103 protein-coding genes, 2 tRNA genes and 2 pseudogenes (2 of these 107 only partly in view) are annotated in these 113,720 nt (G+C 72.4%); 60 read left to right on the top strand and 47 right to left on the bottom strand.

Annotated elements, in window-relative coordinates; all coding sequences use genetic code 11:
- The 3 genes in view from M3M55_RS04045 to M3M55_RS04035 are tightly spaced (at most 23 nt apart) and all read left to right on the top strand, a layout consistent with a single transcriptional unit that may run on beyond the window.
- On the top strand, positions 1-329 hold the 3' portion of the coding sequence (locus M3M55_RS04045; protein WP_249011542.1) for a ferric reductase-like transmembrane domain-containing protein. Its footprint begins 208 nt before the window's first position; the window shows 329 of its 537 coding nt (coding positions 209-537); the start codon falls outside the window, past its left edge; its stop codon occupies positions 327-329.
- Complete coding sequence (locus M3M55_RS04040) at positions 329-1,525, top strand: NADH-ubiquinone oxidoreductase-F iron-sulfur binding region domain-containing protein (RefSeq protein WP_249011541.1); 1,197 nt, start codon at positions 329-331, stop codon at positions 1,523-1,525. The genes M3M55_RS04045 and M3M55_RS04040 overlap by 1 nt, the downstream gene beginning before the upstream one ends.
- Positions 1,526-1,548: 23 nt before the next feature.
- Positions 1,549-1,755 (top strand): ferredoxin, encoded by a 207-nt coding sequence (locus M3M55_RS04035; protein WP_249011540.1) that lies wholly within the window; start codon positions 1,549-1,551, stop codon positions 1,753-1,755.
- A 64-nt stretch (positions 1,756-1,819) separates the two neighbouring features.
- On the opposite strand, the gene M3M55_RS04030 is transcribed toward M3M55_RS04035, so the two are convergent.
- Positions 1,820-2,686 (bottom strand): DUF5718 family protein, encoded by an 867-nt coding sequence (locus M3M55_RS04030; RefSeq protein ID WP_249011539.1) that lies wholly within the window; start codon positions 2,684-2,686, stop codon positions 1,820-1,822.
- A 151-nt stretch (positions 2,687-2,837) separates the two neighbouring features.
- On the opposite strand from M3M55_RS04030, the gene M3M55_RS04025 reads away from it, so the two are divergent.
- The 3 genes from M3M55_RS04025 (at position 2,838) to M3M55_RS04015 (ending at position 6,239) form a co-directional block, all read left to right on the top strand.
- Positions 2,838-4,604 (top strand): acyl-CoA synthetase, encoded by a 1,767-nt coding sequence (locus M3M55_RS04025; protein ID WP_249011538.1) that lies wholly within the window; start codon positions 2,838-2,840, stop codon positions 4,602-4,604.
- A 120-nt stretch (positions 4,605-4,724) separates the two neighbouring features.
- Positions 4,725-5,465: a GntR family transcriptional regulator gene (locus M3M55_RS04020; protein WP_249011537.1), complete on the top strand. Its 741-nt coding sequence runs from the start codon at positions 4,725-4,727 to the stop codon at positions 5,463-5,465.
- Positions 5,466-6,239 (top strand): hypothetical protein, encoded by a 774-nt coding sequence (locus M3M55_RS04015; RefSeq protein ID WP_249011536.1) that lies wholly within the window; start codon positions 5,466-5,468, stop codon positions 6,237-6,239. It begins immediately after the preceding gene.
- A gap of 32 nt (positions 6,240-6,271) precedes the next feature.
- Here M3M55_RS04015 and M3M55_RS04010 read toward each other — a convergent pair whose 3' ends face one another.
- The 3 genes from M3M55_RS04010 to M3M55_RS04000 form a co-directional block, all read right to left on the bottom strand.
- The gene (locus M3M55_RS04010; RefSeq protein WP_249011535.1) at positions 6,272-7,189 is read right to left on the bottom strand and encodes an alpha/beta hydrolase fold domain-containing protein; all 918 of its coding nucleotides are present in this window, start codon (positions 7,187-7,189) and stop codon (positions 6,272-6,274) included.
- Between the two features lie 6 nt (positions 7,190-7,195).
- Positions 7,196-8,539, bottom strand: a complete 1,344-nt coding sequence (locus tag M3M55_RS04005; RefSeq protein WP_249011534.1) for a D-alanyl-D-alanine carboxypeptidase family protein — start codon at positions 8,537-8,539, stop codon at positions 7,196-7,198.
- Positions 8,540-8,670: 131 nt separating this feature from the next.
- Entirely contained in the window at positions 8,671-10,677 is a 2,007-nt protein-coding gene (locus M3M55_RS04000) for a CocE/NonD family hydrolase (protein ID WP_249011533.1), read from the bottom strand.
- A gap of 231 nt (positions 10,678-10,908) precedes the next feature.
- On the opposite strand from M3M55_RS04000, the gene M3M55_RS03995 reads away from it, so the two are divergent.
- Complete coding sequence (locus tag M3M55_RS03995; RefSeq protein ID WP_249011532.1) at positions 10,909-12,246, top strand: GAF domain-containing protein; 1,338 nt, start codon at positions 10,909-10,911, stop codon at positions 12,244-12,246.
- A 10-nt stretch (positions 12,247-12,256) separates the two neighbouring features.
- Here M3M55_RS03995 and M3M55_RS03990 read toward each other — a convergent pair whose 3' ends face one another.
- From M3M55_RS03990 to M3M55_RS03940, 11 genes are all read right to left on the bottom strand, one after another.
- Positions 12,257-13,018 (bottom strand): SRPBCC family protein, encoded by a 762-nt coding sequence (locus M3M55_RS03990; protein WP_249011531.1) that lies wholly within the window; start codon positions 13,016-13,018, stop codon positions 12,257-12,259.
- A gap of 17 nt (positions 13,019-13,035) precedes the next feature.
- Entirely contained in the window at positions 13,036-14,076 is a 1,041-nt protein-coding gene (locus M3M55_RS03985; RefSeq protein ID WP_249011530.1) for an XdhC/CoxI family protein, read from the bottom strand.
- Positions 14,073-15,206: a VWA domain-containing protein gene (locus M3M55_RS03980; protein WP_249011529.1), complete on the bottom strand. Its 1,134-nt coding sequence runs from the start codon at positions 15,204-15,206 to the stop codon at positions 14,073-14,075. The genes M3M55_RS03985 and M3M55_RS03980 overlap by 4 nt, the downstream gene beginning before the upstream one ends.
- A 32-nt stretch (positions 15,207-15,238) precedes the next feature.
- Positions 15,239-16,090, bottom strand: a complete 852-nt coding sequence (locus M3M55_RS03975; protein WP_249011528.1) for a MoxR family ATPase — start codon at positions 16,088-16,090, stop codon at positions 15,239-15,241.
- Positions 16,087-16,929, bottom strand: a complete 843-nt coding sequence (locus M3M55_RS03970; protein ID WP_249011527.1) for a xanthine dehydrogenase family protein subunit M — start codon at positions 16,927-16,929, stop codon at positions 16,087-16,089. The genes M3M55_RS03975 and M3M55_RS03970 overlap by 4 nt, the downstream gene beginning before the upstream one ends.
- Positions 16,926-19,277 (bottom strand): xanthine dehydrogenase family protein molybdopterin-binding subunit, encoded by a 2,352-nt coding sequence (locus tag M3M55_RS03965; protein WP_249011526.1) that lies wholly within the window; start codon positions 19,275-19,277, stop codon positions 16,926-16,928. The genes M3M55_RS03970 and M3M55_RS03965 overlap by 4 nt, the downstream gene beginning before the upstream one ends.
- Positions 19,274-19,765 (bottom strand): (2Fe-2S)-binding protein, encoded by a 492-nt coding sequence (locus tag M3M55_RS03960; RefSeq protein WP_249011525.1) that lies wholly within the window; start codon positions 19,763-19,765, stop codon positions 19,274-19,276. Before M3M55_RS03960 ends, M3M55_RS03965 begins: the two co-directional genes overlap by 4 nt.
- Positions 19,766-19,927: 162 nt before the next feature.
- Entirely contained in the window at positions 19,928-22,015 is a 2,088-nt protein-coding gene (locus tag M3M55_RS03955) for a beta-glucosidase (RefSeq protein ID WP_249012443.1), read from the bottom strand.
- The gene (locus tag M3M55_RS03950) at positions 21,957-23,780 is read right to left on the bottom strand and encodes a hypothetical protein (protein ID WP_249011524.1); all 1,824 of its coding nucleotides are present in this window, start codon (positions 23,778-23,780) and stop codon (positions 21,957-21,959) included. Before M3M55_RS03950 ends, M3M55_RS03955 begins: the two co-directional genes overlap by 59 nt.
- Positions 23,744-24,382: a bifunctional 2-polyprenyl-6-hydroxyphenol methylase/3-demethylubiquinol 3-O-methyltransferase UbiG gene (locus M3M55_RS03945; protein WP_249012442.1), complete on the bottom strand. Its 639-nt coding sequence runs from the start codon at positions 24,380-24,382 to the stop codon at positions 23,744-23,746. Before M3M55_RS03945 ends, M3M55_RS03950 begins: the two co-directional genes overlap by 37 nt.
- Before the next feature lie 2 nt (positions 24,383-24,384).
- Positions 24,385-25,026 (bottom strand): TIGR04282 family arsenosugar biosynthesis glycosyltransferase, encoded by a 642-nt coding sequence (locus tag M3M55_RS03940; RefSeq protein WP_249011523.1) that lies wholly within the window; start codon positions 25,024-25,026, stop codon positions 24,385-24,387.
- 113 nt (positions 25,027-25,139) lie between these two features.
- On the opposite strand from M3M55_RS03940, the gene M3M55_RS03935 reads away from it, so the two are divergent.
- Genes M3M55_RS03935 through M3M55_RS03915 form a run of 5 tightly spaced genes read left to right on the top strand, consistent with a single transcriptional unit; the run spans position 25,140 to position 31,343 of the window.
- On the top strand, positions 25,140-26,393 hold the full coding sequence (locus tag M3M55_RS03935) for a molybdopterin-dependent oxidoreductase (RefSeq protein WP_249011522.1): 1,254 nt from the start codon (positions 25,140-25,142) through the stop codon (positions 26,391-26,393).
- Positions 26,390-26,830, top strand: coding sequence for a hypothetical protein (locus M3M55_RS03930; protein ID WP_249011521.1), 441 nt, complete (start codon positions 26,390-26,392; stop codon positions 26,828-26,830). The genes M3M55_RS03935 and M3M55_RS03930 overlap by 4 nt, the downstream gene beginning before the upstream one ends.
- 9 nt (positions 26,831-26,839) lie before the next feature.
- Positions 26,840-27,523 (top strand): ABC transporter ATP-binding protein, encoded by a 684-nt coding sequence (locus tag M3M55_RS03925; RefSeq protein ID WP_249011520.1) that lies wholly within the window; start codon positions 26,840-26,842, stop codon positions 27,521-27,523.
- Positions 27,520-29,829: an FtsX-like permease family protein gene (locus M3M55_RS03920; protein WP_249011519.1), complete on the top strand. Its 2,310-nt coding sequence runs from the start codon at positions 27,520-27,522 to the stop codon at positions 29,827-29,829. Before M3M55_RS03925 ends, M3M55_RS03920 begins: the two co-directional genes overlap by 4 nt.
- On the top strand, positions 29,826-31,343 hold the full coding sequence (locus M3M55_RS03915) for a metallophosphoesterase (RefSeq protein ID WP_249011518.1): 1,518 nt from the start codon (positions 29,826-29,828) through the stop codon (positions 31,341-31,343). Before M3M55_RS03920 ends, M3M55_RS03915 begins: the two co-directional genes overlap by 4 nt.
- A gap of 60 nt (positions 31,344-31,403) precedes the next feature.
- On the opposite strand, the gene M3M55_RS03910 is transcribed toward M3M55_RS03915, so the two are convergent.
- The gene (locus tag M3M55_RS03910) at positions 31,404-32,051 is read right to left on the bottom strand and encodes a glycosyltransferase family 2 protein (protein WP_371878794.1); all 648 of its coding nucleotides are present in this window, start codon (positions 32,049-32,051) and stop codon (positions 31,404-31,406) included.
- A gap of 103 nt (positions 32,052-32,154) precedes the next feature.
- On the opposite strand from M3M55_RS03910, the gene M3M55_RS03905 reads away from it, so the two are divergent.
- The 3 genes from M3M55_RS03905 to M3M55_RS03895 are packed head-to-tail and all read left to right on the top strand — an operon-like array spanning position 32,155 to position 35,260.
- Complete coding sequence (locus M3M55_RS03905) at positions 32,155-33,264, top strand: NAD(P)-dependent oxidoreductase (RefSeq protein WP_249011516.1); 1,110 nt, start codon at positions 32,155-32,157, stop codon at positions 33,262-33,264.
- On the top strand, positions 33,261-34,001 hold the full coding sequence (locus tag M3M55_RS03900; protein WP_249011515.1) for a response regulator transcription factor: 741 nt from the start codon (positions 33,261-33,263) through the stop codon (positions 33,999-34,001). Before M3M55_RS03905 ends, M3M55_RS03900 begins: the two co-directional genes overlap by 4 nt.
- Positions 33,998-35,260, top strand: a complete 1,263-nt coding sequence (locus tag M3M55_RS03895) for a sensor histidine kinase KdpD (protein ID WP_249011514.1) — start codon at positions 33,998-34,000, stop codon at positions 35,258-35,260. Before M3M55_RS03900 ends, M3M55_RS03895 begins: the two co-directional genes overlap by 4 nt.
- Before the next feature lie 130 nt (positions 35,261-35,390).
- Here M3M55_RS03895 and M3M55_RS03890 read toward each other — a convergent pair whose 3' ends face one another.
- The 8 genes from M3M55_RS03890 to M3M55_RS03855 form a co-directional block, all read right to left on the bottom strand.
- On the bottom strand, positions 35,391-35,798 hold the full coding sequence (locus M3M55_RS03890) for an arsenate reductase ArsC (protein ID WP_249011513.1): 408 nt from the start codon (positions 35,796-35,798) through the stop codon (positions 35,391-35,393).
- Between the two features lie 4 nt (positions 35,799-35,802).
- Entirely contained in the window at positions 35,803-36,942 is a 1,140-nt protein-coding gene (arsB, locus tag M3M55_RS03885; protein ID WP_305883314.1) for an ACR3 family arsenite efflux transporter, read from the bottom strand.
- Positions 36,942-38,783, bottom strand: coding sequence for an arsenical pump-driving ATPase (gene arsA / locus M3M55_RS03880; RefSeq protein WP_249011512.1), 1,842 nt, complete (start codon positions 38,781-38,783; stop codon positions 36,942-36,944). The genes arsB and arsA overlap by 1 nt, the downstream gene beginning before the upstream one ends.
- Positions 38,783-39,193, bottom strand: a complete 411-nt coding sequence (arsD, locus tag M3M55_RS03875) for an arsenite efflux transporter metallochaperone ArsD (RefSeq protein ID WP_249011511.1) — start codon at positions 39,191-39,193, stop codon at positions 38,783-38,785. The genes arsA and arsD overlap by 1 nt, the downstream gene beginning before the upstream one ends.
- Before the next feature lie 76 nt (positions 39,194-39,269).
- On the bottom strand, positions 39,270-39,656 hold the full coding sequence (locus M3M55_RS03870; protein ID WP_249011510.1) for a helix-turn-helix transcriptional regulator: 387 nt from the start codon (positions 39,654-39,656) through the stop codon (positions 39,270-39,272).
- Positions 39,657-39,868: 212 nt separating this feature from the next.
- Positions 39,869-40,264, bottom strand: coding sequence for a hypothetical protein (locus M3M55_RS03865; protein WP_249011509.1), 396 nt, complete (start codon positions 40,262-40,264; stop codon positions 39,869-39,871).
- Positions 40,265-40,438: 174 nt separating this feature from the next.
- Positions 40,439-42,169, bottom strand: coding sequence for a diguanylate cyclase (locus tag M3M55_RS03860; protein ID WP_249011508.1), 1,731 nt, complete (start codon positions 42,167-42,169; stop codon positions 40,439-40,441).
- A gap of 57 nt (positions 42,170-42,226) precedes the next feature.
- Positions 42,227-42,299: transfer RNA gene (locus M3M55_RS03855), tRNA-Ala, on the bottom strand.
- A 258-nt stretch (positions 42,300-42,557) separates the two neighbouring features.
- On the opposite strand from M3M55_RS03855, the gene M3M55_RS03850 reads away from it, so the two are divergent.
- The 3 genes from M3M55_RS03850 (at position 42,558) to M3M55_RS03840 (ending at position 46,444) form a co-directional block, all read left to right on the top strand.
- Positions 42,558-44,414: a diguanylate cyclase gene (locus M3M55_RS03850; RefSeq protein WP_249011507.1), complete on the top strand. Its 1,857-nt coding sequence runs from the start codon at positions 42,558-42,560 to the stop codon at positions 44,412-44,414.
- A gap of 166 nt (positions 44,415-44,580) precedes the next feature.
- Positions 44,581-45,570 carry a hypothetical protein gene (locus M3M55_RS03845; RefSeq protein WP_249011506.1) on the top strand — a complete coding sequence of 330 codons (990 nt, stop codon included), beginning with the start codon at positions 44,581-44,583 and terminating at the stop codon, positions 45,568-45,570.
- A gap of 31 nt (positions 45,571-45,601) precedes the next feature.
- The gene (locus M3M55_RS03840; RefSeq protein WP_249011505.1) at positions 45,602-46,444 is read left to right on the top strand and encodes an aldo/keto reductase; all 843 of its coding nucleotides are present in this window, start codon (positions 45,602-45,604) and stop codon (positions 46,442-46,444) included.
- Positions 46,445-46,594: 150 nt separating this feature from the next.
- On the opposite strand, the gene M3M55_RS03835 is transcribed toward M3M55_RS03840, so the two are convergent.
- Together M3M55_RS03835 and M3M55_RS03830 are read right to left on the bottom strand one after the other, a co-directional pair.
- On the bottom strand, positions 46,595-47,521 hold the full coding sequence (locus tag M3M55_RS03835) for an alpha/beta fold hydrolase (RefSeq protein ID WP_249011504.1): 927 nt from the start codon (positions 47,519-47,521) through the stop codon (positions 46,595-46,597).
- Between the two features lie 212 nt (positions 47,522-47,733).
- The gene (locus M3M55_RS03830) at positions 47,734-48,666 is read right to left on the bottom strand and encodes an NAD(P)-dependent oxidoreductase (protein ID WP_249011503.1); all 933 of its coding nucleotides are present in this window, start codon (positions 48,664-48,666) and stop codon (positions 47,734-47,736) included.
- Between the two features lie 216 nt (positions 48,667-48,882).
- Here M3M55_RS03830 and M3M55_RS03825 point away from each other — a divergent pair.
- Positions 48,883-48,955, top strand: a tRNA-Ala gene (locus M3M55_RS03825).
- Positions 48,956-49,107: 152 nt separating this feature from the next.
- Here M3M55_RS03825 and M3M55_RS03820 read toward each other — a convergent pair.
- Positions 49,108-49,818 (bottom strand): NYN domain-containing protein, encoded by a 711-nt coding sequence (locus tag M3M55_RS03820; RefSeq protein ID WP_249011502.1) that lies wholly within the window; start codon positions 49,816-49,818, stop codon positions 49,108-49,110.
- Between the two features lie 81 nt (positions 49,819-49,899).
- Between M3M55_RS03820 and M3M55_RS03815 the strand changes: the two genes are divergently transcribed.
- The 3 genes from M3M55_RS03815 (at position 49,900) to M3M55_RS03805 (ending at position 53,160) form a co-directional block, all read left to right on the top strand.
- Positions 49,900-51,333 carry a plasmid pRiA4b ORF-3 family protein gene (locus M3M55_RS03815; RefSeq protein ID WP_249011501.1) on the top strand — a complete coding sequence of 478 codons (1,434 nt, stop codon included), beginning with the start codon at positions 49,900-49,902 and terminating at the stop codon, positions 51,331-51,333.
- A gap of 351 nt (positions 51,334-51,684) precedes the next feature.
- Positions 51,685-52,476, top strand: coding sequence for an MBL fold metallo-hydrolase (locus M3M55_RS03810; protein ID WP_249011500.1), 792 nt, complete (start codon positions 51,685-51,687; stop codon positions 52,474-52,476).
- Positions 52,477-52,746: 270 nt separating this feature from the next.
- Positions 52,747-53,160, top strand: a complete 414-nt coding sequence (locus tag M3M55_RS03805; RefSeq protein WP_249011499.1) for a peptide chain release factor-like protein — start codon at positions 52,747-52,749, stop codon at positions 53,158-53,160.
- 179 nt (positions 53,161-53,339) lie between these two features.
- On the opposite strand, the gene M3M55_RS03800 is transcribed toward M3M55_RS03805, so the two are convergent.
- The 8 genes from M3M55_RS03800 to M3M55_RS03765 all read right to left on the bottom strand — a co-directional run bounded on the left by M3M55_RS03800 (position 53,340) and on the right by M3M55_RS03765 (position 63,846).
- Entirely contained in the window at positions 53,340-53,732 is a 393-nt protein-coding gene (locus M3M55_RS03800) for a PIN domain-containing protein (protein WP_249011498.1), read from the bottom strand.
- The gene (locus M3M55_RS03795; RefSeq protein ID WP_249011497.1) at positions 53,729-53,950 is read right to left on the bottom strand and encodes an AbrB/MazE/SpoVT family DNA-binding domain-containing protein; all 222 of its coding nucleotides are present in this window, start codon (positions 53,948-53,950) and stop codon (positions 53,729-53,731) included. The genes M3M55_RS03800 and M3M55_RS03795 overlap by 4 nt, the downstream gene beginning before the upstream one ends.
- Before the next feature lie 712 nt (positions 53,951-54,662).
- The gene (locus M3M55_RS03790) at positions 54,663-55,874 is read right to left on the bottom strand and encodes a TIGR02679 domain-containing protein (RefSeq protein ID WP_249011496.1); all 1,212 of its coding nucleotides are present in this window, start codon (positions 55,872-55,874) and stop codon (positions 54,663-54,665) included.
- The gene (locus M3M55_RS03785; protein ID WP_249011495.1) at positions 55,871-59,902 is read right to left on the bottom strand and encodes a TIGR02680 family protein; all 4,032 of its coding nucleotides are present in this window, start codon (positions 59,900-59,902) and stop codon (positions 55,871-55,873) included. Before M3M55_RS03785 ends, M3M55_RS03790 begins: the two co-directional genes overlap by 4 nt.
- A complete protein-coding gene (locus M3M55_RS03780) occupies positions 59,899-61,098 on the bottom strand; it encodes a TIGR02678 family protein (protein ID WP_249011494.1) in 1,200 nt (399 codons plus the stop codon). The genes M3M55_RS03785 and M3M55_RS03780 overlap by 4 nt, the downstream gene beginning before the upstream one ends.
- Positions 61,095-62,702 carry a TIGR02677 family protein gene (locus M3M55_RS03775; protein WP_249011493.1) on the bottom strand — a complete coding sequence of 536 codons (1,608 nt, stop codon included), beginning with the start codon at positions 62,700-62,702 and terminating at the stop codon, positions 61,095-61,097. The genes M3M55_RS03780 and M3M55_RS03775 overlap by 4 nt, the downstream gene beginning before the upstream one ends.
- 96 nt (positions 62,703-62,798) lie before the next feature.
- Positions 62,799-63,395: a YdeI family protein gene (locus M3M55_RS03770; RefSeq protein WP_249011492.1), complete on the bottom strand. Its 597-nt coding sequence runs from the start codon at positions 63,393-63,395 to the stop codon at positions 62,799-62,801.
- Between the two features lie 295 nt (positions 63,396-63,690).
- The gene (locus M3M55_RS03765) at positions 63,691-63,846 is read right to left on the bottom strand and encodes a DUF6131 family protein (RefSeq protein WP_249011491.1); all 156 of its coding nucleotides are present in this window, start codon (positions 63,844-63,846) and stop codon (positions 63,691-63,693) included.
- A gap of 185 nt (positions 63,847-64,031) precedes the next feature.
- Between M3M55_RS03765 and M3M55_RS03760 the strand changes: the two genes are divergently transcribed.
- Positions 64,032-64,601, top strand: a complete 570-nt coding sequence (locus M3M55_RS03760; RefSeq protein ID WP_249011490.1) for a hypothetical protein — start codon at positions 64,032-64,034, stop codon at positions 64,599-64,601.
- 184 nt (positions 64,602-64,785) lie between these two features.
- Positions 64,786-65,511: an SIMPL domain-containing protein gene (locus M3M55_RS03755; protein WP_249011489.1), complete on the top strand. Its 726-nt coding sequence runs from the start codon at positions 64,786-64,788 to the stop codon at positions 65,509-65,511.
- A gap of 31 nt (positions 65,512-65,542) precedes the next feature.
- Here the strand turns inward: M3M55_RS03755 and M3M55_RS03750 are convergent, their stop codons facing one another.
- From M3M55_RS03750 to M3M55_RS03740, 3 genes are all read right to left on the bottom strand, one after another.
- A complete protein-coding gene (locus M3M55_RS03750) occupies positions 65,543-65,770 on the bottom strand; it encodes a hypothetical protein (protein WP_249011488.1) in 228 nt (75 codons plus the stop codon).
- The gene (locus M3M55_RS03745; protein WP_249011487.1) at positions 65,742-65,897 is read right to left on the bottom strand and encodes a hypothetical protein; all 156 of its coding nucleotides are present in this window, start codon (positions 65,895-65,897) and stop codon (positions 65,742-65,744) included. Before M3M55_RS03745 ends, M3M55_RS03750 begins: the two co-directional genes overlap by 29 nt.
- Positions 65,898-66,170: 273 nt before the next feature.
- Positions 66,171-66,938 carry an SDR family NAD(P)-dependent oxidoreductase gene (locus M3M55_RS03740; RefSeq protein ID WP_249011486.1) on the bottom strand — a complete coding sequence of 256 codons (768 nt, stop codon included), beginning with the start codon at positions 66,936-66,938 and terminating at the stop codon, positions 66,171-66,173.
- A 198-nt stretch (positions 66,939-67,136) separates the two neighbouring features.
- Here M3M55_RS03740 and M3M55_RS03735 point away from each other — a divergent pair, with 198 nt between their 5' ends.
- From M3M55_RS03735 to M3M55_RS17535, 4 genes and pseudogenes are all read left to right on the top strand, one after another.
- Positions 67,137-67,430 (top strand): DUF1330 domain-containing protein, encoded by a 294-nt coding sequence (locus tag M3M55_RS03735; protein ID WP_249011485.1) that lies wholly within the window; start codon positions 67,137-67,139, stop codon positions 67,428-67,430.
- A gap of 170 nt (positions 67,431-67,600) precedes the next feature.
- Positions 67,601-68,818, top strand: a complete 1,218-nt coding sequence (locus M3M55_RS03730; protein ID WP_249011484.1) for a DUF2130 domain-containing protein — start codon at positions 67,601-67,603, stop codon at positions 68,816-68,818.
- Between the two features lie 43 nt (positions 68,819-68,861).
- Complete coding sequence (locus tag M3M55_RS03725; RefSeq protein WP_249011483.1) at positions 68,862-69,788, top strand: DedA family protein; 927 nt, start codon at positions 68,862-68,864, stop codon at positions 69,786-69,788.
- 211 nt (positions 69,789-69,999) lie between these two features.
- Positions 70,000-70,890: pseudogene (locus tag M3M55_RS17535) on the top strand (LysR family transcriptional regulator); the annotation flags it as partial.
- A gap of 78 nt (positions 70,891-70,968) precedes the next feature.
- Here the strand turns inward: M3M55_RS17535 and M3M55_RS17530 are convergent.
- Positions 70,969-71,835 carry an SDR family oxidoreductase gene (locus M3M55_RS17530; RefSeq protein WP_371878793.1) on the bottom strand — a complete coding sequence of 289 codons (867 nt, stop codon included), beginning with the start codon at positions 71,833-71,835 and terminating at the stop codon, positions 70,969-70,971.
- Between the two features lie 101 nt (positions 71,836-71,936).
- Between M3M55_RS17530 and xseA the strand changes: the two genes are divergently transcribed.
- Complete coding sequence (xseA, locus tag M3M55_RS03715; RefSeq protein ID WP_249011481.1) at positions 71,937-73,343, top strand: exodeoxyribonuclease VII large subunit; 1,407 nt, start codon at positions 71,937-71,939, stop codon at positions 73,341-73,343.
- 2 nt (positions 73,344-73,345) lie between these two features.
- A complete protein-coding gene (locus M3M55_RS03710) occupies positions 73,346-73,681 on the top strand; it encodes an exodeoxyribonuclease VII small subunit (RefSeq protein ID WP_249011480.1) in 336 nt (111 codons plus the stop codon).
- Positions 73,682-73,764: 83 nt separating this feature from the next.
- Here M3M55_RS03710 and M3M55_RS03705 read toward each other — a convergent pair whose 3' ends face one another.
- Entirely contained in the window at positions 73,765-74,697 is a 933-nt protein-coding gene (locus M3M55_RS03705; protein WP_249011479.1) for an alpha/beta hydrolase, read from the bottom strand.
- Positions 74,698-75,138: 441 nt separating this feature from the next.
- Between M3M55_RS03705 and M3M55_RS03700 the strand changes: the two genes are divergently transcribed.
- From M3M55_RS03700 to M3M55_RS03685, 4 genes are all read left to right on the top strand, one after another.
- Positions 75,139-75,390 (top strand): hypothetical protein, encoded by a 252-nt coding sequence (locus tag M3M55_RS03700; RefSeq protein ID WP_249011478.1) that lies wholly within the window; start codon positions 75,139-75,141, stop codon positions 75,388-75,390.
- Positions 75,387-76,445: a fatty acid desaturase gene (locus M3M55_RS03695; protein WP_249011477.1), complete on the top strand. Its 1,059-nt coding sequence runs from the start codon at positions 75,387-75,389 to the stop codon at positions 76,443-76,445. Before M3M55_RS03700 ends, M3M55_RS03695 begins: the two co-directional genes overlap by 4 nt.
- A gap of 194 nt (positions 76,446-76,639) precedes the next feature.
- A complete protein-coding gene (locus M3M55_RS03690) occupies positions 76,640-76,846 on the top strand; it encodes a cold-shock protein (protein WP_249011476.1) in 207 nt (68 codons plus the stop codon).
- 39 nt (positions 76,847-76,885) lie between these two features.
- Positions 76,886-77,119 (top strand): hypothetical protein, encoded by a 234-nt coding sequence (locus M3M55_RS03685; RefSeq protein ID WP_249011475.1) that lies wholly within the window; start codon positions 76,886-76,888, stop codon positions 77,117-77,119.
- Positions 77,120-77,145: 26 nt separating this feature from the next.
- Here the strand turns inward: M3M55_RS03685 and M3M55_RS03680 are convergent, their stop codons facing one another.
- A complete protein-coding gene (locus M3M55_RS03680; protein WP_249011474.1) occupies positions 77,146-77,907 on the bottom strand; it encodes an Fpg/Nei family DNA glycosylase in 762 nt (253 codons plus the stop codon).
- A 112-nt stretch (positions 77,908-78,019) separates the two neighbouring features.
- Here M3M55_RS03680 and M3M55_RS03675 point away from each other — a divergent pair, with 112 nt between their 5' ends.
- Both M3M55_RS03675 and M3M55_RS03670 read left to right on the top strand, forming a co-directional pair.
- Positions 78,020-79,156 (top strand): zinc-binding dehydrogenase, encoded by a 1,137-nt coding sequence (locus M3M55_RS03675; RefSeq protein WP_249011473.1) that lies wholly within the window; start codon positions 78,020-78,022, stop codon positions 79,154-79,156.
- A 142-nt stretch (positions 79,157-79,298) separates the two neighbouring features.
- Positions 79,299-80,840: a glycosyl hydrolase family 79 C-terminal domain-containing protein gene (locus tag M3M55_RS03670; RefSeq protein ID WP_249011472.1), complete on the top strand. Its 1,542-nt coding sequence runs from the start codon at positions 79,299-79,301 to the stop codon at positions 80,838-80,840.
- Between the two features lie 30 nt (positions 80,841-80,870).
- On the opposite strand, the gene M3M55_RS03665 is transcribed toward M3M55_RS03670, so the two are convergent.
- Positions 80,871-83,639 (bottom strand): diguanylate cyclase, encoded by a 2,769-nt coding sequence (locus M3M55_RS03665; protein ID WP_249011471.1) that lies wholly within the window; start codon positions 83,637-83,639, stop codon positions 80,871-80,873.
- Between the two features lie 442 nt (positions 83,640-84,081).
- Here M3M55_RS03665 and M3M55_RS03660 point away from each other — a divergent pair, with 442 nt between their 5' ends.
- The 11 genes from M3M55_RS03660 to M3M55_RS03610 all read left to right on the top strand — a co-directional run bounded on the left by M3M55_RS03660 (position 84,082) and on the right by M3M55_RS03610 (position 97,281).
- Positions 84,082-85,197, top strand: coding sequence for a LacI family DNA-binding transcriptional regulator (locus M3M55_RS03660; protein WP_249011470.1), 1,116 nt, complete (start codon positions 84,082-84,084; stop codon positions 85,195-85,197).
- A gap of 327 nt (positions 85,198-85,524) precedes the next feature.
- Entirely contained in the window at positions 85,525-86,430 is a 906-nt protein-coding gene (locus M3M55_RS03655; protein WP_249011469.1) for an ABC transporter ATP-binding protein, read from the top strand.
- Positions 86,427-87,347, top strand: coding sequence for an ABC transporter permease (locus M3M55_RS03650; protein WP_249011468.1), 921 nt, complete (start codon positions 86,427-86,429; stop codon positions 87,345-87,347). The genes M3M55_RS03655 and M3M55_RS03650 overlap by 4 nt, the downstream gene beginning before the upstream one ends.
- Positions 87,348-87,380: 33 nt before the next feature.
- Positions 87,381-87,725 (top strand): hypothetical protein, encoded by a 345-nt coding sequence (locus M3M55_RS03645; RefSeq protein WP_249011467.1) that lies wholly within the window; start codon positions 87,381-87,383, stop codon positions 87,723-87,725.
- 65 nt (positions 87,726-87,790) lie between these two features.
- A complete protein-coding gene (locus M3M55_RS03640; protein ID WP_249011466.1) occupies positions 87,791-89,179 on the top strand; it encodes an FAD-binding oxidoreductase in 1,389 nt (462 codons plus the stop codon).
- Between the two features lie 7 nt (positions 89,180-89,186).
- Positions 89,187-90,314: an FAD-binding protein gene (locus M3M55_RS03635; RefSeq protein WP_249011465.1), complete on the top strand. Its 1,128-nt coding sequence runs from the start codon at positions 89,187-89,189 to the stop codon at positions 90,312-90,314.
- A gap of 7 nt (positions 90,315-90,321) precedes the next feature.
- Positions 90,322-91,602: a (Fe-S)-binding protein gene (locus M3M55_RS03630; protein ID WP_249011464.1), complete on the top strand. Its 1,281-nt coding sequence runs from the start codon at positions 90,322-90,324 to the stop codon at positions 91,600-91,602.
- The gene (locus tag M3M55_RS03625; protein WP_249011463.1) at positions 91,599-93,809 is read left to right on the top strand and encodes a malate synthase G; all 2,211 of its coding nucleotides are present in this window, start codon (positions 91,599-91,601) and stop codon (positions 93,807-93,809) included. Before M3M55_RS03630 ends, M3M55_RS03625 begins: the two co-directional genes overlap by 4 nt.
- A complete protein-coding gene (locus M3M55_RS03620; protein ID WP_249011462.1) occupies positions 93,810-94,241 on the top strand; it encodes a heme-binding protein in 432 nt (143 codons plus the stop codon).
- Between the two features lie 237 nt (positions 94,242-94,478).
- On the top strand, positions 94,479-96,365 hold the full coding sequence (locus M3M55_RS03615) for an MFS transporter (RefSeq protein WP_249011461.1): 1,887 nt from the start codon (positions 94,479-94,481) through the stop codon (positions 96,363-96,365).
- A gap of 160 nt (positions 96,366-96,525) precedes the next feature.
- Complete coding sequence (locus tag M3M55_RS03610; protein WP_249011460.1) at positions 96,526-97,281, top strand: enoyl-CoA hydratase/isomerase family protein; 756 nt, start codon at positions 96,526-96,528, stop codon at positions 97,279-97,281.
- A 161-nt stretch (positions 97,282-97,442) separates the two neighbouring features.
- On the opposite strand, the gene M3M55_RS03605 is transcribed toward M3M55_RS03610, so the two are convergent.
- Positions 97,443-98,057: an ANTAR domain-containing response regulator gene (locus M3M55_RS03605; protein WP_249011459.1), complete on the bottom strand. Its 615-nt coding sequence runs from the start codon at positions 98,055-98,057 to the stop codon at positions 97,443-97,445.
- 64 nt (positions 98,058-98,121) lie between these two features.
- Complete coding sequence (locus M3M55_RS03600) at positions 98,122-99,324, bottom strand: sensor histidine kinase (RefSeq protein ID WP_249011458.1); 1,203 nt, start codon at positions 99,322-99,324, stop codon at positions 98,122-98,124.
- A 156-nt stretch (positions 99,325-99,480) separates the two neighbouring features.
- Between M3M55_RS03600 and M3M55_RS03595 the strand changes: the two genes are divergently transcribed.
- From M3M55_RS03595 to M3M55_RS03565, 7 genes are all read left to right on the top strand, one after another.
- A complete protein-coding gene (locus M3M55_RS03595) occupies positions 99,481-100,854 on the top strand; it encodes a cytochrome ubiquinol oxidase subunit I (protein ID WP_249011457.1) in 1,374 nt (457 codons plus the stop codon).
- A 6-nt stretch (positions 100,855-100,860) separates the two neighbouring features.
- Positions 100,861-102,144 carry a cytochrome d ubiquinol oxidase subunit II gene (locus tag M3M55_RS03590; RefSeq protein ID WP_249011456.1) on the top strand — a complete coding sequence of 428 codons (1,284 nt, stop codon included), beginning with the start codon at positions 100,861-100,863 and terminating at the stop codon, positions 102,142-102,144.
- 123 nt (positions 102,145-102,267) lie between these two features.
- On the top strand, positions 102,268-103,305 hold the full coding sequence (locus M3M55_RS03585) for a zinc-dependent alcohol dehydrogenase family protein (protein WP_249011455.1): 1,038 nt from the start codon (positions 102,268-102,270) through the stop codon (positions 103,303-103,305).
- Positions 103,306-103,355: 50 nt separating this feature from the next.
- Positions 103,356-105,002: a peptide chain release factor 3 gene (locus M3M55_RS03580; RefSeq protein WP_249011454.1), complete on the top strand. Its 1,647-nt coding sequence runs from the start codon at positions 103,356-103,358 to the stop codon at positions 105,000-105,002.
- Positions 105,003-105,035: 33 nt separating this feature from the next.
- Entirely contained in the window at positions 105,036-105,830 is a 795-nt protein-coding gene (locus M3M55_RS03575; RefSeq protein ID WP_249011453.1) for an FAD:protein FMN transferase, read from the top strand.
- A gap of 59 nt (positions 105,831-105,889) precedes the next feature.
- Positions 105,890-106,366, top strand: a complete 477-nt coding sequence (locus tag M3M55_RS03570; protein WP_249011452.1) for a nuclear transport factor 2 family protein — start codon at positions 105,890-105,892, stop codon at positions 106,364-106,366.
- Positions 106,367-106,412: 46 nt separating this feature from the next.
- Positions 106,413-107,231 carry an SDR family oxidoreductase gene (locus tag M3M55_RS03565; RefSeq protein ID WP_249011451.1) on the top strand — a complete coding sequence of 273 codons (819 nt, stop codon included), beginning with the start codon at positions 106,413-106,415 and terminating at the stop codon, positions 107,229-107,231.
- Positions 107,232-107,318: 87 nt separating this feature from the next.
- Here the strand turns inward: M3M55_RS03565 and M3M55_RS03560 are convergent, their stop codons facing one another.
- On the bottom strand, positions 107,319-108,122 hold the full coding sequence (locus M3M55_RS03560) for a serine hydrolase (protein WP_249011450.1): 804 nt from the start codon (positions 108,120-108,122) through the stop codon (positions 107,319-107,321).
- Positions 108,123-108,282: 160 nt separating this feature from the next.
- Here M3M55_RS03560 and M3M55_RS03555 point away from each other — a divergent pair, with 160 nt between their 5' ends.
- The 6 genes and pseudogenes from M3M55_RS03555 to M3M55_RS03530 all read left to right on the top strand — a co-directional run bounded on the left by M3M55_RS03555 (position 108,283) and on the right by M3M55_RS03530 (position 112,951).
- On the top strand, positions 108,283-108,642 hold the full coding sequence (locus M3M55_RS03555; RefSeq protein ID WP_249011449.1) for a cupin domain-containing protein: 360 nt from the start codon (positions 108,283-108,285) through the stop codon (positions 108,640-108,642).
- Positions 108,643-108,738: 96 nt separating this feature from the next.
- Positions 108,739-109,101, top strand: a pseudogene (locus M3M55_RS17525) (YciI family protein); the annotation flags it as partial.
- 203 nt (positions 109,102-109,304) lie between these two features.
- On the top strand, positions 109,305-109,523 hold the full coding sequence (locus M3M55_RS03545) for a hypothetical protein (RefSeq protein WP_249011447.1): 219 nt from the start codon (positions 109,305-109,307) through the stop codon (positions 109,521-109,523).
- A gap of 21 nt (positions 109,524-109,544) precedes the next feature.
- Positions 109,545-110,108, top strand: a complete 564-nt coding sequence (locus tag M3M55_RS03540; RefSeq protein ID WP_249011446.1) for an isochorismatase family protein — start codon at positions 109,545-109,547, stop codon at positions 110,106-110,108.
- Between the two features lie 300 nt (positions 110,109-110,408).
- Complete coding sequence (locus M3M55_RS03535; protein WP_249011445.1) at positions 110,409-111,776, top strand: hypothetical protein; 1,368 nt, start codon at positions 110,409-110,411, stop codon at positions 111,774-111,776.
- A gap of 206 nt (positions 111,777-111,982) precedes the next feature.
- A complete protein-coding gene (locus M3M55_RS03530; protein ID WP_249011444.1) occupies positions 111,983-112,951 on the top strand; it encodes an aldo/keto reductase in 969 nt (322 codons plus the stop codon).
- A 12-nt stretch (positions 112,952-112,963) separates the two neighbouring features.
- Here M3M55_RS03530 and M3M55_RS03525 read toward each other — a convergent pair whose 3' ends face one another.
- Together M3M55_RS03525 and M3M55_RS03520 are read right to left on the bottom strand one after the other, a co-directional pair.
- Positions 112,964-113,257: a hypothetical protein gene (locus M3M55_RS03525; protein ID WP_249011443.1), complete on the bottom strand. Its 294-nt coding sequence runs from the start codon at positions 113,255-113,257 to the stop codon at positions 112,964-112,966.
- A gap of 96 nt (positions 113,258-113,353) precedes the next feature.
- Positions 113,354-113,720, bottom strand: partial view of an MFS transporter gene (locus M3M55_RS03520; RefSeq protein WP_249011442.1) — the final stretch only. Its footprint extends 818 nt past the window's final position; the window shows 367 of its 1,185 coding nt (coding positions 819-1,185); the start codon falls outside the window, past its right edge; its stop codon occupies positions 113,354-113,356.

Here is a 113,720-nt window from a genome sequence, read left to right as displayed (position 1 = left end):
GCTTCATCGCGATTCCGCTCACCGCCGCGTTCATCCCGCTCGTGCACACCTACAGCACGCTCGGGATCAGCGCCGCCGCGGTCGCCTGTGACCTGCTGCTCGCCGTGCTGATCAGCAGCCTGGTCAAGGGCCGCCTCGGCTATGGCAGCTGGCGTGCGATCCATTGGCTCGCCTACGCCGCCTGGCCGGTCGCGCTCCTGCACGGCATCGGCAACGGCATCGACCGGGCGACCCCGTGGATGATCCTGATCGACCTCATCTGCGTCGGCTCGGTCCTCTCCGCCCTCGCCCTGCGCCTGCTCACCGTCCCCCGACTGGAGGCTGTCTGATGCCCTCGCGCCCCCCCCGCCGGATGAACCTCAACGAGCTCGTCGACTCACTCGAGCGGGCCCGCCTGCACGGACACGGCGGCGCCTACTTCCCGACGGGGACGAAGCTGCGCGCGGTCGCCAGCCAGCGGCGCCGTCCGATCGTCGTCGTCAACGGCACCGAGGGCGAGCCGCTGTCGCGCAAGGATCGCTTCCTCCTCAGCGCCCGCACCGACGTCGTCCTCGACGGCGCCTTCTGCGTCGCCCACGCGCTCGGGGCCGACGCGATCGTGGTCGGCGTCGACCACCGCCGCGTCCAGGTAATCGACGCGCTCGAACAGGCCCTCGCCGGCCGCCCCGAGCTCGCGGACCGCGGCGCCCCCGTCGTCGAGGTGATCGGTGTCCCCGACGGTTTCGTCTCCGGCCAGGAGACGGCGCTAATCAATTTCCTCAACGGCCTTGAGGCCAAGCCGACGACCACGCCGCCCTACCCGTTCGAGAAGGGGCTGCGTGGACGGCCGACCCTCGTCTCCAACGCCGAGACGTACGCCCAGATCGGCCGGATCGTCGCGGGCAGATTCGACGGGAGCCGCCACGTCACCGTCGCCGGAGCGGTGCCGCGCACGACCGTCGTCTCCGTCCGCCCCGGCACGACGGTGGCGGCCGCCCTCACCGCCGCCGGCGGGGTGACCGAACCGATCAGCGCGATCCTCCTCGGCGGCTACGGCGGCACCTGGGCGGCGGCGGCACCGGCGCTCGAGCTGCCCCTCGACGAGCCGACGCTGCGCGCCGAGGGCCTCACCCTCGGCGCGGGCATCATCTTCGCCCTCGGCAGCTCGGACTGTGGCGTCTCCGAGGTCGCCCGGGTGACCCGGTGGATGGCCGACCAGACCGCCGGCCAGTGTGGGCCGTGCGTGTTCGGCCTCGACGCGATCGCCGGCGCGCTCGAGGATCTGTGCGCCCCCGGCCTGCCCGGCCGCGACCGCTTCCGTTCCCTCGCCCAGGTCCAGCGCTGGTGCGCGATGGTCAACAAGCGCGGGGGCTGCGCCCACCCCGACGGCGTCTCCCGCTATGTCACCTCGGCCCTGTCGGTGATGGCCCACACCTTCTCCGACCATGCCGGCAACGGGCCGTGTGACCGCTGTGAGGCCGACTACCGGGCCGCGAACGCGCCGCTGCGCCGCAGCGTCCGCACCGGCCAGGCGGTGCCGGTATGAGATCTGAGCGTCTCATTGTCGACATGATCAGCTGTTCGGCCCACGGGATGTGCGCCGAACTGCTTCCCGAGCGGGTCAGCCTCGATGACTGGGGCTACCCGGTGATCGACGCGGCCCCGCTCGACCCCGAGCTCGTCGGTCTCGCCCGGATCGCCGTACAGAGCTGCCCCAAGCTCGCCCTCCGTCTCCAGCGCGAACCGGCCCGCGCGCCTGCCCGCGCCCGCCGCTGAGCAGAAGGACCGGGCCGCCCGGTCCGGGCGCGGCCTGTGAGCCGCGCCCGGAACCCCACGCTCCTCACACGGCGACGACGCGCTGGGCGAGCACGGAGGCCGCCGCCAGCGCGTCGGTCCGGCCGGCTCCGACGGCCTCACTCACCGTTTCGGGGAGGTGGACGGCGCCGTCGTAGAGGACGATGATCGAGACGTCGCCGGGCTCGAGGTAGGTCGCCTCCCCGTAGGCGGTGTAGCGGGTCGCCCCGATCCCGATCACCCCGCCGGCGGGCGATCCGGCGGCCGCGAGGAAGGCCCCGACGGGCTCCAGCGGCGTCTCCGGCGCGCCCGTCTGGTGGCTGAGGCGCTCGACGATCCAGCTCAGCAGGGTCTCGGCGTAGTAGCTGTAGTCGGTGACGGCGCTGTCGAGCCCGTAGGCGTGCACCTCCGCCCCGCGGCGCAGAAAGCTCGCCAGGCGCAGGCTGTCGGTGCCGCCGCCGCGCCCGAGCCCGTTGACGGCGAAGCCGGTGGACGCCAGCCCCTTGCTCGCAGGGCCCCAGTTCTTCTTCTGTGAGATCTTCGCGGCGGCCGGGGTGCGGATCGAGCAGTCGTTGAACGCCGCGACGGTGTGCGGCGCGAGCGCGCTCACGCGGCCGTCGGGGCCGTAGCTGAAGTGGACGAGCACGCCGACTTCGGGCTCGATCTGCAGGTTCTCGGCCCCTGCGGGGAGGGCGATCTCGGTCGCCGACAGCGGAAAGGTGGTGAGGAACGCGGGGACGTTCGCCGCGGGGGCGGGGACGTAGAAGGGAAAGATCCCCTTCGGCGCGTCGGCTGGGGCGCTGACGGTGGCGAAGTCGGCGGCCTCGCCGGCCTGTTCGAGGTGGCCGGCGAAGTTCCCGGCGACACCGAAGCCGACGTGGTCGCGGAGGCCGTCTGAGTTGATCGTGATCACGCGCTCAGGGTAGGTGCCGGCCGATCGCGGTGGCGCCGGGCCGGGCGGATGGGGTCGCGCCTTGGGGCCGTCCACGATGCCGGGACGGGCGGAGGCATCCCCCGGGCCCGAGTGTTAACGTCCGCGCGACGGCCTGAGGAGAGGAGCGAACGTGTCTGACCACAGCGGGTTCCGCCCGCGCCCCGAGCGATCGGCGCCGGCGAATGTGACCGACTACGGGGCGGCGGCCGCCGGCTTCCGCCTCGAGGTGCCCGACCGGTTCAACCCGGTCCTCGACATCGTCGAGGCGTGGGCTCGGGAGGATCCCGACGCGCCGGCGGTCCTCAGCCTCGACGCCGCCGGTGAGGTGACCGCCTGCCAGACCGTCGCCGGGTTGGCCGCCGACTCGCGACGGGCGGCCCGGGCGATGCTCGCGGCCGGGATCGGCAAGGGCGACCATGTGTTCGTGATGCTGCCGCGGATCCGCCAGTGGCACGCGGCGCTGCTCGGGGCGATGCGGATCGGCGCGATCCCGATGCCCGGCCCCAACCTGCTCACGCCCAAGGACATCACGGATCGCCTCACCCGGGCTCGCGCGGTCGCGGCGATCACCGATCCGGCCGGGGTCCTGAAGGTCGATCAGACCGGGGTGGCACTGCGGGCTCGCTGGTGTGTCGGCGGGGAGACCGGCAGTGCCGGGAGTGGACGGCCTGGAGGTGGCGGGGCCGAGGTGCCTGGCGGAGGGGCCGGTGGGAGCCCGTCGACTGAGTGGGCGGACTTCGACGTCGCCCTGGAGGCCGCCGGGGACGGCCCGACCCCCGAGGATCCAACCGCCCGCGAAGACCCGCTGCTGCTCTACTTCACGAGCGGGACCGTCGCGCTGGCGAAGATGGTCCAACACGCCCAGGACTACGCGCTCGGGCACGTCGGCACCGCGCGCTTCTGGCAGGACCTGCGGCCCGGGGACCGGCACTGGACCGTCACCGACACCGGCTGGGCCAAGGCGGCCTGGGGGGCGCTGTTCGGCCAGTTCCACGAGCGGGCCTGTGTCGTCCAGGTGCAACTGGGCAAGCCGGACGCCGACACGATCCTGTCGATCCTCGCCCGCCATCAGATCACCTCCTTCTGTGCCCCGCCGACGCTCTATCGCCTGCTCGTCCAGGCGGACCTGCGCGCCCACGACCTGTCCGCCCTGCGTCACTGCACGAGCGCGGGGGAGCCGCTCAACCCGGAGGTGATCCGCGCCTGGAAGGCGGGGACGGACCTGACGATCTACGACGGCTACGGCCAGACCGAGACGACCTGCATCGTCGCCAACTACCGGGGGATGCCGGTGCGGCCCGGCTCGATGGGCCGTCCCGTTCCGGGGTGGACCGTGGACGTCGTCGATGACGCCGGCGGCCCGGTGGAGGCCGGAGCGGTCGGCAACGTCGTCGTCGTCGTGCCCGACGGCGGGCGCCAGGTTGGCCTGTTCCCGGGCTACTTCGAGAACCCGGAGGCGACCGCGGCGGTCTTCCGCGGCCCGCACTACTTCACCGGGGACAAGGCGGCCAAGGATGAGGACGGCTACTTCTGGTTCGAGGGGCGCAACGACGACGTGATCACTTCGAGCGCCTACCGGATCGGTCCGTTCGAGGTGGAGTCGGCCCTCGTCGCCCACCCCGCCGTGATGGAGGCGGCGGTGATCGGCCGGCCCGACGCCGAGCGGACGGAGATCGTCGTCGGCGTCTGCATCCTCGCTCCCGGCCATGCGCCGAGCCCCGCCCTGGCCGCCGAGCTGCAGGAGTTCGTCAAGACCCAGACGGCGCCGTACAAGTATCCGCGGGAGGTTCACTTCGTCGACGCGCTCCCCAAGACGATCAGCGGCAAGATCCGCCGCGGGGAGTTGCGCGGCTGGCTCGCGGACGGTCGGCTGCCGCGCCCGGGCGCGGGCGGGTAGGGGACGGGCGGGCGGGCGGGTAGGCGGGTAGGCGGGTAGGCGGGCGGGCGGGTAGGCGGGCGGTGGGGTTCGGGCCAGAAATCCCCCCCATCACCACACTTGCATGGTAGTGTCGGGAAGGTGGAGATCAGCCGTTCAGCTCGCGTCTCAGGTGGCTCCACCCGCCAGCAGGCCTACCAGGTCCTGCGGGGCCTGATTGAGACGGTCCAGTTCCCTCCCGGACAGCGGCTGTCCGAGAACGAGCTCGCCGAGCGACTCGGGGTGAGTCGCACTCCGATCCGGGAGGCGCTGCTCGGCCTCCGGGATGATCGACTCGTCGAGATCGTGCCGCAGCTGGGCACCTTCGTCGCCCATATCACCCGCGCGGCGCTTGAGGACGCGCAGTTCATTCGCGTCTCACTCGAGTGTGCGGCCGTCGCCGACGCGGCGCGGCGGGCCGAGCCGGCGGCGGTCGGGGAGCTCGAGGACCTCGTCGCGCGTCAGGCGGAGGCCTGCCGGGGAGACGTCGACCGCTTCTACCCGCTCGACGACGAGTTCCACCGCCGGCTCTGCTCGCTCGGTGGCCGTGCGGTCGCGTGGTCGATCAGCCAGCGGGCGAGCGGCCATCTCAACCGCGTGCGCCGCCTCAGCCTGCCCGTCCCCGACTACCTCGCCGAGATGGTCGCCCAGCACCGGGCGGTACTCGCGGCGGTCGCCGAGCAAGACCCCGGCGTCGCGGAGTCGCAGTTGCGCCTCCACCTCTCCCGGGTACTCACCGGACTTGGTGAGATCGCCCACACCCACCCTGAGTACTTCGCCGACGACCGGGACCGCAACTGGGCGTCGACCCTGTCCCCTCCGCACGATCCAAGGAGCCGTTGAATGACGACACTGGCCGGGTTTGCCGTTGCCCGCCGACCGCGGTCCCTGCCGCGCCAGAACCCGGGCCGCCGGGCCCGCGCCTTCTCCAAGCAGCAGATCATCGACGCGATCCACGCCTGGCAGACCGAGCACGAAGAGTGCCCGAAGATGATCGACTGGGAGCCCGCCCGGGCCCGCCGGCTCGGGCAGGAGTGGCGGGCGGAACGGTTCGAGCGCGGGCACTGGCCGAGCGCGAAGGTCGTCTGCGGACAGTTCGGCAGCTTCAACGCGGCGATCAGCGCCGCCGGACTGACGCCCCAGCGCACCCCGTCCCGCCAGCGTCCGAACCTGTCGGGCCCCGAGGCGATCATCACCGCCTTTCTCGAGTGGACGCGGCGCTACGGTGACGTCCCGACCATGGCCGACTGGGATCCCTCGCGGGCGCGCCGGCTCGGGCAGGAGTGGCGCACCGCGCGCTACCACCAGGACGACTGGCCGAGCGCGGCGTCCGTGCGCTTCCACTTCGGCACGTTCGCCAAGGCGGCGGAGGCGGCCGGTCTCATCCCCCGTTCCCCCGGGGTCCATCACGATGCGCGCCAGGCCGAGCGTCTCTCCAACCGGCTCGCCGCCTCCCGGGCGAGTCGTCCGCCGGCGTCGGGCCCCGAGCAGCTTGCCGCCCAGGTCCGCGCGGTCGCCCACGCGCGGGGAAGCCAGGATCCGGTGGCTGTCCACGCCGCCCTGGTCGACCTCGCCGGCACCGCGCTCGCGTGGGCGGAGGCCTTCAGCGCCGAGTGAGGTGACGCACGCGAGCGGACCTGCCCCGGCGGTCAGGCGGCGGGACCTGCCCCGGCGCGAACGGCCGCCCGCACCTGCGCGCGAATGACCTCCCGCGCGGCCCGGGCCTCGGCGACCGGGGTGAGCGGGTAGACGTGCACGAGCCCGGGCCGCTCGTGGTAGTCGACCCTCACCCCGGCCGCGAGCGCCCGCTCGTGCAGGCGCGCCGCGTCCGGGGAGAGCAGGTCGCGGGTCCCGGTGAACACGGTGATCGGCCCGAGACCGGCGAGTTCACCCCACAGCGGACTGACGAGCGGATCGTCGAGGGCCAGCTCACCGCGCCAGTATTCGCGGACGACGCGGATGCCCGGCTGGCCGAGCCACGGGTCGGTCGCTTCCACCTCCGGGATCCGGGGGTGAGACAGGGTGGCGTCAAGTGCGGGTGAGATGAGGATCGTGCGGGCGGCGGTCCGCTGGTGCCGGTCACGCAGCTCGAGCGCGGCCGACAGGGCGATCTGGCCGCCGGCGGAGTCGCCGGCGAGACAGACGGGGCCGGCCCCGGCGTGGGCGGCGGCGAGCGCGGCGACCTGCGGGACGACCTCGGCGGCCGTGCCGAACGGGATGAGCGGGTAGATCGGGACGAGCACCGTCGTCGCGGCCGCCTCGGCGATCTCGGCACACAGCCGCCAGTGCTGGGAGACGATCTCACTGACCCAGCCGCCCCCGTGGGTGTAGACGACGACGCCGGCGGGGCGGTGGCGGCGCGGGGTGAGCCGGTAGAGCGGCCACCCCCGCCAGCGCTCCGCGCTCACCTCCACGTCCGTGCCGAGCCGGCGCGGCGGGCCATAGGCCACCGGGTGCAGCGCCCGGTCGGCGACGTAGCGCTCGGCGGCGGCCCCATCCACCCAGATGCGGTTGCGTCGAGTGAGGCGCAGAGCGCCGATCAGCACGCGGTTGGACACGGTCGGCATACCGGCTCAGAGGAGATGGCCGACGCGCCAGGCCAATCCGGGTGCTCGCGCGCTCGCGGTGGCCCGGACCGGCGTGGCGGGGTCCTCGCCGACGGGCAGCGGGAGCGGACCGGCGAGGCTGAGGGTGCCGACTCTCTCGCCGGCGTGGACGGCCTGGCCGAGCCGGCGGGCACGGACGCGGAGCCGCTCGGTCAACCCCGGCCACCCGATCGCCGACAGCGCCCGTGCGGTCACACCCGTCACCCGGGTGCCCGCGGCGGTCGTCGCGACGAGCACCCTGTGGTGGGCGGGGACGACGGTCCGGACCGCGAGCCGGATGGCCACCGAGTGAACGAGGGCCTGGGCGGCCGCGCCCGCCGCGTCGAGGATCGTCGTCGTGTTCTGACCGACCCCCTGGCCGAGGACGACGCCGACGACCGGCACCGACCGGCCGCCGACCCGGAGGTCCTTGACAAAGGCGAGGCATCCCTCCGCCGCCCCGTCCGAGCCGGTCTTGCCGTCATACCCCTCACTGATCAACGGGTCGTAGTTGGTGACCGTCCCGGCCACCGGGAGGGTCACCGCGGCGGTCGAGATGATCGCCCGGAAGGTGGGGAAGCGCAGCGCCGCCAGGAACACCCGGAGCTGGTCGGCGGCGGTGGAGACGGTGCTGGTGGCGAACCCGCTCGGGTCCGTGTAGCGGGTGTGGTCCATGCCGAGGGAGCGAGCGGTCGTGTTCATCTCAGCGAGGAAGCGGTCGAGGCTGCCCGCCTCATAGACGGCGAGGATCCGGGCGATGTTGTTCCCTGACGGGATCAGCAGGCCCTCCAGCAACTGGCGTTCGCTGAGGCGTTCGCCGGCGGCGACGGGCAGCACCGACTGGTCCTGGCGGAGATCGACGGCTTCCGCGCGCGCCTCCGCCCGGGTGATCGTGAGGGTGAACCCGGCGCGTCCGGGCGCAAGGGGAAAGTGCTCGAGGGTGAGGTAGGCGGTCATCACCTTGGCGACGCTCGCGATCGGACGCGGTCGGACATCGCTCGAGGTGCCGAGGGAGCCGATCCCCGGGACCGTCAGCGCCGCCTCCCCGGTGGCCGGCCAGTCAGGACGCGGAGGCGGTCCGGGGATCCGGACACCTCCGGGGATCGCGGTACTGACGCGGGCATCGGGCGGCGTCACGGTGATCAGCCGGACGAGCACGAGCGCGAGCAGGAGGACGAGCGCCATCCGCACCGGGGCCCGCACCCCGCCGAACCGCGATCGCGAGCGGTCGCGTGTGCGGCCGCCGGTGAGGGCGAGGCGGGCCGGGGCCGAGGCACCGGAGGAGGCGGCCGGGGAGAGCCGGACCGTTGCGAGCCAGGAGGGACGGTTCACCGCAGCCGAAATGGTAGGGAACCGACGGCTCGGGCCCCGTCCGCGTACCGAATCGAGGGTGAGAACGCCACCCCGTCTCCTTCGACGCCGGAGCGCAGATTCCCGCCCCGCCGCCCCCACCCGCGTCGACCTCAGCCGCCGCTGAGGTCGACGCTGAGGAAGGACGGGTCGGCCGCGCTGCGGTGGATCGTGTAGATCCCGCCGACCATCTGCGAGAGATCCTGGGGGATCGGCAGCAGGTGGGGGGTGTCGACGCTGGAGATGGTCAGACGCAGCCGGTCCCCGGGGGCGATCGTGATCAGGGTCGGGAAGATCTCGACCTGATACTGGGTCACCTGGCCGGGGACGACCGGGGCGCTCGAGGCACGGGTGTAGGGGTGGTAGGGGAGCAGGGTGATGCCGTGCGAGACCCATGAGCGGGCGGCGTCGACGGCGCGCAGACGCCCGTCGAGGGCGCCCTCGGTGATCGGGAACGCGCTCCCGTCCGGGGTGACCTCCTCCAGTTCGGCGACGAGCTCGGTGTCGGTGCTCGTCGCGCTGAGGTCGATCGTCGCGTCGGCCGGGCCTGACAGGGTCGTGGCCCGGCTGAAGGGCGCCGTCGTGTAGGAGACCTGGGTGGGCAGCAGCGTCGAGGGCGCGTCGTTGGTGACGCACGGGGCGAGCACACCGGCCTCCGCGGCCGGGATCGAGACCGCCCCCATCGACCACTGGTCGATCGATCGTCCACAGATCGACCCGGCCGGGCTCCACGCCAGCGTGTCGGTGGTCGCGACCGCCGGCGGCGGCGCGCTTGAGAGCGTGTTCCCGGCACCGAGGTAGAGCCGGGTCGGGGTTGCGCCGGTGAATGGGAAGTGGGCGGTCTCGTCAAAGGCGCCGGTCCCGAGGTCGTAGTAGTGCAGCGGGGTGCGCGTGGCGGCCATCCCCGTGTGCTCGTGCTTGAGCCACGTGTCGAACCATTCGAGCTCGAGCGGGTCGACGTCGACGCTCGAGGCGTTGAGGTGCTCCCACGGCCCGACGATCAGCTGGTAGCGACCGGTCGTCGGCTGGTTCGGCGCCATCGGCGCGTTCATCGGCCGGTGGGCCCAGACGTTCTGCAGCGCCGCATAGTCGAGCGGCTCGCCGTGCTGGAAGATGTCGAACTCGCCGCCGATGATGTAGGCGGGGATCTGGTTGTGGACGACGTTGGCGAGCGTCGTCTCGGGGGAGCGGACCTTCCAGTAGGACTCGTCGTAGGCCTGGCTGCCGCCCCCGAGGATGCCCGCGGTGAGGCTTGCGTCGTAGGCGAGCACGCTCGTGGAGTGTTCGGTCTCGAGCGTGAGCAGCTGGGCGAGCAGGCCGGTGTCAGAGAGACTGTCGACGATCGGGTTGGTCTGGTTGAGCGTCGTCGTGAGCCCGAGGTAGGCGAGGCTGAACTCGGCGTCGAGCAGCCCGCCCATGAACGACGTGTCGCGGTAGATGTCGTTGGCGGGGACCATCGGGAAGATCGCCTTCAACGGCGAGTGGGGTCCGACCGCGCCGGCGAGCAGCAGCTGATCGATCCCGAGATACGACGGCCCGTAGGTGCCGACCTGACCGTCGGCGTGGGGCAGCTTCGCCGCCCAGTGGAGCACGCGAATCGCGTCCTGGGTCTGGATCGGGTCGAACAGGCCGAAGCTTCCGCCCGAGTCGCCGGTGCCACGGACGTCCTCGACGACCTCGATGTAGCCGCGCTGGACGAGGTAGTTGTCCGCCCCGCCGGTCGGGCTGCTGCCACCGGGCGCGGTGGCCGACCCGGGCGCGCTCGATCCGCCCTGCCCCTTGCCGTACGGGGTCATCGTCATCAGCACCGGAAAGGGACCGGGGGCCGGCTGGCCGTCGGCGAGAGTCGGGTAGATCTCGTTGACGCGGATGATCGTTCCGCCCGCGCCGAGCACCGGGATGTCGTTGCGCGAGGCGGTTCCGTAGATCGCCGGCTCGGGCTTCCAGGTGCTGTGGGGCGCCGCACTCGCCGCCAGCACGCTGGCAGGAAGCTGCGGGGTGAGGCCGGTGAGCGAACTCGGCGCCGACTCGACCGCCGGCGCGCCCGGCGGCGGAGGCGGCACCGTTGCGAGCGCCGATCCGACCGGCCCGAGCGCCAGGGCAGACAGCGTGGCCGTCACGGCCGCCGCGAACCGAAGGATTGACACGCCGGCTTGGCGCCGACGATTGACCCACTGCATGTGACCCGCCTCCTCTGCTCAGATTCCCTTCACACCGCCACCGAACAGGGTGGAGCGAGCCTCCCGCGGCCCCGGCGTCCTGCCGCAGGCTACAGGACCGTCACGATTACGCCAAGGCCGATCAGCGCACCGCCCGGCCCGCCCGTCCCGTAGGCTTGAGGGCGAGGAGATATGAGAGATCGCTGGGTTGGCCTGCAGGCAGACGTGGACGCCCGCGGCTGGGCGCGGGTGCTGCGCCGGGCGCATGAGATCGCCGTCGCCTCCGGCCGGGCCCCCTCCGTCGTTCGGGAGGTGATCGCCCAGTCCTGGCAGCGCTGCACCGACGAGGGGGTCGACCCGGGCGGACCGGGGGTGCCTCAGGTGCTCGAGCCGGATGAGGCGCGAGAGCGCTGGGCCGCCCACCCGCTCTCCCGCGCGACCGGGATCCTCCAGGGGGTGCTCGGCCAGCTTCTCTACGACGCTCGCCACATCGTCGTCGTCAGCGACGCCGACGGCTGCCTGCTGTGGTCTGACGGCCACCCGGACGTGCTCGCCGCCTCCGAGAAGATCCAGTTCTCCCCCGGGCACGCCTGGAGTGAGGCGGCGGCGGGGACGAACGCGGTCGGGACCGCGCTGGCGGCCGACCACGCCGTCCAGGTCTTCTCCGCCGAGCATTACCGGGCGGAGATCCACCCGTGGCAGTGCTCGGGGGCGCCGGTGCACGACCCCGACACCGGCCGGGTGCTCGGGGTCATCGACGTCACAGGCAGCTACCGGACCGCCCACCCGCACAACCTCTCTCTCGTCCAGACCGCCGCCCAGCTCGTCGAGAGCCATCTGCGGATGGAGATGCTCGCCCGCGACAACCGGATCCTCGAGCGGTTCGTCCAGCACACCGCCCGCTACGGCGGCCCGGCCGCCGCCCTCAGCCCGTCCGGTCGCGTGATCGCAGCGACCCCGACCGCGTGGGCCGCCGGCCGTCTCCCCGTGGAGGCGTCGGCGCTCGCGGCCGTGCTCGATGGCGATCCCGAGCTGTCGCTGCACCCGCTCGGGGAGGGTCGCCTGCTGGTGCCGAGCCGGCCACTCGGCCGGCGTGCGCCGACCCCGAGCTTTCGCATCGGCCTGCTCGGGACCGCCCGGGCGACCTTCACCGACCCGGGGGGCACCCACCATCTCAGCCTCCGCCACAGCGAGATCGTCACCCTGCTCGCCCTCCATCCGGCCGGCCTATCCGCCCGTGACCTCGCCGCCCAGCTCTATGACGCCGAGGGTCACGAGGTGAGCGTCCGCGCCGAGCTGCACCGCCTCCGCGAGGCGCTCGGCCCGCTCCTGCTCACCCGCCCCTACCGGCTCAGCTCCGATGTGAGCGTCGACGTGTGCGAGCTCGAGGCCCTCCTCACCGAGGGCCGGCACGCCGAGGCGGTCTCCCTCGGCGTCGGCCCGCTGCTGCCCGGCTGCCAGCTCGGCGCGATCAGCCGCGCCCGCGCGCGCCTCGAGCGCCAGCTCGCGCTGCCGGCCGCCTCGGCCTGAGCGGTCACGCTCAGCGCGCGCGCCGCCGCGCCCGCCACCACCCGACGGTCGCGAGCACCGCGACAACGTACGGGAACGGGTCCCGCCTTACCCGCTTGAGCAGCACCGAGCCGATCAGGGAGAGGGCATCGACCTCACTGGCCGCCCCCGCTCCGGGCGCGGGTCCCGCCGCGGCGCTCGGCGTGCCGGCGCTGCCCGTGTCCGGCCCGCCCGCATCGCCCGTACCGGTTGCTTCGGTCGCGGTATCCACCGCCCCCCCGACGCCCGCCGTCGCCGTGGGCTCGCCACCCGCAGTGGCCCCGCCGCCCGCGACGTCCTCCCCCGCGGCCAGCGAGGCCTGCAACTGGTCGGCGAACTGGCGCAGCAGCTTCTCGGAGATGTCCTCGATCATCCCGCCGCGACCGAAGCGGGCGAGCCGGCCGGTGATCCGGTAGTCGGTGTCGACGGCGACGGTGCTGACCCCCGGCCGTGTCTCGGTGACGGTCGAGATGATCGTCGCCTCCGCCCCGCCCTGTCCGCGCCGGTCGGTGCCCTGGGCGTGCATCGTCGCGCGGTGGGCGGCCTCATCGAGCTCGCGCATCTCCAGACGGCCGGTGTAGGCGGCAGACGTCGGCCCGATCTTGACGGCGAAGCTGCCGTTGTAGGAGCCGTCGTCGTTGCGGCCGGTGACCGCCGCGCCGGGGAGGCAGGGGGCGATCCGCTCGACGTCGGTGAGCGCCGCCCACACCCGTTCGATCGGGGCCTGCACCTCAAAGGTCTGCTCGAGTTTCATCTCAGCTCCTCAGATCTTTAGTGGATCGGACCGGTGATGTTCGTCAGCGGACCGCCGTTGCGGCCGTGTCGGGCAGCGACGATCTGGGCGACGATGGAGAGCGCGGTCTCCTCCCGCTCCACCGCACCGAGGTCGAGGCCGAGCGGCGCGACGAGCCGGTCCACCTCGGGCTCGGTGAGGCCGGCGGCACGGAGGCGCTCGCGACGGGCGACCGTCGCCGTGCGCGACCCCATCGCCCCGACGAACCGGGCGGGAGAGCGCAGCGCGATCAACAGCGCCGCATCATCGAGCTTCGGGTCGTGGGTGAGCACGACGACGGAGGTGGACGGGTCGATCCCGCCGAGGCGCTCGATCGCCTCCTCAGGCCAGGCGGGGATCACCGCGTCGGCGTCCGGGAAGCGCCCGGGGTCGGCAAAGCGGGTGCGCGGGTCGACGACCGATGGCCGCAGACCGACCCGGCGGGCGAGCCGGCAGACCGCCTCGGTGATGTCCCCCGCACCGAACAGGAACAGGCGCGGGCCCGGTCCGACGACGTCGAAGAACAGCTCGCCGCGGCGCTCACTGACCCCACCCCACAGCAGCTCGCCCGCGACCGTCGCCGCGGCGGCGTCACGCTCGGGGGTGCCGAGGCTGCCGCCGACGACCCCGTCGGCGCCGACGAGCAGCTTGGCGCCGAGCCCGGGGCCGTCGATCACCGTCACCTCGACCGCGGGCTGACCGTCCCGGGCGAGGGATTCGAAGGGGCCCGGCTGGTAGGCCTCGACCCACACGTCGATCTCCCCGCCGCAGGGCAGCCCGACCGCCCAGCCGTCCGCGTCGGCGATCCCGAAGCTGACCAGCCGCGGCGCCGCGCCGGCGAGGATCTGCTCGGCGATCTCGGTGACCGCGCCCTCAACGCAGCCGCCCGACACCGACCCGGCGATCGCACCGGTCTCGGAGACGACGAGCTTGGCCCCGGGCGGGCGGGGGGCGGAGCGGCGGACCGTGAGCACCGTCGCGATCGCGCACCGCTCCCCGTTGCAGGCCAACCGGTCGAGCTCGACGAGTATCTCCTTCACAGCGCCTCCAGGGTGTCGGCCAGCCGCCGCAGCGAGTCCAGTGAGTGCCCCGCCAGCAGCGTATCGACGTGGGGCATCGCGGCCGCCATCCCGCGCGCGAGCGGAGCAAAGCGCGGGTCGGCCGCGAGCGGGTTGAGCCAGATGAGCCGGTGGGCACTGCGGCGCAGGCGGGCGATCTCGGCGCCAAGACGTTCGGGCTCACCCCGGTCCCAGCCGTCGGAGAGGATGATCACGGCGGCCCCGCGGCCGACGCGGCGGCCGTGGCGGCGGTTGAGCTCCCCGAGCGCCTCCCCGATCCGGGTGCCGCCGCCGAAGTCCGGGGCGGACGCGGATGCGCGGGCGAGCGCGCGGACCGGGTCGCGCTCGGCGAGTTCGGCGGTGATCCGGGTCAGCTGGGTGCCGAAGGCGAACACCTCCACCCGGCGGTGCGCCTCGACGCAGGCGTGGGCGTAGTGGAGCAGCATCCGCGCGTACGGGGTCATCGAGCCGGACAGGTCGAGGACGAGCACGACCGGCCGCGGCCGCAGGGTCGGGGCCCGCCAGCACTGCAGCAGCGGCTCCCCGCCGGTGCGCAGCGAGGCGCGCACGGTCGCGGCCAGATCGGGGACCGCACCGCGGCGGCGGCTCGGGGCAAGCCGCCGGGAGCGCCGGCGCGGCGCCCGTCGGGCGAGGGCGACGATCAGCGGGCGGGCGAGCATCACCTCCCCGTCGCTGTACTGGGAGAAGTCCTTGGCGCCGAGCAGCTCACGGTCGCTGTAGGCGGCCGGGACCGGCTCGGCCGCCCCGGGCGCCCCGGCGACCCCCGGCGCGGGCATCCCCGCCCGCGGGAGCACCTCCTTGACGACGCCGCCGAGGGCGTCCAGGAGCGGCTCTGCGTCCCCGCCGGCACCGAACACCGCGGCGAAGGCCGCCTCGAACCGGTCGAGGTCGGCCCGCTGGGCGCAGAGGACCGCCCGGAGGGTGAGCCGCGCATCCTCCCGGCACGGGTCCGCGAGGGCGGCGAGGGCGCGCTCGGCGGTGATCAGCTCCCCGACCCCGACGCGGGCACCGAGTGCGCGCATCCGCGCCGACAGCTCCGCCAGCCGCTCCCCGGGGGCGTCGAGCAGCGCGCTGGGGCCTGGATCAGACACCGGCGCCTCCGGGCCCGCCGCTGCGATCGTCCTCAGACACCCGCGAGCACCCCCGAGGCCCGGACCCGGCGGAGATCCTCATGCACCTTGAGCACGGCGCCGAGGGTGTCCTCGAGGTCGCCGTCGGGTCCGAGGGCGAGCAGCGCCCGCGCCCACACGAGCGTCTCCCCGACCCCGGGGAGCTTGTACAGCTCCGGGTCGGCGCGCAGGCGAGTGACCGCCTCCAGCACCCGTTCGATGATCGCGGCGGGCGCCTCGGGCACCCGGGCGGCGAGGATCGCCCGCTCCCGCTCCCGGTCGGGGTAGTCGATCCAGTGGTAGAGGCAGCGGCGCTTGAGCGCGTCGTGAAGCTCCCGGGTGCGGTTGGAGGTGAGGATGACGAGCGGCCGGGAGCGGGCGCTGACGGTCCCCAGCTCGGGGATGCTCACCGCGAAGTCAGAGAGGAACTCGAGCAAGAACGCCTCGAAGGCGTCATCGGCCCGGTCGATCTCATCGATCAGCAGCACCGCCGGCTCCTCACTCTCCAAGGCGGAGAGCAGCGGCCGGGTGATCAGGTAGCGGCGGTCATACAGGCGCCCCTCATCCACCCCGTCCCCGGCCGCCCGGAGGGCGAGAAGCTGGCGGGGGTAGTCCCACTCGTAGAGGGCGTGATGAAGGTCGATCCCCTCGTGACACTGGAGGCGGATCAGCGCAGCGCCGGTGGCGCTCGCAAGCGCCCGGGCGACCTCGGTCTTGCCGACCCCGGCCTCCCCCTCCAGCAGCAGCGGCTGGCCGAGGGTGACCGCGAGGGCGAGGCTGATCTCCAGCGCCCGGTCCGACACGTACCCGGCGGAGGCGAGCACGGCGCTCGCCTCCGCCGCACAGCTGATCTGCGCGAGCCTCACGCCGGCGCGAGCGCGGCCACCAGCGCCCGCTCACACAGGACCCGAGCGAGGTGACACTTGTAGTCGGCGTCCGCGTCGAGGTCGGCGGGCGGGTCGGTCCCCTCGGCCGCCCGCTGGGCGGCGGCGGCAACCGCCTCGGCGGTCGCGGGCTGGCCGCGGAGGGCGGCCTCGACCGCCCCGGCCCGCAGCGGAGTCGACGCCATGTTCGTCAGCGCGACCCGCACGTCGACGCAGGCGCCGTCGAGCACCTTGACGGCGGCGGCGACGGCGACGACCGCCCAGTCCTCGGCTCGGCGATGGAACTTCTCATAGCCGAACCCGTAGCCGTCCATCGCCGGGACCCGCACCTCACAGAGCATCTCGTCGGGGGCGAGCGCGGTCTCCATGTAGTCGGAGAAGAACGCCGAGGCCGCGATCGTCCGCTCCCCGTCGGGCCCGTGGGCGACGACGCTGCCGTCGAGGGCGAGCACGGCCGCGGGCAGGTCCGAGGCCGGGTCGCCGTGGGCGAGGGAGCCGCCGATCGTGCCGCGGTTGCGGACCTGCGGGTCGGCGATCGTCGCCGCCACCCGGTTGAGCAGCCCGACGTCACTGGCCGCCAGCCGCGCGTGCGGGGTGAGCGCGCCGATCCGCCACTGGGCGCCGTCACGCTCGATCCCCGCCAGCCCGGGGACCCCGCTGATGTCGATCAGCCGGCTCGGGGCGGCCAGGCGCAGCTTCATCAGCGGCACGAGCGAGTGGCCGCCGGCGAGCAGCTTGGCGTCCTCCCCGCCGGCCTGGAGCGCCGCCACCGCGTCCGCGACGCTGCTGACCCGCTGATAGTCGAACTCTGCGGTGATCATCGCGCCTGTGCCTCCTGGATCGTCCGCCACACCCGCATCGGGGTGAGCGGCATGTTGATGTAGTCGACCCCGAGCGGCGCGAGCGCGTCGATGACCGCGTTGGTCACCGCCGGGGTGGCGGCGATCGTCCCCGCCTCCCCGACGCCCTTGACGCCCATCGAGTTGGACGGCGACGGGGTGATCGTGTGGTCGAGTTCGAAGTTCGGCAGCTCGGCCGCGGTCGGCAGCGCGTAGTTGACGAAGCTGCCGGTGACGAGCTGGCCGTCGTCGTCGTAGACGACGTGCTCATACAGCGCCTGGCCGATCCCGTAGGCGATCCCGCCGTGCACCTGCCCGGCGATCAGCAGCGGGTTGACCGGGTTGCCGCAGTCGTCGACGGCGACGTAGCGGACGACGTTGACCTTGCCGGTCGCCGTGTCGACGTCAACGATGCAGGCGTGCGCGCCGAAGGGGAAGACGAAGTTCTCCGGGTCGTTGAAGGTCGTCTCCTCCAACCCGGGTTCCATCCCCTCCGGGACCGCGCCGATGTAGGCGATCCCGGCGACCTCGGCGAGGGTCATCCCCTTCTCCGGGGAGCCCTTGACCGAGAACTTCCCGCCGGACACCTCAATGTCCTCGGGGGCGGCCTCGAGTTCGGCGGCGACGATCTTCGCCGCCTTGGCGACGACCTTGTCGGTCGCCTTGGCAACCGCCTCACCGCCGTTGGCGAGGCTGCGCGAGCCGTAGGTCCCGCGACCCTCCGGGCCGGTGCCGGTGTCGCCGTGGATCACCTCGACGACACTCGGGTCGACCCCGAGCCGGTCCGCGACGATCTGGGCAAACGCGGTCTCGAGACCCTGGCCGTGCGGGGAGGTACCGGTGTAGACGGTGACCGCCCCGGTGTTGTGCACCCGGACCATCGCCGACTCCCACAGGCCGGCGCCGACCCCGACCCCGGCCGGGCCGGTGATCCGGCTCGGGGCGAGGCCGCAGATCTCCGTGTAGGTGGAGAAGCCGATCCCGCGGTAGATCCCCTGCTCGCGCAGCTGGGCCTGTTCGGCTCTGAAGGCGTCGACGTCAACGTGCTCGAGCAGCTTGTCGAGGCTGGCGACATAGTCGCCGGAGTCGTAGATGACCCCGGTGGCGACGGCGGCGGGGAAGTCCTCCTTGGGGATGAAGTTGCGCCGGCGAAGGTCGAGCCGGTCGATCCCGAGCTCGCGGGCCATCTGGTCCATCATCACCTCGATCATGTGCGTCGCCTCCGGGCGACCGGCCCCGCGGATCGCGTCGGTCGGGCACTTGTTCGTGAACACGCCGGTGATCTCGGTGGTGACGGCTCCGATCTTGTAACAGCCGCCCATCACGAACGCCCCGAGGGACGGGATCAGCGGGGTCAACAGCATGTTGTAGGCGCCGAGGTCGGCGAGGATCTTCACGTGGTAGGCGGTGATCTGCCCGTCCCGGGTCGCGCCCATCCGCACGGTCGCGATCTGGTCGCGGCCCTGGTGGGTGACGCTCATGTTCTCCGAGCGCGTCTCGATCCACTTCACCGGCCGTCCGAGGGCGCGGGAGGCCCAGCAGGCGACGATCTCCTCACCGTAGACCTGCAGCTTGGCGCCGAAGCCGCCGCCGACCTCCGGCGCGATCACCCGCACCTTCTCCTCGCTGAGGCCGAGCAGCAGCGCGACGAACAGGCGGACGAAGTGGGGCACCTGCGTGCTCGTGTGCAGGGTGAGCGCGCCGGCGCGGTAGTCGGCGAGCACGCCGCGCGGTTCGATTGGCGCCCCGGCGATCCGGTGGTTGATCACCCGCCGCTGGATCGTCACGTCGGCGGCGGCGAACCCGGCCTCGAGATCCCCGCCGGCGAGCGTCCAGGAGTGCACCTGGTTGGTCCCCAGCTCGGGGTGGACGTACGGGGCGCCGGCGATCGCCTGCTCGGGGTCGATGGCGACGGGAAGCGGCTCGTAGGCGACGATCACGTCCTCCGCCGCGTCAACGACGGCGTAGCGGTCCTCCCCGAGCACGACGGCGACGGGGTCGCCGACGTGCTTGACGCTGCCGCGGGCGAGCGGCCAGTGCGGCGGGTTGTTCACCTCGACCCCGGGGGGCGCCCAGGCCATCGGCAGCGGGCCGGCGAGGTCGGCCATGTCCTCTCCGGTGAGCACGGCGTGGATGCCGGGCCGGGCCGTGGCCGCGCTCGTGTCGATCGAGACGATGCTCGCGTGCGCCTCGGGGGAGCGGACGAACGCCGCCCACAGGGTCCCCGGAAGGGAGATGTCGTCGACGTACCGGGCCCGGCCGGTGATCAGGCGCGGATCCTCCTTGCGCCGCAGCGGCCGGCCGACGTGCGGCTCAGCGGTCGCGCTCATGACGCCACCGGCGCGCCGGCGCCCGCCTCAGCGGCGCTGAGGACGGCCTTGACGATGTTGTGATATCCGGTGCAGCGGCAGAGGTTGCCGTCGAGGGCGTGGCGGACCTCCGCCTCGCTCGGATGCGCGTTCTCGGCGAGCAGCGCCGCGCTCGCCATGATCATCCCGGGCGTGCAGTAGCCGCACTGGAGCCCGTGGTCGTTCCAGAACGCCTCCTGGAGCGGGTGGAGGTTCCCCTCTCCGCCGAGCCCCTCGATCGTCGTCACCGCGCTCCCCTCCGCCTGGACGGCGAGGATCGTGCACGACTTCACAGCATCACCGTTGAGGTGCACCGTGCAGGCCCCGCAGTTGGAGGTGTCACAGCCGACGTGGGTGCCCGTCAGGCCGAGGTCGTCACGCAACGCGTGGACGAGCAGCCGCCGCGGCTCGACCTCCAGCTCATGCTCCACGCCATTGACGGTGAGGTGCACCGTCACAGAACCGCTCATGGGATCTCTGTCCTCTCTCTCCACCGACGTCAGGTCATCCCAGCATCCCCGCCCGGCGCCCGGGGCGCAAGTCCCCGGTCGCGGGTTGCATCAACGTTGCAGTCCGTCCGCGAGCGGAGGGGCCGGCGCCGTGACCACGGCCGGGCCCGCGCGTGGCCCGTGTCAGTAGGCGCGAGGCGACAGCCGGGCCCAGCGCCGGCGGATCGTGCGACGCAGCGGCAGGTGCGCGGAGGAGTCGCCGACCGCGATCCCGTAGCGGCCCGGCGTGACGATCCACGTCCGCCGGCGGTCTGACCAGTGGGCGAAGCTGACCGGGGTGAGCCGGAGGGTCACCGTCTGGGACTGTCCCGGGTCGAGGAACACGCGACGAAAGCCCTTGAGCTGCTCGGGGGGCTCACCCGTGTTGGCCGGATCGTGGACGTAGAGCTGGACGACCTCGGCGCCCGGGCGCGTGCCGGTGTTGGTGACCGCGAGGCTGACCGTCGCGGCGTCGGACCGTCGCCGGGTGCGAACCACGAGATGCGACAGGCCGAAGGTCGTGTAGGAGAGGCCGTACCCGAACGGGAACTGCGGGCGGACGTGGTGGGCCTGGTACCAGCGGTAGCCGACGAAGATCCCCTCCGAGTAGGCCGAGTGCGGTCCGAGCGGGTCGCCGGGGCGGTCGACGCCCGGCCACTGGGCGGCGGTCTGGATCGGCTGGGCCGCCTGGCTCGCCGGCCAGGTCTCCGTCAGGTGGCCGGACGGATCGACGTCTCCGTAGAGGAGGCTCGCGAGCGCGACGCCGTCCTGCTGGCCGGGGTAGAAGGCCTCCAGCAGCGCCTTGGCGCCCGCCAGCCACGGCATCAGGACCGGCTCGCCCGTGTCGAGCACGACGATCGTGTTCGGGTTGGCCGCCTCGACGGCGGAGACGAGCGCGTCGGGGGCGACCGTCGGCGGGACGCAGACGCCGATCAGGGTGCAGGTGTCCCCGTTGAAGCTGAGGTTCGGCTCGTCGACACCCTCCGATTCGGAGTTGCCGACGACGACGATCGCGACCGAGGCGGTCCGGGCGACCGTCTCGGCGTCCAGCAGCGACGAGCCGTCCGCGTAGAGAACGGTGTCCCCGGAGGCGGCGGCCCGCCGGGTGAGCGCGGTGAGCGGGCTGACGACCGCCGGGTTGGTCCCGAACTCCGGGACCCGCCCGGACCCTTCCGCGTTGTAGACGAGGTCGGCGCCCGCGGGGCCCGCATCCGTGCCGATCAGGGCGATCCGGCGGTCCGCCGCCGTCAGGGGCAGGATGCCGTCGGCGTTCTTGAACAGCACGCTGCCCTCCTCCGAGATCTGGCGGGCAAGGGCGATGTGGTCGGGGGTGGAGACGTCCGCGGCGTAGGCGGCCGGCTGGGCGGCCGGCGGATCGTTGACGACCCCGACGGCGAACTCGGCCCGGAGGATGCGCAGCACCATCGAGTCGAGGACGCGCATCGGCACCGCGCCGGACTGGACGGCGCGCTGCAGCGCCGCCCCGAAGTACGTGCCGGGGGAGACGTTCATCTCGATGTCGAGCCCGTTCAGCGCCGAGGGGACCGTCGAGTGGGTCGCCCCCCAGTCTGAGACGACAAACCCCGGGAAGCCGAACTGGTGCAGCAGGACGCCCTTGAGCGTCTCCGGGTTCTGGCACGCGTAGATCGAGTTGATCCGGTTGTAGGCGCACATCACGCCCATCGCCCCTCCCTGGTGGATGGCGACGTCGTACTGGGGGGCGTAGAGCTCCTCGAGCGTGCGCAGGGACAGGTCGGCGGAGTCGACCGGAGGGCCGGAGGCGCCGCGATCGGTCTCCTGGGAGTTGGCGATGAAGTGCTTGAGGGTGACGATCACATGCTGGGACTGGATGCCGCGCACCTCGGCGGCGCCGATCTGCCCGGACAGGTACGGGTCCTCACTCATGTACTCCCAGTTGCGCCCGTTCTCGGGGATCCGGTCGGTTTCGATGCCGGGGGCGAGCTGGACGTCGATGCCCTTGGCGTGAGCCTCGGCACCGAGCGCCTGCCCGAACGCGTAGTCGAGCTGGGGATCCCACGTGGAGGCCTGGACGATCGGGTCGGGAAAGGCGGTCGTGTTGATCTGCCCGTCTCCGACCCCCGCCCCGGCGTCATTGAAGACGAGGTCGGGCAGGCAGAGGGAGGGGATCCCGGCGAGGTAGCCGGCCGCCCCGTCATGGGCGTCGATCGGCAGCTGCTGGGCGGTGAGGGAGACCTTCTGTGCCAGGGTCATGTGGGCGAGCACCATCCGCGCGCGGGTCAGCGCACTGAGCGCCGGGTTCAGCCACGGGCAGGCCGGGGCGGCGGCGTGTGCGCCCTCCGCAGAGGCGAGCGGCAGCGCGGCGGCGGCGCGGCCGGGACCGCCCGCCCCGCCGAACATGAGCACCGCGCACGCGCCGAGCGCGACCGCCACTGTCGTCACGGCGCCGCGACGCCGCCCTGATCGATCCATCTCTCTCCTTTGGCCCGCGAGTGTAGGCCAGATCACCGGCCGCGGAGGGGAATCTGCCTGCGTAGATAGAGATCGGTCGGGGCGCCGCGGAGGTCGACGGGCGGCTCAAGCGGCGTCGCGGTGATCGTGCCCGGGACGTGCCGGAAGTGCGCGGCGAGCTGGCCGGCGAGCCAGGCCGGCGGCGCGAAGTCGAGGACGACCGCCTGGATGTGGTCTCGGATGAGCGCCCCGGCGAGGGAGCGGCGCAGCACCCGGGCGCCGCGCGGGGCTTGTGAGCGCAGCACCTCCTTGATCCCGTCGGCCTGGGCGAAGCTCCCTTTTCCGGCGAGCGTGCCATACCACGGGTGATCGAGGATGAGCACCGGACCGGGGCGGCCATCAGCTCCCGCCCGGCCCGCTCGTCCGCCGCGCTCGGCAGCGCGGCGGACGTGTCCGCGAGCAGGCTGCGGTACTGCAGGCCGATGAGGGCGACGGCGATCAGGGTGCCGGCGACGCCGGCGCGGCGGCGCAGCGCGGCGACGGCGATCCCCCCCAGGCCGGCGGCGGCCGCGTAGGCGGGGATCAGCACGTTGAGATAGCCGCCGCTGTGGACGCGGGAGAGCCAGGCGGTGGCGAGCAGCCCGCCGACGGCGCCGAGGTCATAGAGCCATCTCCCGAGCCGCTCCCGATCCGGGCGGCGGCGGCCGAGGGCGGGCAGGGCGGCGAGGCCGCCGAGCCCGAGCAGTCCCGTCAGCCAGTGCAGGTGGCTGAACAGGTCGACGCTCCAGAACTGCCAGCGCAACTGGGGGATGGTCGGCTGGCCGGCGAGCTCGGCGACGACGTAGTAGCGATACCACCCGTCGGTGGCGGCGTTGAAGGCGAGGGTGGAGACCCCCACGAGGAGACCGAGGACGAGCAGCGCCGACAGCGCCGCCCGCGGGCGCCAGGGGAGCAGGAGCAGCAGGGCCGGCACGACCGTCACCAAGCCGATCTGCTTGGTGAAGAACGCGAGGAATCCGAGGACGCCGACCCCCGCACCCGCCCACGCCGTCTCCATTCGGCGCCCCCGCCACAACGTCACGAGAGCGAGGGCGACGAACAGGGCGTCGAGGCGGGCGACGTCGAAGAACCAGCCGGTGAGGCTGTCGGTGGCGGCGAACAGGCCGGCGGCGAGCGCCCCCGCGACCCGGTCGCCGGTGACGTCACGGACGTAGACGCCGACGACGGCGATGGCGCCGAGGGAGGCGGTGAAGGAGATGAGACGCAGCGCGAGGAAGCCGTTGCCGATGATCGCGGCGACCGCCGCCCCGAGGTAGCTGTAGAGCGGGGTGTAGGTGAAGCCGACGTAGCGGAGGCTCGGCGGGGCATACAGCCCGCGCCCGTCGAGGACGCGCTGGACGAGCTCGACGGTGCCGCTCTCGAGCCAGTCGAGCTCGTAGGGGTAGCCGAGCCGCCGGCTCGCCAGCCCGACGCAGACGAGGACGGGGACGGCGGCGAGGGCGAGCGCGAGGGCGCGACTGAGCCTGACGCTCAGCCCGCGCCGGTCCGGCGCAGGGAGGCGAAGCATCGCTCGCCGCACCGCCAGCTCCGTTCGACGCTGAAGCCGGCCGCCCCGGCCAGGTCGGTGATGTGTCCCTCCGAGACCTGGGCCCAGGCGAACCAGCCGCTCGTGCGTCCGTCCGCCTCGATCCGGGCGCGGGTCGCCGTGCTCCGAACGGGGCGCGGATCGAGTTCGATGAGGACCTCACCGTCGCCGGCGAGCAGCTCGGCGAGGCGGCGCAGCAGCCGTTGGGGATCCCCGCCGATGCCGATGCTTCCGTCGAGCACGAGGGCCGTCGCCCACACCCCGGCGTGGGGGATCTCGCCGAAGATGTCGGCGACGGCCGCCTCAACTCCGCGAGCGCGGGCGAGCGCGACCGCGACCGGGCTGAGGTCGACCCCGAGCCCCGGGACGCCGACGTCCGCGAGGGCGCGCAGGTGGCGGCCCGGCCCGCAGCCGACATCGAGCACCGGTCCACGTACGCCCGCGAGCAGGCGCCGTTCGGCCGTGTCCGCGGCGGCGAGGTAGCGGGCGACCGGCAGCGCGGCCAGGTGGCCGTCACTGAAGCGGACCTGCAGGGGGACGGGCCCGCGCAGGGCCCGTTCGAACAGGTCGAGGGCGGCCTCCACGCTCAACGACTCGGTCCCGTCATCAACGCCCCGAGCACCGCGTCGAAGCAGGCGCCAAAGCGCGATCCGGGCGTCTCGGCGGCAACGGTCTCAGCGTCGGCGAAGGTGTCGACGTCACGCAGCCGGTCCTGGATCGAGACGGTCAGGCCGAGCGCGGCGAGGCGGTCGAGCTGGCGCGCACACGTCGTCGCCGTACTCATCGGAACGCCGGCAAAGGCCCCCGGCGCCGGCCTGGCCAGGCCGATGCACCAGTAGCCGCCGTCCTCGGTCGGTCCGATCACCGCGTCCGCCTGCGCGAGCGCGGCGAGGGCACGGTCGAGCTGGGCGCGGGTGACCTGGGGGGTGTCCATGCCGATCAGCAGCGCCGGCGAACCGACGTCGTCGAAGGCGGCCTGGAGACGTTCGCCGAGACCGCCGCCGCGCTGGGGCAGCGAGCGAACGCCGGGGACGAGCCACGGGTGCGGATCGCCGGCGAAGACGAGCACGCGGTCGGTCGCGGACGTTGCCCTCACCGTGGTGAGCGTGTCGGTGAGGGCGGCCCCGGCGAGGCGGGCGGCATCCTCGGGCCGGCAGGGAGGGCACAACCGGGTCTTGACCTGGCCGGGCAGCGGCTCCTTGGCCAGGACGATCAGCGTTGGGCTCACCACGCCGATTGAACGGATGAGTTCTTACGAAAGAGAAACAGCGGCCCGCGGGCCGCTGACAGGCCGCCGTGCACCTGACAGGCTCAGGCGCGATGCCCCCTCGACTGTCTGACATGTCGCCCCCACCCGGACCGTTCCGGCCGACGTTCTGGCGCAGCCCGCTGCGCTCCCCGCAGCTGACGGCGATCCTCGGCCTCGTCCTGCTCATCGGCCTGCCGGTCGTCGCGATCACCGGGCTGCTCTCCAACGACGCCTACCAGCCCGGACTGGGCGCCAACGCGCTCGGCCGCAACATCCACGGGCCGCTCGACATCTACCTGTTCGGGTGGCCGACCTCGCCGAGCTGGCTGTACGCGCTCACCCAGGGCGTCCACGTCTCACTCGGGCTCGCCCTCTTCCCGGTCGTGCTCGTCAAGCTGTGGTCGGTCATCCCGAAGCTGTTCGAGTGGCCGCCGGTGCGCAGCCCCGCCCACGTCCTCGAGCGCCTCAGCCTCGCCCTGCTCGTCGGCGGCGCGCTGTTCGAGTTCGCCACCGGCATCCTCGACATCCAGTACTGGTACGCCTTCCCGTTCTCCTTCCCCCAGGCCCACTACTACGGCGGCTGGGTGTTCATCGGCGCCCTCATCTTCCACGTCGGCGTGAAGTTCTCGACGATGCGCCGCTCGCTGGCGACCCGGGAGGAGCTCGCGGCCGTCGTCGGCCCGGGGGCCGCGCCCCGGCCGGAGCACCCGCTCGTCGCGCCCAACCCGAGCGCGCCGACGATGCCGCGGCGCGCCCTGTTCGGCGCCGTCGGGGCCGCCTCGGTGATCCTGCTCCTCCAGGGGGTCGGCGATTCACTCGGCGGACCGCTGCGCCCCCTCGCCTTCCTGCTCCCGCGCGGCGCCCACCGGTCCGGACCGCTCGGCTTCCAGGTCAACCGAACCTGGGCCCAGAGCGGCCTGTCGGCGGCCCGGCTGCTCGGGGCCGACTGGCGCCTGACGGTGAGTGGCCCGCGCTCGGTGACCCTCAGCCGCGCGGAGCTGCTCGCCCTCCCCCAGCACACCTACGACCTGCCGATCGCCTGCGTCGAGGGCTGGTCGACGACCCAGCGCTGGACCGGGGTGGCGCTCGCTGACCTGGCTGCCCTCACCGGCGCCCACGGCCGCCTCAGCGCCACCTCCGTGTCGGTCGCCCCGGGCACCTACGGGCAGGCGACGCTCGGCCACGAGGAGGTGGCCGACCCGCGCACCCTGCTCGCCCTCGCCGTCAATGGAGTGCCCCTCGACCTCGACCATGGCTTCCCCGCCCGGGTGATCGGCCCGGCGGTCCCGGGCGTGCACTGCACCAAGTGGGTGCGATCGATCCACTTCCAGCCGGAGCCGGCGTGAGGGCCCTGTGGCGCCGCTACGGCGCCGGCCCCGGGCATCTGCTCCTCAGCGCGGCGTGCCTGGCGATCGCCGCCGCGGCGGTGATCGGCTGGACCCAGCGCCCGGGGGATCTGATGTCGGTCCTCATCTGGTTCGCCGCCGCGGTCCTGTTGCACGACCTCGTCGCCCTGCCGCTCTACAGCCTGCTGGACCGCCACAGCATCGGGCGACTCCACCCCCACCTTGCCGTGTTCCTGCGCGTCCCCGCCCTCATCTCGGGACTCGTCCTGCTCGCCACCTTCCCGACCGTGCTCGGCTTCGGCGCCCACACGGCCGAGCAGCTGAGCGGGATCCGCGAACAGGGGTATCTGCTGCGCTGGCTTGTGCTCACCGCGGGGCTGTTCGCCCTCAGCGCCGTCCTCCGACTCTCGTCCAGGCGCGACACGAGCACACCGTAGAGTCTGGTCGTGGCCGTCATCGAGGCGCGAGGACTCGTCAAGGCCGTCGGGACGGGTCGTGCCGCCCGTCGGGTCCTCTCCGGCGTCAACCTGTCCGTCGACGCCGGTGAGGTCGTCGCCGTGCTCGGCCGCTCCGGCAGCGGCAAGTCGACCCTTCTGCACCTCCTCGGCGGCCTCGACCCTCCCGACGAGGGGGAGATCACGATCGCCGGGGAGCGGCTGACGGGCGCCCGCGCCCGCGCCCAGGACCGGATCCGGCTGGGTCACATCGGCTTCGTCTTCCAGCAGTTCCAGCTCATCGACGAGCTGAGCGGGCGCGAGAACGTGCTCGTTCCCACCCGCCTCCCCGGCGCCCCTGCCGGCGGGGTCCGCCGGGCTGAGGCGTTGATCGACGAGCTCGGCCTCCGTGCGGTCGCCGCGCACCGCCCCCACGAGCTCTCCGGGGGTGAGCAGCAGCGCTTTGCGATCGCCCGGGCGCTCGTCAACGACCCGGAGGTGATCCTCGCCGACGAGCCGACCGGCAGCCTCGACGCCGCCAACGGGGCGACCGTGCTCGAACTGCTGGCGCACATGACGGGCCGGGCGGTCCTGCTCGTCACCCACGAGCCGGAGGCGGCGGCGATCGCCGACCGCGTCCTCACCCTCGAGGACGGCGAGCTCGTCGGCGCAGGCGCGGGAGCGCAGCGGCGGTGAGCGCCACGCCGGGCGGCGGCTCCCGCGGGCGGCGCCGGCGCTTCGGCGACGCCCTGCGGATGCTTGCCCGCTCACCCCGGCGGGCGCTGTTCACCGCCGCTGGGGTCCTGCTTGCCGCCGCGATGCTGTCGGCCGCCGTCGTCATCACCGACGGGCTCGGCGGCGGCTTTGCCCGGGCGAGCGCGCGCGCCGACCTCGGCGACCTGATCATCCGCTTTGACCCGGAGAGCGCGCGGACCGTCGCCGCCAAGCTCGCCGCCCTGCCCGACGTCTCCGGCTTTGCGCTGCGCAGCGAGATCACGAGCGTCGGGGTCCGCTTCGGCGCCCACCGTTCCGGGACGGCGGTCGCCGAGGTCCTCGGACCGGGCCGGCGCCAGGGGTTCGCCGTCGTCGCCGGCCACCGCCTGCCGGCCGGCGGGGCGCCCGACGTCCTCGTCGAGACCGCCTGGGCCCAGGCGTGGGGGATCGCGATCGGGGACGAGCTGGACGTTCGCGGCCTCGGTCCCGAGCGGGTCGTCGGCTACGCCGAGGGGCCTGACGACGTCGGCTATCCCCTCGGCGCTCCCCGCTTCTACCTCACCCGCGCCCAGCTCGTCGCCCGCTTCGGCATCCCGACGGTCGGTCCGGTCAACTTCGCCGAGGTGTGGCTGCGCGACCCCCGGCTCGTCGATGAGGTGCTCGTCCAGGCGCGGGATGAGAGCTACGGGCTGCGCGGCCTGAAGTTCTCCACCCGCGCCGGCGTGCAGGTTCTCATCAGCCAGGCGGCGGGCCTCGTCATCGACCTGCTCGTCGCGCTGTCGGTGATCGCCCTCGTCACCGCGGCGGTGATGCTCGGCGCCGCCGCTCGCGCGGAGGTGCAGCGACGGCTGCGGTCGATCGGGATCCGCCGGGCGCTCGGGGCGGGCCGGTGGGCGCTGGCGGCCGGCCAGGGCCTGGAGGTGGCGCTCGTCGCGGTCCCGGCGGCGACGGTCGGGACGCTCGCCGGCTTTCTCGCCACCCATGGGGCGAGCGGACGTCTCCTGTCACTGCTCAACGAGCCGGCGCCCGGGGCCGGGCTGATCCTGCCGCTGCTCGGGTCCTGGGCCCTCAGCGTCGCCGTCCCGGTCCTCGGCGCCGCCTGGCCGGCCTGGCGGGTGACGCGCGGGCCGGTGATCGGCCTGCTGCGCGGCACCGACGTCGCCACCTCCCGGCCGCGGTTCCCCTGGCCTGCCCGTGGGGGCGGCGGCCTGACCGGGCTCGGCGTGCGACTCGTCGCCGCCCGCCCGGCCCGGCTCGTGGCAACCGTGGCGATGCTCGCCAGCTCGACCGCGTTCATCCTGTTGATGATCGCCCTCGCCGGAACGCTCAGCTCGCTGGAGACCGACCCCCAGGAGCTGGGCAAGCGCTATGAGCTCACTGCCGCCGCACCGGCGGCGGCAGCCGCCCGGATCGCCCGGCTGCCCGGGGTGGCCGCCGCCGAACCGCGTTATGAGCTGACCGCCGTCGATGCCTACGAGCTCGGGGAGCTCGTTGACGTCGTCGCCTACCCCCGCCAGCTCAGTCGCTTTGAGGCGCCACCGCTCGCCGCTGGCCGGCGCCCCCATGGCGCCGATCAGGCGGAGGTCGGGGTCGGGCTCGCCGACGCGCTCGGGCTCGCCCCGGGCTCGGCGCTGCTGCTGGAGCTTCCCTCTGGCCGTCAACTTGACCTGCGGGTCTCCGGCACCGTCAACTCACTCGCCTATGAGGGGCTCGTCGCCTACCTGCCGGCCGCGGTCCTGCTGCGCGCCGACCCGGCCGCCCCCGAGCAGATCGCCGTGCTGCTGGCCCCGCGTGCGTCGACGGCCACCGTGTCGGCGGAGATGCGCCGGATCGGGTTTCCGCCCACCCTCACCGCCGGCGCGGTCGCCCGCGGCGCGCCGCTCGTGGCGGTCCTCACGACGATCCTCCGCGCCGTCGCCGTCCTCGACGGGCTCGTCTGTCTCTACGCGCTCCTGCAGGCCTGCGCGCTGACGGTGCAGGAACGCCGCTCAACCGTGGCGGTCCTGCGGGCCTGCGGAGCGAGCCCCGGCGCGATCGCGCGTCTGCTCAGCGGCGCCGTCGTCACCCTGATCGCTCCGGCCGCCGCCCTCGGGGTGCTCGCGGAGGCGTGGCTGCTCGGACCCGCACTCGCCCGCCTCGCCGCCGGCTATGCCTCCCTCGATCTCGCGCCCACCCGGGTTGACGTGCTCGCCGTCCTCGCCGGCCTCGCGCTCGCCGGCGCGATCGCCGTGTGGGCGGTGACCCGCCGCGCCCTCGCTGAACCCGTCCTCGCCGGGCTCGCCCGATGACCGCCCGGCGGTTGAACCGGCGTGAGGCGCTGCTCGCCGCCGCCGGCGGCGCGGGCGCCCTCCTCCTCACCGGCTGTGGGAGCCCCCGCCGGCCCGCCGCCGACGGGTCGACGCTCGCCTCGACGTGGGTCGACCCGGGCACCGGGCAGTTGCAGGTCGGGCCGGGAGAGCCCCTGCGGGCCCGGGTCGAGCTCGGCCCGGCCCGCCCGGTCGGCGCGGCACTGGCGCGGATCGCCCACCTCACCGACGCCCACGTCCTCGACGCGTCCTCCCCGGCCCGGGTGCCGTTCCTCGCCCGGTTCGGGCCGCCGCTGCAGTCGACCTTCCGCCCCCAGGAGACGCTCACCGTCCAGGTGCTCGCCGGGGCCGTCCACGCGATCCGGGCCTTCGCGCCGGAGCTCGTGATCGAGGGCGGCGACCTCGTCGACAACAACCAGGCCAACGAGCTCGCCCACGCGCTCACCGTCCTCGCCGGCGGCACGGTTCACCCCGGGAGCGGCCCCGACGGCTATGACGGCGTGCAGCTCTCCAGCGACCCCGACCCGTTCTACTACCGGCCCGACATCGACGCCCCACGGCACCCGGGGCTGCTCCGGGCCGCCGTCGCCCCGCTGAGCGTCCCCGGGCTCGACCGGCCGTGGGTGCCGGTCCTCGGTGACCACGACGCCCTCGTCGCCGGAGAGCTCGTCCCCACCCCGGTCACCCGGGCACTGGCGGTCGGCGACCGGGCTTTGTGGCAGCCACCCCCACACCTGCACCTTCCCGCGGGGTTCCGGCTCAACCCGTCCGGCTCCCCGGACGGCCCACCGGACCCGCGCTTCGTCGCCGCCTTCCTCGCCCAGGCTCTCGCCGGGCCGACGGTGACGGTCGGGGCCGACCCGACCCGGGCCGAACTGGCCTTCACGGTCGCCGACCGCCTGACGGCGGCCGCGGCCGGCCCCGGTCGCCCCAGTCCCACCGTCGGGGGCCGCCTCGACGGCGTCCGCGACATCGGGGCCGCCGTCCGGCTCGTCGTCCTCGACGTGACCCGGCGCGACGGCGGATCCGGCGGGCTCGTGGTGCCCGGACAGCCGGCGTGGCTGGCCGAGCAACTCGCCGCCGCCGGAGACCGGTGGGTGATCGTCGTCACCCACCAGCCGCTCGCGGGCTCGACGGAGGGCGGGGAGCGGCTGCTCGAGGTGATGGATCGCTTTCCGCGCGTCGTCGCCTGCCTCGCCGGGCACACGCACCGCAACCGGATCGCCGCCCGTCCGAGCCCGGCGGGTGGCTACTGGATGATCACGACGAGCTCCCTGATCGACTTCCCCCAGCAGTCCCGCGCGCTCGTCCTCTCTGAGACGAGCGGTGGCGGGGTCGTGCTCGACACCTGGATGCTCGATCACGTCGACGACGGCGCGCTCGGGTCGGTCAGCCGCCAGCTCGCCAACCTCGACGCCCAGGGCGGACGTCCCTTCCGCTTCGCCGGCACCCCGCGGGACCGCAACGTCCGCCTGTTCCGGCGGGCGGTCGCCTGATCCTGCGGGCGCCTGATCCTGCGCTCGCCTGATCCAGCGTCGGGGCCGGTTCGTCTGAGCTCAGAGCCCGCTCAGCAGCCGGGACATGTCCCGGGCGGCCCGCAGGCTGCCGCTCAGGCTGCCGCTCACCTTCGACTGACCCCCCGTCCGCAGGTGGTAGGCGACGGTCACCTCGACGATCTGCCAGCGCTGCGCGGCGGCGGACAGCACCATCTCGAGCGGCCAGCCGAAGGCGCGGTCGGTCAGCCCGAGCTCGAGCAGCCCGGCCCGGCGGGCACAGCGCATCGGCCCGAGATCGCGGAGGCGGACGCCACAGCGGCGCGACAGCTCCCAGGCGATCAGCCGGTTGGCGAGCCGCGCGTGCGGCGGCCAGGCGCCCGGATCGGGGCGGCGGGCGCCGAGGCAGAGATCGGCCCCGCCGGAGATCAGCGGGGCACAGACGGTCGCCAGCTCCCGCGGATCGAGGGAGCCGTCGGCGTCCATGAAGCAGACCAGCTCGCTCTCAGCGGCCTGCAGACCGGCCCAGCAGGCCGCCCCGAACCCCCGCCGCGGCTCGCTGATCACCCGCGCCCCCCGGCCCCGGGCGACGGCGGCCGAGTCGTCGCTTGAGCCGTTGTCGACCACGAGCGGGCGGAAGCCGGCGGGAAAGGCGTCGAGCACGCCGGGCAGGGCCTCGGCCTCATCGAGCACCGGCAGGATCACGTCGATCTCGCGCACAGCCGATCAACGCTAGGCGGAACTTCTTAACGTTTTGGGAATGCCGCCGCCCCCGTGCGCCACCGACAAGACCGGACCGGTACGGTCCTGGGAGATGATCCTCCTCACGGGGGGGCACGGGTTCATCGGCTCCCACATCCGCGACGTGCTTCTGGAAGCCGGCCATGAGGTCCGGATCCTCGACCTGCGCCCGCACACGGGAGACGCCGAGAGCTCGGTGGACGGGGGCGCCGGCCGCGACGGGGTCGACGTCCGGGTCGGTGATCTCCGCGACCGGGAGGTGACCGCCGCCGCGCTCGCCGGGGTCGACGCGGTCTGCCACCAGGCGGCGATGGTCGGCCTCGGAGTCGACCTGGGGGACATGCCCGACTACGTCAGCCACAACGATGGTGGCACCGCGGTGCTGCTCACCGAGATGGCGCGCCGTCGCTTCCGCGGCCGTCTCGTGCTCGCCTCGAGCATGGTCGTCTACGGCGAGGGCCGCTACCGCTGCCCCGCCTGCGGGCCCCAGGCGGCGCCGCCACGCACCCGCGAGGACCTCGCCGGCGGCCGCTTTGACGTGCCCTGCCCGGCGTGTGCACGACCGCTGGAGCCCGAGGCGGTGAGTGAGGACGCGCCGGCTGACCCCCGCAACGTGTATGCGGCAACGAAGCTGCATCAGGAGCACCTCGCCTTCACGTTCGCCCGGGAGACCGGGGTGCCCGTCACCGCCCTGCGCTACCACAACGTCTACGGACCGCGGATGCCCGCCAACACCCCCTACGCCGGTGTCGCGTCCCTGTTCGCCAGCGCCCTCGAGCGCGGGGAGGCACCCCGGGTGTTCGAGGACGGCCGCCAGCTGCGCGACTTCATCCACGTCCGCGATGTCGCCCGCGCCAACCGGATCGCTCTCACCGCCCCTGAGCCCGTCCCCGGTCCCTTCAACGTCGCCACCGGCGACCCCCACAGCGTCCTCGAGCTCGCGCAGGCGCTCGCCGCCACCCGCCCGGACGGGCCGCGGCCCGAGGTGACCGGCGAGTTCCGGCTCGGCGACGTCCGGCACGTGTTCGCCTCCGCCGACCGCGCCCGTACCCGGCTCGGGTTCTCCGCCGAGGTGTCCCTCGCTGAGGGGATGGCGCAGTTCGCCCGCGCCGCCGGAGCGGGCACGACCGGACCCGTCCGCACCGGACCGAGCGCCCCTCCGTCGACCGGCGCGGCGCGATGATCGAGGCCGCCCACCCCGCCGGCGGCACAGCTCCGGGAGCGCGCGGTGCCGTGCTCGTCGTCGATGACGAGCCGACGATCACGGAGGTCGTCGCCCGCTACCTCCTGCGCGGCGGCTACAGCGCCCATACCGCCGCGGACGGCCATGAGGCGCTCAGCCCCGCCGCAGAGCTCAAGCCGGACGCGATCGTGCTCGACCTGATGCTTCCCCACCTCGGTGGCCTCGAGGTGATGCGCCGGCTCCGCGAGCAGGCGAAGCTGGCCGGGACCGAGCCGCCGCCGGTGATCCTCCTCACCGCCCGCGGGGAGGAGTCCGACCGGATCACCGGCCTGCGGCTCGGCGCCGACGACTATGTCGTCAAGCCGTTCTTCCCGGCCGAGCTGATCGCCCGGATCGACACCGTGCTGCGACGCGTCCACCGGGTGCTCGAGCGTGAACCGGCGATCGAGGTCGCCAACGTCTGGGTCGACCCGAGCTCGCGCCGGGTCCTCGTCGACGGCGTCGAGGTCGCCCTCACCGTCCGCGAGTTCGACCTGCTGCTGTTCTTCGTCCGCCACCCCGGCCAGGTGTTCTCCCGTGAACAGCTGATGGAGGCCGTCTGGCAGTACTCGTTCTACACCGACACCTCGACGGTGACCGTCCACGTCCGGCGCCTGCGGGCCAAGCTCGAGGAGAACCCGACCGAGCCGCGCTACCTCCAGACCGTCTGGGGCGTCGGCTACCGCTTCCGGCCATGACGCGACTGCCCCGGGGCGTCACCTTCCGGATCGCCGCGACCGCCACCACCGTCGCGGCGCTCGCGGTCAGCCTGTTCGCCCTCGGCGTCGCCACCACCACCGTCGTGCTCGCCGTTCTGCTCGGCGTCGGGGCGGTCACCGTGGCGGGCACCGCGTGCGTGCTCAGACGCCACCGGAACGGACACACGACGACGCTGGCCACCCAACTGAACCTCGTCATCCTGCTCGTGATCGCCCCGCTCGTCGCGGCGCTCGTCGTCCTTGGGCTGGCGATGTTCGTCGCCGGGGCGGACGCGACGCTCGTCGGGGTCATCGCCGCCCTCGCCGGGGTCCTCGGCGTCGCGGCGGCCGGCCGGCTCGCCGCCGAGCTGACCCGCGACGTCACGACGATCCGAGACGGGATCCGCGCCGTCGGACAGGGGGAACGGTCCCTCGGCCTGGCGGTGACGAGCGCGACCGAACTGCGCGAGCTCGCCGCCGAAACCGCGGCGATGGCCGGCCGGCTCGCCGCCGGGGAGGCGGCCCGCGAGCGGTCCGAGGACGCCCGCCGCCACCTCGTCGCGCACGCCTCCCATGACCTGCGCACCCCGGTCACCTCCCTCGCGCTGCTCGCCGGCGCGATCAACGACGACCTCGTCGACGGCGAGTTGCGGCGCGAGTACGTCCGCCGGATGTGCACCCACATCCGGGCGCTGTCGGGCCTCATCGACGACCTGTTCGAGATCTCGCGCCTGGAGGCCGGCGACATCTCCTGGACCCTCGAGCGGGTCGCCGTCGAGGAGCTCGTCACCAAGACCGTCGCGGCGATGCGGGCTGACGCCGACACCAAGGGTGTGCGCATGGCGCTCGAGCTGCCGACGTCCCTCGCGCCGGTCCAGGCCAACCCCGAGAAGCTTCAGCGCGTCCTCTTCAACCTGATCCAGAACGCCATCCGCCACTCACCTGCCGACGGCACCGTCGTCGTCCGCGCCGAGAGCCTCGCCGACATGGTCGAGGTCGAGGTCGAGGACCGCGGCCGGGGCATTCCGACCGGCGACCGGGAGCGGATCTTCGAGTCGTTCGAGCGCGGAGGCGACGGGTCACGGTCAGAACCGGGGGCGGGCCTCGGACTGTCGGTCGCCCGCGCGATCGTGCACGCCCACGGCGGCAGGATCTGGGTCGCCCCCGCCGAGCAGGGCACCCGAATGCGCTTCAGCGTTCCCGTCGCGATCAGCGACGCCTGCCCCCGCTCGACCCGGGCGTGGCCGCCCGGCGGCTAGGACCGCCCGATGCCGCCGACCGCCCACCCGCGATCGAGGCCAAGCCCGCGCCCCTGGCCGGCCCGGCCCGGACGCCGGCTCACAGGCCGGCGTCCGGATCGAGCGTTCCCGTGAGCCCGCGGGGCGAGGCTCAGGCCGGAACCTGGTCGAGTTCGCGCAGGAGCCCCTCCACCCGGGCGGCGATCTCATCGCGGATCGCGCGCACCTCCGCGAGGGGACGGCCCTTGGGGTCGGTCAGCTCCCAGTCGAGGTAGCGCTTGCCGGGGATGTAGGGGCAGGCGTCCCCGCAGCCCATCGTGACGACGACGTCGGCGGCCTCGGCGAGCTCCTGGGTGAGGCGCTGGGGGCGGCGCTGTGACAGGTCGATGCCGAGCTCATCCATCACGGTCACCACCGGCGGGTGGACCTGCCCGTTCGGGTCGGCCTCGCTGCCGGCACTGAGGGCGCGGTGGCGGCCCCCGGCGGCCCGTTCGAACAGGGCGGCGCTCATCTGGGAGCGCCCGGCGTTGTGCAGGCAGACGAACAGGACGGTGGCCATCAGCTCATACCTCCTGGCCGGCGAGCGCGCCGGACCGGGTCGGGGTCAGAGCGGGGGTGGAACTGAAGAAGCGGCGCGCCCACAGGGCGACGTAGACGAGGCCGACGAGGACGGGCACCTCGATCAGCGGGCCGACGACCCCGGCGAGCGCCTCCCCGGATGTCGCGCCGAAGACACCGATCGCAACGGCGATGGCGAGTTCGAAGTTGTTGCCCGCCGCGGTGAAGGCGAGCGTCGCGGTGCGGGCGTAGCCGAGCCCGAGCAGGCTGCCCCAGCCGAAGCTGACGCTGAACATCACCGCGAAGTAGACGAGCAGCGGCAGCGCGATCTCGATCACGTTGAGCGGGTGGTGGGTGATCTCATGGCCCTGGAGGGCGAACAGCAGCACGATCGTGAACAGCAGCCCGTACAGGGCGAGCGGGCCGATGCGCGGCAGGAAGCGCTCCTCATACCACTCCCGACCCCGGGTCGCGAGGCCCGCTCGGCGGGTGAGGAACCCGGCGGCGAGCGGGATCCCGAGGAAGATGAGGACGGTGCGGGCGACCGGCCACAGGCCGACGTGGAACCCCTCACTGTGGAGCCCGAGCCAGCCGGGCAGCACGGTGATGTAGAAGTAGCCGAGCAGGCTGTAGGCGACGATCTGAAAGAGCGAGTTGATCGCCACGAGCAGCGCGGTCGCCTCCCGGTCCCCGCAGGCGAGCTCGGACCAGATCAGCACCATCGCGATGCAGCGGGCGAGCCCGACCATGATCAGCCCCGTCCGGTAGGCGGGATGGTGGGCGAGAAACAGCCAGGCGAGGGCGAACATCAGCGCCGGGCCGATCAGCCAGTTGAGCACGAGCGAGGAGACGAGCAATCGCCGCTCGGCGCCGAGGCGGCCGATCTGCTCGTAGCGGACACGGGCGAGGACCGGGTACATCATCACGAGCAGGCCGATCCCGATCGGCAGGGAGGTGCCGGTGATCTGCACCGAGCTGAGCGTCCGGTTGAGGCCGGGAACGAGGGAGCCGAGTCCCAGGCCGGCCGCCATCGCGAGGGCGATCCACACCGGCAGGAACCGGTCGAGGGTCGACAGCCGGGCGATCACCGCGGCCGCCTCCGGGTCGGCGGGGAGCGGACGCGCGGGGTCGAGCTGGGTCGACATCAGCGCACCCCGGTGAGGAGGGGGGCCGGCTCGGCGGCCGGGTCGGGGAGATCGGCCAGGGCGCTGAGCCCGGCCCGGCCGACGGGCGGGTCGGGCTGCCAGCCGACGAGCCAGACCCGGTCGGCGACCCCAGCGACGGCGGCGATCTGGCGCCGTTCGGCCGCCGCCCGCGCCGCGAGCGTCGGGTGGCCGCTTCCGGTCGCCACCATCGCTGCGTTGATGATCCAGCCATACGGCCGGATCCCGGCGCGGATGAGGTCGTTCTGGAGCCGTTCGGCCTCGAGCACCGGGGTCGATTCGGGGAGGGTGACGACGAGCATCCGGGCGAACGCCGGGTCGCGCAGGCGACCGAGCAGCCCGGACACCTCCGCCGGGACCTCCGCGTTGCTGCGCTTGACCTCGCGCTCGTAGCTCTGGGTCGCGTCGAGGAGGAGCAGGGTGTGGCCGGTCGGCGCGGTGTCGAGCACGACGACGCGCTTACGGGCGGCGTCGACGGTGCGCGCGAACGCGCGGAACACGGCGATCTCCTCCGTGCAGGGGGAGCGGAGGTCCTCCTCCAGCAGCGCGCGGCCAGCCGCGTCGAGCCCGGCGGCGGCTTCGAACACCTCGGCTGCGTAGCGGGCGGTCTCCGCGACCGGGTCGATCCGCTCGATGCGCAGTCCGGGATGCTCGGCGCCGGCGAGCGCGGCGGTGAGGTGGGCGGCGGGATCGGTCGTTGACAGGGTCACCTCGTGCCCGCGCTCGCTGAGCGCGAGGGCGAGGGCGGCGGCGATCGTCGTTTTGCCGACCCCACCCTTGCCCATCGTCATCACAACGCCGTGGCCGGCGTCGTCGAGGGCATCGATCAGCTCGGGGAGGCCGAACGGCCCGGGGGCGCCGCCGGCGACAGGGTCGTCTGCAGGGCCGACGGCGGACGTGGCGGAGGCGGTGTCCCCAGCGACGAGCCGGCGCAGAGCGGCGACGCCGGTCATCTCGGCAGCGCTCAAGGCCACGCCGGCGACGGGGAGATCGGCGAGCGCCGCCGGGGCGCCGGCGAGTGCGGCGGTCTGGCGCTCGGCGAACCGGCGCGCGACCCGGTCATCACCGGGATCCTGGAGGAGACCGTTGACGATAAGACGCTGGTTGGCCACCCCGAGCGCCGCCAACTCGGTGCTCGCGCGGGCGGCCTCGGTGAGCGCCGACCCCTCCGCGCGGGTGACGAGCACGAGGGTTGTCGACGCCGGATCCGCCAGCGTCGTGACGGCCGCGGCGTACTGCTCCTGGCGCTGGTCGAGCCCGGCGAGTGGGCCCAGACAGCTCGCACCCGCCGGGTGGTCGCTCACATAGCCCGACCATGCGCCCGGGAGGGTGAGCAGCCGCAACGTGTGCCCGGTCGGCGCCGTATCGAAGATGACATGGTCATACCCGGCGGCCGCCTCCGGCGTGGCGAGGACGGCGGTGAACTCGTTGAAGGCGGCGACCTCCAGAGTGCAGGCCCCGGACAGCTGCTCCTCCATGCTCGCGATCGCCGCGTCAGGCAGCACCCCGCGGTACGGGGCGACGGCACGCTCCTTGAAGGCGGCGGCCGCCTGCTCGGGGTCGAGGTTGGCAACGCTGAGACCGGCGACACCGGGGATCGGGGTCGGCTCAGCGCCCGCCCGGATCCCGAAGACATCGTCGAGATTGGAGGCCGGGTCCGTCGAGATGAGCAGCGTCCACTGACCGGCGTCGGCGAGGGCGACGGCGACCGCACTCGCCGTCGTCGTCTTGCCGACGCCGCCCTTGCCGGTGAAGAACAGGTAGCGCGTCCCCCACGCGGCCCAGTCGAGGGGCTCGATCTCAGCGGCCGGCGGCAGGGACATCAACAGCATCCGCTCGAGCCACAGCCGCCCCCCGAGGCGGCCGGGTCGGCCTCGACCGGTGCCGAGAGGAACCCGGCGAGCTCGTCCCGGCTCGGGTAGCGGCCGTGGAGGACGATCTCGCCGTCGAGCACGAGCGCCGGCAGCGCCCGTTCCCCGAAGGCCGCGATCAGCCCCGTCACCTTCGGGCTCGCGACGAAGGCGTCCGGATCGGTGGCGAGGTTGTGCCGGGCGACCGTCGCACCGTTCTCACCGGCCCAGCGCAGGTCCTCACGCAGGGTGATCAGCGACTGGTCGACGGCCGGCCCGCAGACGCCGGTCTCACAGCACATGGCCGGCTCGAACAGTTCAAGCGCGTGACCGGCCGGCGCGGACGGGTTCGACTCGGATGCGGGGTGGGTGAGAGAGGACATGTCAGTTCAACCTCGGGTCGGTGTGGGGAACGCAGAGCAGAAGACGGGCATCCGGGGACGGGACGGGACGACGGGTTCATCCGAGCCAGTCGGCGAGCTCGGCGAGAGCCGCCCGGTTGACGCGGTAGTAGGCCCAGCGGTGGCGGCGCTGGACCTCGATCAGGCCGGCGTCGACGAGCTTGCGCATGTGATGGGAGAGCAACGGCTGGGTGATCTGCAAGCGGGGAATCAGCTCGCACTGACAGACCTCCTGCTCGCTGGAGCACAGCAGATCGACGATCTGCACCCGCAGCGGATCCGACAGCGCCTTGGCGAGCTCAGCGATCCGGCCGGCGCCGGCGAACACCTCCACCTCACCGGACGGGACGCAGCAGTCCGCCGCCGCCGGGCCGGGCGCGCGGCGCGGCCGGCCGCTCTCGGTGGTCGCGGCGGTCGTGGTGGTCGGGTCGATCGTCAAGCTCATATCAATGCACATTGTTGTGACAGCCGCGACCATACCACGCTCGAGCGCTCACATGCAACTCCATTGATCTGAAGTACTGCGACCGGGAGCAGCGCGCGTCAGGGAGCGCCCGAGCGGCGACACCCCGGCCGATCACGGCCCCGGTCGAACACGGAGTCGGCCGCCTGCCTGGGGCCCGTCCGCCGCCACCCGGCGACGAGCCTGTCCGGAGATCAGGTGTTCTGGAAGTTGAAGCTCAGCGCGCGCCCGTGGGAGGCGCGGCAGGAGACCGCGCCGTAGGGGACGGCGCCGGCGAAGAAGCGCCGCCCGTTGACACAGCGCCACCCGCTGAAGGAGACGGTCGCGGTGTGTGCGCCGTGCTTGGCGAGCACGCTCTTGGCGGCGCGAGCGTCATCACCACGCTCGACCGTGGCCGCCGTCGCGCATGAGATGCCACGCGCCTTGACGTCGAAGCTCTCCGCCCCGGAGATCTGGTTGAGCACGACGCTCGCACAGCGATGGCTCGTCACCCGCGGGGCACCGCCGGCGGAGGCGGTGATGACCACGATGACGATGACGGCGACAGCGGCGACCGCCGCGACAACGAGGGCTCTGGCGCGGAGGAACACGGTCAAAACGCTACCAACCGACGGCTGGATCGAGGTTGAGAGTCTGTGAGCGCGGCGCTGTGGCGACGGAGGTCACCGCGGTCAGGCAGACGAGCTCCCGACAGCCACGGCCGCGGTCGTGGAGGCTCCCATCCCGGTCAGCGCGGGAGACACGCGATGGGCGCGCGACCCACGCTATGCGCGAGCGCTTCGCGCGCCTGACCGGAGCTCGTCGTCCAGGGCGGCCCTGAACAGCATGTCGATTCTGCGGGCCTCTCGCTCGAGGACGCGGAGGAAGGCGGTGACGACCTTCGGGTCAAACTGGGTGGAGGCTCCGCGCCGGAGCTCGGCCATGGCGGCGTCGCGCCCGATCGCACGGCGGTAGGGTCGGTCGCTGGTCATCGCCTCATATGCGTCCGCGACCGCGACGATCTGCGCCTCGAGCGCGATCGCGTCGGCGCCCACCCCGAGGGGGTATCCGCGCCCGTCCGGCCGTTCGTGGTGGGCGGCCACCCAGCCCCGGACGTCGCTGAGACCCGGGTGCTGGAGCAGTTGAGCGCCGAGCGCTGGATGCTCCTTGACCAAAGAAAACTCCTCCTCCGTGAGGCGGCCGGGCTTCTGCAGGATGGCGTCGGGCACACCGACCTTGCCGAGGTCGTGCAGCAGGCCCGCAAGGCGCACCCGGGCGACCCGTTCCTCGGGCAGCCCGAGTTCGACCGACACCATCTCCGCGTAGCGACCGACGGTCTCGGAGTGCCGTGCGCTGCCGCTGAAGCGCAGGTCGACGGTCGTCGCCAACTCGAGCAGGACCGCAACGAAGCGGTCCTCCTGAACGTCGTTCCCGCGCGCTCCGTCGAGGAACTGACGGGCGACGGCGGGTGAATGCCAGACGACGCGGTCACGGCCGCCCTGCTTGGCGGCGTAGAGTGCCTCGTCACAGGCCTGCAACAGTGACCCGGCCGTGGCGCCGTGCTCGGGACAGAGGGCGATTCCGAAGCTGATCGTGATCGGGACCGTGGCCGCGCGGAACTCCTCCCCCAGGGCACAGCGCAGCCGATCGGCCACCGCGGCGGCGCCCTCCTGGTCGGTGCCGGGCAGCACGAGCGCGAACTCCTCTCCGCCGATACGAGCGACACCGTCGATCTGGCGCACCCCGGCGCGCAGCAGTTCAGCCGCCCGGCACAGCGCCGCGTCCCCCGCCGGATGACCACAACGGTCGTTGACCTGCTTGAAGTGGTCGAGGTCTCCGGTGACCAGCGCGACCGGAGCACCCATCCGGCGCGCCCGCTCGACCTCCAGGTCGAGAAGCTCACGGAACCCCCGGCGGTTCAACAGTCCCGTCAGTGGATCGGTGCGCGCGGCGTCATGCAGGCGGGCGATCAGCTGCTCGCTGCGCGCCCGCATCGTCGCGATCAGGACGGCGGCGACGATCAGGGCCCCGAAGGCCACCAGCCACCACTCGACGCCGCCTCCGCCCACAGGCGGAGCCGCCGCCAGCAGAGCGGCGTAGAGGAGCCCGACGAAGGCGATCTGAACCGCTGCTTGCCGCCTGGTCAGGAAGTAGCCCACGTAGAGAAAGACCCACAGGTAGAAGAAGATGAGGGGGCTCGGAGTCTGACCGGAGAAGTACGCCACCGCCGTGATCAGCGTGCTTCCCGCGGCCACGGCACCCCGCGGGATCACGGCCGACATCGATTGGCTGCGCCAGAACAGGAGTGCAGCGATGAGATACGCGAGCACGATGACCGTCACCAGCCCTGCCTCATTGACGCGCGGCGAATGCGGAAGCGCAAGCGTGAGCGCCGCGAGGCTGGCCCCGGCGGCGAACAGGCAGGCCAAGGCGCGGGCCATCAACGGCGTTTGGGTCATCGCGGTGACCGCGTCCTCATCCGGCGGCCCAACGGGATCTGCCGCGACGCGAGGCATATCTCCTCATCGGCATCGGCGCTGGCATGCATGAGTGCATGCGTGGGTCGGCGGCAGTGGAGCTAAGCGGATTCGAACCGCTGACCTCCTGGGTGCGATCCAGGCGCTCTACCAACTGAGCTATAGCCCCGCGACCGCTGAAGTGTAGCCCGAGCCCACGGAGGCGATCGCCGCTGGGGGTCAGCCGGCAGCGACCCCCAGCGCCACCGGCGGCGAAAGCCCGTCACGGAGCCGCCGACCTCCGGGCCGACTTCGCCCACCCTCGGAGCGCCGGCCACAACCCCGAGTCCCGCGCACGCCCCCCCAGCCCTTCCGGGCCGCCTCCACCTTGCCCAAACCCTTGCAAAACCCGTTGGATTGACCGATAGCCTGCCGTGGATGAGGGCCGATGAGCTTCGCTAACCGCCTGACGACCTTCTTCGTCCTGATGGTCCTCGTGCCGATCGTCGGGATCGGCGTGCTCGGCTTCCGCCTGATCGACGCGACGAGCCTGGGGCGGGCGGGGGCGCGGGCGGACGGCCTGATCACCGCCGCCTCCGGGGTCTACGCCGCCGACGAACGCCTCGCCCGCGGAGCCGCTGAGGCGGTCGCTGAAGCGGTCGCACGCCTGCCCGCCGACCGGGTGCAGGCGCGGATCGCCGCGGCGGCACGGGCGGCGGGGCTCGTACGGATCGAGGTGATCCGGGACGGGCGACGGATCGCCACCTACGGGAGCGCCAGCGCGGTCGCTCCGGGGGTCGTCGCCCTGCGCGTCGGCCGGGTCAACACGACCGTCACCGCGTCTCTGATCACCGCGAGGCAGTACGTCCAGGCCGTCACCGGGCCACTCAGCGCCGCCGTGCTGAGCCGCGGTCCCACGGTCCTCGCCAGCAGCCTCCGCGGGCACCTCCCGGCGGGCGCCGCGCCCACCCAGGTCACCGTCGCGGGAACCCGGTATGCGACCGCCCGCGACAGTCGCCTGGCGGGCTTTGACGGCGCGCCGATCACACTGGTCGTCCTCTCGAACCTGCGCGCCTCGACCGCCTCCAACACCGGTTCGGACGTGCTCGCGGTCGCCTTCCTCGGCGGCCTCGCCCTGCTCGCCTTCGGGTTTGCCGGGCTTGCCTCCCGCGGGCTCAATGAGATGGTCAAGCGGTTCCTCGCCGCCGCCACCCGGCTTGCCGCGCGCGACTTCTCCGTCCGCGTACCCGTCGAAGGCCAGGACGAGTTCGCCCACCTCGCGACTGCGTTCAACACGATGTCGGACCAGCTCGAGGAGTACATCGCCCGGCTCGACGCCGAGCGGGTACGGCTGCGCGAGGCGATCCGGCGCACCGGGGAGACGTTCGAGTCCAGCCGCGACCGCCAGCAGCTCGAGGCGCTCACCCTGGAGACGGCGATCACCGGCCTGGAGGCGGAGTTCGGCCGGCTCACCCGGCGTGAGGACGAGCTCTCCCCGCTCCGGGTCCGCCAGGTGAGCGGTGACCTCACCCCAGCCGGGCCGCTCATCATGGAGGCGGAGCGGATCGCCCTCAACGAGGCGAGCTTCGGGGAGGCCTCGGGGGACGACCTGTACGTGATCGCCGCCCGGATGGGGACGACCCCGCAGCGCGCACTCGCCTACGGGACCCTGGTGATCGGACGGCGCGGACGGCCGTTCAGCGCCGAGGACATGACCCTGTTCCGCTCCCTCGCCGGGCAGGCCTGGAGGGCCCTTGACAACGTGCGCCTCCACGATGAGGCCGAACGCAAGGCCGTCACCGATCTCCTCACCGGCCTCGCCAACCACGGCGAGTTCCAAGCGGTGCTGCACCGTGAGCTCGAGGGGGCGCGGCGTTACCACTACCCGGTCGGGCTGATCCTGCTCGACCTCGACGACTTCAAGGCGGTCAACGACACCCACGGCCATCTCCAGGGTGACGCGGTCCTGCGCGCGGTCGCCCACGTGCTTGCCGAAACGAGCCGGGAGGGGGACACGGCCGCCCGCTACGGCGGTGAGGAGCTCGCGCTGATCCTGCCCCATACCGACCTCGACGGAGCCTTCACGATCGCCGAGCGGATCCGAGCATCCGTCGCCGAGCTGCGCATCACACGGGTCGACGGGGACGGGCCGGACCTGCGGGTCACCGCCTCAGTCGGGGTGAGCGCCTCGATCACCGGACCGAAGGACGAGCTGATCGCCGAGGCCGACAGCGCGCTCTACGCGGCCAAGCGGACGGGCAAGAACCGCACGGTCCGCTCGGCCGGGCTGCCGGCCGCCTCCTGAGCTCGGCGGAAGTGCGCGCCCCCGCCGGAGACCACCGCCGCCCGAACCGGTCCGGGCCCAAGGCCGGATTCGCTCACACGGATCCCGCGTGCCATCCGCGCGTCAAACGGCATAGGTTCTTTCACATCTGAAAACCGCGGCCGAGCCGGGTAGGCTTTCTCGAGATATGGGCCTGTTGGACGACGCGATCCGCGAGCACCTCGATCTCAAACGGCGACGCGGCGCCGATCCGGCGGAGATCGAACGCGCCGAACGGGAAGCGCTCGGTCCCGTCCGGCGTGAGCCGACGATGCCGAGCGGATTGGACGGGCCCCCGCCCGCCTTTGCTCACACTGTCCCCGACCACGACGACTTCGCTGACGAGGACGAGTTCACCGTCGCGGAGGCGGACCCTTTCACCGGCGGCGATCTGCCCGGGCACGCAAACGATTTCGATCGTGGCGGAGCGGACGATTCCGATCCCGGCGAGGCGGACTCCCCGACGATGCTGCACCCCAGCCTCAGCGACGCCGACTCCGAGCACGCATTCCCCGCCGAGCCGGCTCGCGGCATCGCCTCCCCCGACTACAGCGACCCGGACTTCGACGAGTTCCACGCCGGCGACATCACGTCCTCCCGGGAGCCGCGCCATCGCCTCCGCGGGCTGTTTCACCGGCGCTCGCACGAACACGACCATGACCACGACGACGGCGGCGCCTTCGCCGAGGACGATCCGTTCGCCGACGACGGCCCCTTCCCCGAGCACCCCCGCGACGATGTCCGGATCGGGATCGACCCGGTCGTCGCGGCGGCCGAGGCGGGCCCAGCCGAGCCGTCCGCAGGGGCTGAGCCGGTGCTTCCGCTCCCACTCGATGAGATGGGCGTGGCGGATCCCGAGACGGGCCGACCACGATCTGACCAGGCGGCTGCCTCCTCCGAGCCGACCGACGCCGGGGGTCCGCCACCGCTGCAGATCCGCCCCGAGCACGAGCCGGGCCAGACGGCCGAATATGACGTCGAGCGGATCTTCGATGAGGAGGACTCGAGCGGCGAGCCCGCCCCCGCCGAGGGTCCGGATCTGCTGGAGGAGACCCCCGAGTTCCTCGCCGACACTCCCGACCACGACCGGCTCTGGTTCGAGCAGAAGCCCCCGCCGGACTTCGATTTCGAGGGCTGATCCGCGCCGTCAGGGGGTAGTTATCCCTCCCATGACGACATCCCACAGCGTTCCCGTCGTCGATCTCAACGACGGGACACGCATCCCCCAGCTTGGCTTCGGCGTCTTCCAGATCCCTCCGGCGGAGACCAAGGCGGCCGTCCTCACCGCGCTCGAGGCGGGCTACCGCCACATCGACACCGCCGAGATGTACGAGAACGAGGCCGAGGTCGGGGCGGCGGTCGGCGAGTCTGGGATTCCCCGTGAGGAGATCTGGGTCACCTCCAAGCTCTCCAACCGCTTCCACGACCCCGCGGCGGCCCGCACCGAGGGGGCCCGCTCGGCCGAACGGCTCGGCGGCTACATGGACCTCTTTCTCATCCACTGGCCGCTGGCGATGCTGAGCGACCCGGCGCTCACGTGGGAGGCAATGCAGGAGCTGACGACGTCCGGGGCGGCCCGCTCCCTCGGCGTCTCGAACTTCCAGATCCACCACCTCGAGGGGCTCGCCCGGGCGGGTGCTCCGACACCGTCGGTCAACCAGATCGAGCTGCACCCCTACCTCACCCAGCCGGACCTGTCGGCCTACTGCCACGAGCACGGGATCGGCGTGGAGGCGTGGTCGCCGATCGCCCAGGGGAAGGTGCTCGGGGACGCGACCCTTGTCGAGATCGCCGAGCGCCACGGACGCAGCCCCGCCCAGGTGACCCTGCGCTGGCATCTGCAGCGCAACCACATCATCTTCCCGAAGTCCGCCACGCCCGAGCGGATCCGGGAGAACATCGCGATCTTCGACTTCTCCCTCTCCGATGCGGAGATGGCGGCGATCAGCGAGCTCAACCGCGACGAGCGGACCGGCCCGGACCCCGACACCTTCGACATGGTCCCGAGCTGAGCGCAGCGCAGCGACGGCGGGCCCGGCCTGCCGGGCCGGGCCCCCGGTTGGGGTGGCCGGCGGGCCGGGACCCGGTCAACGGGGCCGGCGGTCCCGGTTGGGGTGGCCGGAGGGCCGGGACCCGGTCAACGGGGCCGGCGGTCCCGGTGGTCAGGCGCCGACCTGGGCGCGGACGTACTCGGCGGGCGGACGCAGGTCGTAGCCGGCGACCCGGCGGATCACGGCGAGGAGGTCCTCGAACCGCTCACGTTGGGGGTGGTGGCCCATCCCGGACCACACCTCGACCTCAGCCTGGGGAAGGACGCGCTGGAGGGCGTATCGGTGCCGGGGCGGCACGAGCCGGTCGCGATCCCCCCAGATCGCGATCACCGGTCCGGTGTAGTCGAGGGGCCTACCGCCGGCGACGCCGGAGCCGGACTGGGCGATCGCCCGGATCGCCTCCCGGGCACCGGCGACGACCTGGCCGCCCGCCCGGAGGATCCGGTCGAGCAGCTCCTCCTCGGGTCGGGTGCCGTTGGCGACCATCAGCCGGTAGCCGAGGCGGACGAGGCGGCGGTTGGTGAGCACGAGGGGCATGCCGAGGGAGACGACGGGCAGCACCCCGGGGCGAACGGCCAGTTCGGCGAGCTGAATCCGCCCAAAGCCGACCGGAGCGAAGAGCAGCAGTGACTCGACCCGGTCGGGGATGAGGGCGGCGATCCGGGTGGCGATCGCGCCGCCGAGGGAGTGGCCGACGAGAACGAAGCGCTCGACGCCGAGCTGGTTGAGGCCGGCGATGATGTCCTCGGCGTAGAGGTCGATCGAGCCGCACGTGGGCGGGTCCGAGTTGCCAAACCCGGCGATATCGAAGGCGATCCGCCTCAGCGTCGGCCGGCCGTCGCCGCCATCGCGGCGCTCGCAGGTGGCCGCCCACCCCTCCGAAGAGTCGAGCAGCCCATGCAGGAAGACGATCGTCTGATCCCCGGTTCCCGGCCAGGTGCGCACACAGATGCGCCGGCCGTCCTCGAGCCACAGCGACTCAAGCACCGAGACGGACGGCGTCCGGTGGGCTCGCAGGTGGGGCACGTGAATCGACATGTCCGAAAGATCGGCGGGAAAGCACTCAGACTGAAGGGTTTGGTCGGAGGCGGGAGCGGCACTGCAGCGGGGTCACTGCCGCCGCCGGCTCGGTGAGAAGCCCTGCCACTGGCTCGGTGAGGAGCTCGTAGGCATCAGAGCAGGGTCCGTGGGCCGGGTCGGCGGTCGGCCGGGCGGGCGGAGCGGGGCTTGGTTCGGATCCGGTCGAGCGGTCAGGCGGCGGGACGGAGGCCGGCGGTGAGCTCGGCCAGTGCCTCCTCAAGGCCGACCTGGGGGTTCCAGCCCCATCCCCGGGCCCGGGTCGCGATCAGCGCACCGGTCCAGGCCGGACCCGAGCGCCATTCCGGCTCCAGTCCGAGGGCGGCGCTGACGGTCCCGACGTAGTCACGCTGGGTCGCCGGTGCGGCGGCGACGTTGACGGGCACACACCCGCCGGGAACCGGACCTGACTTCACGTCGTCTGCGTCGCGGATCGCCCCGGTCGCGAGATCGGCAGCGAGTGCGGCGAGGTCGCGGACGTGCACCCACGGCCAGGTCTGCTCGGGGATCGCAGCACGGGCCGCAGGGTCGTCGACCACCATCTGCGGGCGGACGGTGTTCCAGACCGAGCTGGGGCCGGGGCCGAGCAGCGCGGGGGGACGCAGCAGCACGCGGGTGATCCCGCCGATCGTTGCGATCGCGAGGTCGGTGTCGCGCTTGGTGACCGCGTAGTCGTTTGCGTCGTCGCTCACGAGCCTGCCGCTCTCATCGATGTCCCCGACCTCCGAGGAGCGGTCATAGACCGCCGCGGTCGAGATGTGGACGTGGCGGGCGACCCCGGCTGCCGCCGCGAGCGTGGCGAGCCGCGCGGTCCCGTCGACGCTGATGCGCTGCCGCGTCGCGCGGTCATCGGCGCCCATGGGGTAGACCGTGCTGATGACCGCCGCGGCACCGTCGAGGGCGCGGCCGGCGACGCCGGCGTCGCTGAAGTCGCCGACGATCTCCTCGAGATTCGGCTGGGCGGGGGCGCTGCCGGCGCGGCGGACGATCGCCCGCACGTGTGCACCGCGCTCGGCGAGCGCCCCGCAGACGGCGGCACCGACCAGCCCGTTCGCGCCGGTGACGACGACGGTGGGAACGGAGTGTGAGACAGGACTGTGGGGCATGGAGATCGAGGGTTCCGGGATCGGGGGTCGGGATGGGTCGCCTCTCCGGTGGCGGGCGACGGACACCACGACGCCGAGGCGACCCGGGCTCTCAGCCTACGCGGCCGGCCACCTTGACGATCCCGCTGGCGGGCGGCGAGCCAGCGTCACGGCACCGTGCACGTGCGCCCTACACTCATCGGTCCGTGCGTGGTGCCGAACGCCCCACGCGCCCTCGGGCCCTTAGCTCAGCTGGGAGAGCGCCTGCTTTGCACGCAGGAGGTCACCGGTTCGATCCCGGTAGGGTCCATTAGTACGATTGCCTGTAAGTACGGGCAATTCGCGCTTCTGGCCATTGACTCCTGAGTCGCGGTAATGCCTCCATGGAAGCTTTTTGGAAGCCTGCTCGAGTCGGCCTTGCTCCCGGCGCTAGGCTTAAGAGCACATCCCCAGATGCTTCGGCTACTGGTTAGAAGGCCTCGCTTCGGCGGGGCCTTCGGAATTTCTGGACCACTCCGGCGGGCGCCGGATAACGCCAACTGAGTCTCTGATCTCGTCCGGTAGTTGCGAGGCTTCGAGGATCTCCGGGGTGACTTGGCGGTGCCAAGTCGGCGCGGTCCGCTTCAGCTCGTTACTCGCTCGCTTCGGTTGCATCGGTGAGATGAGACCGACCTGCCGGCCCAGTTCCTCGCGTACAAGTCGGAGCGGCATCGTCAGATCCGAGTCGTTCGTACAGACCGCGTAGACGTCACAGTCACCGCGCATGGCATCAACAAGCAGCATGCTCGCCAAGGCCACATCAGAACCCTTCTCCTCGGTTTTCTTCACCGTGACCCGGACTGGTTCGCCGGCCTCGTCATACCGGGTCGGATGAAGCGGCATCACGCGAGGATCGACGCGGAACTTCCCCAGATGGATGGTCGTGCGCGGCAGCGTTTCCAGCGCGCGTAGATATGCCTGCTGGCGCTGCGGAGCCCTGACGTCGGCCCCTGGCAACGGCTTGATCACGGCCGTGAAGTAGCGCACTCGGACGAGGTCGTACTCCGGCATCACCTGCTCGCCGAGGGCTTCGATGTCCAGCCACTTATGCTGCGGGTAGCCGGCCAGGAGTCGCCTGTACAGATTCAGGCGATCGAGATAGAGCGAGGCGGTTGGTCGCCGACCGTTTGGCACTGGCGCACTTTGGCAGCCCGCCCTGTCAACGACCGAAGCCGGCGGCCCACTCGTCTAAATGACAGCCGTTACGGTTTCCGCATGGGCATCGACGAAGACCCTCAGGCGGAGCTGTTACGACGGTTCCAAGCGGTGATCAGCGGCGCCGAACTTGACGACCTCCGCCAGATGGCCGCCGATCTATCGGTGCTCGGCGCGCAAGCGCGTCGGGAACGAGCACGGCCAAAACGGCCTGAGTTGCGTCCGCCGCCGCTCTCGGACCTGAGGCTCTTCCGTGTCAGGGTCGACCTCAAGCACGCCGAGCCTCCGATCTGGCGACGGCTTGAGCTCCGTTCCGATCTCACGCTCGACGTTCTCCACCGTGTGCTGCAGGCGGCGTTCAACTGGACCGACACGCATTTGTGGCGCTTTTCCCTCGGCGGAGATCCCTTCGATTCCGCCAGCCAAGTGTTCCTGTGCCAGTGGGACGTCGATGAGGGCGAGCTCGATGATGAAGGCGGCGTTCCAGCAAGTCGCGTCCGCCTGGATGAGACGGTCCAGGCCCCGGGCGATGTGCTCTCCTACATCTACGACTACGGCGACAACTGGGAACTCTTCTTGCGACTCGAGAACGTCCTGGAGGCGGGCCTCGACGCACCGGCGGCGGTCGCGATCGACGGCCGACGTGCCGCACCGCCAGAGGACTGCGGCAGCCTGCGAACGGCAGAGGAACTCGCGGACGTGCTCGAAGACCCGTCCGCCTTCTCACTGACCGAAGTCAACGAAGCACTCCGCGATCCGTTCCTGCTCCTCACCCAAGCGGGGTTCGACCGTCGACTTGCTGATCTCGTCTACCGACTCGCCTACACAGCTGTCGGGGAGGACATCACGGCAGCTGCCTACGCGCTGCTCGGAGACCGGCCCGTCCCTGACGATGCCGCTTTCCGCGCGTCTCTCAAGCCCATCACGTGGTTTCTCGATCGAGTCGGCAACGACGGCCTCACGCTCACCGCCGCTGGCTACCTCCGACCGACTGACGTCGAAGCGACCGCCGCACAGCTGCCAACGATGGCCAGCTGGATCGGGAAGGCCAATCGAGAGAGCGACACGCTCCCGGTTCTCCGCTTTCGCGAAGCGCTGCAGTCGCTCGGACTCATACGGAAGCTCAAGGGCACTCTCCGCCTGACGCGCGCCGGGAAGAACGCGGCCGAGGCGTGGGAGGAACTCTGGAGCCACCTTGCCGACCGGCTCGTACCAACCAAAGACGGATTCGAGACCGACGCCACCCTGCTTCTCCTGCTCTTCGCAGCCACGTCCTCCCACGGAGATCTACCGCTCGACGCGATCGCCCAAGCACTGACGCACCTTGGCTGGCGTAGGAGCACCAGAAGCCCAATCAAGGATCACCAGCTCTACTGGCTGACAGCCATGGGCGTCCTGCGCAACGCCTCAGAACCCGAGACAGGACCCCACGACCGATGGCGACTCAGCCCGACCGCGCGAGAGCTCGCCCGCGCCGCACTGCGACCGTATTGATCAAAGAGCGCCGCCGCGCTCCCTGATTCCACGCCGCTAACGTGAACGGCGATCGGCGAGTGACCTCCTGCGTAATGGAAGCTGCAAGGAAGCCTCATTCATCGTCGAGCAACCGCCAGCGGCCCGCCAGCTCCATTCAGCCCGTCGCGGCGCCGCAAACCGACCCTGACCGATCGGCAAAAGCACAGCACCTCTCGGCTCTTTGCACGCAGGAGGTCACCGGTTCGATCCCGGTAGGGTCCATCAGTCCTACGAGCGCGCTGAGCTCGGCACGTCGGCAGACGTGGCTCCGTGGGCCCGACGGAGGTGACCGCTGTTCGCCGGGACGGACGAAGGTAGCCTCCGGACCCCATGGAGTCGATCTCTCTGCGTCCAGAGCTCACGGTCTACGTCTCGGCGATCTGGCAGACGACGTCCACCAGGGTGCGCTGCGGCGAGACGACGCTGGTGATCGACTCCGTCGTCCTGCCCGAGGAACTCGCGGACGTGGCGAGCGCGATCAACCGCGGAGCGATGGGTGACGTGGCCATCGCCATCACCCACGGTGATTGGGATCACGTGCTCGCACCCACGGTGTTTCCCGACGCGCCGGTGCACACCGGAGCGTCAACCTGCTCGCGGCTGGCTGCGACGCCGGAGGAGACGGCGGCCGCCCTGCGCTCATTCGACGAGCAGTGGTACATCCTGCGTGAGCCGTTCGCTCTCCCCGCTCTCACGGCGCACCCGCTTCCGGGTTCCTGGCAGATCGCCGAACAGACGATCGAGTTGCACCCCACCCCCGGCCACACCGCGGACGGCTGCGCCTATCACCTGCCCTGGCTGAAGACCCTGGTCTGTGGCGACTACCTGTCCTCGGTCGAGATCCCCATGCTCAACGCCTCAGGCTCGATCGAGGACTACGTCGCCACGCTCAGGCGTCTCGGCGCGCTGCTCGGCGCCGTCGAGACCGTCATCCCCGGCCACGGCCCGCCAGTGTGTGTGGGTCGGGCTCGCGAGATCCTCGCCGAGGACACCATCTACGCGGAGGCCCTCCTCGCCGACCCGGCCGACGCGACCCCGCCGCCGTCCCGAACCAACCCCCACCAGCTCACGATTCACGCCGCCAACCTCACTCAGCTCGAACGGACGCGCACCGTCCCCTGAATCAGGCGGTGGCAATGACACCGCACGGCTGCCCGGGCCGTACCGCGCGCCGGTGGTCGGGGCACCACCGGCGCGACCGCGGAGTTACCACCCCACGATGGGGAGGGCCGGTAGGGATCGCCCCAAACCGCCCGAGCGAGGGCGAGCCCGAAGTTCATGCGGGGCGAGGACCCGTTCTGCGGCACCGTTCTCGCGGGCAGCGCGAGGCATGGCATCGATCACGGCGCTCTCGCCGTTCACAATCAGAGCGACCCACCGTCCCCACAACTCATGGATGACGAACTCCACATCGGTCCCGGGATCGCCATCCCGCTGGACCTGGTCCAAATCCGGGCGAGCCGCTCATCCGGCCCCGGCGGCCAGCATGCCAACGTGACCGCCTCCCGCATCGAGGCAAGCATCGACCTGGACACGCTCGCCGACGTCCTGAACGCCGCTCAGCGCAACCGGCTCGAAGCACGCTTCGGCACGCGGGCGAGCGCGGTGGCCCAGGACACCCGCAGCCAGCTCCGGAACCGGGAACTCGCGCTCGAGCGACTCGAAGCGAAGCTACGGGTCGCGCTCACCCCGCCGCCCCCGCGCCGACCCTCACGTCCGACGCGCGCGAGCGTGGAGCGGCGACTGCAGAGCAAGCGACGCCAGAGCGCCCGCAAGCACGACCGGCGCCCGCCGTCCGACACCTGAGGCTTCGCGAGGCACCTACAGGTCCACAGACAGCGCTTCCGGCGCTCGGCTTCCAGTGAAGCCTGATGGGAGCCTCAGACGCCCGATCTCACCGTCAGCCAATCGCCAGCTGTCGACGCTCGGCCAGATGGCGACGCGTGGGCGGCTACGGCTCTGCGGTGTGGCAGCAGTGCGCCTCTTCAGCTGACGGTGATCTGCTCGCGGCCGGCTGCATTGAGGAGCTTCTCGTCGAAGGAACTGAGCGCCCCGCCGGTGTGCTTCGCGGTCGCGAGGCAATAGGCGTCGGGGAGGCTGATCGGGTAGCGCCGTCGCAGGCGTGCAGCCTCGACTCCGATCGCCTCATTTGGCTGGTGGACAGCGATCCCGAGCGCGGCGATGGCCTCACGCGCGGCGGCGAGACGGGCCACATCGGCTGAGGGTGCGATCAGCACTTCGGTGAGGTTCACAACGCTCACCACGCACTGGTCCCTGTTCTCGCGCCAACCGGTGAGGAGCTCCCGAACGTGGATGTGATGAGCGTCGTTCGCGTCGAGGGCGCCGATCAGCACGTCCGCATCGAGTAGTCGCTTCATCTCGCCGCGTCCTCAGCGTCAAGGCGATCGAGGTAGCCGGCCGGGTAGGTTCCCGTGAGCGCTCCGAACGCGTCTTCGAACGTGAACGTGGCCCGGCGGATCCGTAGCTCTCCGTCACCCGCCGGCTCAACCGTGACGTGCTCGCCGGCGTGCAGGCCGACCTCTTGGAGGGTTGCCACCGGAACCGTAATCTGGTTCTTGGCTGAGATTCGTGCCATCACCTTTACTGTATCGGTAAAGCTGTGATCGCGGTGCCCGATCTGACTGGTACCAACTCGGTACCAGCACTGCCACCATCGAGGGATGGCGAGGAACCTGAGACTCGGCCCTGCGCCGAGGAGGCGGTCCGGCGCGAAGCCCTGCGCACGGGCCGCTCACAGCAGGAGGTGATTCGAGAAGCGGTCAACCGCCATCTCGGCTTGGCGGCGACTGAACGACCGCGCGATGAGCTCGGCGCACTGATCGCCACCGGCGTCGTCCGGCACCGAGGACACCGTCTCACCCGCTGACGTGGCGACTGAGGCTTGCCGAGGGGATGACGAGCGCGGACCTGCTCGACCGTGACGACCGGATCTGATTGCGCATCTACTGTGACAGCAGCGCACTGATCAAGCGTACGGTGGAGGAGCCCGAATCGGAGGCGCTCGAAGCGGCGCTGGACCGCTACCACGCCGGGGCTCGGTCATCCTCTCCTCATCACTGACCTTGGTTGAGGTGAGTCGTGCCCTGCGCAGCCAGCTCACGGTCGGTTCCGACGGTGAGAATGACCTTTACAGAGCCGGGGCGACGGCCCTCTCCGGGGTCGCCGGGTCGCACCGTCCCGGTTGCGCTCCCTCGGTGCGATCCATGTCGCCACCGCCATCCTGCTCGACGTCGACGACGTCGTCCTCTACGACGACCGCCTGATCGAGGCGTGCCGACACAACGGTCTCAGCACCGCGAGTCCCGGCCGCCCGGCCCCAGGTCGCTGAGGAGGTCGTCGAGGCAGAGTTCCTCGGGCAGCGGCCGTCTCAGTCCCGCGACCGCTGAGGCGAATGTCTTGACGGGTCGCCGAGGTGCGATCTCGGGATGGCCCGTCAACGCACTTTCCAGGGTGTCGAGGTCATAGCGCCACGGCCGTGCCCCGTAGCGGGCCTCGAGATCACCGAAGATGAGCAGACCTGCCTCATCAAAGTCACCGTGATGGTGGATGTGGCCTCCGGCATCGACGATCGCACCAAGCAGCAGGCGAACGGCGTCAGAGGGATGTCCGCCCGTGCAGATGAGCGGCCGGCACTCGCTTTTGTGTTTCTGCTCGGCGGCGACCAGCACCGACGGGTTCTCTGCGCTGAAGCAGTCAGTGCCCGCCGGCCAGGCAAAGCCGCCGGCGGCCAGCTGACCGTGGCTGAGGATGACGTGGCCACCGTCGGCGGCCCGGACGAGTTGTGCGGCGACGCCGTCGCCGAGCAGTGTGAGCCCGAGCGCGAGCACGGTTGAGGAGACCGGGTCGACGGTCACGTTGGCGTGTGCCCAGACCATTCGCGGGCTCGTGGTGGGGTCGAGTCCCGCGTCGGCGATGAGCAACGCGACGAGGAGGCTGTGCAGCGGGGTGCCGGCATCGAGCGCGTGGGGATCTCCGTCCAGGAGCCGGGCAGCGAGGACGGTCCGCTGCACCGGCTCCCCGGCGGGGAGGGCGTCGAGCACGACGAGGGCCGAAGCGATCAGCGGTCGCATCCCGCTGTGGAGTCGTCCCTGGGCGATCGCCGCCTGCACCCACTCGGCGAGGCGTGGTCGGCCCTCGAGCGCCGGATGTCCAAGCAGCCAGGCGCGGAAGTCCTCTCGGGCCGCCCGGGCGGTCGCCCGGTCGGCGGGGAGGTCACGCAGCGGACGGCCGCCGACGCGTTCGTACTCGGCGCGGGGATCACCGGCGCAGGCGCGCAGAGCGGCCTCGAGCTCCGACAGCCGGAGCGTGAGGGGCCGGCCGGGCAGCACGGGGCGCCGGCGGGCCGAGACGGCGAGGAGCGCGTCAAGGGCGAGGGCCTCGTCGGGACTGACGTCGCTCAGGCGGATCTGAGCGTCGCCGCTCGCCCCGCGCCGTTCGCGCCGGTCCCGGGCGGCGAGCAGCACCCGATCGAGTGCCGGGCCGAGCGGTGGACGGTTCACACCAGCAGCTCGCCCTGCTCCAGCTCTCGTAGCACGTCGCCGTCCCACAGGAACGGGATGGCGTGCACGCCGAAGCTGCCGTTCTCGCGGTGGAGCTGGTAGATCGCCAGCTGGGGCACCGACGCGTAGGTGCCCCACAGCTCGTGGGAGGTCATGACGACATCAAGGTCAAAGTCCACCGTCGCCTTCAGCACCCGCTCGCGCGTCTCATCGTCGATTCCCGACAGCGCCTCATCGAGCATGATCAGCCGGGGGGCGTGCCCGTCCCCGTAGAGCGCAGCCGCGGCGGCAAACAGCGGCAGGTGGATGAGCACCGACTGCTCACCGCCGGAGCCGACGGCGTGGCGGCGCTTGGTCAACCGCACCCGTCCGGCGCTGCTGCGCTCCCACAGACCGAAAGCGAACCAGGACCGGTAGTCAAAGGCCTGCATCAGCGTCTCGGCCATCGGCTGGGGCTGCTCGCTCCAGGAGTGCTCGCGGCGGGCGGCCTCGATCCGCGCCCGGAAGAATCCGACGAGTTCCTCCCGTCCGCCCTCATCGAGGTGGCGGAGCTCCCGTCGCAGCAGCGCGAGCGCGGCAGCCCGGGTACCGCTGTCGTCCTCCACCGGCTGCCAGTCGAGCTCGACGAGCTTGCCGGCGGCCGTCGGGCTGTGACGGAGAACCGCGTTCATCCGCTCGACCGTGCCGCGGACCGCGTGGATCCGCTGACGCAGGTGGTCGGCGATCTCCTCAACGAGCGCGTCATTGAACACGCGACGCTCCTCAGCGCTCAGCACCTGCTCGTTTGCCTCGATCTCCGCAGTGAGGCTGTCCAAGATCACCGGCAGTGACCGGTCGACGCCACCCTCGCTCACCCGGACGGTGAGCAGCTCATCCTCGCCGGTGATCGCATACGCCCCCATGTCGGCCTCTGCGAGCTCACGGTCAAGCAGCTGCACCTGGCGCTGGACCTCAACCCCACGCTCCCCCGAACTCGTTCGGGTGGCCAGCAGCTCCCCCGGCAGCAGACGGACGATCTCCAGCGCGCGGGTCAGCGTCCACGTCGTCGCCTGGGCGGCATCGGCCAGGGCCTCTGAGCCGAGGACGAGCTCGAGCAGCCCGGCCCGCCCGAGCTGGCGGAGGCCGGCCACCGTCGTCTCGCGGTGGGCGCGCGCAATCTCATGGGCGCTGCGACGCGTGAGGCAGTCGCGCTCGAGGTCATGCACGCGGATGACCGCCGTCTGCTCGGCCTCCAGCCCGTGAGCGTGGTCGCTGCGGGCCTGCTCGAGGGCGGCCATCACCTCGGAATGGCGCTGGCGCAGCTGGTCACCGGTTCTCCCGAGCGCCGCCTGACGCGTGTCGTACTCCGCCTGCAGCCGCTGGGCCTCAGCCTCGACGTGGCGGGCGCGCTCGTCCTCGGTCGCTGCCGCGTCCTGAAGCTCGACGGTGCGGGCGCTGGCCGCCTGCGCGGCGGCCGCCGCCCGCTCGGCCTGGACCCAGGAGCGGGCCGCGGTGGTGGCGGCCCCGGCCAGTTCGGCGGTGGCGTGGCGCAGCTCGTCGAGGGTGACCTCGTCGAGTGCGGGGGCGAGACGGTGGGTGGCTGCGTGCTCACGGCGGGCGCCGTCGGCGGCGATCTCGGCCTCGGCGGCCCCCCGGGTCACCGCACAGGCCGTCTCGTGCTCGCGGGCAGCACTGGCCAGGAGGGTCGTCGCGACCCCGAGCGCCTGCAGCGCCGCGGCCACCTCCTCCACCTTCGGGATCGCCGCGACCTCCGCGTCAAGGGTGTCCCAGCGCTCACCGAGGACCGTCAGCTGAGCATCGAGGGTGGCGATCTGGGCGGCCAATTCCTCGATCTGGCGGGCCAGTTCGGCGATCCGGCGGGCGCGCCGAGCCTCGCGGGCCGACGCCCCGATGTGCTCGGCCATGGCCTTGGCGCCACGTCCCCCCAACGGGCCGAGCGAGAACCGTCCGTCGAGGGCGATCCAGCTGCAGCCGGGCTGCTCGCCGAGGGCGAGTGAGCCGAGCAGCGCCTCAATCACACCCACCGGGACGGCCTGATCGGGTACCGGGGTGAGGGCGGCGAGCAGGGATGATCCGGGGACCGGCGCTCCGGTCCGGGCGACAACGTCGGCGAGAGAGGCGTCGGCAAGGCGCCCGTCGGGCGTCACCCACGCATCGAGGAGACCGGCGGCCTCAAGCGCCGCCTCACAGGCGGCGCGTTCCTCGACGGTGAGCGCTACCTGGAAATCAATCAGCCGCCACAGCGGAGCGCCGGTGCGCCCGGTGCGTGGGGCCCGTGACCAGGCGGGGACGGAGGGCCCATCGTCGCGGGCGGATCGCAAGACCTCGATCTCGGACTCGCCGGCGCGGGTCGCCTGCTCCAGGCCCACCCGTTGTGCCCGCAGTGTCGCCTGCTCCTCGGCGAGGGCCTGGCGAGAGTGGTCGATCGCCGGCCGGAGGGCATCGACGGGGGCCTGCCCGGCGCAGGCGAGCTCGTCGGCGGCCGCGCTCGCCTCGTCTGAGACGACGAGCTCACCGAGTGCCCGCCTCCAGCGGGCGAGGGCGTCGGACACGGCGCTCCGGGCGGTTTCGAGGCAGGCCTCAGCCGCACTGACGCGCGTGCCGGCGATCTCAAGGCGCTCCGCGGCGGTCCGCTCGTCCGCTCGTGCCCGCTCGACGGCGTGGCGGGCGGCGAGGGAGGCCCGGATCAGCTCACGGTGGCGATGCAGGACGTCACGCCAGTCAGCGCCGAGATCGTGCACGAGCGACCGCCACGTGTCGGCGCTCAGCGCCGTCGCGGCCAGCTGCTCGGAAAGCGGGCCGACGCGAGCGCCGAGACCCGCGCGGGCGGCGATCTCCCGCGCCGCGGCCAGGTCGCCGTCGGCCACCTCACGCTGGTCGGCGGCGACCGCCTCCGCGGTGATCCGCTCCGCCTCCGCCGAGGTCGCCGCCTCGCCGGCCCGGTCGGCGTAGTCGCGGGAGGCGGTAGCGGCCTGCTGTCGGCTGGCTGCGTGGGCCCCGATCGCCTCCACCTCCGCAATCGAGGACCACTCCGTGGAGGTGACGAGCGCGTCCCGTTCGGCGCCCAGGCGGTTGAGGGCGGCATCGGCAGCGAGGCGCCCGGCGGTCGCCCGTGTCGCGGCCTCCCGCTCGTCGGCAAGCTGCGCCTCACTGTCCCTGAGCTGCTCGGCCGCGGTCTCGACGCCAACCTGGGCCTGGCGCAACGCCTCGGTGCGCTCACGGACGATCGCTCGGGCGTAGGCGCTGTAGGTGCGCTGATGGAAGCGGCTGACCTGGCTGCGCACCTCACGGAGGCGGCTGAGGCCACGCTCGAGCGTCTCGATCTGCTCGAGACCACCGGCGAGCCGGCGCATCAGGTCCTCGTCGACGGCGGGGAGTCCGACGGCAAGCTGCGCGGCGACACGATCGGGGTCGAGGGTCTTTGACAGGTGCGGGCGGCGCAGGTCCCGCATCAGACGCAGCATCGTCTGGTACTGCTCCTCCCCGGAGAAGCCGAACAGGAGATCGGCGAGTCGCCCGCGATAGTCGCGCTGGCTCTCGAGGACCTCTCCGTCATCTCCGAGGGCGGCGGCAAGCTCGGCGCGGCTGATCGGCTCACGCCCGCGCAGGAACGAGAGATCGCTGCCAACGTGCCGGTTGCGCGCGATGAAGTGCCAGCGCGTGACGTTGGGAAGCGACTTCTGGGCGCGCAGCCCGATGCCGGCGGTGAGGCGCTGCAGCCCTCCGCTGGCGTCGAGGCGCTCGAACTCGATCCACACGTACCCGGTGCGCTTCTCATCGTCGGTGCAGCCGACGAGGTTCCACTTCATGTCCTTGTAGGCGCCTCCGAACGGGTCGAGCTTGTTCGGACTGATGTCCCCGTCGAGGCAGAAGGGCAACAGCAGCTCAAGCGCCTTGGTCTTGCCGGACGTGTTGTGGCCGCGCAGCAGCAGTCGCCCGCCGGCAAAGTCAAAGACCTGGTCGGCGTACTCGTAGAGATTGATGATGCCGGCACGCCGTGGCCGCCAGCGGTCCGGGCTCGGGGTCATCGTGCGACTCCCCCGCTGCGCAGCGTCGGGCTCCGGAAGCGGGCCGCGAGCGGGATCGGCACGAGGGTGCCGCCGGCCGATCGCCGCAGCAGGTCACAGGCGAGGAGCACCTCGATGGCCGCGTCGGCAAGTGCCGTGACCTGGGTGACGTCGCGGGTATCCCGCCCCCAGTGCTCGCCGTGTTCGCGGATGAGCGCGCCGACGGCATCACGGAGCGCCTCCGGGCTCAGCTCGCCGTCGGGGCCGCACGTGCTGAGCCGGTCACAGAGCAGCAGGGCGACCTGCTTGACCGTCGCGTTGGTCGGGAACGGCAGGTCAGTGAACGCGCGGTCATCACAGATGAGCGCGCTGCCTTCCTGGCGGCGCTCGACGACATAACCGGTCGTGTGGGCGACGGCCTCCTCGATGCGGGCGCGCTGGCCAAGGAAGTAGGCCTGCTCCTCAGGCCCGAGATCGCCGAGCAGCAGCACCGGATCCTCGGCGAGCCGGCGGGTGAGCGCTTCAAAGCGAGCCCGGTTCTCCCCCTCGGGCGTCGGGGCGTAGCGCCCGGACGCCTCCCTCAGCTGCGCGAGGTGCGTCGCCGCGAGCGCGGCCGCGGGATCCTCGAGCAGGAGGGCAAGGCGGCGGTGATCGATCGTGAACAGCGCCTCATCATCCCCCTGCTCGCGGCGCGTGTAGCTGTCGTGGGATCCGGACGCGTGCTCAAGAACCCCCCAGTGGCAGAGGAGGTCTAGGCCGTCGGCGAACGCGACGCGCTCGCCGCGGCGGTTGAAGTCGACGCTCACCGGCGGGTCGACGTCGGCGGCGGCGCGCTCGACGTCCCGCGCGAGCTCGGCGATCGCCGTCTGGGCGCCGCTGCGCTCGAGCGCTGCGAGGGTCAGCAGCAGCAGGAGGCCGGCGCGGTCGCTGAGGGCCGGCCACTCATCCGGCGGCAGGCGCCGGCCGGTCGCCGAGGCGGGCGGTACCCGGATCGGACGGTGGTGCCCCGCGGCGGTGGGTGGACCGGAGGCGCGAGCCGCGGTACTGCCGACCTGGAGCTGGTAGCCGAAGGTCGTCTGCAGCTCGCGGGCGATCTCCCGCTCGTGACGGCGGACGAGCGCGTAGGCGGGTGCGCGGCGGTCGAGGAACGGCTCGGCCAACAGCGCGCGTAGGGCCATCGTCCGTTCGGTGCGGTCATCGAGCTCGCGGAGGGTCACCGGCGGATCACCTCGATCGTGAAGTCGGGAAGTTCGAGCGTGCCGTGGGGGGCGCGCAGGCGCGTGCGCGCTCGCTGTGGATCGACGGGTGGGTGCAGCACGATCGTCGCGCGACCGTCGGTGGATCCGGCGCGGCGCGTCTGGTCGGCCCCGGCCGGTGACTCATAGGCCCGGCTGATCCAGCCGAGGAGGTGGCGGAACTCCTGGGCGTCGACGTGCTCGAGCATCGAGAGGGATGTCGGTCCGCGGGTCGACATCCGCGCCAGCAGCGCGTCGAGTTCGCACTGTTCGGCGGCTCGGCGCTCCTGGACGCGGCGGCGGATCTCGGTGAGGTCGCGGATCTGCGCGCCGCGGCCGCGCCCGGGTTTCGCCGCTCCGGGCGTGCGCAGGTACGTGACGACCGGGGCGGGGTCCGCCGCGTGCCATGAGGTGCGGCCGGGTGCGACGACCTGATCAGCGTCGACCTCGGGCACGCCGACGTGGCGCGGGCTGCGGAGTCCGAAGGCCACCCGCAGCCAGCCGGTGGCGTCTCCCGGTGGGGCCTGGGCCACCTGTGCGGCGAGGTGAAGGAAGACGCCGGCCCGGTCGATGCGGGTCGACCGGCGCTCGATCAGCCGTTCGGCGATGGCCAGCACGGCACGGATCGCGTCGACGACCTGGTCGTTGAGCGTCCGCCACGGCGAGCGGCGGTCGTTCTCATCCCCGACGAACCATGAGCGCAGCCCGTGCCACCGTTCGAGCAGTTCCGTGCGCCGACGCTCCTGCTGGATGGCGACCGATACGCCGCCCGGAAGCTCGACGAACACCTCAGCGACGACGATCCTCGCCACAAGCTGGTCGGCACCGTGTCCCTCGATCTCCTCCAGCCGAGCGAGGATCTCGGCGGAGTAGCGCAGCCGGGTGCGTTTGAAGCCCTGGAGGTGCTCGAGTAGCGCGGCCTTGCCGCGCTCGAACTCCGCCTCACCGACCTGTTCGACGGTGCGCATCAGATCACCGAGGGAGCGCATGAAGGAGAGGGCGCCCTGGTGGAGCTGCTCGACCTCATTGAGCAGCTTCTCGAACAGCCCGCGAAGCTCGGTGCCGTCCGGTTCGGGCCGGGTCAGCTCCGTCACGAGCATGCTCAGGGCGTCCCGGATGCGGGGCAGCCGGGCGGTGTCGAGGCGGCCGATCTCCTCACCGAGCGCGTCGAGGCGTCCGAGCAGTTCCTCGGTCAGCCGTCCTGCCGGCGTCACGTCGTAGGTGTAGCGGTTGCGACGCCACTCCGCGGCCGTGGACGCGAGCCCTGCGTCATGGTCGCGTTCCACGGCACCCCAGTCGGCGAGTGCGTGCAGGCGGGCATCGAGCCACTCGGCGTCGAACTCCCGGCCGTAGCGCTCCCGCAGCCGGTCGGCCACCTGGGCGGGACGCAGCCGCAGGCCGAAGGACTGGTGCTCGAGGTAGAGGATCCGCATGATCCGGCGGTAGGTGTCTGCGCCATCGACGACCGCGTAGGTGAGGACCCGGTGGGCGCCGAGCTGGCCGTCGTCGAATCCGTACGCGGTCGAAGTCGCCGGCGACTCGGGGGCCGTCGCATCCGCGTGGGCTCTCACCGCGATTGCGTCCATGGTGGATTTGAGGATCGCGCTCGCCACGGACAGAACGTGCGCGGAGGTCGTCGCTTGACCGGAACGGCTCAGGAGGAAGCCGGCCGACCGGTCGGGTCAGTTGTGGATGCGCTCGCCTCGCCGCAGCATCTCCAGAAACGTGCCGATCCGGCGCGCGCGGGTCTCTGGACGCTTGGCGTCGTTGACGCGGTAGATGATCGCGTAGCGGTTTGCGCCATCGAGGGCGTCAAACGCCGCGGCCGCCTGAGGGTCGCGGTCGAGTTCGCGTTGGAGGTCCTCCGGGACGGTGGCGGTGCGCTGGCCCGCATACGCCGCGTCCCAGCGGCCGTCGGCCCGGGCGCGCTCGACCTCGGCATGTCCGGCAGGCCGCATGCGATCGGCGGCGATCAGGGCTTCCGCCTTCTCGCGGTTGATCTGTGACCAGCGGCTGCGGGGCGAGCGGCGCGTGAAGCGCTGGCGCCAATGCTGCTCATCGAGCCGAGCCTTCTGCCCGTCGATCCAGCCGAAGCAGAGCGCGACGTCAAGTGCCTCGGCGTAGGTGAGCGTCACCGCCTCAGCCTTCTTCTTGGCGAGCGTGAGCCAGATCCCCGGATGGGTGGCGTGGTGGAGCTCGAGCCAGTCAGCGAACGCGTCGGCGGTGGCGAACTGCACAATCTCACCGGAGGGGCGGGGCGTCTGCCGCTCACTGGCCATCGGGGGATGATCTCAGCTTGACGGCGGGAAACGGGCACGGGGGCGGCTGTTCACGATCGGGCGCACTGGGCGCACCCAATCGTGCCCACAGCCGCCGAGGAGGGCGGGCGTGCACGATTTGGGTCGCTCCGGTGACGAGGACCCACGGGTCTCCTCGTCGCCCGTGTTCCGGACCTGTCGAATACCCCGGGACCTATCAATGCCCCGGCGCCGCCGGGGCGCCCCGCAGCGCCCGGCGCCTCTGCGCCTCACCTGACCTGCCTTGAGCCGGTGGCCGGCTCCCCGCGGACGCGACTCAGAAGTAGTGACGCCGGCCGCCGACGGCCCGACCCATGCCACCGAGGACGACGAGGATCAGTCCGACGAGGACCAGGATGATGCCAATGGACCACAGAACCGCGATCTTGGCGACGAAGCCGATGATGAGCAGGATGATGCCCAGGGTGATCATGTCTCTCCTTTGTTTTGCGCGACATCCATCCGGGATGCCGTGTCCCCCCACTGCTGCCCAAGTTGGCGAGGATTCAAAACGCGACACTCCGCTCGCCCGGCTCCCACGCCCGAGGGCTCGCCCTCTCCGTCGCCCGCCGGATCCGTCCCACCAGGGAGAGTGCGCGTGCCTGCGATGATGGGGGGATGAGCCCAGACGGTGACAACGGCGACCGCGACGCAGCCCTGCGCTGGATCATCGAGCAGATGGCCCGGTCCGTCGAAGACCTCGAGCGGCTTGACCTCGACATGCTCGCGCGCGTCACGGGCCTTGACGCCGACCGGGCCCGCGAGTACCTCGACCGGGTTGAGGAGTGGCTGCGCTCCCGGGCCGAGGACGGGCCCGGGGACGCGCTGCGCCAACTCGGCGGGCTGATCGGACCGGACCTGTTCAGCCGCCTCAGCCGGTTCGCCGCCGGGGCGTCGTCCGCCGGCGGCCCGGGGGCCGACGACACCCCGGCGAGCACCGCCCCCCACCCCCTTGACGTTCCGACCCTCGCCCAGGGGCGTGCGCTCAGTGCCATCGACTCGGGGCGCTTGAGCGTCGCGCCCGGCAGCCACGAGTTCGTCTCCCACGACGCAAGCCCCGTCCCCGAAGGCGCCTCAGAGCTGATCGGTGAGCTCCGCGCCCGTGACTGGATCAACGCGACCGGAACCCTCACGCAGGTCGGACACCACGCGCTCGGACGCTGGATCGCGGCTCACGCCTCGGAGTGACCGAACCGCGAGCCGGCCCCGTGACGGACGGATGCCACGGGCAGCGGGCGCACTCGTTGTCGCCGTGAACGGGGACGGACGTTCCGCTCCCCGCCGCAGCCCCGGCAACCGCAGGCAATCACTCCCACGAACACGGGCCCGCCCGTTAGGGTCGCGAAAGTCACCCCCCGGCCTGAGGAGTCCCGTGTTCGTCCGTGCCGCCATCACCGTCGCCCTGATCCTGCTCGGCACCGCGCCGGCGGCGCTCGCGAGCACCACCTCGGGGACGCCGGGGACACTCACCGTCAGCGGACAAGGAACGGTGATGGCCGTGCCCGACCAGGCGAACCTGTCGGTGACGGTGAACCGGTCCGCCGCCACGACGGCGTCGGCGCTGTCGGCGGCCAACCGAAGCGTCGACGCGATCGTTGCGGCGAGCCGGAGCCTCGGGGTCCCCGCCACCCAGATCCAGACCGAGTCGGTCAACACCGCGTGTGGCCGGGTGCGGGTGGGCCCCAAGCGCCACCGCCGCGAGATCCGCCGCTGCACGGCGTCTGAGTCCCTGTCGATCACCGGAACGCCGGCGCAGGCCGGTCGCGTCATCGACGCCGCCACCCACGCGGGGGCAAGCGCGATCAACGGGCCGAACTTCAGCTTCTCCAACCCGGCCGCGTTGGTGATCGCCGCTGAGAGCGCGGCGATCACCAACGCGCAGGCTCAGGCGAACGTCGCGGCCGCCCAGCTCGGTGACACCGTCACCGGGGTTCAGTCGGTGGCGCTCAACCCGCAGTCGGGGGTCCTGAGCACGCCGGGGTCAGCCGCCGCGGCGGCCCCGAGCGCCTCGGTCCCCACGACCCTGTCTCCCGGAGCCCAGGCGGTCAGCGCGACGGTCACCGTCGTGTTCACGATCGCACCGGCGAGCCCGTCCTGACCGCCGCCGGCACCCGGCTCGATGCCGGCGGTCAGTGAAAACAGGCCCCGTAGGCGGTGATGCCGGAAGCCGCCGTGAACCCGGAGGGGGCGATCCAGTGGCTGAGGAACTGCGCCGAGATGCGGGCCGGGGGGAGTCCGTCGACGGACGCGTAGTAGCTGACCGTCAGCGCACAGCCGTTGGAGATGCCGCTGAAGTCGCCTCCCTGACCGGGTGCCAGGTGAACGTCGTCACCGTGTTGTCGGTGTCGAGATGACACGGCGCTGGCGCAGCATCAGGCTTCCGCGTGGACCGTGGGTGTAGGTGACCGACAGGGTCTGTCCGACGTAGAGACCCGTGTCGAGGGATCGCGGGCCGCCGGGAGCGCCGCTCGGGCCGGTGAACATCTGCGAGCTTGGACGCCCTGGAACCGTCAGCGTGAGCGCGGGGCCGGCCGGGGGCAGCAGGCGCAGCTGCGTCCCCCGTCCCGAGGCAACCGAGGATCATCGACCCGAGGAGGCCGACCCGTGCGACGGGCACACGCCGACGGCGGCGGCCGCCGCGTCGGGCGCGGGCGACTGGGACTCTATGGCCGCGACGATACCTCGCGGGCACCGTCGGTGCCACTGCCGCGCCACCCGCCGCCGGGACCGATCCGCCCGCCTCCGCGGCCACTCAGATCAGTAGTGGATGACACCCCGGGCGCCACCCCCGGCGGCGATCACGTCACCGCTGATGGCGACACTGCGCGGCGAGGCGAGGAAGACGACGACGTCGGCGACCTCGGAGGCATCGATCACCCGCCCGACACTCGTCGCAGCGGCGAGGCGCGCCTCCATCCCGACGGCGTCGAGACCGGCGGCGGCGGCCATCTTCGCGACCGTGTCGGGGAACCGCTCGGTCACCGTCATCCCGGGGTGGACGACGGTGACGTTGATGCCGGCGGGGCCGTACTCGTCGGCGAGGTTCTTGGTCATCGCCACGAGCGCGACGTTGCGCACCGACCCGACGACCGACCCGGTCGACCGGGCGGCGAGGCCGCTGATGGTGACGATCCGCCCCCACCCGCGCTCGGCCATCTGCGGGGCGAAGGCACGGGCACAGCGCAGCGCTCCCTTGACCTTCACGTTGATCTGCGCGTCGAACAGCTCGTCCCCCATCGGCCCCTGGTTGGCCTGAGCGGCACAGTTGACGAGGATGTCGACGCCGCCGAGGGCCGCCGTGACCGACGTGGCCATCGCGCTCACCGCCGCGTCCTCACCGGTGTCACAGACGGCGGCGATCGCCCCGGCGCCGACCTCAGTCACAGCGCGGGCGAGCGCGTCTCCGTCCCTGGCGACGAGCGCCACCCGCACACCCTCCGCCGCCAGCGCCCTCGCGACCGCCAGGCCGATCCCGCGACTCCCGCCGGTGATCACCGCTCGTTTCCCGCTCAGCTGCAGATCCATCCGATCAGCCTACGCCGCCGTGGGGTCCGGCCAGGCGGGCCGGACGTCCGTGCTGGGAGTCCACAATGCCGCGATGCGCGCGCCACCGCGTGCCCGACCCCGTTCCCAAGACAAAGGACCGACCTGACCACGCCCGTCGACCCCACCGGCGCCGACCTCAAACGCTTCCTCAGCGAGGACCCCGGCGGCCCGGTCGTGATGCTCAACCTGCTCAAGTACCGGGACGGCGGGGAGGCCAGCTACCGCGCCTACAGCGCCGCGCTCGCCGACTACCTGCCCCGGATCGGCGCCGAGGTGCTCTACGTCGGGGACTGCTCGAGCGTGCTCGTCGCCCCGACGGGATGGGACTGGGACACGCTGCTCGTCGTCCGCTACCCGAGCCGGGCGACCTTCAGCGCGATGGTCGCCGACCCCGAGTATCAGAAGGTCACCCACCTGCGCAGTGAGGCGCTCACCGAGGCGGTGCTCGCCGCCACCGTCCCGTGGGGCTGAGCCGGCGCCCGGCCGCCCACGGCGGTCCGCCGGGTCCGGGCCGGAACCCGGGTGACGTCCGCCGAGTCAGGAATGATCTCCGGAGAGCGACCAGGGGTGGAGGAGGGGCACGGAACACCGGTCCCTCCCACACGGCGCCCATCACCTTCGGATCCGCGAGGAGAGCCACGATGCACGAGATCACCTGTCCCCACTGCCGGTCCGCGTTCACGGTCGACCAGGCCGCCTACGCGGAGATCCTCAACCAGGTCCGTGGCCGCGAGTTCGACGCCGAGGTGCAGGTTCGACTGCGGGATGCCGAGCAGAGGAAGGCGATGGAGGTCGAGGCGGCGCGGCAGGAGGCGGCGGTGCGCTTGAGCGAACAGACCGGCGCGCGGGACCGGGAGATCGCCCGGCTCACGGCTGAGCTCGCTGCCGCCGGCCAGGCGACGGCGACGACCGTCGAGCTCGAGGTGCGCAAGGCGGTCAGCGCAGCGGAGCGGGAACGCGACGAACTCCGACACGCGCTCGAGCGCAAGGCGACGGAGGAGCAACTGCGGGTCGCCGGCCTGCGTGAACAGCACCAGCTCGAGCTGGCGAGCCGCGAGGAGGCGATCCGTGACCGGGATGCCGAGATCGCCCGGCTCGCCGATTTCAAGGCCCGCCTCTCCACGAAGATGGTCGGTGAGACGCTCGAGCAGCACTGCGAGATCGAGTTCAACCGGCTGCGCGCCCTCGCCTTCCCCCAGGCCTACTTCGAGAAGGACAACGACAGCCGCTCCGGCAGCAAGGGCGACTACATCTTCCGGGACTGCGACGAAACCGGGACGGAGATCGTCTCGATCATGTTCGAGATGAAGAACGAGTGCGACACCACGGCGAGCAAGCACAAGAACGAGCACTTCTTCGCCGAGCTCGACCGTGACCGCCGGGAGAAGGGCTGTGAGTACGCGGTGCTCGTCAGCATGCTCGAAGCCGACAGTGAGCTCTACAACGGGGGGATCACCGACGTCTCCCACCGCTACCCGAAGCTGTACGTGATCCGCCCGCAGTTCTTCATCCCTCTGATCACCCTGCTGCGCAACGCCGCCCTCAACGCGTTGCAGTACAAGCGCGAACTCGCACTCGCCCGCGCCCAGAACATCGACATCACCACCTTCGAGGCGGAACTGGACACCTTCAAGGAGCAATTCGGCCGGAACTTCCGGCTCGCCTCGGAGAAGTTCGGGACCGCGATCAAGGAGATCGACAAGTCGATCGCCGCGCTGCAGAAGACCAAGGAGGCGCTGCTCGGCTCCGAGAACAACCTCCGACTGGCCAACGAGAAGGCCGAACGGGTCACGATTCAGCGGCTGACGAAGGGGAACCCGACGATGGCGGCCAAGTTCGCCGAACTGGCGGCCGCCTAGGCGCCACCCCGGACCGGCCGCCCCCGGCCGCTACCGTGGAGCGATGCCACGTGATCGACGGGAGCGGCACGGCGGCGACGATCACCAGGTCACGATCCCCGAGCCGCTGAGAGCCGGCCGGGCCGGCCTCATCTGCGTGACGATCCTCGTCATCGAGGGGATCTACTCGCTCGCGGTGCTCGGGCTGATCCCGTCCCTGATCGGCACCCACCCGGTCCGCCTCGAGCTGCTCAGCGGGTCGACGGCCGCGCTCATCAGTGCCGGCGCGTTCGCTCGGGTCGGCCGGGCCGCGCTCATCCTCGCCATCCTCGCGCCGCTGCCGGCGCTGATGATGGGCGACCCGCTCTACTGGTGGGCCGGGCGGCTGTGGGGCCCCGCGGCGGCTCGCTACCTCGGCGGCACCAGCCCGCGGGCGCAGCGCCGGACCGCCCGTGCCCTGGGTTGGGTCGAACGCTACGACACCCTCGCGGTGATCGCCGCTCCGTTCCTGCCGGTGCCGAGCGCCGTCGTCTACCTCGCCGCCGGCTGGGGCGGCATGGGCTTGGTCCGCTTCCTCGCCCTCGATCTCATCGGCACGCTCCTCTGGGTTGGCCTGTTCGTCGGCCTCGGCTGGGGGATCGGCCATTCGGCGGTCACCGTCGCCCACGACATCAGCCACTACGGCCTGATCCTCACCGTCGCGATCGTCGCGATCGTCGTCATCGTCTCCCTGCGCCGCCGCCGGCCGGAGGCGGGACTGCGCCGCGTCTCGGCCCCCGGCGTCCCCGATCTGGGGTCCTGGCCCGGTCGCGCCCCCGCTGGGGCACGACCGGGGACGGGCCTTGACGACACTGCGGCCGGCGCTGATGCGGTCGCGGCCGCCCAGACACCGGACGCCGCCGCCGTGAGGCCGCCGTCGGCTCGTGCGCGGCTCAGGCTCCGGCGCCGCCGCGTCGGGGCTGACCCGGGCGGCGGCGGTCCTCGAGCGTGATCCCGGTCCGGAGGCTGAAGAGCCGCCGGTCCGCGTAGCCGATCTCAGAGATGACGCGGCGCAGTTGGGAGGCGAGGGTGGTCATGGGTTCGGTCCTTTCATGGGGGAGAGAAAGCGGCTGGGCGCCAGATCGGGAGGCCCACCGCGATGGTCCCCCTCACGAGCCATAAAGGCAAATACGCCTTTGCTGTATGAGCTATAACCACACGACATGCTCGACGTCCGCCGTCTCCGGGTTCTCGTCGCCGTCGCCGAGCACGGCTCACTGACGGCGGCCGCGACCGCACTCGGCTACACCCAACCGGCCATCTCCCGCCAGATCGCCGTCCTTGAGGCGGAAGCCGGCGTTCAGCTGCTGCAGCGCCTCCCGCAGGGAGTCGCGGTCACGGACGCGGGGGCGCTGCTCGTCGCTCGCGCGCGGGAGATCCTCGCCACCCTCAGCCGCACCGAGAGCGAACTGGACGCCCTGCGCGGCCTCGACTCGGGGACGCTGGCGATCACCGCCTTCGCCTCCGGGGCCGCGTCGGTGATCCCGCCCGCGCTCGCCCGCTTCCGCGAGCGCCATCCCGCCGTCGAACTCACCGTCACCGTCGCCGACCCGGTCGACTCACTGCCCCAGCTCAGCGCGGGGGAGCTCGACATCGCGCTGTGCAACCAGAGCGAGGCCAGCGCCGGGGGCAGGCCCGGCCTCGGTGGGCCGGGCCTGCCGGTGAGCTTCGTCCACCTCTTCAACGATCCGATGTTCGTCGCCCTCCCGCCTGAGCATCCGCTCACCGAGGCGCCCCGGCTGGCCCTGGGGGATCTCGCCGCCGAGCCGTGGATGCTGACGACGACGGCGACCTGCCCCGACTCCGAGCTGTTCCTCAGCGCCTGTACGCGGGCGGGCGTCGTTCCGCGCGTCGCCTTCCAGTACGACGACTACGCCGCCCTGCTCGGGTTCGTCACCGCCGGGGTGGGGATCGCGGTCGTGCCCGAGATGGTCGCCCGCAGCGCCCGCGCCGACGTCACCCTGCGCCAACTCGATCCACCGCTGCCCGCCCGGCCGGTGACCGCCGCCGTCAACGCCGCCTACCGCTCGGCCCCGGTGACGGCGATGCTGGAGATCCTGATCGAGCTCGCGCCCGACTGGGTGGCCGGCCAGATCACGCCGCCGTCCGGAGCGACCCGGGCCACGGCCCCCTCACACGCGGTTGCGCGCGCTGGTGCTGCGGCCGAGGCGGGCGACCTCAGCGTCCATCTCCGTCAGCAGCGCCTCGGCCTGCTTGAGGGTCTCGCGGTCCCCGAGGCGGGAGGTGAGCAGCGGCTTGAACCAGGCGAGCAGGGCGACCCAGCGGGGGACGTAGACGCGGCGACGGCGGTTCTCGAGCCCGTCGATGAACGCGTCGACGCAGGTCTGCAGCGGGATCGTCTTGCCCAGCGGGCCGGGAAGACCGGCGAGCATCTTGTTGAAGGCGCCGAGGTCGGCCTTTGCGTCCTGGACGAGCGGGGTGTCGATCCACGACATGTGCGCGGAGCCGATGTCGACGCCGCGGAAGGCGACCTCGAGGCGCAGCGCGTTGGCGAGGTGCTCGACGCCGGCCTTGGAGGCGTTGTAGGCGACGAGCCCGGGTGCGGGGGCGAACGCAGCCTCGGAGGAGACGATCAGCATGTAGCCGCGCCGCTGAAGGACGGCGGGGAGGGTCGCCCGCACCGTGTGGAAGACGCCGAGCACGTTGACGTCGAGCACCCGCCGGAAGACGGCCGGGTCGACGGCGAGCACCGAGCCGTAGCTGGCGATACCCGCGTTGGCGAGGACGAGGTCGATCCCGCCGAAGCGCTCGACCGCCGCCGCCGCGGCGGCCTCCATCGACCCGAGGTCGCAGACATCGCAGGCGATCGCGAGGGTGTGCTCGGCCCCGAGCTCGGCGGCGAGCGCGGTGAGCGGCGCCTCATCGACGTCGGTGAGGACGACCCGGGCGCCCCGCTGAACCGCCGCCCGGGCGGCGCCCGCGCCGATCCCGCGGGCGGCGCCGGTGATGAAGAGGACCTTCCCTGCGAGTGAACTCATGGCGGCGATGCTAACCGAGCGCGGCGGGGCGGCGGGAACGCTCGCGGGAGCTTCGGCGGGCTCGCGGGCGACCGCCGCCACGGCCCTTAGCATCGGAGGGGATGCCGTCGGAGCCGATTTGCGCCACCACTCTCACCGTCAGCGCCTACGCGGCCCGGCTCGGCAGCGCGCTGCGCAGCGTCGGCGGCGCGGTGATCGAGGGGGAGGTGCAGAAGGTCACCCGGACGGGCGGGGGGATGCTGTTCTTCGATCTCACCGACGGGGAGGCGCGCCTCACCGCGAAGGTGTTTCCCCGGGACGTGGCGGGTCTCGAGCACCGGCCGGCCGCCGGCGACCTCGTTGAGGTCCGGGTCGACCGTCCCGACTTCTATGCCGCGCAGGGGTCGGTGAGCCTCGTCGTCTCCGCCGTCCGGCTCGCCGGGGAGGGTGAGCTGCTGCGCCGGCGCGCCGAGTTGCTCGCCCGGCTGCGCGCCGAGGGTCTCTGTGACCCGCAGCGGCGCCGGCGGCTGCCGGCCTTTCCCCGCGCGGTCGGGGTGATCGCGGGCGCCAGCTCAGACGGGATGAGTGACGTGATCCGGGCGCTCACTGACCGCTGGCCGGCGGTCGCGATCGTCGCCTGCCCGAGCCCGGTGCAGGGCAAGGCCGCCCCGGCGGCCCTGATTGACGCGCTCGCCCGGCTCCAGTCCCACCCGGCCGTCGACGTGATCGTGATGGCCCGCGGCGGCGGATCGGTCCAGGACCTCGCCTGTTTCGACGATGAGCGGCTGTGCCGGGCCCTGTCGGCCTGTCTCGTCCCGGTCGTCTGCGCGATCGGGCACACCGACAACACCCCGGTCTGCAATGAGGTCGCCTGGGCGGCCTACACGCCGTCGCGGTCGGCCGAGCTCGCCGTCCCCTGCGCCCGGGAGCTGCGCCGCGAGATCGCCGTCACCCGCGACCACCTCGACACCGTGCCGGACCGGATCGCGCGGGCCGCCGAGCGGCTCGCCCACCGCGGCGCGGCGATCGATCCGCACGGACCGCTGGCGACCGTTGCGACCGAGGTGGCCGCGCACCTCGCCCGTGCGGGCGCCGCCCTCGACGCCCACCTGAACGGCCGCCGGGACCGTCTCACCCGGGCCGATGCGCGCCTCCTGGCCGTCCCCCACCGCGCCGTCGCCCAGCTCGGCCACGCCCGGGGCGACCTGATGGCCGCCGGGACGGGGATCGCCCGCACCGGCGTGGCCCTCACCCGCCAGACCGAGGCAATCGAGCGGCTCGGGGACCGGCTCGCCGAGGGGACCCGGCGCCGGCTCGAGGCCGCGACCGTCGCGGTCACCCACCGGGCCGAACTCGTCGGCGCGCTCGACTTCCGTCCCCGCGGCTGGCTGCTGGCCAGCCGCCCCGATGGCACCCCCATACGCGGGGTCGGGGACCTCACCCCTCGATCCCATCTCCGCCTTGACCTCCATGACGGCGCCGCCGACGTCCTCGTGGAGGCGATCACCCCCGACCCCCGGAGCGACTGACGATGACACCGCCCACCACACCCGACACCCCGCCCGCCGCGGCCAACCCGGCTGCCGCAGCCGCCCCGGCGGCGCCGGCCGCCCCGACGCGGCTCACCTTCGAGCAGGGCTACACGCGCCTGCAGGCGATCGCCGACCGGCTCAACGAGAATGACGTCCCCGTCTCGGAGATGTGCGACCTGTTCGCCGAGGGCAAGGGGCTCGAGCGCTCCCTCACGGCGTTTCTCGACACCCAGCGGGCGCGCGTCGAGGCGATCGACCGTGGGGAGGGGATCCACACCTTCGAGATCACCGCGACGGCGACGCTGAGAGCGGTCGAGGACACGCTCCCCTTCTGAGCCACGGGCCCTCGGGCCCGCCCAGCGGCGGGTGCCGGCCCCCGGGCGCGCGGGCCCGCCGAAGAGCCGTGCCACCGCTCGCCTCAGACGGCGGTCGCTTCCGAGGCCGGTCCGCTCGCCGCGGCCCGGGCGCCCGGGCGCAGGATCCGTTGGAGAAACGCGATCTGATCGGCGACCGCCCGCTCGAACGGCTCGCCGACGTAGACGTCGAAGTGCCCGACCGGGTAGCGCTTGATCTCCCCGCGCGGAGCGGCGCTGACGAGGGCGACCGTCCGCTCCGCCGGTGCGACCGAGTCGCGGTCACAGACACAGAACAGGCTCGGGCAGCGCAGCCGGGCGGCCGCCCGGCCGGGCCGGTAGAGCCCGACCCACAGGGCGATCCGGCCGGCGACCCGGTTGACCCACGTGCTGTTGGCCGGGGTGATCGCAGCGAACCCGGCCTCCGAGTCGAGGGTCGTGATCACCGCGAAGCTTCCGGGCGGTCCCACCGTGGCGATGTAGTGGGTCTGACCACCGCGCAGGGCGCTGAGCTGATCCCACAGCCCGACGACCGCGCCGCGGACGATGTTGGCCGCCCCGAGGATCGGGAGTGAGGCGAAGCCGTCGGTGAACGGGCACTGGGAGACGATCGCGGCGATCGACGGGTCGGCGGCGGCGACCTCGATCACGTGCCCGCCGGAGAAGGAGGAGCCGAACAGGCCGACCCGGTCGGGGTCGACCCAGTCGAGGCTGCGGGCGTGGGCGATCCCCGCGTGGAAGTCCGCCTGCTGGCGATGGATGTCGAGGAGTTGGCGCGGCTCGCCGGCGCTTGCGCCGAAGTGGCGGTAGTCGAACAGGAGGACGCCGATCCCGGCGGCGGCGAACCGCTCGGCGAAGGCATCGAGGCGCTGCTCGCGCGTCGCGGAGAATCCGTGAGCCATCACGAGGATCGGATGGGGACCGTCCCCGTCGGGACGGTAGATCCAGGCGGCGCAGGACGTACCGTCGGAAAGGAAGTGGCTGTCGCTGCGGGTCATCTGCGCAGCCTATGGCGTCGGGGCGGCACCTGTGCAGGTTCTCAGGTAAGGGTTAGTGAAAGTTCACTCGCCTGACGCCGATCATCGCTAGAGTCCCGTGCTCATCTCGGCACCCGCTCGGACGCCCCACCGGCGCCCCCGAGAGCTGCCGCCGACCTGACGTCGTCTGTGGAGGTCAACCGCTTGCCACCGACGGATTGCCAAAAGGAGTCGTGTCATGGTTGACCAAGCCGTCCGGCTTCTGATGCCGCCAGTGGGAGGAACCGCCTGACGATGACCATGGGCGCCTGAGAGGGGCGCCGACAGCCCAGATCACCCTGACGGCTCGCGACGCGTTCCGGCCTCCCCCGGCAACGCCGCCGAGCGCCCGGTCCGGTGATCGGGCCCCCGCGACCGCCATCCGGCGGACGCTCAGAACCGAGTCTCTGGCCCGTCGCTGACGTGCTTGACGATTCCCCGAACGACAACGAGGACGGCAGCATGGCATCAAGCGGAAAACCCAAGACGACGATGGCAAAGCTTCAACGCGAGGCGGCGCTCCGTGAGCGCCGGGCAGAGAAGGCGGCCCGCAAGCAGATCCGGCGAGAGGCCGGGCCTGAGGCGGCTGGCGCCACCCCCTATGACCCGTGGGCGGCACTTCCGACCGACCCGACACCCCAACCCGAACCACAAGCGACCGTGGACCGATCATGACCGAATCCCTCACCCCCACCTGGAAGGCGGCGCTCGCCCCGCACGCGCGCGCCCGGACTGACCGCGCCGTCCTGCAGCTGCTCACCTCGCTGCTGCCCTATCTGGCGCTCACCACCCTGATGTACCTGACCCTCGGTACCTCGGTGCTCCTCACCGCGCTGCTGATCGTGCTCGCGGCCGGGTTCCTCGTCCGCACGTTCGTGATCTTCCACGACTGCACGCACGGATCCCTCTTCCCGTCCCGGCGCGCCAACCGCTGGGTCGGCATGGTGCTCGGCCTGTTCGTCCTCGCGCCCTTCCGCCAGTGGCAGCACGAGCACGCCGTTCACCACGCCACCTCCGGCGACCTCGACCGCCGTGGCGTCGGTGACGTGGAGACGCTGACGGTGCGCGAGTACCAGGCCAAGGGCCGCGGCGGCCGCCTCGCCTACCGGCTCTTCCGCACCCCGGCGATCATGTTCGGAATCGGACCGATCGTCGCGATGATGATCCTCCCGCGGATCCCGGTCAAGGAGGCCCGCCTGCGCCAGCGCCGCAGCGTCCTGCTGACCGACCTCAGCATTCTCGCCGCGATCGTCGGGTTCGGCCAGTTCCTCGGCTGGGGACCGTTCCTGCTCGTCTGGCTGCCCGCCGCACTGCTCGCCGGCTCCGCCGGGGTCTGGCTCTTCTACGTCCAGCACCAGTTCGAGGACGCCTACTGGGCGCGTGGTGACGACTGGGTCTACGCCGAGGCTGCCCTGCAGGGCAGCACGTACCTCAAGCTGCCGTGGCTGCTGAACTTCTTCTCGGCGAGCATCGGCCTCCACCACGTCCACCACCTCAACCCGCGCGTCCCCAACTACAACCTGGCGCGCGCCCACCAGTCGGACCCGATCTTCGCGACCGTGCCGACGATCGGGATCCGCGAGGGCCTGCGCGCAACCCGCTTCAAGCTCTATGACGAGGACGCCGGCAAGCTCGTCACCTGGGCCCAGGCACGCGAGGCGTTCGCCCGCCTTGAGCCGGCGAACGAACTGACCGGTCTCCGGGTCGAACCCCAGGGCGCGGTCGGCTGACCCCGCGCGAGGCCCCGTCCGACGGTGCCGCCCAGGCCACACCCCGCTCCGGTGGCGGGGTGTGGCGCCGCGTGCGCTACGCTCAGCCCAGGTCGAGCGCCTGCTTGATCACAAAAGCCGTGCTCGCGTCACCCCAGTTCGTTGCTCGTCAGCGCCTCCGTGTTTCGCCCAGCACACAACCGGAGGTACCACATATGCCCACAGGAACCGTGAAGTGGTTCAGCGACGAGAAGGGGTTTGGCTTCATCAGCCCCGACGACAATGGCAAGGACCTGTTCGTTCACCACTCGGCGATCCAGGGCGAGGGCTACAAGTCCCTGCCTGAGGGCGCCAAGGTGAGCTACGAGGCCGAGCAGGGTCCCAAGGGCCCCGCCGCGGCCTTCGTCGTCCTCGTCGACTGACACCCGCGTGATCACGGCCATTGGGGCCACCGGGCCCCAATGGCCGCCACTGCGCGCGGCGACCCGTTCCCGCTCCGGGATCATCGGGTCACCGGCACCCGGTCCGAGGATGACCTCAGGACCCTGGCGACGGACCTGTCCAGCCAGGACGGCGCGTCCTTGCGACCGTCAACGACGGCTGAGCCCCTCCAAGCCGGGCCGGCGGGGTTCCCCGCCCCCTTCCACGCGCGGTTCGACAACCTCGTGATGGCCCTGCGCCATGGCGCAGGCTGATCCCTGAGAGCCGGCCCGGTGACCGCCTAATCGACGGTCGGCGGCTCGGGCTGGCAGACCGGGCACCACCAGGTGGTCCGGCCGCCGATGCGATCACGGCTCAGGTCGCTGTGGCAGCGTGGGCAGAGGTGCCCGCTCCGGCGGGCCGGGATGAAGCTGGCGGTGTGGACGCCACCGTGAGCGATCGCCGCGCGGATCGCCGCCCGCAGCTCACGCCGGAGATGGTCGAGTTCGGTTTCCGTCAGCGACCCGGTCCGCCGGGTCGGAGCGATCCCCGCCTGCCACAGGCTCTGGTCGGCGAGCAGGTTCCCGACCCCGGCGATCGCGCCCTGATCGAGCAGACGCGCCTTGACCGGCGCGTTCCCCGCCCCGATCCGGCGGCGAAACTCGGTCCGGGTGACGTCGGCGGCGTCCGGGCCGACATGGTCGAAGTCCGGGTTGAGGACCGCGCGGCCGAGCCGGCGCTTGTCTCGCAGCGTGAAGAAGCTCCCGTCGTCGAAGTGGACGGTGAAGCGGTCCCAGCGCGGCTCCGCCGCCAGCCGGTCGATCCAGATTCGGCCGGCCATGCCGAGGTGCAGCCCGAGCGTCGGGCCGTCGCCGGCGAGCCAGAGGAACTTGCCGCGCCGGTGGGCGGAGAGGAACCGGTGGCCGACCAGGGCCGCGCTGATCTCACCGGGGGGATGGGGTCGACAGACGTAGGTGTCCGTGTCATCGACGGCGGCGATCCGGCGGCCGAGGATCTCCTCGAGGGTGAGGCGGGCGCGCTCGGCTTCAGGCAGTTCGGGCACGCCGTGAGGCTAGCGCCGGCCCCGAGCCCGGATCCCGCGCCGACGCGCACCTGACCCGTCCCGCCGGGCCCGGCGCGCGGTGTAGGCTGGCCTTCCCCGATCAAGGCCCGCCATGACCACTTCCCAGCCGACTCCCCGCCGCAGCCGCAGCCTGCGCTCGACGATCACCGCCGACGGCCACCTCACCCTGTCCCTCCAGGAGCGCGAGCTGCCCGAGCTGGCCGCCGATGAGGTGCTCGTGGCCGTCGAGGCCTCCCCGATCAACCCGTCCGACATCGCCGTTCTGCTCGGGCCGGTGGCCCCGGAGGCGCTGGAGGCCGAGTCGGGCACGCTCACGGCCGCGGTGCCGGAGGCCGCCCTCGGCCTGTTCCGGGACCGCCTCGGTAAGCCGCTGCCGATCGGCAACGAGGGGGCGGGGACCGTCGTCATCACCGGTGCGGACGCGACCGAGCTGCTCGGCGCGCGGGTCGCCCTGTTCGGCGGCTCGATGTGGGCCGACTACCGGGTCGCGTCGGGATCCGGGGTGCTCGTCCTCCCCGAGTCGGTGAGCACGGCGGCGGGCGCCTCCCTGTTCGTCAACCCGCTCACCGCCCTGTCCATGGTCGAGACGATGCGCGCCGAGGGACACCACGCGCTCGTGCACACCGCGGCAGCCTCCAACCTCGGACAGATGCTCGTGCGAATCTGCGCCGCCGACGGCGTCGGGCTGGTCAACGTCGTCCGCCGCCCCGAGCAGGTCGAGTTGCTGCGGGGCCTCGGCGCCGAGTTCGTCGTCGACTCCTCGGCCGCAAGCTTCCGGGAGGAGCTCACCGACGCGATCCGGGCGACCGGGGCCACCCTCGCCTTCGACGCGATCGGCGGCGGGACCCTCGCCGGGGACATCCTCGGAGCGATGGAACGGGCCCAGCCGCCGCTGGCCTCCTACACCCCCTACGGCAGTCCGGTCCTCAAGCAGGTCTACATCTACGGCGCCCTCGACTTCTCCCCGACCGTCCTGCGCCGCACATTCGGGCTCACCTGGGGGGTCGGCGGCTACCTGCTCACCAACGCCCTGGGCCGGCTCGGCGGGGAGGCGGTCGAGCGGATGCGCGCCCGGGTGCTCGCTGAGGCGACGACGACGTTCGCCTCCCACTACGCGCGGACGGTCGGGCTCGGCGACCTGCTCGACCCGGCGGTTCTCGCCGCCGTCGCCGAACGGCGGACCGGCTCGAAGTACCTGATCGACCCCTCACGCGACCGCGCCGGCTGAACCGACCGCACCGGGCGCGCTACACGGCCCCGACCCACACCCGCCCCGGCCACAGCGCCTGGCGACAGCGCCGGGCCACAGCGACCCGCCACAGCGCCTCCACACACGGACCCGACACCGAGCACGGTACCCTCCGTCGGCGATGGTGATCGACCGGGTCCACGGAGGACACCGCCGGGCCGGCTACCGGTGGCGCGTGCTTGGGGCGACGCTCACCGGGGTCGCCGTCGGCCTGCTCGGCCTCACCCCGTCCGCGGGGGCCCACCCGGCCCGCGGCGCCTCGTTGTCCGCGGCCGAGGTGACCGTCGGTCAGCCGCTCGCCGCGCCACCGGTGCCGGCCTCGATGATCGGCGTCTCCATCGAGTACTACGCGGTCGCCGAGACGCTCGGGGCAAGCCCGGCCCACGTCAACCCGATCTTCACGGCGCTCATCCATCAGCTGTCGACCGAACCGAGCATTCGGATCGGCGGCGAGAGCGCCGACTGGAGCTACGTTCCCGCCCCGGGGTTGCACCCGCCGCGCCCGGTCGTCTTCAGCATCCGCCCGGCGTTCAGCTCCGTGCTCGCCGCCACCGCCCGGCAGGTCAACGCACGCTACCTCCTCGATCTCAACCTGGCCGCCGACAACCCGCGCCTCGCGGCCGTCGAAGCACGCACCCTCGTGGACGGCATCGGGCCCCAGTACGTTCGCGCGCTGGAGATCGGCAACGAACCCGAGCTCTACTCGACCCTCGCCTGGTCACGCCCGCCGCTGCCGAAGATCTTCGCCCGCCCCCCCGGCTACACCCCGGCCGATTACATCGCCCAGTTCAACCAGTTCGCCGCCGGGCTGCCGTCGGTCGCCACGGCCGGCCCCGCGAGCGGAAGCCCGGCCTGGGTGGAGGCGCTCGCGGCCGCCCGCTCCCGGGCCGACCGGCTCAGCCTGCTCACCCTGCACGAGTACGCGCTGCGGCGCTGCGGCGTGCCGCCGACCAGCCCGGAGTATCCGACGGTGACCGCGCTCGCCCGTCCGGCGACCGCGGCGGACCTCACCGCCAACGTCGGGCCGGCGCTCGCCGCCGCGCGCGCCCGGCACCTTCCGCTCCGGGTCGATGAGATCGGCGACGCCGCCTGCTTCGGGGTCGCCGGGGTCTCCAACAGCTTCGCCGACGCCCTGTTCGCCCTTCAGGCCAGCTACGACCTCGCCCGCGCCGGAGTCGGCGGGATCAACTTCGACACCGTCCCCGCCGCCGCGCACCGGCTGTTCAACTTCTGGCAGGTGCACGGCGTCTGGCACGCGAGCGTCTCCCCGATCTACTACGGGCTGCTGATGTTCAACTGGGCCGCCCCGGCCGGCTCCCGGCTGCTTGCCACGACCGGGTCATCGGCGACACTCAGCACCTACGCGTCCGAGACCCCGACGGACCTCCGTGTCCTGATCGTCAACCCGGATGGCGCCCGTACCGTGACGGTGCGGGCGGGGATCTCGACGACCCACGCGGCCGCCCTCGTCGGCCTGCGGGCCCCGTCCGCCGGCGCGACCGGCGGGGTCACCATCGCCGGCCAGCGCTTCAGCCCGGCAACGACGACCGGGACGCTCACCGGCACCCCCCAGGCGACCTCCCTCACCCCGACTTCCCCCGGGACTTATACCGTCACGATGCCGGCCCACAGCGCGTGGCTGCTGGAGGTGCCCCGCGGCTGACGGCCTCCGCGGCCCGGCTTTTTGGTCGCCTTACCCCTCTGGCCGCTGGGTCAGGCCGGAGATGGCGAGTTGCGCGAGGTTGCCGTTCTCAGCGCTGACCGAACCGTCGAGCGCGGTGAGAAATGCGTCGACGACGGCCGGGTCGAACTGGCTCCCGGCGCACTCGCGCAGCTCCGCGCGCGCCATGTCGAGCGGCATCCCGCGCCGGTAGGGACGATCGGCGACCATCGCCTCAAACGCGTCGGCGACGGCGAGGATCCGGGCCGGCAACGGAATCCGCTCCGGCGGCAGACCTCGCGGATACCCCGCGCCGTCCATCCGCTCATGGTGGTCTCGCACCCACTCGGCGATGTCCGTCAGCCCGGCGTGCTCGAGGATCCGCGCTCCGATCTCCGGGTGGCGGCGGATCTCGACCCACTCGGCGGCGTCGAGGCTGCCGGGCTTGTAGAGGATCGCGTCGGGGATGCCGAGCTTGCCGAGATCGTGGAGCACCCCGGCCGCCCGGACGCGATCCACGCCTGTCCGGTCCAGGCCCATCACCGCGGCGGTTGCCCCAGCGAGGGCACCGACGGTCCGCGCATGCGAGCCGGTGCTCGGATGCCTCAGGTCGAGAGTTTCGGCGAGCAGCATCACCGCCGCAAGCCGGATCCCGTCGCTCTCTGAGCCGGGCCGTCCCCCACCATCCTGCATCTGCTCGAGGGCGAGCGCGGCATGATCGACGACGGCCATCATCACGGCGATCTGAGCCTCCCCGGGCCGGTGACCGAACAGCGGCTGGTCGACGGAGACGAACCCGAGGACATCGTTGGCCTGCGAGCGAAGGGGCAGCAGCAGCATGTCATCGGGATGCCAGCCCTCGACGGCGAGCGAGCCGACCGCCTGCGGCCGCCAGTAGGGCGACCCGCGATCGTGGTCGTAGCTGCCGGCCGGAAGCCACAGCGCTCCGTGGACGTCGATCGCCGCGGCGTGCATGTCGGCCCACTCCTTCTCAGAGACGCGGGTACCGAGCAGTTCAGCACGGGCGGCCGAGTCTCCGGACACGGTCACGACCTGGAACCCGTCCTGCTCGGCGTCACGGAGGTTGACGACGACGACCGAGAAGGAGAGTTCGATCCGGATCGCTTCGGCGAGCGCCTCGATCACCGCATCCTCCCCCTGCCCGCCGGCGGCGGCCCGCGACACCGCGAGCATGCTGCGCAGGTGCCGGGCCGCCGGCTCCTCGGGCACTCGTCCCCGACCGCCCGAGTCGAGCGGCACCGGACCGGCCGCGTCCGCGACCCGGTCGCGCCCCTGCTCTTTGGCCTGATAGAGGGCGGCATCCGCCCGGGCGATCAGCGTCTCGGGCGGATCGAGGCCGCAGGCGATCCCAATCGAGACGGTGAGGACGCCCGCCTCGGTGAGCGGGTGGTGGATGCCGGCGTGGGCGATGGCGACCCGGATCCGCTCGGCCACCTCCCGAGCCTGGTCGTGGAGGGCCCCGCGGAGGATGATGATCAGCTCCTCCCCGCCGAACCGGTAGGCGGCGTCATCGGCACGCAGGACCCCGCGCACGATCGCGGTCAGCGTCGTCAGCGCACGGTCCCCGGCGAGGTGGCCGAAGCTGTCGTTGTAGGCCTTGAAATGGTCGACGTCGCAGACGAGTACGGCGATCGGCTCCGCCGCCTCGCGTTGGCGGGTGAGGTACTTCGGCAGGTCGTCGGCGAGGGCACGGCGGTTGCCGATCCCGGTGAGCGGATCGTGGCGTGAGTCCTGGACGAGCTGGGCGTTGAGCCGGCCGAGCTCGACCTCGCGTTCGGCGAGCACGCGGAAGGCGGCCTGCTCGCGGTCGAGCAGGCCGCGAATCTGGCGGCTGATCAGGTTCGAGCGGACGATCAGCGCGGTCCCCGAACAGAGGACGCCGAGCAGCAGGATCTCCTTCACCGGCCGGGGCGCCCCGGCAAGGGTTTCGGTGAGCAGGACGCCGGCGAGCAGCGCGAGCATCCCGGCGGGCAGGATGACGCCGAGCTGATTCGACGATTGGCTCGGGGTGGCCGGCTCGGGGGCGCCGGCGGCCGTGATCGCCCCGAGGCTGATCAGGCTGAGGCCGATGACCCACAGCGGGTCGAGGATGGAGGTGCCCGACACGTAGGTGCGGTTCAGCAACTCGCCGCTCCACAGGATGAAGGCGGCGGAGATCACGGCGGTGCCCGCGAGAAACAGGCCGGAGGGCCAGAGCCGGAAGCCGCGCAACGTGCCGCCGAGCATCGCCTGCAGGGTGAGGATCGTCGCCGCCGCGTACACGCACGGGTAGATGAGGTCGGACACGCGGGCGGAGGGGGCGACAGGCGAGTGGGTCGCGGTCCGCCAGAGCAGGGCGAGACAGAGCCCGACCGCGGCGCACATCAGCGGCACCGACTCGACCGCCGCCACGGCGAGGTGCGAGCGTCCGCGCCGGTGGTCGGGCAGGACGCTGGCGGTGACGAGGAACGCAAAGGCCCACCACCCGAGGTCCGCCGGGTTCGGGTCCCCGGCGAAGCCGATGAGGCCGTACAGGTCCCAGATCAGCTGGGCGACGAACCAGCTCGTGCAGGCGGCCGTCCACAGCGCCCAGCGCCGGCGGTTCCCGGGGGCGGCGGACCGGTAGGCGGCAAAGCAGGCAAGCGTCGCGGCCAGCGCGGAGAACGACCACGCGATGTCGTAGGCGAACCCCGGCCCGAGGCCGGTGTAGCGCCCGACGATTCCCGCGTAGGCGAGGACGAGACAGCCGCCCACCACCACGCAAACCCGACGAGAGAGGCGGAGGCGGAGGCGGAGAGCCATATCCCCTCCCTATCGGCAGTCGGACTGTGAATGTGTAGGTCCCGGCGGCGGACCTCCGGAAACCGTCCAGACGACCGCCACGCGACCGTCTGGGCCGGCACCCCGAACGGCGGCGCGCCCGGGATCGCACGGCGAGCCCTCCTGGCGCACCGGCGGACAGAACTGGATCGAGCTGCCCGGAGATGACGAGCGTGCAGCGGGCGATCGCAACGAGCACTTCGCCGGCCACGCCCACACCTGTGGCCTGTGGATCAACTGTCATGCCATCAGCGGAGGCGTGCGCCGCGAGCGTGAGCCGCCGGGCTGCCGGCTCACGCCCGCTCCGCCGGACCGCCGGACCGCCGGACCGCCGGACCGCCGAGCGACGTGACGGCGGTCCGGGCGCTGCCCGACCGCGCGGGCCGGTGGCGGCGACCCCAGCGAGCCATTAGGCTCCGCCGCGATGGAGGCATTCGCGGGACCGGATGATCACCTCCCGGCCCAGCGCCGGGCCGGCATGGCCGTCACCAGCCACGACGTCGCCCGCGCCGCCGGGGTCTCTCAGTCCACCGTCTCCCGTGTGCTGCGCACCCCAGGCCGCGTGTCCGCCCCAACCCGGGAGAAGGTGCTCACGGTGGCCACGGCACTCGGGTACGTGCCCAGTGACGTTGGCCGCAGCCTCGTCACGCGCGCAACCCGGACGATCGCGATCGTCATCACCGACCTGACGAGCGCCCACGACACACACCTGATCGCCCCCTTGCACGATGAGCTGTCGGCCCGGGCGTACCGGATGGTCCTGTTCACCGAGCCGGTCGAGGGCCACCGCGAACGGCCGGACGGAGCGGAGCCACTCACCCGGGAGGAGGAGGTCAAGCCGCTGATCGATCGGCTGCTCAACCGGGCGACCGACGGGGTCGTGCTGACGACGAGCCGACTGGACGGAATCGTCCCTCGCGTCCTCACCCAGCACGCACTGCCGTTCGTCTTCCTCACCCGCTACACGGAGGGGATCGCCGCCGACTGGGCGATCGTCGACAACTCCCTCGGCGCCTCGCTGATCGCCCATGAGGCGATCCGGCTCGGCCACCGCCGGATCGGGGCGATCTTCGGGCCGGCGGATGCGAGCACCGGCCGTGACCGCGAGCGCGGAACCCGCGCGGCGCTCGCCGCCGCCGGGATCGAGCTGCCCGACCACCGGGTGCGCCACGGGCTGTTCACCTTCGCGGCAGGTTACGGGGCGATGACCGAGCTGATGGCGGAGCAGCCCGCCCCGACCGTCGTTCTCTGTGCGAACGACACCGTCGCGATCGGCGCCTTCAATGCAGCTCGCGCGCTCGAGCTCCGCGTGCCCGAGGACGTGTCGCTCGCCGGCTTTGATGATCTGCCGATGGCCGACTGGGAGGTCTTCAGGCTGACGACCGTCCACCAGCCGATCGAGGAGATGGCCCGGACCGCCGTGCGGCTGCTGATCGAGCGGATCGACGGGCGGGCGGAGGCGGAGGCGGGCCGCCAGATGGTCTTCGCGCCCCGCCTCGTCGTCCGGGACACCCTCGCCCCACCGCCGGAGGAGAGCTGAGTCCGGGGCCGGCCCCCACCGGATCTCTCCTCGGCCACCGGGCACGTACTCGCCGTCGACGGGGGCTGGACCGTGCAGTGGGTGGGGACGCGCGGCGCACGGTGGACCGGGGGCCCAACGGGGCCCCGCCGCCCGACGAGGGAGGACAAATGTGTCGTGGGAACGCATTTGTCCCCCCTCGTTCTGGATCCGCCGCCCGACCCGAGCCCGCCTGCTCACCTGAGCCGCCGGCCGCCCCCGCTGTCTGACCCGCCCGCGCACCCGCCTCACCGCCCGACCCCGGCCGGCCCGGCCGCCCCGCCTTCGGCCTCACCTATCCTCGCCCGGATGACCGGCGGCCCGGGGAACGCGATCGAGCTGCGGGGGATCGTCAAGCGGTTCGGCTCGCTCACGGCCGTCGCGGGGCTCGACCTCAGCGTGCCCTCCGGCGTCTGTCTCGGCCTGCTCGGCCCGAACGGGGCGGGCAAGTCGACGACGATGCGGATGCTCACCGGCCAGACGCTGGCGACCGAGGGGTCGATCACGCTGCTCGGCCACGCGCTCCCCGCCCAGTCCAAGCAGGCACGCATGGCGATGGGGGTCGTGCCCCAGCTCGACAACCTCGACGTCGAGCTCACCTGCCGACAGATCCTGTCGATCTTCGCCCGCCTCTATCGGGTCCCGCGCTCAGAGCGGGAGGCGGCGGTGACCCGGGCGCTCGGCATCGCCAACCTCGGTGCCCGCGCCGACACGGTCGTCCGCGATCTCTCCGGCGGGATGCGCCGGCGCCTGCTCGTCGCCCGCGCGCTCATCCACCGTCCCCGCCTCGTGCTCCTGGACGAGCCGACCGTCGGCCTCGACCCGCAGGTCCGCCAGGAGCTGTGGACGCTCATCGCCGGGCTGCGCGCCGACGGGGTCACCGTACTGATGTCCACCCATTACATCGAGGAGGCCGAGCGGCTGGCGGACACGGTCGCGGTGATGTCGGCGGGGCAGATCATCGCCCAGGGAACCCCGGCCGAGCTCGTGCGCGCTCACGCCGGCCGCGAGGTGATCGAGGTGTACGGCCCCCCGGCCGAGCTCACCGCCCTCACCGCGGAGGCGTCCCGTCGCGGCTGGTCACACCGACGCAGCGGACCCGCGCTGGCGATCCTCAACGCCGAGCGTCTCGACGGCGACGCACCGGCGGGCGTGCGCCGGCCCGCGAACCTCGAGGATGCCTTTGTCGCCCTCACCGGCGAGGAGATCGAATGAACCTCGAGACCGACCCGGCCGCGGGAACGCCCCCGCCCGGTGACCGCCCGCCCACGCCCGAGGGCGGCGACCCAGACACACTCACCCGCCGGCCGCCCGCCGGCCATCTGCCCGGCCCCACCCACGCCGCCGTCCCGGCGACCGTCCGCGTCGGCCGGCTCGAGCCGGCCGCGATCAGCGCGGTGATGGCCCGCGACATCGTCATGTTCAAGCGCTACTGGCGGGCGACGACGTTCTCCTCCGTCGTCCAGCCGGTGATCTACCTGCTCGCCTTCGGGCTCGGGTTCGGCTCCCTCGTCCACCACGTCGGCCACTTCCGGTACGTCCAGTACGTCGCCACCGGCGTCGTCGCCACCGCGGTTCTCTTCTCATCCGCCTTCCCGGGCATGTTCAACACGTTCGTGCGCTGGCGGTTCCAGCGCACCTACGACGCCCTGCTCGCCGCGCCGATCGACGCGGAGGAGCTCGTCACCGCCGAGACGCTGTGGATCGCGATCCGCTCGGGCGTGTACGGGGTCGCGCCACTCGTCGTCGGGTTCTTCTGGGGGTTGACCCCGGAGCCGGCGATGCTGCTCGTGCCGTTCATCGGTCTCATCACCGGCTTTGGCTTTGCCAACTTCGGGGTGCTGATCGCCGCCTTCGCCAAGACGATCGACAACTTCAACTACGTCACGAGCGCGGTGCTCACCCCGATGTTCCTCGTCGCCGGCACGTTCTTCCCGATCACCCAGCTCCCGGGCGCGCTGCGCACGATCGCCCAGTTCAACCCGCTCTATCACTGTGTCGCCCTCGTCCGCGACCTGTCGCTGGAGACCTTCCACCTCTCCGACCTGCTGCACCTCGGGGTCCTCGTCATCTTCGCCCTCCTGCTCTGGCGGCTGGCCACGACCCAGATGCAACGCCGCCTGATCGACTGACGAACAGACGACGATCTGATCGTGACCCCGCCCATGACCGACCCCGTCGGACTCGACTACGACCTCCACCTGCTGCCCCGCGGGCGGACCCCGTTCCGGCGCTGGCACTGGGAGCTGTGGCACGGGCCGACCCTGCTGGCCGCCGGGTGGCGGCTCCAGCCACTCGAGGCGCAGCGGTCGATCCGTGTCCACGCGGTCCGCTACGCCCACCGCCTCCACGGCCTGCGGGTCCTACATCCCGACGTCGACCATCCGGCGGAGGTCCCCTGGCAGGGGCGGACCCAGCGGTTTGTCTGGGGCGCGCTGCAGATCGAGCTGCGTCCCCGGGCCGCCCGGCTGGCCACCCAGGACATCTCCGCCGCTCCGCGAGCCGGTTGAGGGGCTCCGACCCCCCCAGGCGTACATCGCCGCATCCCCGCGGGCCGGGTGATAGATACAGGGGGGTGGAGATCATCGCCGCCCTCGGCGAGCTCGGACTCGGTGAGCGCCTGCTCACCACCCCGGCGGCCCTCGCCGCCTTCAGCTGTGACGGGCTGACGGCGTTCACCGCCCGGCCGTGTGCGGCGGTCCTCGCCGAGTCGACGGCGGAGGTCGTCGCCACGGTCCGGGCCTGCCACGCGACCGGGACGCCGTTCGTCGCCCGCGGCAGCGGCACATCGCTGTCGGGCGGGTCGCTGCCGGTCGCCGGCGGGGTGCTGATCGCCCTCAACCGGCTCAACCGCGTCCTCTCCATCGACCCCGAGTCGCGCACCGCCGTGCTCGAGCCCGGCGTGATCAACCTCGACGTGAGCCGGGCCGCCGCCGCCCATGGCCTCGCCTACGCTCCCGACCCCTCGAGCCAGTCGGTCTGCTCGATCGGCGGCAACCTCGCCTTCAACTCGGGCGGGGCGCACTGCCTCCGGCACGGGATGACAGCCAACCACATCCTCGGGATGACCGTCGTCCTCCCCGACGGGGAGCTGACGACCCTCGGGGGCCCGTCCCGGGAGGGGCTCGGGCCCGACTGGACGGGGATGTTCTGCGGCTCGGAGGGCCTGTTCGGCATCGCGGTCGAGGTGACCGTCTCACTGATCCCGATCGCCGAGGCGACCGCAACCTTCCTTGCCGCCTACGACAGTCTCAGCGCGGCCGGCGACGCCGTCTCGGCGATCGTCGCCGCGGGCCTGCTGCCGGTCGCGATGGAGATCATGGACGCGCTGGCGATCGAAGCGGCCGAGGCGTCGGTCAAGCCCCGCTACCCGCCCGCCGCGGCGCTGCTGATCGTCGAGCTCGAGGGCGACCGAGACACCGTCGCCGCCGACACGACCGCCCTGGAGGCGCTGATCGCCGTCTCCGGCGCCGTGTCGGTCACCCACACCGCCGATCCGGAGGAGCGGGCACTGATCTGGAAGGGGCGCAAGAGCGCGTTCTCGGCCGTCGGCTGGCTCGCCCCCGACTACATCGTCCAGGACGGCGTCGTCCCCCGCACCCAGCTTGGCCGGGCCCTCGCTGAGGTCGAGGCCCTCAGCGCCGCCGCGGGGATCCGCGTCGCCAACGTCTTCCACGCCGGCGACGGGAACCTCCACCCGCTGATCCTCTTTGACGGGGCGGAGGCGGGCGCGCTGGAACGGGCCGAGCAGCTCGCCGCCGACATCCTCAGCATGTGCGTGCGCCTCGGCGGCTCGATCACCGGTGAGCACGGGGTCGGGGTGGAGAAGCGCGCCCACCTGCCGCTGATGTTCTCCCCCGACGACCTCACCCTGATGGGGGAGATCCGCCGCAGCGTCGATCCGGGCGAGCTGGCCAACCGCGGCAAGATGCTCGTCCCCATGGCGGAGGGCACAGCCGCGTGAGGCACAGATGATCGCCACCGTCGACAGCGTCGCCGCCGTGCAGGAGGCGGTGCTCGTGAGCGACCGGCTGCTGCCGGTCGGCGCCCAGACCAAGCCGGCGCTGTCAGCCGTCACCGACCCGGGCACGGTCCGGCTCGACTGCGCCGGGCTGTCGGGGATCTCGGCCTATGACCCGGCCGAGCTGACCCTCACCGCCGCGGCGGGCACCCCGATCGTCGAGCTCGCCGACGCGCTGGCGGCCCACGGCCAGTACCTCCCCTTCGACCCGCCGCTCGCTGCGGCTGGGGCGACGCTCGCGGGTACCGTCGCCGCCGGCCTGTCCGGCGCCGGAGCCCAACGCTACGGCGGCCTGCGAGACTTCATCATCGGCGTCGAGTTCGTCGACGGGCGCGGGCGCCACGTCCACGGCGGAGGGCGGGTCGTCAAGAACGCGGCCGGGTTTGACCTGCCCAAGCTGATGGTCGGCTCCCTCGGGCGGCTCGGGGTGATCGTCGCCGTCTCCCTCAAGGTGTTCCCCCGTGCCCGCGCCCACCGCACCCTCGCCGCGACGTTCGCCAGCCCGGCGGCTGCGCTCGACACGATCGGCGTGCTCAACCGCGGCCCGCTCGCGCTCGAAGCGCTCGATCTCACCTCAGAGGGACGTCTGCTCGTGCGCCTCGGCGGCGACGACGGGACGCTCACGGCCCTCACCGAGCGGGCCGAGGCGACCATCGGCACCGCCTGTGAGCGGATCGACGGGCCTGAGGAGGCGGCCATGTGGGCCGCCTCCGCCGCGCTGACCGCCCTCCGCGGCAACGGCGACCGCGCCAGCGAGAACCCCAGCGACAGCGACGCCCCCAGCGGCGACCTCATCCGCATCCCGCTCACCCCGCCCCAACTCCCGCCCCTCAGCACCGCGCTCACAGCCGCCGGCGCCCGCCACCGCTTCAGCCGCGGCGCGAGCGTCGCCTGGGCCCACTGGCCGGCTGACCGCACCCTCACCGAGCTGTCGGACCGGCTCGCGGATCTCGGTCTCGGCGGTCAGCGGCTGTGGGGCCGGCCTGGACCGCCGCTGCTCGGCACCGTCCCCGGTGGCCCGTTCGCCGACCGGGTGCGTGCCGCCCTCGACCCCGACCACCGCTTCCCGGAGCTCTGAGCAGCCTATGCGCCACACGATCGCCACCGACACGCTCGGGCCGCGCGGCCCGGCCCTCACCGCCCCGATCGACGCCTGCGTCCACTGCGGGTTCTGCCTCCCGAGCTGCCCGACCTACGTCACCCTCGGGGAGGAGATGGACTCCCCGCGCGGGCGGATCCTGTTGATGAAGGAGGTGCTCGAGGGGACGCTCGAGCTCGACAGTGCCCTCCCGTACCTCGACAACTGTCTCGGCTGCCAGGCGTGTGAGACCGCATGCCCGTCCGGAGTCCACTACGGGGAGCTGATCACCGGCTTCCGCGCCCACGTCGAACCGGTCCGCCGCCGCCCGGCGGCCGCTCGGCTCCAGCGCCGGCTGCTGCTCGAGACCCTCCCGTTCCCGCGCCGGTTCGCGCTCGCCGCCCGGCTGGGCCGGCCCGCCCGCGCACTCGCCGAGCGGCTGCCGAGCCCGCTCGCGGCGATGCTCGCCCTGATCCCGGACCGCCTCCCGCCGGCCGCGCCACTGCCGGCCCGGATGCCCGCCCAGGGCCCGCGCCGGGCGCGCGTCGCCCTGCTCGCCGGCTGTGCCCAGCAGGTGCTCGACCCCGACATCAACTGGGCGGCGCTGCGGGTGCTCGCCGCCAACGGGATTGAGACGGTGATCCCGCCCGGCCAGGCCTGCTGTGGCGCGCTGGCGATGCACACCGGCGCGAGTGAGCGCGCGCGCCCGCTCGCGCGGGCCAACCTCGCCGCCTTCCCGACGGACGTCGACGCGATCATCACGACCGCCGCGGGGTGCGGCTCGGGCATGCGTGAGTACGGGCTGCTCCTCGCCGGTGAGCCGGATGCCGAGGCGGGGGCCGCCCTCGCCGAGCGGGTCTGCGACGTCGCGACGTTCCTTGACCGGGTCGGTCTGATCGCCCCGCCCCCGCTGCCCGAGCCGATCACGGTCGCCTACCACGACGCCTGCCATCTCGCCCACGCCCAGCGTGAGCGTACGGCGCCGCGGCGGCTGCTGGGCGCCATCGACGGCCTGACGCTCGTCGAACCGGCCGAGTGGGAGCTCTGCTGCGGCTCGGCGGGCACCTACAACGTCGAGCATCCCGAGCTCGCCCGCCGGCTCGGGGCGCGCAAGGCGGCGAACCTCCGGGCGACCGGCGCGGAGCTGATCGTCACCGCGAACATCGGCTGCCTCACCCAGATCGGCCTGCACCTGCGCGAGGCGGGCGTCGAGATGGCGCTCCTGCACACGGTGCAGGTGCTCGACCGTGCCTACGCCCACGCCCTGAAGGGAGCCCCGCCCCGATGACCGAGACCGTCCAGGTCGGCCGCCTCAGAGTCGCCGCCCCACTGCATGCATTCATCGCCGAGGAGGCGCTCCCGGGCACCGGCGTGGAGGAGGACGCCTTCTGGGCGGGGGCAGAAGCGCTCATCCACGACCTCACCCCACAGATCCGGGCCTGCCTGGCCCGCCGCGCCGAGCTGCAGGGCGCCCTCGAGACCCCCGCGGGCCGGGCGGCCGCCGCCGACCCCGCGACCGCCGAGACGTTTCTGCGTGACATCGGCTACCTCGAGCCCGACCCCGGCCCGGTGAGGATCACGACAACCGACGTCGACACCGAGATCGCCGAGCAGGCGGGCCCCCAGCTCGTCGTCCCACTGCTCAACGCTCGGTTTGTCACGAACGCGGCGAACGCCCGCTGGGGGTCGCTCTATGACGCCCTGTACGGCTCGGACGTGATCGACGAGACCGACGGACGCAGCGCCGATGGCCCGTACAACCCGGTCCGGGGGGCGGCGGTGATCGCGCGCGGCCGCGCCTTCCTCGATGCGCACTTCCCGCTCGCGGAGGGCTCCCACGCCGATGTCTGCGCCTACCGGATCGCCGCGGGCGCGCTCGCCGCGGACCGGTCCGGTGCGAGCGGGGCGGACGGGGCGGACGGGGCGGACGGGGCTGGGACGGGTCTGGCGGACCCGTCCCAGCTCAGAGGTTTCCGCGGTCCGGCGGAGGCGCCCTCGGCGCTGGCGCTGTCCCACCACGGCCTCCACGTCGAGGTCCGGATCGACCGGGAGCACCCGATCGGCGCGACGGACCCCGCCGGGGTGTGCGACATCGCGCTCGAGGCGGCGCTGACGGCGATCATGGACCTGGAGGACTCGGTCGCCGCCGTCGATGTCGCGGACAAGCTCGTCGGTTACCGCAACTGGCTCGGGTTGATGCAGGGCACGCTCACCGCCGAGGTGGACAAGGACGGCACGCGGTTCACCCGTGCGCTGGCCGGGGATCGCACCTACACGGCCGTGGCGGGCGGGGAGCTGAGGCTGAAGGGGCGGGCGCTGCTGTTCGTCCGCCAGGTCGGCCACCACATGTTCTCCGACATGATCTGCGACGGGGACGGTGCGCCGGTGCCCGAGGGGATCGTCGACGCGCTCGTCTGCGGTCTCATCGGGGTCCACGACCTGCGCGGGCCACGGGCGGGCGCGAACTCGCGGGCCGGATCGCTCTATGTCGTCAAGCCGAAGCTGCACGGCCCCGCGGAGGTCGCCCTCACCGTCGAGTTGTGCGCCCGGGTCGAGGCGATCCTCGGGCTTGCGCCGCAGACGATCAAGCTCGGGATCATGGACGAGGAGCGGCGCACGAGCCTCAACCTGAAGGCGTGCATCGCCGCCGCCGCGGACCGGGTCGTGTTCATCAACACCGGGTTCCTCGACCGGACCGGGGATGAGATCCACACCTCCCTCACGGTCGGGCCGATGGTGCCGAAGGCGACGATGAAGTCCCAGGCGTGGCTGGGAGCCTATGAGGACGCGAACGTCACCACCGGGCTCGCCTGCGGCTTCGCCGGGGTCGCCCAGATCGGCAAGGGGATGTGGGCGGCCCCGGACAACCTCGCCGACATGCTGGAGGCGAAGGTCGCCCATCCCCAGGCGGGGGCGAACTGCGCGTGGGTGCCCTCGCCGACGGCGGCGACGCTGCACGCCCTCCACTACCACGCCGTCGACGTCGCCGCCCGCCAGCGCGAGCTCGCCGCCACTGGAGCGGAGGTGCGGTTGGCCGACCTGCTCACCCTCCCGCTCCTGGACCCCGAACGCCTGAGCGAGAGCGAGCGGCTGGCCGAGCTCGACACGAACGTGCAGAGCACGCTCGGCTACGTCGTCCGCTGGATCGACCAGGGCGTCGGCTGCTCGAAGGTCCCCGACATCACCGGCACCCCGCTGATGGAGGACCGGGCGACCTGCCGGATCAGCTCCCAGATGGTCGCCAACTGGCTCGCCCACGGCATCGTCACCATCGCGGAGGTGGAGGCGTCGCTGGCCAAGATGGCCGCCGTCGTCGACGCCCAGAACGCCGGGGACCCTCACTATGTGGCGATCGCACCGGCCTGTGACGGGCACGCCTTCCTCGCCGCACGGGAGCTGCTGCTCGAGGGCGCCGCCCAGCCGTGCGGCTACACCGAGCCGATCCTCCACCGCCGACGGATCGCCGCCAAACACGCCCAGGAGTCGTTGACCTGAATGTGCCTCACCCTCGCCACCGCCCGTCAGATCACCGCGGCCGCGCTCGCCCACGGAACCGCGCACGGCCTCAAGCCGCTCACCGTCGTCATCCTGGACTCAGGGGGTCATATCCGCAGCGTCGAGCGGGAGGACGGGGCCTCCAACCAGCGCGTCCAGGTCGCCTGGGGGAAGGCGAACGCCGCCCTCGCGCTCGGGATGGGGTCGCGGGCGCTGATGGCCCGAGCGGAGGTGCAGGCCTACTTCATCACGAGTGTCGCCGCCGCCGTCACCGGGCCGTTCGTGCCCGTGCCCGGCGGGGTGCTGCTGCGCGACGGCGCCGGCGGCGCAATCCTCGGCGCGGTCGGCGTCTCCGGGGACAGCTCCGACAACGATGAGGCGGCCGCGGTCGCCGGGGCGGGGGCGGCGGGGCTCACCGCACAGGTCGACTGAATCGGCTCGGCGGCTTCGCGGACGGCCGGACACCGAGCCGCGGCGGCGATCACGCCGACTCGGGGGGAACTGCGCCCCGCCGCCGGGCGTCTCTATAGGGTCTGCGCCAGGAGAGAGACCGTGACCACCCTGACCGGGAGCTGGTCACCTCAACGGAGGAGATGAGATGCGAGCAGTGACGCCGCGGGCCACGGGCCCGTGCGAGGACCCGATCCGATCGACCGACGGGAGGCGCGTGTGAGCACCGCCCCTGTCTCCGACGCAGCCCCGAGCCCCGTGCAGCGGCTCTGGAACCGCACCCTAGTCCACTATCCGGGGAACACGACGCGGTTCATGAGCCTGGGGATCGTCGTCGCGACGACGATCGTCCTCTACTACCAGCTGTACCTCAGCGGTGGGGTGGCGACGGCGATCCTCCGGGATCTCCACATGTCCTTCACCTACTACGTGAACGTCAGCGTCGTCGGCTACCTGCTCGGCGCGACCGCCTCGGTCGTGGCGGGGCTCGCGGACCGCTACGGGCGGGCGAACATCGTCACCGTCGGGCTCGGCATCGTCGGCCTGCTGTGTCTGTTCGCACTGCCGAACGTGCACTCCAAGCTCGGGTTCGGGATCGTCTACGTCGCGATCGGCTTCGTCGAGGGGATCATCCTCGTCGCCACCCCGGCGCTGATCCGCGACTTCTCCCCCCAGCTCGGGCGCGCCTCCGCGATGGGCTTCTGGACCCTCGGTCCCGTCCTCGGCTCCCTCGTCGTCTCCGCGTTCGTCTCCAGCTCGGGCAACGCGACCTGGCAACACCAATATGAGAAGGCGGGAATCATCGGCCTGATCGTGTTCGTCGTCGCGCTGCTGGGCCTGCGGGAGCTGTCCCCCGGCCTGCGGGACCAGTTGATGGTCTCCAGCAAGGACCGCGAGCTGATCGAGGCCCGGGCCGCCGGGATTGACATCGAGGCGAGCCTGCGCAAGCCGTTCCGGCAGATGCTCCACCTCGACATCCTCGGGTCGGCGTTCGCGATCAGCGTGTTCCTGATCATCTACTACGTCGCCGTCGGGTTCTTCCCGATCTTCTTTGAGACCGTCTTCCGCTACACCCAGGCCCGGGCGAACACGCTGGGCAACTACTTCTGGGCCTTTGACGCGGGCGGACTGATCATCGTCGGGCTGATCTCTGACCGGCTGCGGGTGCGCAAGCCGTTCATGGTCCTCGGCGCGATCCTGTCGATCATCTTCACGCTCATCTTCGCGCTGAAGGCGACGAACGCGCACACCTCCTACGGGACGTTCGTGTTCCTCCTGTCGGCGATCGCGGTGTCGCTGGCGATCGCGTTCGCCCCGTGGATGGCGAGCTTCACCGAGACGGTCGAGCGACGCAACCCGGCGCTGATCGCCACCGGCCTCGCCGTGTGGGGGCTGACGATCCGCGTGGTGATCGCCGTGTCCGTGTTCTTCGTGCCGAAGGTCGTGACGACCGCGACGACGCTCGTGGAGCAGGGCCCGGGTGTCCAGGCGGTGCTCAGCTCGACCGTTCCGGTCGGTTCGACGACGATCGGGAAGGTCGCGACCGCGGTCGCCGCCCATCCGACGACGGTCGCCAAGCTGCAGACCGTCGCCGCCCGGGACGCGGCCCTGATCGCCGCGCTGAAGGCGAACCCGACGATCGCCGCCGCACTCGCCAAGGCGCAGGCGGCCGGGGTCACCCCGACGGCCGCCCAACTGGGCGCGATCAGGGCGGCGATCGGAGCCAAGGCGTTCAGCGAGCTGATCGCCCCGACGGCGGCGAGTGACCTGGCGTTCCTCTCCACCACCGCACCCAAGACGCTCGGAGCCGCCCAGTTCGCCGCCCTGTCGGCGCCGACCCCGGCGCTCGGCGCGGCGTTGAAGACCCTGGCGACCGACGGCCCGCCGGTGGCGAGCGCGGCCAAGCGGTCCCCGAAGCAGTGGCGCAGCTTCTTCCTCATCGGCGTCGCCGGTGAGGCCGTGTTCATCCCGCTGATCCTGCTGATGGCGGGCTTCTGGGATCCGCGCAAGGCCAAGCGCGCGGAGGAGGCGCACGACGCCTGGCTGGCGGCGGAGATGGCCAAGCTCCGGGCCGGCGGTTCCGCCGGGCCACAGCCCGGCAGCTGAACCGGATGGGCGATGCCGGCGCGCTCGGGGGTGAGCGCGCCGGTACGCCTCCGGGTGAGGGCGCGCCGGCGGCTCCCCAGGCGGGGGCGCACCGGCGTCACTGTGGGCCTGCCGGCGCCCCCCGAGGTCTCTCGGACCGCCGAGTTGCGATGATCGGGGCATGGACTCCGAGGTCATCCTTCAGGTCGAGGGCGGGTTGGCGACGCTCACCCTCGACGCGCCGGGGCGGCGCAACGCGCTCACCGTCGCGATGGCCGAGGCGATCATCGCCGCCTGTGAGCGGGTGGACGGCGACCCGGCCGTCGGAGCGGCGGTCATCTTCGGGGCGGGCGGCTACTTCTGTGCCGGGGCGGACCGGGCGCTCCTGACCCGTGCCGGGGAGGACCCCGCCGCCCCGGACCGCTACGACCAGCTCGGGGCGGTGTATCAGGCCTTCACCCGGATCGGGGCGCTCAGAGTGCCGACCGTCGCCGCGATCGTCGGCGGGGCCGTCGGTGCGGGCCTCAACCTCGCCCTCGCGACCGACCTGCGGGTCATCGCCGAGGACGCAACGCTGCGGTCGGGGTTCCTTCCGATCGGCCTGCATCCCGGCGGCGGCCACAGCCTGCTGCTGAGCCGCGCGGCAGGCCGGGAGGCCGCCAACGCACTCGCCCTATTCGGCGCAGCGATGACCGGGACGGAGGCCGCCGCCCGCGGCCTCGCCTGGCGGGCGCTGCCGGCCGCCGAGGTCCTGGAGGCCGCGACCACGCTCGCGGCGGTCCCGGCGGCCGATCCGGCCCTCGCGCGGGCGACCGCGCGCTCGATGGCGACGGTGACCGGGCCGCCGGCGCTGCCGTGGCCGGCCGCGCTCGAGCTCGAGCGGTCCGCGCAGATGTGGTCACTGCGACGACGCGCGCTCAGAGCCGGGGGCAGCTGACGTGGGGGGAGAAATGTGTCGTGGGAACGCATTTGTCCCCCCTCGTCGCGGTTCACCCCCCCCGTCGCGGTTCACCCCCCCCTCGTCGCGGTTCACCCCCTCGTCGGGCTCACCCTCGCGAGAGGGGCGCGTCACCCCGCCGGGGGCCCTCACCAGCCGCCTCAACCGCCTCCCGCCGACGGGCTCTCCCCGTCCGCGGGCGGTGCCAGCAGCTCAGCCCCGTCGAGGATCACCCGGGCCATCTCCACGAGCCGGAGGTTGCGGTCCCGGGCGGCGCGCTGGATACGCCGGAACGCGTCCGGTTCGCTGAGGCCGGCGGAGGTGATCAGCACCGCCTTGGCCCGCTCGACGAGCTTGCGGTCGGCGAGAGCCTGGCGGGCCTCGGTGACCTCCGCCTCGAGGTCGCGGAACTCCCGGTGCCGGATCTCGGCGAGGGCGATCGCCGCCGCGAGCTCACGGTCGTTGACCGGCTTGGCGAGGTAGGCGCTCACCCCGGTGGCGATGCACCTGTCGATCAGCCCCGGATCCTCGACCCCGGTGATCACGACGACGGGCCGGCGCAGGCCGAGGTCGGCGAGCGCGGAGGCGGCGCTGAGACCGTCCCGGCGGGGCATGTCGATGTCAAACAGGTACAGGTCCGGCGGCGCGCTGCGCGCGAGCGCGATCGCCTCCTCCCCGTCCCCGGCGAGCCCGATCGCCGTGTGCCCGAGCGCCTCCACCCGGCGGGTGAGGGCGAGACCGATGACCGGGTCGTCCTCGGCGATCAGGATCCGCATCGATCCCGTCCGGACGCGGCGATCGGGGACGGGGAGAGCGACGGGGCGTGTCGGGATGCCTGCATCAGGGGTTCTCGGCGACGGAGAGGTGGGCTGCGAAGGAGACGGTGGCGACGGTCGGCCCGTCGGGCTCGTGCGCGAGCCGGAAGCGGCCGTGCAGGCCCTGGCGGGTGATCCGCTCGACGAGCGCGAGCCCGAGCCCGGGGGCATGGCCGTTCGGTCCATCGCCGCCGTCACTGACGGTGAGCGACAGGCTCGTCGGGTCATCCCCGTGGGCGAGGGCGACCCGGATCGGTGCGAGCCCGTGCTCGACGGCGTTGGCGATCAGCTCGTTGGCGACGATCCCGACCTGTTGGGCGACGTCCGGGTCGAGCCGCTCGGGGACGGTGGACACCTCGGCGTCGGGAGCGACCGAGCGGGTGATCAGGCGCAGGAGTTCGCCCGCGTCCACGTCGGCCCCGCGCCGGTCCGCGAGCAGCCGGTGGACGACGGCGATCGCCCGGATCCGGTCGGCGGTCTCATCGAAGGCACGAGCGTCCCCGGTTCCTGCGGGTCGGCTGAGCAACAGCAGGTCCGCGACGGTCTGCAGGCTGTTCTTGACGCGGTGGTGAGCCTCGGCGAGCAGGAGCCGCTCGAGCTCGGCCCGGTCGTGGAGGGCGATCCGGGTGGCCGCGGCCGCCCGGTTGAGGTCGGCGAGGGCGACCGCGAGCACGGCGGCACCGAGCAGCAACACGGCGCGGAGCGCGACCGCGCCGGCGCTGAAGTCACCGCTGGCGCCGGTGAGGAGCACGAGCAGGCCGATCGCGGCGGCGAGCCACGCGACCCGGGCGGACCCGGAGTGGATCGTCGCGAGGAACGGGACGATCAGGAACAGGAGCAGGTCGAGGTCGGCGTGGGCACCGGCGACGAGCACGAGCAGGGCGACGAGGATCAGCAGCCCGCCCGACCACACGGTGAACAGGGGCCGGCTCCAGCGACGGCTGCGCCACCAGCGGTGGGGGACGACGAGCATCGACCCGTTGAGCAGGGCGGCGCCGACGATGAGGACGACGACAACGACGCGCCGGTGGGCGTGGATGCCGAGCGCGAGCGCGATCAGCACGGCGGCGACCGAGGACCAGCCGAGCCAGACGCCGGCGCGGCGGGCGGCCGCGCGGACCTCCAGCTCACTCTCCCAGCCGGTGGCAGGTGCCAGCGGTCGCGGGAGGGAACGGGCCGCCCGCTGCCGCGGCGGATCGTCGTGTCCCGGAGGCGTTTGGCGACTCATCCCTGAAGGGTAGATCCGCGCTGGTATAACTGAGGTTGCGTCGCTCACGGTTGGCGGCCGCTCGGAGTCACGATCGCTCCGTCCTCTCAAACCTTTCCCTGGGAGTTCGCACGTGACCATCCCCTTCCGTATTCCGCCTCACCCGGTGAGGCCGGCATGAATCCGCCCACCACCGCCGGGCACGCCGTCTACCTCAAGGCGGCCAGCCAGCTCCAGGCGCTCTCCTTCACCGCGCACGTGCCGTTCATCTGCTTCGGCATCGCCCTGCCCGCGATCGTCGCCTACGTCGAGTGGCGCTACCTCCGGACCGGTGACGAGCTATACCGCACGATCGCCCGGCGCTGGACCCGGATCATGGCCGCGCTGTTCGCGATCGGCGCGGTGACCGGCACGATCCTCTCCTTCGAGATGGGGATGCTGTGGCCGTCCTTCATGTCGACGTTCGGCAGCGTGTTCGGTCTCGGCTTCGCGATCGAGGGGTTCTCGTTCTTCCTTGAGGCGATCTTCGTCGGGATCTACGTCTACGGCTGGAAGCGGTTCTCACCGCGCGTCCACTTCCTCACCGCCCTGCCGATGATCTTCGCCGGTTTCACCGGGTCGCTGATGGTCATCTCGGTCAACGCCTGGATGCAGCATCCCTCCGGGTTCCGACTTCACCACGGGCACGTCTACGACGTCCACCCGTGGGCCGCCCTGTTCGGCAACAGCTTCCTCTGGAACGAGCTCATCCACATGTACGTCGGGGCGTTCATGGTCGCCGGGTTCCTGCTCGCGATGCCGTATGCGATCGGGCGCCTGCGCGGACGCTGGAGCCGCTATGAGCGGATCGCCTTCACGGTGCCGTTCTCGATCGCCGCGATCGCCTCACCGCTGGAGGTGCTCATCGGCGACTGGGTCGCTCGTGACGTCGCGACGGAGCAGCCGATCAAGCTCGCCGCCATCGAGGGGCTCGCCAAGACGACCCGCGGGGCCCCCGAGCACCTGCTCGGCTGGTACACGAACGGTCAGATCAAGTTCGGGATCGCGATCCCCCACCTTCTCTCCCTGCTCGCCTTCCACAGTTTCAACGCGAAGGTGACCGGACTCGACGCCGTGCCGGTCGCCTACCGACCGCCGATCAACATCACCCGGATCTCCTTCCAGACGATGGTTGGGATCGGGACCGGGCTCGCGGTGCTCGCCATGTGGTTCCTGTGGGTTCGTTACCGTCACCGTCGCCTGCCCCGCCAACGCCTGTTCTTCCTCGCCGCCGCGGCCGCCGGCCCCGGGGCGATCACCGCCCTCATCGCCGGGTGGATGGTGACCGAGGTCGGCCGCCAGCCCTGGGTCGTCTACCACGTGATGACGACCGCCCAGGCGGTGACCCGCGCGGGCTCGGTACCCGTCAGCTACGGCGTGCTGTCGGCCGCCTACGTGATGATCGCGATCGCCGCCGTGTGGATTCTGCGCCGGCTCGCCCGGGCCCCACTCGGCGGGGCGGAGGATCCCCTGGAGAGGAACAACCAGGACCGACAGCTGCTCGGGGTGTGATCGCTCATGCACCTCTATGACCTCCCGATCATCGCGGTCCTCATCGGCCTCGCGCTCTACACGATCCTCGGCGGGGCGGACTTCGGTGCCGGCATCTGGCAGCTCGTGTCCCTCCTCACCCCGGCGAGCAGCGCGGAGGGGCGCGGGCGCTCGCGGGCGATCCGCGAGCACGCCCACCATGCGATCGGGCCGGTGTGGGAGGCCAACCACGTGTGGTTGATCTTCGTGCTCACCGTCACCTGGACCGCCTACCCGGCGGCGTTCGGCGCGCTCGCCTCCACGCTCGCGGTGCCGCTCCTGTTCGCCGGGGTCGGGATCATCTTCCGCGGCACCGCCTACGCGCTCCGGTCGGGGACGGCGCAGCGCCGGGAGCTGCGGATCATCGACGGGCTGTTCTCCGCCGCCTCCTTCCTCACCCCGTTCGCGCTCGGGACGATGGTCGGCGCGATCGCCTCCGGCCGGGTGCCCAAGGGCAACGCGGCGGGCAACCTGATCAGCTCGTGGCTCAACCCGACCTCCCTGCTCGCCGGCGCCCTCGCGGTCGTCCTCTCCGCCTACCTCGCGGCCGTCTACCTCGCCGCCGACGCCGACCGACACGACGAAACCGAGCTCGCGGGGGCGTTCCGGCGCCGCGCGCTCGTGACGGCCGTGATCGCCGGGGCGATCGCCCTCGCCGGCCTGCCCGTCCTGCACGCAGACGCCCACCGTCTCTACGTCGGGCTGCTGGAGGGACCTGGTCTCGTCGGGGTGGGGATCTCCCTGCTCGCCGGGGTGACGACGCTCGGGCTCGTGCTCGCCCGCCGCTACGGTCAGGCGCGGATCTCCGCCGCGCTCGCGGTCGTCGGGATGATCGTCGGCTGGGCGCTCGCCCAGCAGCCTCGGCTGCTGCCCGATCTCACCGTCGCCCAGGCGGCCGCCCCGACGACGACGCTGATCGCCGTTCTCATCGCGATCGGGATGGGGATCGTCATCCTGTTCCCCTCCCTCGGGCTGCTCTTCGGCCTGTTCCTGCGCGGCGGCTTCGACGACCAGCCGCTCGCGGTCATCCTCGCCGTCCCGACCGATGGCGGACGGACGCGCTCGGCGACCGTCAGTGTGAGGGTGGCGATCGCCGGATTGCTCGGCGGGCTCGGTTTTCTCACGTTCGCCAACCCACCCTGGGCGCACACGATCGGGGTGATCTCCCTCGGCGTCTGCGCGCTGGCGACCCTCGCCGCGGTCAACCCGACCGAGCTGGCCGACCTCGAGGGCGCCTCGATCACCGAGTCACCCTCACCACCGGGAGCCTGAGGCCGCCGCGACCGAGGCAGACCGTAGGCAGCCGCGTTCACGACAGCGGCCGCCGGCCCCACCCCGCCGCGGCCTGTCACCCTAGGGACGTCCCCTCTCCCGTAAGCGACCGAGGAGCCGTACGTGCGCGCAGCGATCTTCCATGCCCCCCGTGATGTTCGCGCCGGTGACCGGCCGGACGCCGGCCTGCGCGAGCCGACCGACGCGGTCGTCCGGGTCGTCCTCGCCTGCGTGTGCGGATCCGATCTCTGGTACTACCGCGGCGCGACCGATTTTGCTCCTGGGCCGATCGGGCACGAGTTCATCGGCGTCGTCGAGGCGATCGGCGCGGAGGTGACGGCGGTTCGTCCCGGCGCGCTCGTGATCGCCCCGTTCGCCTTCAGCGACGGGAGCTGCCCCAACTGCGCGCACGGGATCACCACCGCCTGCCTGCACGGCGGGTTCTTCCCGGCCAACGGGGACGGCGGCCAGGGGGAGGCCGTGCGGGTGCCGTGGGCGGACGCGACGCTCGTGCCGGTTCCCGGCAGCGGCCACTCCGAGACGATCCTCGCCTCCCTGCTCACTCTTTCGGACGTGATGGCCACCGGCCATCACGCCGCCGTCTGCGCCCGGGTGACGCCGGGGGCGACCGTTGCGGTGGTGGGGGACGGGGCCGTCGGTCTCTGTGCGGTCCTCGCGGCCCGGCGGATGGGCGCCGAACGGATCATCGCCCTCAGCCGGCACGCCCCCCGCCAGGCGCTCGCGCGCGCGTTCGGCGCGACGGAGGTGATCGCCGCCCGCGGTGAGGAGGCGATCGCGGAGGTGAAGGAGCTGACCGGCGGGATCGGGGTCGACGCGACGCTCGAGTGCGTCGGTACCGGCGAGTCGATGCACACCGCCGCCGCGATCGCCCGAGCCGGGTCGATGGTCGGCTTCGTCGGGGTGCCCCACGGCGTCGAGCTGTCGGTCCGCCAGCTGTTCTACCGGACGGTCGGGTTCCAGGGCGGCCCCGCCCCGGCGCGGGTGTACATCCCCGACCTGCTTGAGGACGTCCTCGCGGAGCGGATCGATCCCGGCCGAGTGTTCGACTACAGCACCGGCCTGGAGGGGATCGCCGACGCGTACGCGGCGATGGATGAACGGCGGGCGATCAAGTCCCTGGTTCGGGTGAGCGCGCTCTGAGCGCCCCGGCCCTCCGCACCGACGCCGACGCTGAGGCCCGGCCCGCCGGGGTGGGCGGGCCGGGCGCCACCCTGGCCGAACCGGCCCTCATCGCGAGCGATCCCAGCAGCGCACCGATCGGGACGGAGGCGGCGGCGATTCTCGCTGAGGCGGCGCGGCGGCGGACGTTTGCGATCATCTCCCACCCGGACGCGGGCAAGACGACGCTGACGGAGAAGCTGCTGCTCTACGGCGGCGCGCTCACGGAGGCGGGGGCGATCAAGACCCACGGGGGCGGCCGCCGTGAGGTCACCTCGGACTGGATGGCCCTCGAACGGGCGCGCGGGATCTCGGTCACCTCGACCGTGCTGCGCTTCGCCCACGGCAACACGGTGCTCAACCTGCTCGACACCCCGGGCCACCGCGACTTCTCCGAGGACACCCTGCGGGTGCTCGCGGCCGCCGACTGCGCGGTGATGCTGCTCGACGCCGCCCGCGGGGTGCAGGAGCAGACCCTCAAGCTCTTCCAGGTCGCCCGCGCCCGCGGGATCCCGCTGATCACGCTCGTCAACAAGTGCGACCGGCCGGGGATGGAGCCCCTCGCGATGATCGACCACATTGAGGCGACGCTGTCGCTCGCGACGACACCGGTCACCTGGCCGGTCGGTCACCCCGGCGCATTCCAGGGGGTGCTCGAGGCCGACAGCGGCACCTTCGTCCGTTTCACCCGCAGCGCGCACGGGGCGACCCGGGCGGGGGAGGAACGGCTGACGGACAGCGCCCCGGACCCGACCGACCCCGCCTGGGTGACCGCCGCCGAGGAGCTCGAGCTGCTCGCCGCCGACGGCCGCCACTGGGACCGGGACGCGTTCCTCGCCGGGGAGCTGACCCCGGTCCTGTTCGGCTCGGCGCTGTGGAACTTCGGGGTGTCGCACCTGCTCGAGGCGATCGTCGCCCGGGCGCCCGCGCCCACCCCGCGACGCACCGTCTCGGGGGAGGCGCTCGCGCTCGAAGGCCCGCTGTCGGCGCTCGTGTTCAAGGTCCAGGCGAACATGGATCCGCGCCACCGCGACCGGATCGCCTTCGTGCGGATCTGCTCGGGCGAGTTCCGTCGCGGCATGCGGGTGGTCAACTCCCGCACGGGACGGCCGGTCAACCTCGCCCACGCCCACGAGCTGTTCGGGCAGGAGCGGACGACGATCGACGCCGCCTTCCCGGGCGACATCATCGGGGTCGTCAACGCGGCGGACGTGCTCGTCGGCGACACGCTCAGCGCCGGTGACCCGGTCGCCTTCCCGCCGATCCCGACGCTCGCCCCTGAACACTTCGTGACCGTCCACAACCGCGACCCGACCCGGCGCAAGCAGTTCCACCGCGCCCTCACCCAGCTCGACCAGGAGGGGGTCGTTCAGCTCTACCACCGCGCCGAACGCGACCCCGCGCCGGTGCTCGCCGCCGTCGGGCCACTGCAGTTCGACGTCGCCGTGCACCGCCTCGCCGACGAGTTCTCCGTCCAGGTCCGCCTCGATCCGCTCGACCTCCATCTCGCCCGGCGGGTGGCCGCCGAGGACGCGGAGGCGGTGCGCGCCTCGCGTTGGGCCGAGCTGCTCGAACGGGGCGACGGTACCCGCCTCGCCGCATTTCGCACCCCGTTCGCCCTCGCCCAGTTCCGGGAGGCCGCGCCCGCGGTCACCCTCGACGAGCTCACCGCCCGCTGAGCGCCGCGATCGGCCCGCCGTCCGATGTCGATGGTGTCCCAGACCGAGCACGTGATGGGCCTGCCGGTGCTGTTCGTCGTCGAGGATCCGCTCCTGCCCGCGCTCGGCGACGCGATCGCCTGGCTGCAGGAGGTCGACCGGCGCTTCTCCACCTACCGGGCCGACAGTGAGATCAGCGCGCTCAACCGCGGCGAGCTGACCGCTGCGGAGCTGCACCCGATGGTCGCCGCCGTCCTCGAGCGGTGTGCTCAGCTGCGCGCCGACACCGACGGGTTCTTCGATATCGCCGCCCCCTACCTGGTCCCGGCGGCCGCCGCCAACGCCGCCCCGGCGCCCGGGCGGGGCCGGGCCGGCTCGGTCGACCCGTCCGGCTATGTGAAGGGCTGGGCGGTCGCCTCCGCGATGGCCCGCCTGCGCCACGCCGGCGCGGAGAACGTCGCGATCTACGCGGGCGGCGACATCGTCGTCCACGGCCACCCCGAGGACGGGGAGCCGTGGCGGATCGGGATCGAGCATCCCCGTGAGCGGGACCGGATCGCCCTCGCGGTCGCCCTCCGCGACGGCGCCGTCGCGACCTCGGGGACCGCGGCGCGCGGTGCCCACATCATCGACCCGCACACCGGCGCCGCACCGCAGGGCCTGTTGTCGGTGACGATCATCGGCCCCCAGCTCGCCACCGCCGACGTGTATGCGACGGCCGCCTTCGCGATGGGCGCCGACCGGGCCGCACAGTGGTGTGCGGGCCTGGATGGATATGAGGCGGTGCTCATCTGCGAGGACGACACGGTCCTGAGCACCCCGGGGGTCGCCCCCCTCCGGGTCGCCTGAGCGACCCTGGCCGCCGCGGTCCCGCCGAACCGGGGACCGAGGACGCTAGGCTCGGCTCCATGTCCAGCCAGGCCCGGCCCCCGCTTCCCCCCTTTGACACCGCGAGCGCGACCGTCAAGGTCCGGGCGGCCGAGGACGCGTGGAACGCGCGGGACCCGGTCCGCTGTGCGGGCGCCTACACCCCCGACAGCCGCTGGCGGAACCGGTCGACGTTCCTCACCGGCCGGGAGGAGATCATCGCCTTCCTCACCGCCAAGTGGGAGCGCGAGCACGAGTACCGCCTGATCAAGGAGCTGTGGGCGACCGCGGGCGATCGCATCGCCGTCCGCTTCGCCTACGAGTGGCACTCGGACGCGGGCCAGTGGTTTCGCGCCTACGGCAACGAGAACTGGCAGTTCGCGCCTGACGGCCTGATGGCGACCCGTCACGCGAGCATCAATGACGTCGCGATCGAGGAGTCCGAGCGGCTCTTTCACTGGGACCGCTCGGGGCCCCGTCCGGCCGACCACCCAGGCCTCAGCGACCTCGGGTTGTGAGCCTCGGCGCCCCCGGCGGTCACGCCGACCGCTAGGGTGCGGGCCCATGTCAGGGAGCTACTCAGGACAGACGGTGCTGGTGACCGGCGCCTCACGCGGAATCGGGCTGGCGTGCGCCCGCCACTTCTCCGGGCAGGGGGCGCGGGTCGCGCTCGTGGCCCGCAGCGCCGACCGGCTTGAGGCGGTCGCCGCCGAACTCGGGAACGGTGCCGTCGCCATCCCCGCCGACACCGCCGACCCGGCCGACTGCGCCCGGGTGATCGCGACCGTCACGGAGCGGCTCGGCCCGATCGACGTGCTCGTCTCCAACGCGGGGATCCTCCGGCGCGACTTCATCGAGGACATCAGTGTCAGCGACTTCGAGGAGAGCTACCGGACCAACGTCGGCGGCGCGGTGTGGCTCGCGAAGGCGGCGATCCCGGGGATGCGCGAACGCGGGCGGGGCGCGATCGTGCTCGTCTCCTCCGAGCTCGGCCTGATCGGCGCACCGTCCTACGGCAGCTACTGCATGTCCAAGTTCGCCCTGATCGGCCTGGCGGAGGTGCTCAGCCACGAGCTCGCCGGGACCGGCGTGCGGGTGGCGGTCGTCTGCCCGGGCAACGTCCGCACCGATCAGCTCGCGGAGGAGTACGCCTGGGGTCTCGGGGCTGGCGCCCCGCCGGAGAAGGCGCTCGCGCCTGAGGCCGTCGCCGCGACGATCGCCGCCGCCGCCGAGGGCGGACCGCTCGTTGTGCTCGCCGACAAGCCGGCGTTGAAGCTCGGCTTCGACGCGATGTTCGCGATGCCGCGCCGGCTGCGGCTGATGATCATCCGCGACGCCTACAAGGCGCTGCTCAAGGACCGTCGCGCCCGGCTCGGCGCCTGAGGATCGACCCGCGGGCCGCCGCCGCAGGCCGTCGGCGGGGGCCGCCGGTGCAGGCCACGGCCGCGAGGTGCCGCCGCGGGCCGCCGGTCACCGCTCAGGCGTGAGCGGGCTCAGTCCGAGCCGCTCGAGGGTGGCGGCGAGCGCGGTGGCCATCGCCACCCACGCCGGGTGATCGACGCCCGCCCGGGCGGGCCCGCCGTCGCTGAGGCACCCGACCCACAGCGGGCCGTCTGAGGTGCGCAGGACGCCGGCGTCGTGGCGGGCACCACCGGCCGCCGCGCTCATGTGAAAGAACGCCGCCGCCGGGTCGAGGGCGCGCGCGAGCCCTTCGCCGCCCCGGTGGGCGGCGAAGGGGCCGGCCAGCAGCGGGTGGCGGACGGCGGCGAGGGCGTCCTGATGGTCGGCGAGGGTGACGCTCGCCGAACCGGCGCCGGGCTCCCCGGTCCCCGGGGCCGGCAGGGCGCTTGACCAGCCCCGCCGGGCCCAGCGGGCGTTGACGGCCACCGGACCGCCGAGGAAGGCGATGAGCGCACCCGCCGCGGTGAGGTCGCCGGCGCCGACGGCGAGGAGGATGAGGTCGCCGAGGCGGTGCACCGTCGGGAGCTGGCCGGCGGCGAGCAACCCCGCCCCGGCGGCTGCCTCTGCGGCCGCCTCGGCGTGGGCCCGGGTGACCGGCACCGCGCGGCTGAGGGTGAGCCCGCCGGTGCCGAGGTCCTCCTCGATCAGGGCGGCGAGCAGGGTCGCGACCATCGCGCCGGCCCGGAAGGGTTGGGTGAGGGCCCGGCCGGCGAGGCGACGGCCCGCCAGACGGACCTCCCAGGCCGCCTCGAGTCCGCCGTCGGCGAGCGCGCGGTGCCAGATCGCCTGAATGTCGGGCCGGTGTGACTCCATCGCGTCATTGGACCGGAGCGCCGGGCCGGGGCTGCAAGTTCGCCGTCATCGGGCGGTCGCTCACGCCGGCACGGTTTCGCTGGGATACTCGGTCGCGCCGTGCCGGGGCGCCTCACTCGCGTCGCCGCGTCGGCGCACCGGTCAGCGGAGGAGGAGTGACGTGGAGAACAAGATCAACCTCGCGGAGACGTTCGCCCTCCTCGACGGCCCCTACCGGCCCGGGGTGATCGGGCACTACAACGGCGACAAGCTGCAGGTCGTCAAGGTCAGCGGACCGTTCGTCTGGCACCGCCACGCCGAGACCGACGACTTCTTCCTCGTCATCCGTGGCCATCTCACCATCCACCTGCGGGATCGCGACATCGAACTCGACGCCGGTGAGCTGTTCGTCGTTCCCCGTGGGGTGGAGCACTGTCCCGACGCGACCGAGGAGACGTGGGTGCTGCTGATCGAACCGGACGGCACGCCGAACACCGGTGACGCCGGTGGCCCGCTGACGGCAGAGCCTCGAGACCTGTGATCTCAGGAGGCGGCTGTCCGATCTGACCGCTGCCATTCGTGGAGATGTGACGGGCGATCGCCGGGATCGCCTGACCGAACCTGAGGAGTGTCTGTGATGGCCCAATATCTGTCGTCGGTGCACGGTGTCGAGTCCGACTTTGACCCGGCCGCCGGCCGGTACGGTGCCTACGGGTCCGCTGAGGAGGCCCACGCGGCCATGGCCGCCACCGGCGCCTTCAACGAGAAGCTCGCCCGTGCGGGGCATCTCGTCTTCGCCGGCGGTCTCCGTTGCGCCCACACCGCCACCGTCGTCGCCGCCACCGGGGACACGCCGATCTTCACCGACGGGCCGTACCTCGAATCCAAGGAGTACCTCGGCGGGTTCTGGGTGATCGAGGCGCCCGACCTCGACGTCGCGCTCGCGCTCGCCGCGGAGGGCTCGGCGGCCTGCCGGGGTCGCGTGGAGGTGCGACCGTTCCAGAGCATGGACGAGCCCGCGATCCCGATCCCGACCGCGTCGGCTTTGCCGGCGAGCTGCAGCGCGAGCACGGGATCGCCGTCCACGTCCACGGGGGGGACAACCAGCGCACCGAGCAGGGCACGCTCAAGGCGAGCGAGGGGTCGCCGTTGGCGATGCTCGGCATGGTCCGCCACCGCCATGCCCGCCGGGCGCTTGGGCACATGATCGCCCACGGCGGTGCCAAACCGCCGCCCGTCGCCGGTGTCGTCGCCTTCGACGACGGCGACACACTCGACGTCCCCGTACGGCTCGAGGTCGTCCACCCGCCGTCCCTGTCACAGATCGAGCCGCTCACCCCACAGATCCTCTACTTCGGCCACGGAGCCCCGTCGACCGCGTCCGCGCGAGACCTGGTCGCCGAGGCCCGCACCCGCCCCTGACCCCGCCACGGAAGGAAGCTCATGCCCCTCACCACCCTGGACCCCACCCCCGCGCTCGTGCTCATCGACTTACAGAAGGGGATCACCGCCGTCCCGCTCGTCCACCCGACCGAGGCGATCGTCGCCCGCGCCGCCGATCTCGCGCGCGCCTTCCGCCGGCGCGGCTGGCCGGTCGTGCTCGTCAACGTCGCCGGGGCGGCCCCCGGCCGCACCGACCGCGGCGCCGTCAACTTCAGCCGCCCACCCGGCTGGACCGACCTCGTCGACGAGCTCGAGGCCCAGCCCAGCGACATCCTCATCACCAAGCACCGCCGCAGCGCCTTTGCCGGCACGGACCTCGACGCCCGCCTCCGACACGCCCGCGTCACCCAGGTCGTGCTCGCCGGCCTGTCGACGAGCGCCGGCGTCGAGTCGACCGCCCGCGCCGGCTACGACCTCGGCTACCACGTCGTCCTCGCCATCGACGCGATGAGCGACCGGGACCTCGAGAACCACCGGCACAGCGTCGAACGCATCTTCCCCGGCCTCGGGGAGACGGCGCACACCGATCAGATCCTCACGACGATTGACGCACGCGCAGAGTAGGCGGCGGAGCGAACGCCGCGGATCGCCCGAGCCGCGGAAGTTTCCGGGCCCGCGCTGTCCAACCCCCCGAGCGTGCTTGCATCCCCATGCCATCGGCTATTGGTCGGGCTTTGGTCGCCCCCGCGCGGCAGATGCGCGGGAAAACTGCCCCCACGAGCCGGTTCGTAGTAGGTTGAGGACGATTGAATCGATGACTGAGAATCGCAGGCAGAGACCCGTCGCCGGTTGCGGCTGTGGGCGGCATGGAGGGGTCGAATGCGGGATCTGATTGGGGTCCGGTCAGCCCGGCGAGCGCTCCGTATGGCTCTGTCGGCCGGGCTGGCGGTGATTGTCGTCGGCGGCGCTGGAGCGAGCCCCGCCTCAGCCTCTCCGCTGGCGTGGCAGAGCCCGTTGCCGATCGGCCACGGGAGCCCGCTCACGGGCATGTCCTGCCCGACGGCGTCGCTGTGCGTCGCTGTCGATGAGGCGGGCGAGGCCATCACCAGCACAGACCCGCGGGGCGGCAGCGGAGCCTGGAACACGGTTCAGATCACCTCGCCCCTGGGCGGCACCAATCTCGCGGGTATCTCCTGCCCGACGCCAACGCTGTGCGTGGCGATCGATCCCAACACCGGCCAGGCGTTCAGCTCGGCCGATCCGACCGGTGGAGCCGGCGCGTGGAGCGCGACCACAATCGAACCCATCGAGCCCGGAGGCACACCGGCGGCCAACCTGCAGTCCGTCTCATGTCCAAGCCCATCGCTGTGCACGGCGGTGGACGACGCCGGCAACGTGTTCACCAGCACCGATCCGGCCGCCGGCGGGATCTGGCAGCTGGCGTCTGTGAACGAGGGCAACCAGCTCGACGGTATCTCCTGCCCCACCACCGAACTGTGTGTGGCGGTGGGAGTCGGGGTGGCGACGTCCACCGATCCGACCGGCGGACCGAGCGCCTGGAGGTCCAGCTCGGCTCTCAGCGCCCAGAGCGTCTCCTGCGCGGACTCACATCTCTGCGTCGCCGTGGACGGCAACGGCAACGCCTATGCCACCACAGACCCCACCGGCGGCCCGCAGGCCTGGCACGAACAGGTCGCGATCGACCGCAGCTACCCGTTCTCACCCCTCACCGGCATCACCTGCCCGGCTGAGAACCTGTGTGTTGGTGTCAACGCCAGCGGCGACGCCGTCTCCAGCCGGGATCCGACCGTCGGCCCCTGGGTCGCCCAGATGATCGATCCAAACTCTGGACTCGCCGCCGTGTCCTGCCCTGACCCGAACCTGTGCCTCGCCGCCGACGGGGCTGGGGACGTCGTCGTCGGCACCGCCCGCGTTCCGGAGGCGAAGGTGTCGCTTCCCGACCTAACCGTTCCCGTCCGCCAAGGTCGGGCAGCGTTGCGGATCGCCTGTACCGGGAACAGCGCCTGCCGCGGGACGATCACGCTCACCCTGCGTGTTCGGCAGGAGGTCCGCCGCCGCAACCACCCGGTGGCAGTGACCAGGACGGTCGTGCTGGCGAGCGCACCCTTCTCCGTGGCGGCGGGACACGCCCGCACGCTCACGGTGCGCCTGAAGCCGGCGAGCCTGCGTCGGCTCTCGCGATCACGCGACCGTCGCCTGCGCGTCGTCGCCCGCGCCCGGTTGCCGGGGGGAGTGATCGTTCAGCGGATGGAAACGTTGACTCTCCGCTGAGGGGCGCGGGGAACCGCCCGAGTGAGTGTGCCAACCACGGTCTGCGGCCACTGCGAGCATCCGCAGCGTTGCGTGGACCTCGTCGGGGACATTCCGGATCGGCAAGGTCTTCCCCTCGCGTACGGCCGCTCACTGGGTGTCTGACACCCAGCCGGCATGTGTCGGCTGGGATCTCGCCGGCCGCCTGACCGGGCAAGATGGTCGGTATGAATGAACTGCCGAGCCGTCCGTTGGGGTCCAGCGGGCTCACCACCACGATCGTCGGGTTGGGTGCCAACAACTTCGGGGGTCGCCTCGACCTCGAGGCGACCCGGGCGGTGATCGACGCCGCACTGGAGGCCGGAATCACCTTCATCGACACCGCCGACGTGTACGGCCGTCACTTCGGCGGGGCAAGCCGGCCGGGCCCGGGCCGCTCGGAGGAGTTCCTCGGCGAGGTCCTCGCCGGCCGACGCGATCAGGTTGTGCTGGCGACCAAGTTCGGTGGGGACATGCAGGACGGCGACCCGGGCCCGCGCGGGAGTGCCGCCTACATCCGCCGGGCCGTCGAGGCGTCGCTGCGACGCCTGCGCACCGACGTGATCGACCTGTACTGGTATCACCGGCCTGACGGGGTGACTCCGATCCGGGAGACGCTCGAGGCCCTCGACGAGCTCGTCCGGACCGGGACGGTGCGGGCGATCGGCGCCTCGAACGTCACCGCCGCCCAACTGCGGGAGGCGGCCACCGTCGCCGCGCAGCACGGGCTGACTCCCTTCTGCGCCCTCCAGAACGAGTACAGCCTGCTGCGCCGCGGCGCCGAGGAGGACGGGACCCTCGCCGCGTGCGCCGAGCTGGGGGTCAGCTTCATCCCGTACTTCCCGCTCGCCTCGGGCCTGCTCACCGGCAAGTACCGCCGGAGCGGCGCCCAGCCCGCCGCCGGTCGCCTGAGCGGCGGGGGCGACCTGGCCACCGCGGCCGAGTGGGATGTGATCGAGGCGCTCGAGCGTTACGCGGCTGACCGCGGCCTCTCCGTCGTCCAGGTGGCGATCGGGGCGTTGGCGCTTCACCCGGCCGTCGGGTCGGTGATCGCCGGAGCGACGAGCTCCGATCAGGTGCGCGCCAACGCCGCCGCGGCCACATGGGTGCCGACGGCGACCGACCGGGCCGAGTTGCGCGCTCTCCTTGCGTCCTGACCGACGGTCGCCTCAGGCGGCGACAGGCTCTCGCACCGGTTCGGGGCCACAGGCGCGGATGTCCTCGGCGAGGCGATCGGCGGTGACCTGCTCCCAGCGGCCGGACTCACAGAGCCGGTCACAGAGCAGGCGCGAGTCGATCAGCGCCTCCTGGGCGGCCAGGTCCCCGGCGAGCTCTCCGCAGAAGAGGAGGCTGTCCGCGGCGACGCGGATCTGTTCCTGCTCGGCGTGCTGGAGCTTGCTCGGCCCGAGTTCCTGGAGGGTCTCCAGCACTCGGCGGTATGCGTATGAACGTTCGGGGCTCATCAGGGCCTCCCTGTGTCGCGAGAACTTCTGTACCTATCTTGACGTATCGGCATCCTGGCCGGGTTGGCCAATGGGCCAAAGTTCGCGGTGACGTTCCTATACGGGCTGAGGGGCCGGCACGGTCGGCGCGGGGCCGGCGACCCGACGGGCGGGGACGACGCCGAAGAGGGCGACGAGGGCGAGGATGAGGAAGGCGATCCAGGCGGTGCCCGTGACGAGGCTGACGATGACGGCGACAACGAGCCCGCCCGCGTTGCCGGCGAGCAGGAGGATGCCCGTGGCGACCCCGCCGGCGGCCCCGAGGTCCCGTTCGATCAGCTCGAGCATCACCGGGAGCGCGGCGAGCAGGATCAGGCCGAGCGCCGGCACGAGGATGAAGTCGGCGAGCACGGAGGCGTGGGCGAGCGCCAGCAGGACGCAGCAGAGGCTCACCCAGCTGACGGCGAAGATGAGGTAGCGGCGG

The sequence above is a fragment of the Conexibacter sp. DBS9H8 genome (genome assembly GCF_023330685.1).
GTDB lineage: Bacteria > Actinomycetota > Thermoleophilia > Solirubrobacterales > Solirubrobacteraceae > Palsa-465.
This window is presented reverse-complemented; position numbering and strand designations above follow the sequence as displayed.

Coding starts and splice junctions, on each gene's coding strand:
- M3M55_RS03660 (WP_249011470.1), top strand. CDS start 84,082: ATGGAGGCATTCGCGGGACCGGATGATCACCTCCCGGCCCAGCGCCGG.
- arsA (WP_249011512.1), bottom strand. CDS start 38,783: ATGTCCCTGCCGCCGGCCGCTGAGATCGAGCCCCTCGACTGGGCCGCG.
- M3M55_RS03650 (WP_249011468.1), top strand. CDS start 86,427: ATGAACCTCGAGACCGACCCGGCCGCGGGAACGCCCCCGCCCGGTGAC.
- M3M55_RS03565 (WP_249011451.1), top strand. CDS start 106,413: ATGTCAGGGAGCTACTCAGGACAGACGGTGCTGGTGACCGGCGCCTCA.
- M3M55_RS03530 (WP_249011444.1), top strand. CDS start 111,983: ATGAATGAACTGCCGAGCCGTCCGTTGGGGTCCAGCGGGCTCACCACC.
- M3M55_RS03995 (WP_249011532.1), top strand. CDS start 10,909: ATGAGAGATCGCTGGGTTGGCCTGCAGGCAGACGTGGACGCCCGCGGC.
- M3M55_RS03620 (WP_249011462.1), top strand. CDS start 93,810: ATGTGCCTCACCCTCGCCACCGCCCGTCAGATCACCGCGGCCGCGCTC.
- arsD (WP_249011511.1), bottom strand. CDS start 39,193: ATGTCCTCTCTCACCCACCCCGCATCCGAGTCGAACCCGTCCGCGCCG.
- M3M55_RS03545 (WP_249011447.1), top strand. CDS start 109,305: ATGATCGCCCACGGCGGTGCCAAACCGCCGCCCGTCGCCGGTGTCGTC.
- M3M55_RS03950 (WP_249011524.1), bottom strand. CDS start 23,780: ATGCTTCGCCTCCCTGCGCCGGACCGGCGCGGGCTGAGCGTCAGGCTC.
- M3M55_RS03610 (WP_249011460.1), top strand. CDS start 96,526: ATGGACTCCGAGGTCATCCTTCAGGTCGAGGGCGGGTTGGCGACGCTC.
- M3M55_RS03675 (WP_249011473.1), top strand. CDS start 78,020: ATGACCACTTCCCAGCCGACTCCCCGCCGCAGCCGCAGCCTGCGCTCG.
- M3M55_RS03765 (WP_249011491.1), bottom strand. CDS start 63,846: ATGATCACCCTGGGCATCATCCTGCTCATCATCGGCTTCGTCGCCAAG.
- M3M55_RS03970 (WP_249011527.1), bottom strand. CDS start 16,929: ATGATCACCGCAGAGTTCGACTATCAGCGGGTCAGCAGCGTCGCGGAC.
- M3M55_RS03525 (WP_249011443.1), bottom strand. CDS start 113,257: ATGAGCCCCGAACGTTCATACGCATACCGCCGAGTGCTGGAGACCCTC.
- M3M55_RS03630 (WP_249011464.1), top strand. CDS start 90,322: ATGCGCCACACGATCGCCACCGACACGCTCGGGCCGCGCGGCCCGGCC.
- M3M55_RS03850 (WP_249011507.1), top strand. CDS start 42,558: ATGAGCTTCGCTAACCGCCTGACGACCTTCTTCGTCCTGATGGTCCTC.
- M3M55_RS03735 (WP_249011485.1), top strand. CDS start 67,137: ATGCTCAACCTGCTCAAGTACCGGGACGGCGGGGAGGCCAGCTACCGC.
- M3M55_RS03705 (WP_249011479.1), bottom strand. CDS start 74,697: ATGACCCGCAGCGACAGCCACTTCCTTTCCGACGGTACGTCCTGCGCC.
- M3M55_RS03635 (WP_249011465.1), top strand. CDS start 89,187: ATGATCGCCACCGTCGACAGCGTCGCCGCCGTGCAGGAGGCGGTGCTC.
- M3M55_RS03895 (WP_249011514.1), top strand. CDS start 33,998: ATGACGCGACTGCCCCGGGGCGTCACCTTCCGGATCGCCGCGACCGCC.
- M3M55_RS03740 (WP_249011486.1), bottom strand. CDS start 66,938: ATGGATCTGCAGCTGAGCGGGAAACGAGCGGTGATCACCGGCGGGAGT.
- M3M55_RS03805 (WP_249011499.1), top strand. CDS start 52,747: ATGGATGACGAACTCCACATCGGTCCCGGGATCGCCATCCCGCTGGAC.
- M3M55_RS03670 (WP_249011472.1), top strand. CDS start 79,299: ATGGTGATCGACCGGGTCCACGGAGGACACCGCCGGGCCGGCTACCGG.
- M3M55_RS03890 (WP_249011513.1), bottom strand. CDS start 35,798: ATGGCCACCGTCCTGTTCGTCTGCCTGCACAACGCCGGGCGCTCCCAG.
- M3M55_RS03955 (WP_249012443.1), bottom strand. CDS start 22,015: ATGACCCTGGCACAGAAGGTCTCCCTCACCGCCCAGCAGCTGCCGATC.
- M3M55_RS03725 (WP_249011483.1), top strand. CDS start 68,862: ATGCCACGTGATCGACGGGAGCGGCACGGCGGCGACGATCACCAGGTC.
- M3M55_RS03775 (WP_249011493.1), bottom strand. CDS start 62,702: ATGGACGCAATCGCGGTGAGAGCCCACGCGGATGCGACGGCCCCCGAG.
- M3M55_RS04015 (WP_249011536.1), top strand. CDS start 5,466: ATGACGACACTGGCCGGGTTTGCCGTTGCCCGCCGACCGCGGTCCCTG.
- M3M55_RS03535 (WP_249011445.1), top strand. CDS start 110,409: ATGGCTCTGTCGGCCGGGCTGGCGGTGATTGTCGTCGGCGGCGCTGGA.
- M3M55_RS03685 (WP_249011475.1), top strand. CDS start 76,886: ATGGCCGCCACTGCGCGCGGCGACCCGTTCCCGCTCCGGGATCATCGG.
- M3M55_RS03695 (WP_249011477.1), top strand. CDS start 75,387: ATGACCGAATCCCTCACCCCCACCTGGAAGGCGGCGCTCGCCCCGCAC.
- M3M55_RS03785 (WP_249011495.1), bottom strand. CDS start 59,902: ATGACCCCGAGCCCGGACCGCTGGCGGCCACGGCGTGCCGGCATCATC.
- M3M55_RS03800 (WP_249011498.1), bottom strand. CDS start 53,732: ATGAAGCGACTACTCGATGCGGACGTGCTGATCGGCGCCCTCGACGCG.
- M3M55_RS03710 (WP_249011480.1), top strand. CDS start 73,346: ATGACACCGCCCACCACACCCGACACCCCGCCCGCCGCGGCCAACCCG.
- M3M55_RS03625 (WP_249011463.1), top strand. CDS start 91,599: ATGACCGAGACCGTCCAGGTCGGCCGCCTCAGAGTCGCCGCCCCACTG.
- M3M55_RS03595 (WP_249011457.1), top strand. CDS start 99,481: ATGAATCCGCCCACCACCGCCGGGCACGCCGTCTACCTCAAGGCGGCC.
- M3M55_RS03760 (WP_249011490.1), top strand. CDS start 64,032: ATGAGCCCAGACGGTGACAACGGCGACCGCGACGCAGCCCTGCGCTGG.
- M3M55_RS03935 (WP_249011522.1), top strand. CDS start 25,140: ATGTCGCCCCCACCCGGACCGTTCCGGCCGACGTTCTGGCGCAGCCCG.
- M3M55_RS03560 (WP_249011450.1), bottom strand. CDS start 108,122: ATGGAGTCACACCGGCCCGACATTCAGGCGATCTGGCACCGCGCGCTC.
- M3M55_RS03655 (WP_249011469.1), top strand. CDS start 85,525: ATGACCGGCGGCCCGGGGAACGCGATCGAGCTGCGGGGGATCGTCAAG.
- M3M55_RS03900 (WP_249011515.1), top strand. CDS start 33,261: ATGATCGAGGCCGCCCACCCCGCCGGCGGCACAGCTCCGGGAGCGCGC.
- M3M55_RS03815 (WP_249011501.1), top strand. CDS start 49,900: ATGGGCATCGACGAAGACCCTCAGGCGGAGCTGTTACGACGGTTCCAA.
- M3M55_RS04040 (WP_249011541.1), top strand. CDS start 329: ATGCCCTCGCGCCCCCCCCGCCGGATGAACCTCAACGAGCTCGTCGAC.
- M3M55_RS03730 (WP_249011484.1), top strand. CDS start 67,601: ATGCACGAGATCACCTGTCCCCACTGCCGGTCCGCGTTCACGGTCGAC.
- M3M55_RS03965 (WP_249011526.1), bottom strand. CDS start 19,277: ATGAGCGCGACCGCTGAGCCGCACGTCGGCCGGCCGCTGCGGCGCAAG.
- M3M55_RS03810 (WP_249011500.1), top strand. CDS start 51,685: ATGGAGTCGATCTCTCTGCGTCCAGAGCTCACGGTCTACGTCTCGGCG.
- M3M55_RS03915 (WP_249011518.1), top strand. CDS start 29,826: ATGACCGCCCGGCGGTTGAACCGGCGTGAGGCGCTGCTCGCCGCCGCC.
- M3M55_RS04035 (WP_249011540.1), top strand. CDS start 1,549: ATGATCAGCTGTTCGGCCCACGGGATGTGCGCCGAACTGCTTCCCGAG.
- M3M55_RS03570 (WP_249011452.1), top strand. CDS start 105,890: ATGTCCAGCCAGGCCCGGCCCCCGCTTCCCCCCTTTGACACCGCGAGC.
- M3M55_RS03745 (WP_249011487.1), bottom strand. CDS start 65,897: ATGTTCACCGGCCCGAGCGGCGCTCCCGGCGGCCCGCGATCCCTCGAC.
- M3M55_RS03960 (WP_249011525.1), bottom strand. CDS start 19,765: ATGAGCGGTTCTGTGACGGTGCACCTCACCGTCAATGGCGTGGAGCAT.
- M3M55_RS03605 (WP_249011459.1), bottom strand. CDS start 98,057: ATGCGGATCCTGATCGCCGAGGACGACCCGGTCATCGGTCTCGCCCTC.
- M3M55_RS03665 (WP_249011471.1), bottom strand. CDS start 83,639: ATGGCTCTCCGCCTCCGCCTCCGCCTCTCTCGTCGGGTTTGCGTGGTG.
- M3M55_RS03870 (WP_249011510.1), bottom strand. CDS start 39,656: ATGAGCTTGACGATCGACCCGACCACCACGACCGCCGCGACCACCGAG.
- M3M55_RS03990 (WP_249011531.1), bottom strand. CDS start 13,018: ATGAAACTCGAGCAGACCTTTGAGGTGCAGGCCCCGATCGAACGGGTG.
- M3M55_RS17530 (WP_371878793.1), bottom strand. CDS start 71,835: ATGAGTTCACTCGCAGGGAAGGTCCTCTTCATCACCGGCGCCGCCCGC.
- M3M55_RS03645 (WP_249011467.1), top strand. CDS start 87,381: ATGACCGACCCCGTCGGACTCGACTACGACCTCCACCTGCTGCCCCGC.
- M3M55_RS03860 (WP_249011508.1), bottom strand. CDS start 42,169: ATGCCTCGCGTCGCGGCAGATCCCGTTGGGCCGCCGGATGAGGACGCG.
- M3M55_RS04010 (WP_249011535.1), bottom strand. CDS start 7,189: ATGCCGACCGTGTCCAACCGCGTGCTGATCGGCGCTCTGCGCCTCACT.
- M3M55_RS03540 (WP_249011446.1), top strand. CDS start 109,545: ATGCCCCTCACCACCCTGGACCCCACCCCCGCGCTCGTGCTCATCGAC.
- M3M55_RS03690 (WP_249011476.1), top strand. CDS start 76,640: ATGCCCACAGGAACCGTGAAGTGGTTCAGCGACGAGAAGGGGTTTGGC.
- M3M55_RS03840 (WP_249011505.1), top strand. CDS start 45,602: ATGACGACATCCCACAGCGTTCCCGTCGTCGATCTCAACGACGGGACA.
- M3M55_RS03795 (WP_249011497.1), bottom strand. CDS start 53,950: ATGGCACGAATCTCAGCCAAGAACCAGATTACGGTTCCGGTGGCAACC.
- xseA (WP_249011481.1), top strand. CDS start 71,937: ATGCCGTCGGAGCCGATTTGCGCCACCACTCTCACCGTCAGCGCCTAC.
- M3M55_RS03905 (WP_249011516.1), top strand. CDS start 32,155: ATGATCCTCCTCACGGGGGGGCACGGGTTCATCGGCTCCCACATCCGC.
- M3M55_RS03600 (WP_249011458.1), bottom strand. CDS start 99,324: ATGAGTCGCCAAACGCCTCCGGGACACGACGATCCGCCGCGGCAGCGG.
- M3M55_RS03830 (WP_249011503.1), bottom strand. CDS start 48,666: ATGCCCCACAGTCCTGTCTCACACTCCGTTCCCACCGTCGTCGTCACC.
- M3M55_RS03770 (WP_249011492.1), bottom strand. CDS start 63,395: ATGGCCAGTGAGCGGCAGACGCCCCGCCCCTCCGGTGAGATTGTGCAG.
- M3M55_RS03835 (WP_249011504.1), bottom strand. CDS start 47,521: ATGTCGATTCACGTGCCCCACCTGCGAGCCCACCGGACGCCGTCCGTC.
- arsB (WP_305883314.1), bottom strand. CDS start 36,942: ATGTCGACCCAGCTCGACCCCGCGCGTCCGCTCCCCGCCGACCCGGAG.
- M3M55_RS03845 (WP_249011506.1), top strand. CDS start 44,581: ATGGGCCTGTTGGACGACGCGATCCGCGAGCACCTCGATCTCAAACGG.
- M3M55_RS03590 (WP_249011456.1), top strand. CDS start 100,861: ATGCACCTCTATGACCTCCCGATCATCGCGGTCCTCATCGGCCTCGCG.